Here is a 110,724-nt window from a genome sequence, read left to right as displayed (position 1 = left end):
CAGGAGATGGGGACTGCCGGTGCCGCCGGACCGCGGCAGGTTCGGGTCGCCGGCGTCGCTCGCCTTGGGGTGCATGTCTGTCAGCCGATGTTGAGCGGACGGTGGCCGGTGACCTTGAGGTCGTAGCCCTCAAGCCCGACGATGGTCCGCCGCGTGTTGGAGAGAAGGATCATTTCATGGACCCCGAGGTCCAGCAGAATCTGCGCGCCGATGCCGTAATCGCGCAATTCGCTGGCGGCGAGCGGCGCATTCGGGCTGGAGGCGCCCGGATTGCCGCGCTTGCCGACGAATTCGCTGAGCACGGTCTGGCGGCTGTCGCGGATCAGGACGACGACGCCCCGCCCCTCCTCGCCGACCGCGTCCATGGCGGCGGAAAGCGGGCTGGTGCGGCCCCGGCGGTCGGCCAGCAGATCCTCGAAGACATTGACCGTATGCATGCGCACCAGGACCGGTTCGGGCCCGGTAATATCGCCCTTCACCAGGGCCAGATGCTCGGTGCCGTCGACCTTGTTGCGGTAGACGAGGGTGCGGAAGATGCCGCCATGGGCGGAATCGATCTCGGTCGCGCCGACATTGGTGACCAGATTGTCCCAGCGCCGGCGATAGGAGATCAGGTCGGCGATGGTGCCGATCTTGAGGCCGTGGAGCTGGGCGAACTGCACCAGGTCCGGCAGGCGGGCCATGGTGCCGTCGTCGTTCATGATCTCGCAGATCACGCCGGACGGGTTGAGCCCGGCCAGGCGCGAGACATCGACCGCCGCCTCGGTATGGCCGGCGCGGACCAGCACGCCGCCGTCGCGGGCGACCAGCGGGAAGACATGGCCCGGCGTCGCCAGATCCTGCGGCCCGCGCGAGGGGTCGATGGCGACCGCGATGGTATGGGCCCGATCATGGGCGGAAATGCCCGTGGTCACCCCTTCCCGCGCCTCGATCGAGACGGTGAAGGCGGTCTGGTGGCGGGACAGGTTGTCCCGGCTCATCAGGGTCAGGCCCAATTGCTCGACCCGCTGCCGGGTCATGGACAGGCAGATCAGGCCGCGGCCATAGCGGGCCATGAAATTGATCGCCTGGGGCGTCGCCATCTGCGCCGGGATGACGAGGTCGCCCTCGTTCTCCCGGTCCTCGTGATCGACCAGGATGAACATGCGGCCGTTGCGGGCATCCTCGATGATGTCCTCGATCGGCGACAGGCAGGATGCATATTCGCCGCTCATGCCCGCCACTCCTGCAACCGGGCGACATAGCGCGCCAGCACGTCGATCTCGAAATTCAGCCGGGTGCCCGGCAGCGCCAGATCGCGGCGGAAGGTGGTCATGGCCTGGGTATGGGGAATGACGTTGACCCAGAAATCGGCGCCCTCGACCCCGTTCACGGTCAGCGACACGCCGTCGAGCGCGATCGAGCCCTTGGCCGCGACATAGCGGGCGAAGCCCGCCGGCGCCTCGATCAAGATCTTCACGCTGTCGCCCTCGGGCGTGACCGACTTGATGGTGGCAAGGCCGTCGACATGGCCGGTGACGATATGGCCGCCCATCTCGTCGCCCACCTTCAGCGAGCGTTCGAGATTGACCGGGCTGCCCGGCCGCCAGTCGCCCAGCTTGGTCTTGCGCAGCGTCTCGGCCGAGACATCGACCTCGAACCAGCCGGGGGCCTTGTCGACCACGGTCAGGCAGACGCCCGAACAGGCGATGGACGCGCCGATCAGCACGCCGCCCATGTCATAGGCGGTCTCGATGCGAAAGCGGGTGTCGCCGCGATGGCTGACGGCGGCGATTCGGCCGACGTCGGTAATGATACCTGTGAACATGATCGCCACTCTTAACGGGATAGGCGGTAGATTTCCAATAGGTCGTCCCCGAGACGCTCGACCGCGTCCAGCGCATAGGTCGGCGCCCTGGCCAGTTTGTCGAGGCCGAGCGCCGCAACCGCCGCCCGCCCCTCCTCGCCGATGACGACCGGCCCCCGGAACCAGAACAGCAAATCGACCAGCCTGGCGTGGATGACGCTGGCGGCGAGCTGGCCGCCGCCCTCGACCATGACCCGGGTGACGCCCTTTTCCGCCAGATGCTTCATCATGCCGGCGGGATCGGGCCGGGCGCAGGCATCCGCCGCCACCTCGACCACCTCGACCCCGGCCTGGGCATAGGCGTTGCGCCGCTCCGGGGAATTGCCCGGCGCGCAGAACAGCACGGTCGGCACCTCGCGCGCCGTGCGCACAAGGTAATGCGTCAGGGGCAGGCGCAGGCGCCCGTCCGCCACCACCCGGACCGGCGAGCGCTGGGCCAGGCCCGGCAACCGGCAGGTCAATTGCGGGTTGTCGGCGATCGCCGTGCCCACCCCGATCATGATGGCATCGTGCTGGGCGCGCATCAGATGGGCACGGGCGCGGGCCTGTTCGCCGGTGATCCACTGGCTGTCGCCGGTGCGCGTGGCAATGCAGCCGTCGAGACTGGTCGCCAGCTTCAGGGTGACCAGCGGGCGGCCGTCCAACCTGCCGAAGAAGCCGGCGTTGACGCGCTGGGCTTCCTGTTCCAGGCAGCCGACCTCGGCGACGATGCCCGCCGCCTTCAGCAGGGCGATGCCCCGGCCGGCGACGCGGGGATCGGGATCGATGGTGGCCGCCACCACGCGGGCGATGCCGGCCTTCGCCAGCGCCTCGGCGCAGGGACCGGTCTTGCCGTGGTGGGAACAGGGTTCCAGCGTCACATAGGCGGTGGCGCCGCGGGCCAGGGCGCCGGCGCGGGCCAGCGCCTCGGTCTCGGCATGGGGGCGGCCGCCCGGCTGGGTCCAGCCCCGGCCGACGACGATGCCCTCGCGCACGATGACGCAGCCGACCGCCGGATTGGGCGCGACATTGCCCAGCCCCCGGCGGGCCAGGGTCAGCGCCGCCGTCATATGGCGGCGATCGGTTTCGTTAAAACGCTCAGTCGTTGTCCGCACCGGCCAGCCGCCCGACGAAGGTCTCGAAATCCTTGGCTTCGCGGAAATTGCGATAGACCGAAGCGTAGCGGACATAGGCGACGGAATCGATGGAGGCGAGGCCCTCCATCACCATTTCGCCGACGAGATCGGACGGAATTTCGCTCTCGCCCATGGATTCCAGCCGGCGCACGATGCCGGAAATCATCCGCTCCACCCGCTCCGGCTCGACCGGGCGCTTGCGCATGGCGATCATGATCGAGCGGGCCAGCTTGTCGCGATCGAAGGGCACGCGCCGGCCGCTCTTCTTCACGATGGTGATCTCGCGGAGTTGCACCCGCTCGAAGGTGGTGAAGCGGGCCCCGCAGCCCGGGCAGAAGCGCCGGCGCCGGATGGCGGCATTGTCCTCGGTGGGACGGCTGTCCTTCACCTGGGTTTCTTCATGGCCGCAGAACGGGCAGCGCATCTCTCGTCGTCCCCCTCACCCCAAGATCGCGGTGCCGCGCCAGCCCCGCGCGGCACCGTATCCGGACAGATTAACCGTAGATCGGGAATTCGGCGCAGAGTTTGGTCACCTTGTCGGCGACCGCCTTCTCGACCGCGCCATTGCCCTCGACACCGTTGGCGGCAAGGCCGTCCAGCACCTCGGCGATCAGGTCGCCGACATATTGGAATTCGGCGACGCCGAAGCCGCGGGTGGTGCCGGCCGGCGTGCCGAGACGGATGCCCGAGGTCACCATCGGCTTTTCCGGATCATAGGGAATGCCGTTCTTGTTGCAGGTGATCTGGGCCCGGTCCAGCGCCTTTTCGGCGATATTGCCGGTCAGCTTCTTCGGGCGCAGATCGACCAGCATCAGATGCGTATCGGTGCCGCCCGAGACGAGATCGAAGCCATGGCCCTTCAGCCGCTCGGCCAGCGCCTTGGCGTTTTCCACCACCTGGCGGGCATAGGTCTTGAATTCCGGCTGCAGCGCCTCGCCGAAGGCGACCGCCTTGGCGGCGATGACATGCATCAGCGGGCCGCCCTGAAGCCCCGGGAAGACCGCCGAATTGATCTTCTTGCCGAGGTCGGCATCGCGCGACAGTACCATGCCGCCGCGCGGGCCGCGCAGGGTCTTATGCGTGGTGGTGGTCACGACATGGGCATGCTCGATCGGGTTCGGATGGGCGCCGCCGGCGACGAGGCCGGCGAAATGCGCCATGTCGACCATGAAATAGGCGCCGATCTTGTCCGCGACCGCGCGGAACTTGGCGAAATCGATCTGGCGCGGATAGGCCGAGCCGCCGGCGATGATCAGCTTCGGCTTATGCTCCAGCGCCAGCGCCTCGACTTCGTCGTAGTCGATCTGGTGGGTGTCGGGCTTCACCGAATAGGGCACGGGCTTGAACCATTTGCCCGACTGGTTGGCGGGCGCGCCATGGGTCAGGTGACCGCCGGCGGCAAGGTTCAGGCCGAGGAACGTGTCGCCGGGCGACAGCAGGGCGAAGAACACCGCCTGGTTGGCCTGGGCGCCCGAATGGGGCTGGACGTTGGCATAGGTCGCGCCGAACAGCTGGCAGGCGCGCTCGATCGCCGCGGCTTCCGCCTTGTCCACTTCCTCGCAGCCGCCGTAGTAGCGCCGGCCCGGATAGCCCTCGGCATATTTATTGGTCAGCACCGAGCCCTGCGCTTCGAGCACGGCGCGGGAGACGATGTTCTCCGAGGCGATCAGCTCGATGAAATTCTGCTGGCGGTGCAGTTCGAGATCGATCGCATGGGCGAGCACGGGGTCGCGCTCGGCAAGGCTGCCGCCGAAGAACGGCGACGTGTTCGAAAGATTGGCGGCAGGAGTCGCGGTCATTGGCGGACCTCGCACTTAGTGTTCGAAAAGATTCAGCAGGACGAGCCGGCAGGCCCGCCCGCCGGCGGCGGACAGCTCAACTTGGAGACCCGGCCGGCATGACGGCCCCCTTCATAGGGCGTGTCCAGAAAGGCTGCAAGGCAGTCCCGCGCCACTTCCAGCCCGATCATGCGTGCCCCGAGGACCAGCACATTGGCATCATTGTGCTGGCGCGACAGCCGCGCGAGCAGGCCGTTGTGGCAGAGCGCGGCCCGGATCGCCGGATCCCGGTTGAGGGCGATGGAAATGCCGATGCCCGAACCGCAGATGGCGACACCGCGTTCCGCCCGCCCGTCCTTCACCGCCGCGGCCAGGGCATAGCCGTAATCGGGATAATCGACCGAGGCCGGGCCATTGGTGCCGAGATCCAGCACATCCAGGCCCCGAGCCTTCAGTTCGTCCGCCAGGAAGGATTTCAGGTCGACGCCGGCATGATCGGACGCCAGGGCAATGACAGTCACGGCGAAGCGCCTTCCGAAAGTGAAGCAGGGGCCGGAACTTACCAGATGTCGAGAGGCAATGCCATGCCGCACACTATGGGTACGGCATGGCTGCCATGCGGCGAAACGTCAGCCGCCCATCAGCGCCTTTTCCGCCGCCAGCACCTCGATGAAGGCCGGACGGGCCTGGATCACCGCCAGATAGCCGGCGAGCTTCGGGTATTTCGCCGCATCGACCTCGACCCCGGCATAGGCGAGGTTGACGAACTGGGCGCCGAGGGAAAGATCGGCGATCGAAACCGTCTGGCCGACCAGCAGGTTGTTCGCCTGGATCTGGGTCTCCAGATAGTCGAGGATCGGCGGCAGGCCTTCGCGCTCGGCCTTGTCGGCGGCGGCGTCATCGCCCTTCTGGCCCATGAAGCGGGGCGCCACCACCCGGTTCCAGAACAGGGCGCCGACCTGGGCGCCGACGATGGTGTCCGAGAATTCCTCGAACCAGATGGCGCGGGCGCGTTCCGCCGGATCGGCGGGCAGCACCGGCGTCTCGGGATATTTGGCGTCGAGATAGGTGACGATCGCGGTCGAGTCGCAGATCTTGAAGTCGCCGTCCGCAAACGCCGGGATCTTGCCGAAGGGGCTGAGCGCGCGGAAGGCCGGCGACTTGTCGCCCGGCATCACCATCTGATGCTCGAAGGCCAGGCCCTTTTCCTTCAAGGCGAGCAGCGCCTTGCGCACGAAGGGCGACAGAATGGCACCGTACAGAATCATGATTATCCTCCCTCGCCCTGTGGTTCAGGGTCCGGGCCGGACGATGACTCGTTCGGCTGGCGAAGGCCAGCCCCCCTGAGGGGCCGGCCTTCGCGCCGCTTACTTCTTCTCGGGCAGGGCGAGGCGGATCGAAAGCTCGCGCAGCTGTTTCGGCGTCACCTCGGCCGGCGCGCCCATCATCAGGTCTTCCGCCTTCTGGTTCATCGGGAAGACGATGACCTCGCGGATGTTCGGCTCGTCCGCCAGCAGCATGACCATGCGGTCGACACCCGGCGCGATGCCGCCGTGGGGCGGCGCGCCATAGCGGAAGGCGTTCAGCATGCCGCCGAAGCGGCGCTCGACCTCGTCCGCCGGATAGCCGGCGATCTCGAAGGCTTTCAGCATGATGTCCGGGCGATGGTTCCGGATCGCGCCCGACGACAGTTCGATGCCGTTGCAGACGATGTCGTACTGATAGGCGTTGATGGTCAGCGGATCCTGCGTCAGCAGCGCCTCCATGCCGCCCTGGGGCATCGAGAACGGGTTGTGCGAGAAGATGATCTTCTTCTCGTCCTCGTCATATTCGAACATCGGGAAGTCGACGATCCAGCAGAAGCGGAACACGCCCTGCTCGATCAGGCCAAGCTCGGTACCGATGCGGGTGCGGGCAAGGCCGGCCAGCTTGGCCGCGGGCAATTCCTTGTCGCAGGCGAAGAAGATGGCGTCGCCGTCCTTGAGGCCGGCGAGTTCCTTCAGTTGCGCCACGCGCTCGGGGCCGATGTTCTTGGCCACCGGGCCCTTGCCCGCCTCGCCCTCGAAAATGACATAGCCGAGGCCGGCCGCGCCTTCCGAGCGGGCCCAGTCGTTCAGCTTGTCGAAGAAGCTGCGCGGCTGGCTGCCGGCGCCGGGGGCCGGGATGCCGCGCACCACCGCGCCCTGCTCCACCGCCTTGGCGAAAATGCCGAAGCCCGAGCCGCGGAAGATTTCCGAGACGTCGACGATCTTCAGCGGGTTGCGCAGGTCCGGCTTGTCGTTGCCGTACCAGAGCATGGAATCGCGATAGGCGATATGCGGGAACGAGCCCTCGGCGATCGCCCTGGTCGAGAATTCGCGGAAGACGCCGGCGACCACCGGCTCGACCGCGGCGAAGACGTCGTCCTGGGTGACGAAGCTCATCTCGAGATCGAGCTGGTAGAATTCGCCGGGGCTGCGGTCGGCGCGGGCATCCTCGTCGCGGAAACAGGGGGCGATCTGGAAATAGCGGTCGAAGCCGGCGACCATCAGGAGCTGCTTGAACTGCTGCGGCGCCTGGGGCAGCGCGTAGAACTTGCCCGGGTGCATGCGGCTGGGGACCAGGAAGTCGCGGGCGCCCTCAGGCGACGACGCCGTCAGGATCGGCGTCTGGAATTCCATGAAGCCCTGCTCGATCATGCGCTGGCGAAGGGATGCGATCACCTTCGAGCGCAGGATGATGTTCTGGTGCAGCTTGTCCCGGCGCAGGTCCAGGAAGCGGTACTTCAGGCGGATGTCTTCCGGATAGTCGTGGTCGCCGAAGACCGGCATCGGCAATTCTTCCGCCGCCGACTGGACCGCGATCTCGGCGATGCGCACTTCGATGGCGCCGGTCGCGAGGTTCGGGTTCTCCGTGCCCTCGGCGCGCTTCACCACGCGGCCGGTGACGGTGACCACCGACTCGGCACGCAGCACCTCGACGGTCTTGAAGGCGGCGGCGCCCTCGTCGATCTCGATCACGCATTGGGTGATGCCGTAATGGTCGCGCAGGTCGACGAACAGCAGATTGCCGTGGTCGCGCTTGCGATGGACCCAGCCGGAAACCCGGACGGTCGACCCAATGTCGGCAGCGGTCAGCTGGCCGCAGGTATGCGTGCGATAGGCGTGCATGGTTTAACGACTCCGATGCGATCGCCGGGTTTTACGGTCGCGGGCGCGGCTTAGCAAGCCGGGCACTGCCCTTTAGCGGCTAAAATTCCGCCGCCCGATCGCCGATATATCGGCCCTTTTCGTAAAAATCGCCGCAGGCCATGGCCGCTAGCGCATTTCGCGGAGAAATTTGCTAACAAGCGAAACAGTGCCGACCCTGTACCGCTGGAACCGATTTTGACCGATCAGCCCTTGTCGATCGCCCCCTCGCCCGAGATCGCCGGCAGCGAAATGCGCCCGGCCCGCGGGATCGATGCGCCGGTCTGGCTGCGCGACCTCTGGTACATGGCGCTGCCGGGCCGCGGCCTGAAGCCGGGCCGCATGCAGGCGAAGACCATCCTGGGCGAGCCCGTGCTCTTCGCCCGCGACGCGGACGGCAAGGTCTTCGCGCTGCGCGACCTCTGCCCCCACCGGGGCATTCCGCTGTCCTGCGGCCGGTTCGACGGCCGGGAAGTCGAATGCTGCTATCACGGCTGGCGTTTCGACGGCACGGGGACCTGCACCGCGATTCCGGCCCTGACCGCCGACCAGGCGGTGCGGATCGACCGCATCAAGGTGCGCCGCTACCCGGTCGCCGAACAGCACGGGCTGGTCTGGATCTTCATCGGCGACGAGGCGGCGGCGGCGGCGACGCCGGTGCCGGACGTGCCCGGCTTCGCCCCCGATGCCCGCCCCTCGCATATCGAGACGATGGTCTTCCCCTGCCCGCTCGACGATGCGGTGGTCGGCCTGATGGATCCCGCCCATGGGCCCTATGTCCACCGCTCCTGGTGGTGGCGGACCAAAGCCTCCATGCATGAGAAGGCCAAAGCCTTCGCCCCCTCCGCGCTCGGCTTCACCATGGTGCGCCATGCGCCGTCGAGCAACTCCTTCGCCTACCGGCTCCTCGGCGGCAAGCCGGAGACGGAGATCGCCTTCCGCCTGCCCGGCGTCCGGACCGAGGAGATCACGGTCGGCCGGCACCGTTTCGCCGGCATCACCACGATCACGCCGCTGACCCCGACCAGTTGCGAGATCACCCAGACCATGTATTGGACCATGCCCTGGATCACCCTGCTGAAGCCGGTGCTGCGCCATTTCGCGCGCACCTTCCTGAAGCAGGACGGCGCCGTCGTCACCATGCAGCAGGCGGGCCTTGCCCATAATCCCTCGCTGATGCTGCTCGAAGACGCCGATACCCAGGCCAAGTGGTACTATCTCCTGAAGAAGGAATTCGCCCGCGCCAAGGCGGAAGGGCGTGACTTCAAGAATCCGGTCAAAGCGCGGGTGCTGCGCTGGCGTTCCTGATATCCACAATCAGGAACGCCTTATAATGTATTGAAGGGACGAACGATTTTCCGATGCCCAAGGGCTTTATCCACATCACCGACAGCGCCGCGCTGACCGCCCTCGTCGATCGCTTGAAAACCGCCGACTATGTCACGGTCGATACTGAGTTCCTGCGCGACAATTCCTACTGGCCGAAACTGTGCCTGGTGCAGGTCGCCGGCCCCGACGTCGCGGCGATCATCGATCCTTTGGCGCCCCTGATCGACCTTCAGCCCCTGCTCGACCTGATGGTCGACCCCAAGGTCCTGAAGGTGTTCCATGCCGCCCGCCAGGATATCGAGATTTTCCTGCGCCTGTCCGGCCGGATTCCGGAACCCCTGTTCGATACCCAGGTGGCGGCCATGGTCTGCGGCTATGGCGACAGCGTGTCCTACGAGACCCTGGTGGCCAAGATCGCCCGCGCCGCCCTTGACAAATCGTCGCGCTTCACCGACTGGACCCGCCGCCCGCTGACCGAGCGGCAATTGCAATATGCCATCGGCGACGTCACCCACCTGCGCAAAGTCTATGAGACCCTTTGGGCGGAACTGGAACGCAGCGACCGCACCGAATGGCTGAACGACGAGATGGCGGTCCTGATGGACCCCGCGACCTATATCGTCGAGCCGGAACAAGCCTGGCAGCGGATCAAGACCCGGACCACCAACCGCCGCTTCCTGGCCGTCCTGCGCGAGGTCACGGCCTGGCGCGAACTCGAGGCCCGGGCCCGCGACCTGCCGCGCGGCCGCATGCTGAAGGACGACGCCCTGCTGGAACTGGCGGCCCACCCGCCCGCCTCGATCGAGGAAATGAAGCAGTCGCGCGGCGTGCCCAAGGGTTTTGCCGACGGCAAGCTCGGCCCCTCGTTGCTCGAAGCCGTGCTGCGCGGCCTGAACTGTCCGGACAGTGACCTGCCGGAGCCGGAGAAGACGGTCGAGCCGCCGCGCGGCGTCGGGCCGCTGGTCGAGCTTCTCAAGGTCATGCTGAAACTTCAGTGCGAGGACCATGGCGTCGCCCAGAAACTGGTCGCCAATACCGCCGATCTCGAACAGATCGCGGGCGACGATGCGGCCGATGTCCCGGCCCTGCGCGGCTGGCGGCGCGAAGTCTTCGGCGAGCAGGCCCTGGCCCTGAAGCACGGCAAGCTGGCGCTGGCCGCCGAGGGGCGGCGCATCCGCCTGATCCGGCTGGGAAAAGAGGCTTAGGTCCGCAGGGCCGCTGAACAGGGGGGGCGATGACGGCGCTGATCATGATCGGGGCGGCCGTGTTGCCGTCCCTGATCTTGCTGGTCTATTTCATCTTCGGGGACCGCTTTCCGGAACCGCTCGGCGGCATTCTCGGGACGTTCTTCTTCGGCGTGCTCACGGTCATTCCCGTCCTCGTCTTTGCCGCCCCCCTGACCGAGGTCCTGCAGCCGGACCTTCTCGCCCCGATCGCCCGCGCCGCGACCGAGGGCTTCATCCTGGCCGCGATCCCGGAGGAAGCGTTCAAACTGGCGGTTCTGGTCGCTTTCGCCCGCAACCTCAAAGCATTCGACGAACCGATGGACGGGCTCGTCTACGGCGTCGTCGCCTCGCTCGGCTTCGCCACCCTCGAAAACATCGCCTATGTCATCGGCAGCGGCGACGGCTGGCTGAGCATCGCCATCCTGCGCGCCCTCACCGCGGTGCCGGCTCATGCCACCTTCGGCGCCATCATGGGCTTCTATATCGCCCGCGCCCATTTCGAGCCGGCGCGGCGCCGCTCGATGCTCTTCGCCGCCTATCTGGTGCCCATGGTCCTGCATGGGCTCTATGACCTCGGCCTGCTGGCCACGTCCTATTCGGGCGATATCGCCTGGATCGTGCTCGGCCTCGGTACGCTGATCATTGCCGTGGTCTGGGCGCTTCGCCTGCAACGGCGCCTGCGGCGCGAGCAGCAGGCGATGCTGGCAGGCACGGCGGCGGCAAGCCTCGCCGCCGGCCCGCACGAGCTGCGGGGCTAGGCTGGCCGTTCCACCCGGGTGGCGCGGCCGAGCAGGCGGCCGATGGTGGCCAGCCGGCGCTGCACCACTTCGCCGTCGAGATCGGCATGGCGCGGCGCGAGGGTCAGGACCAGGGCCTCGTCCCGGAACTCCAGGGGGCATTCGTGCAGCACGCCGGGCGTGCCGCCGGTCAGCACATGGCCGAGGCGGAAGGCGCTGCCCATGACCTGGGCGCGCAGGACCTGGCGCTCGTCCAGCACGGCGGAAGCCTGGCGGCAGGCGCCCGCCTCCGGATCGCCGTCGTAGCGGGCATAGATCGCCAGCGCCACCTGGGCCCGGCCCTGGTGATCGATGCCGACGAAGGGCCCGCGCAGGATCTCGAACAGGCTCTGCTGGGCGCGATAGTCGGGATGGCCGCGCCAGCCGATATCGGACAGGTGGCAGGCAGCCCGGCGCAGCCGTGCCTCCGCCGGGCTTTCCCCGGCGAAGAGGTCTTCCGTCCAGCGCGCCATCTCGTCGCCGTGTTCGGCGAAGCGGCCCATGCGGGCGCCCACTTCGCAGGCGGTCTCGATCAGGGGATCGAGCACCCGCTCGCGCGAGGGCAGCCGGCTGTAGAGCAGGCCCTCGCGGAGGCCATAGGACGAGAAGACGACATCGCGCGGCTTGGCCGCCTTCAGCACCCGGTCGAGGATCAGCGCGGCCAGGGGCAGCGTGTCCAGGCGCCGGCGCGACAGGCCCGAGATGCGCTCCAGGCTCTCGCGCGAGAGATTGGCGATCACCCGGGACAGGTCGCGGACATCGCCGCGCTGGATGCGGTAGTGATGCAGCACGCGCAAGGGATAGGAACATTGCGCCATATGGATCTTGGCCAGCGCCCGCCACGCCCCGCCGACGGCATAGAAACTGCGCCCCCGCACCTGGTCGAGCCAGGGCAGGCCGGCCAGGGCCTGGTCGATGATCTCGGTCGCCTTGGCGCGGTCGCCCTGGGCGGCTTCCATCAGGCGCAAGGGGCCGAGCGGCATGGTCGCCTGCGCCCCCACCTGCCCCTTGCCGACCAATACGACTTCGAGACTGCCGCCGCCGAGATCGCCGACGAGGCCATCGGCATCGGGAATCGCCGAGAGCACGCCCTCGGCCGAGAAATAGGCTTCTTCCTGGCCCGAGAGCACACGAACCGGCATGCCCGCGATCTCGCTGGCGCGGGTGACGAAATCGGGCCCGTCGCTGGCATCGCGGACCGCGGCCGTGGCGACGATATCGAGATGGCTGACCCCCATCACCCGGGACAGCGCGGTGAAGCGCTCCAGGGCGGCATAGGCCGATTTCAGGCCATCCTCGTCCAGCCGCCCGGTCGAGCCCAGGCGCCGGCCGAGACCGGCCAGGACTTTTTCGTTGAACATGGCGGCAGGGTTGCGCCCGCCGCCTTCATAGACCACCAGACGAACGGAGTTGGAGCCGATATCGACGACCCCGACCCGTCCGCCATGTTTTCCGCGTGTTCGCTGCGTTGCTGCCTCGGCAATACTCATCACGATCCAGGCTATCAGGTATCCAGCACCAGACGCGGTGCCTGGCCGGTCTTAAGCGCCTTGCCACGCCCCGACAAGCTCGGATTGGTCATGAAGTAATTGTGCGCCGAAAAGCCGCCGTCCTTGACGGTAACGCGGGCGAAGGAGCCGTCCGACTTCAGCACCCAGGACTGCGCCTCGTCCTTCAGATTCGCGATCATGATCTGGTCGAGGATCTGGGCATGTACGGTCGGATTGAGGATCGGCACCAGGGTCTCGACGCGCCGGTCGAGGTTACGGGGCATCCAGTCGGCCGACGAGATGAAGACCTTGGTGTGTTCCGACGGGATGTCGTGGCCGGCGCCGAAGCAGACGATGCGCGAATGTTCGAGGAAGCGGCCGACGATCGACTTCACCTCGATATTCTCGGACAGGCCGGGCACACCGGGACGCAGGCAGCAGATGCCGCGCACGATCAGCTCGATCTTCACCCCGGCCTGGGAGGCACGGTAGAGCGCGTCGATGATGGTCGGATCGACCACGCTGTTCATCTTGGCCCAGACATGGGCCGGGCGGCCGGCGCGGGCGTGCTCGATCTCTTCGTCGATCAGGCGCATCAAGGTCGGGCGCAGCGTATCGGGCGAGGCGGAGAGCTTCACCAGCAGTTCCGGCCGGGCATAGCCGGTCAGGAAGTTGAACAGATAGGCGGCGTCGCGGCCCAGCACCGGATCGGCGGTGAAATAGGACAGGTCGGTATAGATGCGCGCCGTGATCGGGTGATAGTTGCCGGTGCCGAAATGGGTATAGGTCACCAGCTGCCCCGCCTCGCGCCGGACGACGAGGCTGATCTTGGCGTGGGTCTTCAGTTCGAGGAAGCCGTAGACGACCTGGACGCCGGCACGTTCGAGGTCGCGCGCCCATTTGATGTTGGCGGCTTCGTCGAAACGGGCCTTCAGCTCGACCAGGGCGGTCACCACCTTGCCCGCTTCCGCCGCCTCGACCAGCGCCTTGACGATCGGGCTGTCGTTCGAGGTGCGGTAGAGGGTCTGCTTTATCGCGACCACCGCAGGATCCTGCGCAGCCTGGCGCAGAAACTGGACCACCACGTCGAAGGATTCGTAAGGATGGTGGACGACGATGTCCTTGGTCCGGATGGCGGCGAAGCAGTCGCCGCCGAAATCGCGGATTCGTTCGGGAAATCGGGGGTTATAGGGCTGAAACTTCAGGTCCGGCCGATCGTCGGTGATCAGCTGCTTGGTGTCGGCAAGGCCGAGGATGCCGTCGACCACGACGACGTCGGCCGGCGAGGCTTCCAGTTCCTCGACCACGAAGCGGCGCAGGTCCTCGGGCATGGAGGATTCGAGCTTCAGGCGGATGACCACGCCCTTGCGCCGGCGCTTCAGGGCCGATTCGAACAGGCGGACCAGATCCTCCGCCTCTTCCTCGATTTCCATGTCGCTGTCGCGGATCAGGCGGAACTGGCCCTTGGCGATCAGCTCGTAGTTCGGGAACAGGCGGTCGAGGAACAGGCCGACGACGTGTTCGAGGGCGATGAAGCGGACTTCGTCGCCCGGCAGGCGGATGAACCGCTCGATCTGGCTGGGCAGCGGCAGCAGGGCCTTCATCGCCTGCCCGTCCGACTTCCGCTTGAACTGCATGACGATCGCCAGCGACAGGTTCGGCAGGAAGGGGAACGGATGGGCCGGGTCGATGGCCAGCGGCGTCAGCACCGGGAAGATATAGTCGAGGAAGCGGTTGGACAGGAACGCCCGGTCCTCGGCGTTCAACTCGTCCGGCTGGGCCACCAGGATGCCGGCGGTGCGCAATTCCCGGGTCAGGTCGATCCAGCAGCGCTGCTGGTCGTCCATCAGCTTGCCGGCCATGGCGTTGATCGCGGCCAGCTGCTGGGCCGGGGTCAGGCCGTCATAGCTCTGCGTCTCGATGCCCGCACGGACCTGCCCGCGCAGGCCGGCGACGCGCACCATGTAGAATTCATCGAGATTGTTGGCCGAGATCGAGAGGAAGCGCAGCCGTTCCAGCAGGGGGTGCTTGACGTTCCACGCCTCTTCCAGCACCCGGTTGTTGAAGGCAAGCCACGACAGTTCGCGGTTGATGAAACGGTCCGGGTTGGTCAGGGCGATTTCCGGGCCCCCCGGCGCGTCCTGTTCGGCGGTCTTGCCGGCTTCGGTCGCAGGTTTCAGGGCGCTTTCGGTCACGGTTCGCTCCTCAGTGGACTAAATATTACCTGCAGGCACGCTACATTAACAAAATGACACTGTCATGGCGGCGCAATATCGAAAGGAATTTGTCATAAAACGGTAACATCCGACTCCGCCTCGGCGAAGGCGGTGACGACGCGGCGGAACAGCCCCGGCCCCAGGCGCCCGCCGGCGGCCAGCGACTCCCGGTCCAGCGCCGCGACCAGGGCGCGGGCGGCGGCGGGGGTCCGGCCGATGCGGCTGACCGCCCAGTCGAGCAGGCGGGCCTCGACGCTCAATTGCCGGTCGGCGAGCAGCTTGGCGATCAGGGCGGTCAGCACCGCCTCGTCGGGCAGGCCGAGGGCGGCGACCGGCACGGCGCCCAGGCGCGAGCGAAGATCCGGCAAGGCCAGCGGCCAGCGCGCCGGCGCGGCCCGGGCGGTCAGCAGCAGGCTGCCCCCCTCCTCCCGCGTCAGGTTGATCAGGTGGAACAGGGCTTCCTCGTCGGCGATGTCGTCGGCCGATTCGATCAGGACAGGGCCTGCGGCCAGCGCGGGCACGAGGTCGCTGGTCAAGGCCGTCGGATCGAGGCGCCGGGCCCCCACCTCGTCGGCCCAGACGGTGGAGAGATGGGTCTTGCCCGAGGCCGGCGGCCCGACCAGGGCCAGCACCCGGCCCGGCCAGTCGGGCCAGCGGCGCAGCCAGCCGACCGCGGTCTCGTTGCCGGCGTGAACGATCAGGTCGTCCCGGCCGAGCGCGGTCCGATGAGGCAGGTCCAGGGGCAGCTGGGCGGCCGGGGGCCGGTCAGGCGCCACCACCGCCCTCGCCCCTGCCGTTGTAGAAGCCGCTTTCCAGATAGCGGCCGAGCGCGAACCGCACCAGGACGCCGATCGCCGCCGCCGCCGGCACCGCGACCAGCACGCCCAGAAAGCCGAACAGGGCCCCGCCGGCCAGCAGGGCGAATATGATCCAGAGATCGTGCAGGCCGACGCTGCGCCCGACCAGCCAGGGCTGGACGAAAGTCCCCTCCAGCCCCTGCACGAAGAGATAGACGCCGAAGACGACGCCGAGCCGCGTCCAGTCGAGGCCGAATTCCCCGGCCCCGATCATCAGCGCCAGCGACAGGCCGACCAGCCCGCCGACATAGGGAATGAAGGCGAGGAAACCGGCGATCAGGCCGATGATCAGCCCGAAGTTGAGCCCGGCCGCGGTCCAGCCGATGGCATAGAGCGCGCCGGAAATCAGGCAGACCGCCAGCTGGCCGCGGACGAAGCCGGCCAGCGCCTGGTCGATCAGCCGGGCCTGTTCGCGGATCACCGGGGCGTGCTGGCGCGGCAGCCAGGAATCGACCGCGGCCATGATCTTTTCCCAGTCCCGCAGGAGGTAGAAGACGACGACCGGGGTGATCAGCATGATCGAGATGAAATCGACCACGACGAGGCCGCCGGACCAGATCCGGGAAATCAGGTCGCCGGCGAAGGTGACCGCGCTCTTGCCGACCTCGTTCAGGCCGGTGGAGACGGCGGTGCGCTGCTGGCGGGTGAGTTCCGACATGATGGTGTCGAACAATTGGCGGCCCGCGGCCTGGGCCTTGTCGATCAGGTCCGGCAAGGCCTGGCCGAGGGCGATCACCTGGTCCCTGATCAGCGGAAACAGGGCGCCGAGGACGATCAGCAGCACCAGCACGGCGCCGGCCATGATCAGGGCGGTGCCCAGCGTCCGCCCGATGCCGCGCCGCTCCATCCAGTCGACCACGGGATCGAGCAGATAGGCGATGGCCATGCCGACGACGAAGGGCAGCAGCACCGGGGCCAGCGCCCACAGCGTCAGCCCGAAGAGAACGACCGCCCCGAACCAGAACAGGGCATAGCGCCGCGCGCTCACCGTCCGGCCTCAAGGTCGGCGATGCCGTTCAGCCAGATGACGAGATAGCGGTAAAGGGAGAGCAGCACGGTCACGGTCACCGACCAGATCAGGATCCAGGTCACCGTATCGGCAACCGGTGAAAAATCGAAGGCGAAATGCGCCAGCACCCAGACCACCAGCCCGATCTGCACCACCGTGTTCAGCTTGGAGACCGGCGCCGGCCGGATCTCGACCGCATGGCCCAGCATGCCCGAGAGCAGGATCGCGCCGATGATCAGAAGATCGCGGCTCACCACCATCAGGACCAGCCAGCTCGGCAGATGGCCCTGCCAGCCCAGCGTCGCATAGATCGAGACCAGCAGCGCCTTGTCCGCGATGGGGTCGAGATAGCGGCCGAGCGCCGTCGCCATGCCCCAATGCTTGGCCAGATAGCCGTCGATCCCGTCCGAAACCCCGGCCGCGACGAAAAGCCAGAAGGCGGTCGCGTGATTCTGGCTGAGCAGCAGCCAGACAATGAAAGGCACCGCGATCAGCCGGCCGATGGTGATCAGGTTGGCAAGGTTCACCATGGGCGCCCGCCCGGCGGCATGGGCCGCATCCTACTGGAACAGGAGATCCGGCGGCGGCGCGGCGGCGGCCGGCGCCGGCGGGATCAGCGGCGATTGGCCGATGGCGCCGAGGCCGGTGCTGTCCGGGACCGGGCCGCCCGGGGCCGGCAGGCCGAGACCGCCGCCCATCCCCGTCCCGACGCCGACGCCGGTGCGCAACTCCCATCCTTCCGCCGTCATCTCCAGGGCGATGCCGCGCTGGGCCAGCGCCGCGCGCAGGCTGGCCGGATCGCCCTGATAGGTGATCGCCACCCGCGCCTCGCCCACCAGCAGGCGGCGAACCTCGAGCCGGCGCACCGCCGGCGTCGATTCGACCGTCGACTTCAGGTCGCGCCAGCCCCGGAGGTCGGCGAAGCGCGCCTTGGCATCCAGGCTGAGGGTGGGCCCCGCCGGAATGGCGTTCAGGTTGCGGTAGCGGTCCTGAATGGCGCCGGCGACCGCCGCCACCGCGGCATCGAAACCGTCAGCCGGGAAACTGCCGCTATAGAACGGCGCCTGCCCGGGGTCGGCGGCGGAAACCGACAGGCCGCTCACCGTCGCCATCGCCGTGGCGACGAAGGCCCCCGCCGCCTCATAGTGCTGGGCGATCAGGGCCAGCGCGCCGGCGTCGACGGCCTGGGCCGCCTGGGGCGTCACCGCCTGCAAATCCTGAAGATCGCCGAGGGGCACGACCAGGCGCTGCGGATCGGTGGCGCCGTTCCGCCGGGCCCAGGCGTCGCGCCAGGGATTGTCGCCCTCCCACAGGGCGACGGCGCCATCGGCCGCGACCAGCAGCGGCACCACCACCAGGGGCTTGCCCGCCGCCTCGACATAGGCGATGCCCGAACCCGCCAGCAGCCGGTCCACCGCCTCGCGCCGGAATTCGACCGAAATCGTCGCGGTATAGGAGGTGGCGGAGGTTTTTTCCTGCTGCACTTCGAAACCCTGCATGGTTTCGAACACCAGCCGGTCGCTGGTGCGCGGCAACTGTCCCTCGGTCCCCGGGGCGGCCAGGCGCTTCAGCAGGGTTTCCAACGCCTCGCGCTGCGCCTTCGAGAGTGCCTGGTCCCGCGCGGTCAGCGGATCGGCGGCCGTCGCCTGGGCCTGGACCCCCTCGACCCGATAGGTTTCCGCGGCCCATGCCGGCACGGCGGCGGCAAGCAGCAGGACGAGGCCGGCAACAACGAGGCGGGGCAGCGCGCGGAGAGAAGAAGACATGACCGGCCTGACGCTAGGGGGAGGTCAGGCGACTATAGCTCTTAAGGCCGTCATCTCAAGGCGAACCCAGCAGGTCGGCGACACGGCGGCGCAACTCGGGGATGACATCCTGTTCGAACCAGGGGTTTTTCCGCAGCCACAGATTGTTCCGCGGCGATGGATGCGGCAGGGGCAGAAGCGCCGGCAGGAACTCGCGGAAACGCCGGACCGTGGCGCCCAGCGTCGCCTCCCGCCGCTCCCCCAGGTGCCAGGCCTGGGCATAGGCGCCGATCGCCAGGGTCAGTTCGATCCGGGGCAGGCCGTCCAGCAGGCGCCGGCGCCACAGCGGCGCGCATTCCGGCCGCGGCGGCAGGTCGCCCTGCTTCGGCGCCGTGCCCGGATAGCAGAAACCCATGGGCAGGATGGCGATTCGCGCCTCGTCGTAGAATGTCGCGCGGTCGATGCCCAGCCAGTCGCGCAGGCGATCGCCGGAGGGATCGTTGAACGGAATGCCGGTCTCGTGGACGCGCCGCCCCGGCGCCTGGCCGACGATCAGCAGGCGGGCCCCGGGCCGGCCGCGGACCACGGGCCGGGGGCCGGCCGGCAGGTCGGCGGCGCACAGGCGGCAAGCGCGGATTTCCGCCAGAAGATCGTCGAATGCCTGTTCCGTTCCGGACCTTTTCATGGCCTTTTCCCCTGCCCCGACCTTGAGAATGGCGCGGTTTCCAGTATGGTCCCCGCATTCGGGCCGCCTCCGGCCCCTCAGCCTTCCCCCAATGGGGCCATCGGCCCCTAAGCATTCCATCGGGAAAGTCATGACGAGCGGTTATACCTATCGCGGCGCGGGCGTCGATATCGAAGCGGGCGACGCCCTGGTCGAAGCGATCAAGCCGGCGGCCAAGGCCACCCTGCGGCCGGGCGTGATCGGCGGCCTCGGCGGTTTCGGCGCCCTCTTCGACCTGAAGGCGGCGGGCTACGACGATCCCCTGCTCGTCTCCTCGACCGATGGTGTCGGCACCAAGCTGAAGATCGCGATCGCCGCCGACATCCACGATACGGTGGGCCAGGACCTGGTCGCCATGTGCGTGAACGATCTCGTCGTCCAGGGCGCCGAACCGCTGTTCTTCCTCGATTATTTCGCCTCCTCCCGGCTTCGGGTGGCGGCGGCGGCGGCGGTCATCCAGGGCATCGCCCGGGGCTGCGAGATCGCCGGCTGCGCCCTGATCGGCGGCGAGACGGCGGAAATGCCCGGCCTCTACCAGGACGGCGACTATGACCTGGCCGGCTTCGTGGTCGGCGCGGTCGAACGCTCGAAACTGCTGACCGGGGCCGATGTGGCGCCGGGCGACCTGCTGATCGGCATCGCCTCCAGCGGCATTCATTCCAACGGCTATTCCCTGGTCCGCCGCATCGTCGAGGGCGAGGGCTACGACTACAGCGGCCCGAGCCCGGTCGAGGATGGCCGCACCCTGGCCGAAACCCTGCTGACGCCGACGAAGATCTACGTCAAGGGGCCGCTGGCCGCCCACAAGCAGGGCCTGGTCAAGGCCTTCGCCCATATCACCGGCAGCGGCATCATCGGCAACCTGCCCCGCGTGCTGCCCGAGGGCGCGGCGGCCGAAGTCGACGCCGCCCGCTGGGCCTGGGCCCCGGTCTTCGGCTGGCTGCAGCAGGCGGGCCGCCTGGATGCGGCGGAACTGGCCAATACGTTCAACTGCGGCCTGGGCATGATCGCCGTGGTCGCCCGCGACAAGGCGGACGAGGCGCTGCGCGTCCTCGCCGCCGCGGGCGAGACGGTCGGCGTCGTCGGCCGCATCGTCGAGCGCAAGGGCGAGGCCCGGACCACGGTCATCGGCCCGGCCGGCAGCTGGGGCCAGGACAAGACCTGGGTGGTTTCGTGACCGCGCCGCGGCGGCGCATCGCCGTCCTGATCTCGGGGCGCGGCTCCAACATGGCCGCGCTGCTCGAAGCCGCGGCCGCGGGCGGCTTCCCGGGCGAGATCGTCGCCGTCATCGCCAACCGGCCGGGGGCCGGCGGCCTTGCCCGGGCGGAAAGTTTCGGCGTGCCGACAAGGGTGATCGACCACAAGGCCTTCGCCGACCGGGCGGGCTTCGACGCCGCCCTCGATGCCGCCCTGGCCGAGGTCGGCGCCGAACTGGTCGTGCTGGCCGGCTTCATGCGCCTGCTCACCCCCGGCTTCACCGAGAAATGGCTGGGCCGGATGATCAATATCCACCCCAGCCTGCTGCCCTCGTTCAAGGGCGTCCATGTCCATGAACAGGCGCTGGCCGGCGGCGTGCGCTTTTCGGGCTGCACCGTCCATTTCGTCACGGCCGACATGGATGCCGGGCCGATCATCGGCCAGGCGGTGGTCCCCGTCATTCCCGGCGAAAGCCCGGACGACCTTGCCGCCCGCACCCTCAAGGCCGAGCACCGGCTCTATCCCGCCGCCGTCGCCCTGGTGGCGGAAGGCAAGGCCCGGCTCGAAGGCGGGCGCACGATCTATGACGGCGACGCCTGGACCCGCGTCACCCTGACCTGATCCATGGCCCGCTTCGCCCTTGCCGCCCTGCTGATCGCCGCCGCCCTGGCGGTGCCGGCGGCGGGCGATGCGCGCAGCCGGCTGGTGGAGGCTTTCACCGATCTCCGCCTCGGCAAGGCCGATCTTGGCGACGCCCAGGTGATGCTGGACGCGGCCCAGGCCGGGGATGCCCGCGCGGCCGAGGCGATCGCCTGGATGCTGGGCACCGGGACCGTGCTCGACCGCAATGCCCCTCTCTCCTTCGAATGGTACCTGCGCGCCCATCTGCTCGGCCTGCCGGACGGGATCGCCATCGCCTATCGCTTCTATCAGGCGATGAACACGGTGGAACGGGCCCAGCTCGATCCCGCCGTCCTCGCCTATGTCGTCGCCGAGGCGACCAGGCCGCCGCCGCCGGCCCCGGCCGTGCCGGCGCCGCAGCCCGTGCCCCTGGCGGTGCCGCCGCCGACCTCCGCCGAAGTCGCGGAAATCCTGAAGATCCTCGAAGAGGAGACGCGGACCGGCAATGTCTCCCTGGCGCTTGCCAAAGCGGTGGCCAAGGTCGAGTCCGGGTTTCGCTCCAACGCCCTGTCGCCGGCGGGGGCGCGGGGCGTGATGCAGATCATGCCGGCGACCGCGCGGGGCGAATTCGGCATCGATCCCGACACCCTGTGGGATCCGCGGGTGAATATCCGCACCGGGGTGCGGTTCCTGGGGGCGCTGATCACGCGTTACGGCTCGGTCGATATCGCGCTCAGCCATTACAACGGCGGCTCGCGGGTGGGGCCGCCGGGCAAGGCCAAGGTGATCCCGGCGACGCAGCCCTATGTCGATGCGGTCAATGCCTGGACCGCCTATTATCTCCGCCAGGAGGCCGGCCCCCAGCCGGCGGCGCCGCGCCAGGAAATCTTCGTCGTCGGGCAACCGCCGCGGTGATTTTTTCTGTAACGCTGGACTAATATGATCGCGGGCGGCGTATACGCCCCAAGAGGTATTCGGTTTGACGGCTCCTGTTCATTGCGATGTCCCAATATATTGTGATGTCCATGCCGCCTGACCCCGGAGCATCGGCACCGGGCGTCAGTAGCCCGGAGTCCGCCAGCCCCTCGTCCGAGGACATAGGGATGCGCTGGCCGTCCGATGGGGTCCCGGCCCCATGGACGGCGTGCGCCCTTCCCCCCCGCCTCAGCAAGACCGCCGGATGCGTGCGGACACAGGATGCGGGCCGCCCGGCCCCGCATCGCCGCGAACGCGCGCCCGCAGGAAGGACCCAATGATATTCGAATGGATGGCCGACCCCGCTGCCTGGGCCGGCCTTGCGACTCTCGTCGTTCTCGAGATCGTGCTTGGCATCGACAACCTCATCTTCATCGCCATCCTGGCGGACAAGCTGCCACCCCACCAGCGCAACAAGGCGCGGGTGCTCGGCCTGTCGCTGGCCCTGGGCATGCGGCTGCTGCTGCTCGCCTCGATTTCCTGGATCGTCACCCTGACGGCGCCGCTCTTCTCGGTCCTCGGGACCGAGATTTCCTGGCGCGACGTCATCCTGATCCTCGGCGGCGCCTTCCTGCTCTTCAAGGGTACGGTCGAACTGCACGAGCGCCTGGAGGGCGAGCACGACGTGAAGGAGACCGGCCGCACCCATGCCGTGTTCTGGCAGGTGCTGGCCCAGATCGTCGTGCTCGACGCCGTCTTCTCGCTCGATTCCGTGATCACCGCCGTCGGCATGGTGAAGCATCTCTCGGTCATGATGATCGCGGTCGTCATCGCCATCGCGGTGATGATGCTGGCCAGCCGGCCGCTGATGGCCTTCGTCAGCCGGCACCCGACCGTGGTCATCCTCTGCCTCGGCTTCCTCCTGATGATCGGCTTCAGCCTGATTGTCGAGGGCCTAGGCTTCCATATCCCCAAGGGCTATCTCTATGCCGCCATCGGCTTCTCGATCCTGATCGAGGCAGCCAACCAGGTCGGCCGGCGCAACGTGCGGAAACGGGTGACCACCATGGATCTCCGCGACCGCACGGCCCAGGCCGTGCTGCGCATCCTGCGCGGCGACCAGGCGGAAGCCCAGACGTCCGAGGAAGTGGCGGCCATCGTCTCCTCGGGCGGGACGGCCCCGGCCTTCAGCGCCGAGGAAAGCACCATGATCGAACGGGTGCTGACCCTGGGCGAGCGCCAGGTGCGCGCGATCCTGGTGCCGCGCGTCGACGTCGTCTGGCTGAACGCCGAGGACGACAGCGAGACCATCCTCGCCGAGATCAAGGAGAGCGGCCGCTCCCGCTTCCCGGTGTGCCGCGGCACGGTGGACGAGGTGATCGGCGTCGTCCACGCCAAGGACCTGCTGGTCCAGGCCCAGACCCTGGGCCGGCTCGACCTCGAGGCGGCACTGCGCAAGCCGCTGTTCGTGATCGAGACCATGCCGATCCTGAAGCTGCTGGAACAGTTCAAGGGTTCCGCCATCCATATGGCGATCGCGGTCGACGAGCACGGCACCTTCGAGGGCATCGTCACCCCGACCGACATCCTGGTCGCCATCGCCGGCGACCTGCCGGAGATCGCGGGCGAGGAATTGCCCTATGCCTCGCAGCGCGACGACGGCAGCTGGCAGCTGGAAGGCCGGATGCCGGTCGAGGAAGCGGAAAAGACCCTGAACGCCCAGGGCATGCGCGGCGAGGACGACGACTTCCTCACCCTCGCCGGCTTCCTCCTGGCCCGCTTCGGCCGCCTGCCGGCGGCGGGCGATTCACTCGAATGGAATGGCTGGCGTTTCGAGGTCGCGGCCCTCGACGGCCACCGCATCGACCAGGTGGTGGCGGCCCCGGCCGCCGCCTGAACCAAGAAAAAAGGCCCGGCAGCGGGGCCGGGCCTTTCTTCTGGATCGGGGCCGTTCAGCCCCCGATTTCGGTCAGCTCCCGATTTCGGTCAGGCGACGATCTCGGTCTGGGCGAAGAAATAGGCGATTTCGATCGCGGCATTCTCGGCGCTGTCCGAGCCATGGACCGAATTGGCTTCGATCGACTCGGCGAATTCCTTGCGGATGGTGCCCTCGGCGGCATTGGCCGGGTTGGTGGCGCCCATGACTTCGCGGTTCTTCAGGACGGCGCCCTCGCCTTCGAGGACCTGCACGACCACCGGGCCCGAGGTCATGAACTCGACCAGCGAGCCGAAGAAGGGACGCTCGCGGTGCACGGCATAGAAGCCCTCGGCCTCGGCCGTGGTCAGCTGGACGCGCTTCTGGGCGACGATGCGAAGGCCGGCGTCTTCGAACTTGGCGTTGATCTTGCCGGTCAGGTTGCGGCGGGTGGCGTCCGGCTTCAGGATGGACAGGGTGCGTTCGACGGCCATGGTCGGCTCCGTGCAAGCTAGGGTGAGCGGTAAAGGTGGCGCCTTGTAGCCGAGAGAGGGCGGAGAGGCAACAGCGGCGCTTGGTGGCGCCGCCGCGGCCGTGCTATTAGCGCGACCATGTTACGGATTGACGGTCTCACCTATCGCATCGCCGGCCGCACCATCCTCGATGGCGCCGGCGCCATGATCCCGGACGGCCATCGCGTCGGCCTGATCGGCCACAATGGTGCCGGCAAATCCACCCTCTTCCGCCTGATCCTGGGCGAGGCCCATGCCGACGACGGCACCGTCGCCATCGACCGCGGCGCCCGCATCGGCACCGTCGCCCAGGAGGCGCCGGGCGCGGACGAGACGCCGATCGACGTCGTCCTCGCCGGCGACAAGGAACGCGCCCGGCTCGTCGCCGCCGCCGAGACCGAGACCGACCCCATCCTGCTGGCCGAGATTCACGAGCGCCTCACCGCCATCGGCGCCCACAGCGGCCCGGCCCGGGCCCAGCGCATCCTGGCCGGCCTCGGCTTCGACCCGGAGGCGCAGGCAAGGCCGATGCGCAGTTTCTCCGGCGGCTGGCGGATGCGCGTGGCGCTGGCCGCCGTGCTCTTCGCCGAGCCGGACCTCCTCCTCCTCGACGAGCCGACCAATTATCTCGACCTCGAGGGCACGCTCTGGCTCGAGGATTTCCTCGCCCGCTATCCGCGCACCCTGATCGTGATCAGCCACGACCGCGACCTGCTCAATCATTCGGTCAACGGCATCCTGCACCTCGACCAGGGCAAGCTGACCTTCTACACCGGCGGCTTCGACCGCTTCATGCGCGCCCGGGCGGAAAAGATCGCCCTGCTCGAAGCCCAGCGCAACAAGCAGGACGCGGCCCGCAAGCACCTGCAATCCTTCGTCGACCGCTTCCGCTTCAAGGCGTCCAAGGCGAAACAGGCCCAGGCCCGCCTGAAGATGATCGAGAAGATGGAGCCCCTGCCCGAACTGCCGGGCGAGACCAGGGTCGAATTCCGCTTCCCCTGCAAGGACGAACTGGCGCCGCCCATCGTCACCCTGGCCGCTGCCTCGATCGCCTACGAGAACCGGCCGCCGGTGCTGCGCGGCCTCAATCTCCGCATCGACCCGGACGACCGCATCGCCCTGCTCGGCTCCAACGGCAACGGCAAGTCGACCTTCGCCAAGGCGATCGCCGGGCGCCTGCCGGTCGCCGCGGGCGAATTGTTCCGCGCGCCGAAACTCCGCCCCGGCTTCTTCGCCCAGCACCAGCAGGATGAATTCATCCTGGGCGAGACGCCGATCCAGCACATGCAGGCCCTGCTACCCAAGGCCGGGCCGACCGAGGTGCGCAGCCGGCTCGGCGCCTTCGGCTTCGGCGCGGCCCTGGCGGAGACGCCGGTCGGGCAATTGTCGGGCGGGGAAAAGGCCCGTCTCCTCTTCGCCATGATGGCGGTCGACGCGCCCAACATGATCATCCTGGACGAGCCGACCAACCACCTGGACATCCAGGCGCGCGAAGCCCTGATCCAGGCGGTGAACGAGCATCCGGGCGCCGTCATCCTGATCAGCCACGACCGCCACCTGATCGAAGCCTGCGCCGACCGCCTGTGGCTGGTCGCCGGCGGCACGGTCAAGCCCTTCGACGGCGACATGGAGGATTACCGCCGCCAGGTGCTGGCCGGCGCCTTCGACGACGGCCCGGTGAAACCCGCCGCCGACCAGCCCGCCGGCGGCGACCGCAAGGAAGCGCGGCGCGAGGCGGCCAAGGCACGGGAAGCCCGTGCCCCCCTGGTGAAGAAGATCAAGACGATCGAGACGCAGCTCGAAAAACTGGCCCGGGACCTCGCCGCCGTCGACGCGTCGCTGGCCGATCCCAAGATCTACAACGATGCCCCGCGCCTCGCCGACCTCGGCAAGAAGCGCGCCGACCTGCTGAAGGCCCAGGAAAGCGCCGAGATGGACTGGCTGTCCGCCCAGGAGGAACTGGAGACGGCCGAGAGCGCGTAACCCGCGGCGCCTCCCCGGCCGGCCGATGATCGATCCCCCCTTGAGGGTGGGGCCGCGAGCTCTTAAAATCGGCGCCGTCTTTCGGTGTTCCAGGAGGGACGTAATGAACATGAAAGCATTCATTACGATGTCCGATCCTTGGGATCTGGCGACCTCATACCAATTCAACATCGACTGTATGATCGACAGCTATATTTGCGACAAGCCGCATGGGGCGTGGCGCTGCCTGTTGACGCCTGACGTCGGCATCGGCTATGGCGCAAAATTATCCTATAGGTTCAAGGCAGGCGGCAGGCACCATGGCGTATTTCTGAAAAGGAATTCGCTGACACCGGCCGGATTTTCATCGATCGATCTGGACAATGAGGATCAGGTACATTTCATCGGCGCCATTTGCCTATATGACGAATTGTAGCCGCATGCCTATTGATCGGCGGCGTGCCCCCGCCGTCCGCCGTCAACGCCGGCGGTTCGGGCGTGCCATCGTCACGGCGACCGGGTAGCGCAGCAGCAAGGGCGCATCGGCGGCGGGCGCCCCCTCGCCGTCCCGGGCCGGCGGCAGGTAGCGGCGGCCGGCGGCGTGGATCGCGGCCATGGCGGCGAAGGGAATGGTCACCTCCATCGGCACCAGGCCCGCGACCTCGGCGATCACCAGGACCGGAAAGAGCAGCAGCGCCGGCCGGCAGGCCCAGGCGAGTACCGCCATCACGCGCTCGAACGTGCCTTCTTCACCCTGCGACGGCCGATGTTCCTGGTCGATCATGGCTGTTCCCCTGCCTGCGCCCTTGTTCTTTAATTGTTCTCTCACAGGGTGACGTCGGGGGCAATTGAAATTTTCACCTTTTGTTCTTTTTAGGTTCCGGGGGATGTTCTCCACCCGCAATGTTCTCCCCAGGCCCCTGTCTCTCAGCGGGTCAGGATATAATCCTCGGGATCGGGGGTGCGGGTCGCGTTCCAATAGTCGACCAGGGCGAAGGGCCAGTTCTGGCCGACCCGGCCCGTCGCGTTCTTGTACCAGCTCGACACCTGGGGCGCGCCCCAGGCCATCAGCCGGTTGGCGGCGTCGACCCTGTCGTTGAAGGCGTCGTGGACCGCCGGCTTCACCTCCACCGCGCGCCAGCCGCCCTCGAGCATCAGCTTGACGGCACCGAGGATGTAGCGCACGGCGCATTCGGAAAAGAAGATGATGCTGCCGTTGACGACGATATTGGTGTTCGGCCCATAGACCGTGAAGAAATTGGGAAAGCCCGGCATGGTGATGCCGAGATAGGCCCGGGCATCCCCGGCCCAGGCCTGATGCAGGTCGAGGCCGCCCCGCCCCCGCACCTTGAGGGTGCGGAGGAAGTCGCTGGCGTGAAAGCCCGTGCCGTAGACGATCACATCGGCCTCGACGTGGCGGCCGTCGGCAAGCTCGATCCCGGCCGGGGTGATGCGGGCGATGCGGCCGTCCTCCACCGTCACGTTGCCGCGCTTGAGGGCGCCGAGCCAGGTGCCGTTGTCGCGCAGCATGCGCTTGCCGCCCGGCGGATAGGCCGGGGTCACCTTGGCGCGCAGGGTCTCGTCCTCGACCTGCATGGCGATGTAACCGCTCAGGGCCTGGCGCAAGTCCTCGTTCAGGGCCGAGACGGACTGCGGCCCGCCCTGCCATTCGGGATCGATGCGCACGGCATCGAGAATGCCGTCGGTCATCAGCCAGAACAGGAAGAAACGATACCAGCTCTGGTAACAGGGCATGTGTTCCAGCAGCCATTGCATGCCGGCCGGGACATTCTCGTGATAGTCCGGCGTCGGCCCGAGCCAGGGGGCCGAGCGCTGGAACAGGGTCAGGTGGCCGGCCGCGGGCGCGATTTCCGGCACGAACTGGAAGGCGCTGGCGCCGCTGCCGATGACCGCGACCCGCTTGCCCGCGAGATCTACCGAATGGTCCCAGCGCGCGGAATGGAAGGCCGGGCCCCGGAACGTCTCGCGGCCCGCGATCTCGGGGTAACGCGGCTGGTTCAACTGGCCGACCGCGCTGATCACGGCCGCGGCCTCGATCACCTCGGCGCCGCCGTCGGGCGGGCGCAGGCCGAGGCGCCAGCGCCCCCGCCCCTCGTCGTAATCCGCCGTCTCCACCGTGGTGCGGAACCGGGTGAAACGCCCCAGGTCATATTTCGCCGCCGTCCGCCTGAAATAGGCATGAAGGACGCTGCGGTCGGAATAGAACTGCGGCCAGTCGTGATTGTTCTCGAAGGAATAGGAATAGAGGTGGTTCTGCGTATCCACCCGGCAGCCGGGATAGGAATTCTCGTGCCAGGTGCCGCCGAAATCCCCGTTCTTCTCGATGATCACATAGGGAATGCCGGCCTGCTGCAATTCGATCGCGGCCAATATCCCCGACATGCCGGCGCCGATGACGGCGACCGGAAAGGCGGCCTTCACCGCCGCCGGCACCGCGATCGCCGGGGCGGCCGCCCGCGGCGCGCCGCCGCCGATCGCCAGTTCCTCGAGCAGGAAGGGCACGTAACGTTCCGGGATGTCGGCGCCGGCGATGAAATCCATCATGCGCCGGATCACGGCCGGTCCCGGCAGGGGCGCCGGCGGGCGGCCGTCGCGCCAGGCTTTCAGCGCGCTTGCCGCCTCGGCCCGGACCGCGGCCTGAACCGCGGCGGGGATGGCGCCCTGGCCGTCGCCGAAAAAGTCGTAGACCGGGCGCGGCACGCGGTCGAGCAGGCTTTCGTCGCCGGTCAGGTGGATCAGGGCCAGCACCAGCGAGGGGATATGCGCCGCCTCCACCGCCTGGTCGATGGTCCGGTCGTCGCCGATGGTGACCGGATCCTGCTGCGCCGCCGGATTGCCCATGCCTGTCCTCCCCGCGCCGGTCCGGATGCTTGCCCGGCCGATCGTCTGTTTTGCGGGGGAGAGGATGACACGGGTGTCACCTTTTGTCGCAGGGAGAATTCGGCCCGCCCGGCTTGTCCCTTCAGGCTTTCTTTTCCCAGCGCCCGTCCGGCGACTGCTGCCAATAGGCGACCGCATGGCCCGCCTGCTTGAACGCGGTCCAGCGGCCGCGGGCGGCGGCGCGGGCGTCCGCGTCGTTGCCGTCGAACATGTCGAGGCAGCGGGCATAGGGGCCAAGCGCAAAATCCCCCGGCCCCGCCCCGTCGACGAGCACGAGGATGGTCGCGCCGTTCGGCCGGTCGTTGGGATCGAGGGTCAGCCAGACCGGCTCGTCCGCCGCGAAATCGTCGGGCGCGCGGCCGTGGGGCAGGAAGGACTGGTCGTCATAGGTCCAGAGCGCGGTATCGAGAAACGGCAGCCGTTCCGCCACGCCGGTGACGACGACGGCACGGAAGCCGCCGTCGACCACGCGGGCCAGAAGGCGCGGCAACGCCCATTCGAGCGGCCGCGCCTCCAGGTGATAGAAGGAAACCTCCGCCATCGGGCGGCTTACTTGCCTTCGTAATGGTCGGCGACCAGCCGGTCGAGCAGGCGCACGCCCCAACCGCTGCCGCCCCGCGGCACGGTCGGCCGGTCCTTCTTGTTCCAGGCGGTGCCCGCGATGTCGAGATGGGCCCAGGGTACGTCGTTGACGAAGCGTTGCAGGAACTGCGCCGCCGTGATCGAGCCCGCGCCGCGGTCCTGGCCGGTGTTCTGCATGTCGGCGATGTCGCAGTTGATCAGCTTGTCGTAAGCCTCGCCCAGCGGCAGGCGCCAGACCGCCTCGCCCGTCGCCTTGCCGGCGGCGGCGATCCGGCCGGCCAGGTCGTCGTCGTTGGAGAACAGGCCGGCATGCTCGCTGCCGAGCGCGATGATGATGGCGCCGGTCAGGGTGGCGAGATCGATCATGAACTTCGGCTTGAAGCGGTCCTGCGTGTACCACAGCGCATCCGACAGCACGAGGCGGCCTTCGGCGTCGGTATTGATCACTTCGATGGTCTGGCCGGACATGGAGGTGACGACGTCGCCCGGGCGCTGCGCCGTGCCGGAGGGCATGTTTTCCACGAGGCCGACGACACCGAGCGCATTCACCTTGGCCTTGCGCCCGGCCAGCGCCTTGATCAGGCCGATCACCGTGCCGGCACCGCCCATGTCCCACTTCATCTCTTCCATGCCGGCGGCCGGCTTGATCGAAATGCCGCCGGTATCGAAGGTCACGCCCTTGCCGACAAAGGCGACCGGCGCCTCCTTGGCCTTGCCGCCCTTCCACTGCATGACGACGAGCTGGGATTCCCGGGCGCTGCCCTGGCCGACGCCGAGCAGGGCACCCATGCCGAGCTTGCGCATCTGCGCCTCGCCCAGGATCTCGACCTCGACGCCCAGCTTTTCCAGGGCCTTGGCCTGTTTCGCCAGCGATTCCGGGTAAATGACGTTGGCCGGCTCAGAAACCAGGTCGCGGGTCAGGAAGACGCCGTCGGCGATCTTCTCGAGGGTCCCGAAAGCCTTTTTCGCCGCCGCCTCCCGGGGCGTGCCGACCACGACCTTGGCCAGGGTCGGCTTGTCCTCGGCCTTCTTGCCGGTGTGGTACTTGTCGAAGCGGTAGGAGCGCAGCAGGGCGCCGAAACCGATATGGGCGGCAAGGTCGGCGGGGGCCAGCGGCACGCCCTCGATCTCGTCGACGATCACGGTCAGGCTTTTCTCGCCGCTGCCGGCAAGCCGGGCGACGAGGCCGCCGCCGAGCGCCTGGGCGCCCAGGTCGTCGAGGGCATCGGGCTTGCCGATGCCGATCACCACCACCCGGTCGAGCGCGAGGCCGCCGGGGGCCAGGACTTCCAGGATATCGCCGCGCTTGCCCTTGAAGCGGCTGGCGGCGATGGCGCGAAGAAGGGCGCCGCCGGTCAGCTTGTCGATCGACTGGGCGGCGGGGCCCAGGACCTTCTCGTCCAGGGCGAAGACGGCGACCGAGCCGGCGGCAGGCAGGCTGGGCGCGGCGAAGGCGATTTTCATCGAGGGAACTCCGGCATTCATTCCGTTGCGCCGGGTGCTGATCCGGCGTCGGCGTATTTTAGAAGGGCCGCGGCGGGATTGGGAAGCCCGCTCGACAGCGGAGCCTTGCACGGCTATTGACGTGGCATGACCGCCCGCCCCGCCGCCCCCCGCCCCGAGCCCGCCGATCGCGACGCGTTCCGCGCCGTCGTCGCCGTCGCGCTCGGCCTTGCCCTGTTCAGGCTGGCCGTCCTGTTCATCGGCGGCATGCCGCTCTATCTCGACGAGGCGCAATATTGGTTCTGGGGCCAGGACCCGGCCTTCGGCTATTTCTCCAAGCCGCCGCTGATCGGCTGGGCGATCGCGGCGACCACCGCCGTCTGCGGCGACGGGCCGGCCTGCGTGAAAGCGTCCTCGCCCCTCGCCTATGCCGTCGCCCCGATTTTCGCCTATCTGCTCGGCCGCAACATGTTTTCCGTGCGGGTCGGGCTTTATGCCGCGATCGGCTTCGCCACCCTGCCGGGGGTGGCCTTTTCCGGCTTCATCGTCTCGACCGATCCCCTGCTGCTGCTGTGCTGGACCGGCGCGCTCTGGGCCTTCGAGCGCGGCCTTGCCACCGGCGGGCGGCGCTATTGGGCCTGTGCCGGGCTTTTCCTCGGCTTCGGCATGCTGGCGAAATACGCCATGGCCTATTTCTTCGCGCCGGCCCTGATCGTCACCCTGCTCGGCACCTATGGCCGCCGGTCCTGGGGCGGGCTGCTGCTGGCCGCCGGCATCGGCCTTGCCGTGCTCTCGCCCAACCTGATCTGGAATGCGCTCAGCGGGTTCGAGACCTTCAAGCATACGGCGGCCAATGCCAGCGTCGGCGCCCATGTCGGCAATCTGGCCGGGGTGCTGGATTTCCTGGCCGATCAGGCGGCGATCGTCGGGCCCATCCTGGCCGTGGTCCTGATCGCGACGCTGGTCCGGCCGCGCGGGCTGTTCCTGGTGCCGGCCTTCCGCCTGCTCGCCTGGTTCTCGCTGCCGATACTCGGGCTTCTCGTCGTCCAGGCCTTCCTGTCGCGGGCGCACGGCAATTGGGCGGCGGTGGCCTATCCCGCCCTCTCGCTGTTCCTGTTCGCGGCGCTCGACCGGCTCGACTATCGCCGCCTGCTCAGGGCGACGATCGGCTTTCACGCCGGGGCGTTCCTGGTGATCGGCGTAGCACTCGCGGTCGGCCAGGTACCTTTCGTCACGCTCTCGACCGCGACCGATCCGTTTCGCTGGATCCGGGGCTGGGACAGGCTGGCGCAGGCGGTCGAGGGGCGGCGGGCGGTGCCGGGGGGCCGGCCCCTGGCCGTCATCACCACGGAACGGGGCGCCACGGCGGAACTGATCTACCACCTGCGCGATTCCGACGCACTGGTGCGCCGCTGGTCGGCGGACGAGAATAATCCGGACGACCATTTCGCCATGGTGCTCGATCTCGACGATGCCCTCGGCTGCGATGCGGTGATCGTCTCGCGCGGGCCCGAACTGCCGGCGGCCCTGGCCGGGCGCTTCGATTCGGTCGAAGGCCCGGTGCGCATCGACATGCGCCCCTACGAGGACCGCAAGGGCACCTATCATCTCTTCATCGGCAAGCGTTTCGGCCGGATCGATGCGGCGGACAACACTTGCCGCTCTATCACCCGCACCGGGCGGAGGCTATAGTCCGCCGCGATGAATCGCATGACCTCCTACATAAGGCGCCAGATCCTCGGGCCGATGATCTTCTTCACGCTGGGGCTGACCGGCGTGATGCTGGTCGGCCAGTCGCTGCGCACGGTCGACCTCATCGTCAACAAGGGCCTGTCATTGCAGACCCTGCTGGAATTGACCGCGCTGCTCATCCCGGGCGCGCTGTCCATGATCCTGCCGGTCTCGCTGTTCTGCGCCGTGATGTTCGCCTTCTACCGCCTGTGGCAGGACAGCGAATTGATCGTCATGGCGGCTTCGGGCATTTCGGTCTGGAAGCTGATCCGGCCGGCGGTCGAGCTTGCCCTCGTCGTCATGCTGATCGGCCTTGCCCTCAACGTCTATGTGACGCCCCTGGGGCTGCGCTCGTTCCGCAACGAAGTGGCGGAGATCCGCGGCGATCTGGCCGCCGTCTTCCTTCAGGACGGGGAATTCACCGAACCGGTGCAGGGCCTGACCGTCTATGTCCGCGAGCGCTCGCGGAACGGCGAATTGCACGGCATCCTGGTTTATGACGCGCGGCGCGCCGACCGGGCCGTCACCATGATGGCGGAACGCGGCATGCTGCTGCCCGAGGGCGACGGCACCAAGATCCTGCTTGTCAACGGCAACCGCCAGGAAAGCGAGCTGTTCACCGGCAAGGGCTCCTACCTCAGCTTCCAGCGCTATGTCCTCGACTTCGGCAGTTTCGGCGATCAGGCCGATGCCCGCTGGCTGAAGCCGGGCGAGCGCTTCCTGACCGAACTGCTGCCGCCCTACGACAACCCGCGCGACGAGGCGGCAGCGACCCAGTTGATGACCGAGGCGCACAAGCGCCTGTCCGCCCCCCTCTATGCCCTGCCGCTGGCCCTGATCGCTGCCTGCGGCCTGCTTTCGGGGGAATATTCGCGGCGCGGCAAATACCTGCGGGCGGCGCTCGCCGGCGTGCTCGGCCTCGGGCTCCGGCTCGGGGAACTGGGGATCGCGGGCATCGTCAATTCGACCCCGGCCCTCGCCCCCCTCTTCTACCTGATGCCGCTGGCGGGGGCGATCGTCGCCCTCTACGTGCTGCGCCCGGCGGTCCGCCTGCCGGGGCCGGTGCCGGCCGGGGCGGAAGCGGAAGCCGTGGGGGCGTCCTGACATGCTGCGCCTCGCCCCGGTCTTCGCGCTTTACATGATGCGGCGCTATCTTGCCGGCATCGCCCTGGTCTTCGCGCCGGTGCTCGCCCTGATCTTCATGGTCGACCTCCTCGAACTGACCCGCCGCGCCTCGCGCGTGACCGGCAACGAGGCGGATTTCTTCACCCTGGTCCAGATGTCGCTGATGAAGCTGCCGGGGCTGGCCACCATGGCCCTGCCCTTCGCCTGCCTGTTCGGCGGCATGTGGGCGTTCGGGCGCATGACCCGCTCGAACGAACTGGTGATCGCCCGGGCCGCCGGCCTCTCGGTCTGGCAATTCCTGGCGCCGCCCATGCTGGTCGCCCTGCTGCTGGGCATCTTCACCATCGGGATCGTCAATCCCTGGTCGTCGGCGATGAATTACCACTATCGCCAGCTCGAAGCCTTCTACATCAAGGGCACGTCGTCGAGCCTGTCGACGGTGACGGAATCGGGCATCTGGCTGCGCCAGTCCGATGCCCAGGGCAGCGCGGTGATCCATGCCCTGGCCGCATCCGACGGCGGCTTGCGGCTGTCGGCGGTGGTCGTCTTCATGTTCGACCCGGAGGAGAAGTTCCTGCGCCGGATCGAAGCCTTCTCGGCCAAATACGACGGCGACATCTGGACCCTGTCCGACGCCTGGCTGATCGAGCCGGACCGGCAGGCCCAGGCGGTCCCGGTCTATCGCCTCGCCACCAACCTGCACCCCGAGGATATCCAGCAAAGCCTGGCCAATCCCGATTCGGTATCCTTCTGGTCGATCCCCGACTTCGCCAAGCGGCTGGAGGCGGCGGGCTTTTCCTCGACCCGCTACCTGATCCAGTGGCATTCGCTGGCCTCGCTGCCCCTCGTCCTCTGTTCGATGGTGCTGGTTGCGGCCGTCGTCTCGCTGCGCCATTCGCGCCGGGGCGGGGTGGCGACCCTGATCGCCCTCGGCGGCGTCGCCGGCTTCGTGCTTTTTGTCGTTTCGGACATTGCCCGGGCGCTTGGCATCGCGGAAAGTGTGCCTGTCATCCTTGCGGCCTGGGGGCCGGCGGTCGCCGCCACCCTCGTCGGCGTCGCCCTGTTGTTTCATTTGGAAGATGGTTGATGTCCGCCCGACGCCGCAATCGTGACCTGACCGCGACCCGCGCCGAGATCCTGCGCAACCGCACCGCCCTTGCCCTGGTGCTGGGCGCGCTGGCGATCGGCGGGCCGACGCTGGCCGTCGCCCAGACCCTGCCCGGCGGCGTTTCGGCGGGCGAGGGCCCGGTCCAGATCATCGCCGAGGAAGTGATCTACAACCCGAACACCAAGACGGTGACCGCGACCGGCAAGGTGGAAGTGTCCCAGGGCGACCGCGTCCTGATGGCCGACAAGATCACCTATTTCGAGGACAGCCGGATCGTCGCCGCCTCGGGCAATGTCTCGCTGCTGGAGCCGACGGGCGAAGTGCTGTTCGCCGACTACGTCGAACTCGACGACCAGCTGCGCGAGGGCTTCGTCCAGACCATCCGCCTGCTCTTCGCCGATGATTCGCGGGCGGCCGCGGTCCGCGCCATCCGCCGCGAGGGCAATGTCACCACCCTCGACCGGGCGGTCTACAGCCCCTGCCTGCCCTGCGCCGACAAGCCGGACCGCCCCCTGCTGTGGCAGGTGAAGGCGGTGAAGGTCACCCACGACCAGACGGCGAAGACGGTCGAATACGAGGATGCGACCTTCGAGGTGCTGGGGGTTCCCGTCGCCTATACGCCCTATTTCTCCCACCCCGATCCGAGCGTGAAGCGCCTGTCCGGCTTCCTGGCGCCCCGGATCGGCGGCAGCGGCCGCCTGGGCTTCCGGGTCGGCATGCCCTATTTCTGGGCGATCGACGACAACAGCGACCTGACGCTGACCCCCTTCATCACCACCCAGGCCGGCGCCTATGCGGTCGGCGACTACCGCAAGGTTTTCGGCAGCGGCGAATTCGCCGCCCAGTTCAGCCTCGGTTACGGCGAGGAATTCGACGGCGACGGCAACCCGACCGGCAGCGACGCCTTCCGCGGCCATATCTTCGCCCGCGGCAACCTGCAGCTCGACGACAATTGGCGCGTCGGCCTCAATGTCGAACGCTCCTCGTCGGATACCTACCTGAAGCGCTTCAGCTTCACCTCGCCCAACTACCTGACCTCGGATCTCTACGCCGAGGGGTTCTACGACCGTTCCTATTTCTCGGTCATCGGCTATTCGTTCCAGGGCCTGCGCGCGATTTCCGACCCGGATACCACGCCCCTCGTCCTGCCGCTGGCCCAGGCGAACTGGGTGCTCGAGCCGGAAATGATCGGCGGCCGGCTGGAACTGAGCGCCAATGCGATCGCCATCCACCGCGACGAAGGCACCAGCCAGCGCCGCTTCAGCCTGGGCGCCGCCTGGCAGCGGCCCTGGATCACCGATCTCGGCACCGTCTTCACCCTCGACGCCTCGATCCGTGGCGATTTCTACGATACCGAAGATGTCTATGACGCCGCCGGCATCGACGTCTCGGGGCAGACCGCGCGCTTCCTGCCGAAACTCTCGCTCGAGGCGCGCTATCCCCTGGTGCGGCCGACCGAGAACGGCCGCCAGGTGATCGAACCCATCGCCCAGTTCGTGCTGGCCCCGAGCACGCCGATCTCGAAGAAGATCTCGAACGAGGACAGCCAGAGCTTCGAGTTCGACGACACCAACCTCTTCGCCGTCAACCGCTTCTCGGGCTACGACCGCTGGGATGCCGGCTCGCGCTTCGTCTACGGCGTGCGCACGGCCTATTACGGCAACGAGGGCACTACGTTCTCCGTCTTCCTCGGCGAGAGCTTCGAATTCACCGACGAGAAGGATGTCTACGAATACGGCAAGGGCCTGGGCGACGGGCGGTCGGACTTCGTCGGCGCGATCACCTTCACGCCCACCTATTGGCTGGACCTCCAGCACAATTTCCGCCTGGACAAGGACGATCTGTCGTTCAACCGGAACGACATACGCGCGACCATCAACGGCAAGCGCCTGCAGGCGACCATCGGCTATACCGCGGTGAAGGAACAGACGGCGGTGCCCGCCCAGGCCGACCGCGACGAAATCTATGTCACCGCCGGCCTGAAGCTGGACGAATATTGGACCGTCTACGGCGACACCCGCCACCGCCTGAACGACGACGAGGGCGCGCTCTCGACCGGCCTCGGCCTCTTCTATACCGATGAATGCGTGGAACTCGGCGCCATGTACCGGCGCGACACCACCCGCGACCGCGACGTGACCCCCGACACGTCGGTCAGCCTCATCCTGCGCCTGCGGAACCTTGGCATGTAGCCATGCGACACCCCGGGGGCGACGCCCAAGGCTTTTCCTCGGCGGGAACAGGGACTATGCTGCGACCGCTTTGGTCCGACCCCTTCATGGGGCGGGGGCGGCTCCTGGCCTGAAGAACGGCAACTGACCGGAAGAACGATCGAGAATGCGCTTATCCGTCCTGACTGCGGTCTCCTCCCTCGCCCTGGCCCTGGTGATTGCCGGTCCCGCCTGCCGCCCCGCCGAGGCGCAAAGCGCGGCCGCTCCCCCGTCGATTTCCGCCGACATGGGCCTTGCCGCCGTCGTCAACGAAGAGGTGGTCACCGCCTTCGACGTGGACCAGCGCGTGCGCCTGCTCCTGGTCTCGACCGGCATGCCCTATAATGCCGATACGGCCCGGGCCGCCCGCCTGACCGCGCTGCGCGCCCTGGTCGACGAAACCCTGCAATTCCAGGAAGCCCGCAAGCAATCGGTCTCGGTCGGCGAACAGGATGTGGAGGCCAGCCTGCTCCAGGTCGTGCAGTCGACCCGGATGACGCCCGAGCAATTCGTCGAAACCCTGGGCAAGGCCGGCGTCTCGATCGAGACGCTGAGGCGGCAGCTGCGTGCCGAACTGGTGTGGAACCAGGTGGTGATGCGCCGCTACCAGGGCCGGCTCTCGGTCGGCGCCGAACAGGTGCAGGCGACCATCGACCGGATCAAGGCCAATGCCGGCCGGCCGGAAAGCCTGGTCTCCGAAATCATGATCGCGGTCGACAATCCGGAACAGGAAGGCCCGGCCCAGCAGCTCGCCCAGCAATTGTTCGACCAGATCCGCCAGGGCACGCGCTTCTCGGCCCTGGCCCGGCAGTATTCGCAGGCGCCCTCGGCCGCCAACGGCGGCGACATCGGCTGGATCCTGCCCGGCCAGCTGGCAGCCGAACTGGACGACGCCTTGAACACCATGCAGGTGAATTCGATCTCCCCGCCGGTCCGCTCGCCGGGCGGCTGGTACATCATCGGTCTCCGCGAACGGCGCCAGATGCCGCCGCCGCCGCCCGAAGTGTCGATGGTCGAGCTGAAGCAGGTCTTCGTGCCGGCCAATATCTCGACCGACGACGCGACCATCGCCGAACTGACCAGCCAGCTGGCCGACGCCAAGGAAGAGATCAACGGCTGCGCGGCGCCGCGCTTCGTGCTCGACCGCCTGCCCGGCGCCAGCTTCGGCGAAGTCGGCACCCTGAACGTCAAGGACCTGCCGGTGGAATACCGCACGGCGATCGAAGGGGTCGCCATCGGCAAGGCCGGCGGGCCCGTGCGCTCGACCGACGGCCTGCACCTGCTGATCGTCTGCGACCGCCGGGAACAGACCCCGGATTCGATGATGCGCGATGCCGTGCAGCGCAACCTCGAAGACCAGCAATTGTCCATGCTGGCGCGCCGCTACCTGCGCGACCTGCGTCGCAACGCGACCATCGAGGTCCGCTGAGCCGATGAACGCAGCCGCAAGCCCGCCCCGGCCGCTGGCGCTGACCTGCGGCGAGCCGGCGGGCATCGGCGCGGAAATCGCCCTGAAGGCCTGGGCCGAACGCGAGGCGGGCGGCCCGCCCTTCCTGTTGCTGGACCAGCCGGCCCGGCTTGCTCGCATCGCGGAAAGCCTGGGCCTGGCGGTGCCGATCGCGGCGATCGCCGCGCCGGCCGAGGCGGATGCCGCGCTTTTCGCCGAAGCCCTGCCCGTCCTGCCCCTGGCGGCGCCGATCGACGGCCGGCCCGGGCAGATCGCCGAGGGGGACGCGGCGGCGATCATCGAAGCCATCACCCGCGCCGTCCGCCTGACCCAGGCGGGCGAGACCGCGGCCGTGGTCACCAACCCGATCCGCAAGCAATCCCTGAAGACCATGGGCCTGGCGCACCCCGGGCACACGGAATTCCTGGCCGAACTTGCCGGGGCCGACGCGCGCTCGGTCATGCTGCTGGCCTCGCCCCGGCTGCGGGTGGTGCCGGTCACCGTCCATGTCGCCCTGGCCGCCGTGCCCCGCCTGCTGACGGCGGCGGAAATCGTCACCGTGACCCTGGCGACCGCCCGTGCGCTGCGCCTCGATTTCGGCATTGCCGCACCGCGCCTCGCCGTCCTCGGCCTCAATCCCCATGCCGGCGAATCCGGCCTGCTGGGGCGGGAAGAGATCGAGATCATCGCCCCCGCCATCGAGCGCCTGAAGGCGGCAGGGCTGGACGTCTTCGGCCCGGTGCCGCCGGATGCCGCCTTTCACGCCGCCGCGCGCAGCCGCTATGACGCCGCCATCTGCATGTATCACGATCAGGCCCTGCTGCCCCTGAAGACCCTCGACTTCGACGAGGGGGTGAATGTCACCCTGAACCTGCCCTTCGTGCGCACCTCGCCCGATCACGGCACCGCCATCGATATCGCCGGCACCGGCAAGGCCAATCCGCAAAGCCTGATCGCGGCCCTGCGCCTGGCCGCGACCATGGCCGAGACCCGCCGCCGCACCGCCGCGTCATGAGTGCCGTCGACAGCCTGCCGCCGCTGCGCGAGGTGATCGCCCGGCACGGCCTCGCCGCGCGGAAATCGCTGGGGCAGAATTTCCTTCTCGACCTCAACATCACCGCGCGCATCGCGCGGGCGGCGGGGATCGGGCCGGGCGACCTCGTCTATGAGGTCGGGCCGGGGCCGGGCGGCCTGACCCGCGCCCTGCTTGCCGCCGGCGCCACCGTGGTCGCGGTCGAGCGTGACGAACGCTGCCTGGCCGCGCTGGCCGAGGTCGCCGCCGCCTATGCGCCGGGCCGCCTGACCGTGATCCCCGGCGATGCCCTGGAAATCGACGAGCCCGCGGTTCTGGGCCACCGGCCGGCCAAGGTGGTGGCCAACCTGCCCTATAACGTGGGCACGGCGCTGCTGATCCGCTGGCTTTCCGCCGGGCCCTGGCCGCCCTGGTGGCAGTCGCTGACCCTGATGTTCCAGCGCGAGGTCGCGGACCGGCTGACCGCGGCGCCGCGCAGCGACGCCTATTCCCGCCTGACCGTGCTGGCGCAATGGCGCGCCCAGGCCCGGCATCATTTCGACCTCAGCCCCAAGGCATTCGTGCCGCCGCCCAAGGTCACCTCGACCGTGGTCGGCCTGGTGCCGCTGGCCGTCCCGCCCCACCCGTGCCGCCTGGGCGCGCTCGAAGTGGTGACGGCGAATGCCTTCGGCCAGCGCCGCAAGATGCTGCGCCAGAGCCTGAAGGGCCTGGCCGTCCCGGCCGAGACCCTGCTGGAGCGTGCCGGCATCGTGCCGACGGCGCGGGCCGAGGAGCTGGACGTCGCCGCCTTCGCCCGCCTCGCCCGGGCCCTGGACCAGGGGCCGGCGCCATCGTGAGCGTGCCGCTGCACCGCCAGCCGCCCTTCGCCCTGTTCTGGACTTCGCGGGTGTTCGGGTCGCTGGCCTTCCAGATGGCCTCGGTCGCCTTCGGCTGGCTGATCTACGACATGACCGGCAGCGCCTATCAGCTCGGCTTTGCAGGGCTGGCCCAGTTCCTGCCCATGGTGCTGCTCACCTTCGTCGTCGGCGCCGTGGCCGACCGCTGGGATCGCCGGCGCATCGTCATGATCAGCCAATGGGTCCAGGCGCTGACCATCGGCGCGCTGACCGTGGGCGCCTTGCAGGGCTGGCTCGGGGTAAACGGGCTGTTCGCCGGCCTCGCGATCCTGGGCGCGGCGCGGACGTTCGAGCGGCCGGCCATGGCGGCCCTGCTGCCCAGCCTCGTCTCCGCCCGGGAATTGCCCCGGGCGGTAGCCCTCTCCTCCTCGGCCATGCAGACGGCGACGATCGTCGGGCCGTCGCTCGGCGGGTTGCTGCATGCCTTGGGCGCCGCCGTGCCCCTCGGCCTTTCGGCCGCCCTCTTCGCCCTGGGCGCCCTGGCCATGGCGCCGGTCCGCCTGCGCACCCCACCCGCCCCGCGCGAGCCCATGACATGGCGGGCGGCATTCTCCGGGCTCGGCTTCGTCCGGCGGAAGCCGGTCCTGCTCGGCGCCATTTCCCTCGACATGGTCGCGGTCCTGCTCGGCGGGGTCACCGCGCTGCTGCCGATCTTCGCCAAGGATATTCTCGAGACCGGGCCCTGGGGCCTGGGCGTGCTGCGGACGGCGCCGGCGATCGGCGCCCTGGCCATGGCGATGGTCATCGGCCGCCTGGACCTCAGCCGGGCGGTGGGGGCCAAGATGTTCGTGGCGGTCATCGTCTTCGGCCTTTGCACCATTGTCTTCGCCGCCTCCAGCCATCTCTGGCTTTCGGTCGGCGCGCTGGTGATCCTCGGCGCTGCCGACAATGTCAGCGTCGTCATCCGCCAGACCCTGGTGCAACTGGCGACCCCGGACGAGATGCGCGGCCGGGTCAGCGCCTTGAATTCCCTCTTCATCGGCGCGTCCAACCAGTTGGGCGAATTCGAATCCGGCATGACCGCGGGATTGATGGGGGTGGTCGCCGCCGGGATCCTGGGCGGGGTCGGGACCATCGCCGTCGCCCTGGCCTGGATGAGGCTGTTCCCGAGCCTCCGCCACGCCGATCGCCTGGATGGGGTGAAATAACCGACAGCGCCTTGCCCTCGCGCCCGAAAGGCGCCATGTCTTTGCGGCTATCAAGGAGGCAACGACATGGACCAGCGCATCATCGACCTCTACGACCAGTATACCCACGCTCCCCTGCCCCGGCGGGACTTCCTGGACCGCCTGGCGCGGCTGGCCGGCGGCAGCGCCGCGGCGCTCGCCCTGCTGCCCCTGCTCGAAAACAATTACGCCCGGGCGGCCCAGGTCGAGGAAACGGACGGCCGCATCACCGTCTCGACCGGCAGCTTTGCCGGCGCCACCGGCCCCGTCCGCTATTACGAGGCGGTGCCCAAGGCGGCGCCCCAGGGCACGGTCATCGTCATTCACGAGAACCGGGGCCTGAACGCCCATATCCAGGATGTGGCGCGGCGCTTCGCCGTCGACGGTTTCCGCGCCGTCGCCCCCGATTTCCTCTCGCCCGCCGGCGGCACCCCCGCGGACGAGGACAAGGCCCGCGAGTTGATCGGCGGGCTCGATGCCGCCGCCACGCTTGCCGACGCGGTGCAGGCGGTGCAATTCGCCGCGACCGGCGGGACCAAGGTCGCCGCGGTCGGCTTCTGCTGGGGCGGCGGCCTGTCGGGCCGGCTGGCGACGGCGGAAAGCGCGCTGTCGGCCGCCGTCGTCTACTACGGCATGCCGCCGGCAAGCGAAGCCGTCGCGGCGATCAAGGTGCCCTTGCTGCTGCATTACGCCGGCCAGGACGAACGCATCAATGCCGCCGTCCCCGCCTTCGAGGCGGCGCTGAAGGCGGCCCAGGTGCGCTATGACCTGCACACCTACGAAGGCGTCCAGCACGCCTTCAACAACGACGCCAATACCGCCCGCTATAACGAGGCGGCGGCGGCCCAGGCCTGGGGGCGGACCATCAGCTTCCTGCGCCAGACCCTGGCCTGAGCCCGGCCCGGGCCAGCAATCCGTCGACGAAGAGGTCGAGCACGGCCAGCGCCGTCTGCTCGGCCTCGGCGGGGCCGATGCCCCAGCTGGGGAAATGGCCGTCCACCTCCATCCGCGCCAGGCCGTAGACCAGCGCCCGGGCGGCGATGCGGCCGGTCGCGACGTCGATCCCCGGCAGGCCGGCGATGATGCCGCTCAACATTGCCTGCAACGCGTCGTTATGGCCGGTCAGCACGGCGGAACCGGCGAAATCGATCGCGCCGCGCGCCGCGACGATGCGGAAATGCGCCGGATTGTCCCGCACCCAGGCCAGATAGCCGCGCCCCATGGCCTTCAGCCGGGCGCCGGGCCCGGCATCGGCGGGCAAGCCGGCCATGGCCGCGGCGACCGCCCCGCCCAGGCGGCGCATCGCCTCCTCCGCCACCGCCGTCATCAGGGCCGTGCGGTCGGCAAAATGGCGGAAGGGCGCAGCCGAGGATACCCCCGCCCGGCGCGCCACTTCCCGCAGGCTCACCTGTTCCGGACCGGCCGCCGCGCTGAGGTCGAGGGCGGCCGCGATCAGGGCTTCGCGCAGATTGCCGTGGTGATAGGGCTGCCGCTTGTCCATGCCGCCTTGACGCCGCCTCCGATGAATGTAAGCATCGATAACATAACGGGAGGCGGGCATGAGGGCAATCAAATCGGGATGGGGCCTGTTCGCGGTCCTGGCGGCGGTGGTCACCCTGGCGGCCGCCCTGACCGTCCGGGACGGCACCGATGCCGATGCCCTGGGCGCCCTGATCCGGATGACGGCGCGCACGTCCCTGGTCCTGTTCCTGCTTGCCTTCACCGCCCGGCCGGCGGCCAGCCTGTGGCCGAACGGCTTGACCCGCTGGGCCCTGCGCAACCGGCGCTTCATCGGCCTTGCCTTCGCCTGGTCCCATGGCTTGCACGGGATCGGCATCCTGGCCCTGTGGCGCCTGGATCCCGCCGCCTTCACGGCGCAAGTCCCGCTTATCACCCTGATTTTCGGGGGCCTTGCCTATCTGCTGATCGCGGCTATGGCGGCGACTTCGTTCCGGCCGACAGCGGCCCTGATCGGGCCGCGGGCATGGCGGGGGCTGCATCTGGCGGGCGGCTATTACATCGCCCTGGTGTTCCTGAATTCCTATGCCGGGCGGGCGGCGAAGGATCTTGCCTATCTGCCGCTGGCGCTGGCCGTGGTCGGGGCCCTGGCCCTTCGTCTCGCCGCCCGGCTCAGACGCCGTCGCGCAGGCGCTTGACGAAATCGCCGAGGCCGGTCTGGCGACGGCGCTTCAGCCGCTCGGCGTGCAGGATGGCACGGACCTGGGCCAGCGTGCTGTCCACATCCTCGTTGAGGACGACATAATCGTATTCGGCCCAATGGCTGATCTCGTCGGACGCCTTGGCCATGCGGGCGGCGACCACGTCTTCCGGGTCCTGGGCGCGTTGGCGCAGCCGGCGCTCCAATTCCCGGGTCGAAGGCGGCAGGATGAAGATGGACACGAGGTCGTCGCGGGCATGTTCCGCCAGTTGCTGGGTGCCCTGCCAGTCGATATCGAACAGCACATCACGGCCGCGGGCCAGGGCATCCGCCACCGGCCCCTTGGGCGTGCCGTAGTGATTGCCGAACACCTTGGCCCATTCGAGCAATTTCCGCTCGTTGACCATGATGTTGAAGTCGGCCGGGCTGACGAACCAATAATCCCGCCCCTCCACCTCGCCCGGGCGGCGCGGGCGGGTGGTGACCGACACCGACATTTCGAGCGCGTCCTCGTGTTCCAGCAGGCGGCGCGAGATCGTGGTCTTGCCGGCGCCCGACGGCGAGGACAGCACCAGCATCAGGCCGCGCCGTTCGATCCCGTGAAACGACATGCGAACTCCTTGTCTATTCGATGTTCTGGACCTGCTCGCGCAGGCGGTCGACCGCGGTCTTGAGGTCGAGGCCGAGGCGGGTCAGGTCCACGTCCGTCGACTTGGAACAGAGCGTATTGGCCTCGCGGTTGAATTCCTGGGCCAGGAAGTCCAGGCGCCGGCCCACCCCCTCGCCCGCCTTCAGCAGTTTCCGGGCCTCGGCGACATGGGCGCGCAGGCGGTCGATCTCCTCGCGGACATCGGCCTTCACCGCCAGCATGGCGACTTCCTGGGCCAGCCGCTCGGGCGAGACCACGCCCGCCTTGTCCTGCAACAGGTCGGCAAGCTGGGCCTCCAGGCGGGCCTTGATGGCGGCGGGCTGGGTTGCGGCCTGGGTCTCGGCCGCCGCGGTCAGCCGCTCGATCTCGTCGAGATGGGCGGCCAGTGCCGCGGCGATATGCCCGCCCTCGGCGGCGCGCATGGCATTCAACTGGCCCAGCGCCTGATCGAAGGCGCCGAGCAGGATCTTGTCTTCCGCCGCCTCGTCCAGGGCGGGGGCGCTGCCCTCGCCGCGCTGGAACACGCCCGGCAGGGCCATCAGCCCCTCGATACGCGGCGCATCCAGCCCGTGGGCGGCCGCCGCCTCGCGGGCGACGGCGACCAGATGGTCGAGCACCTGGCGGTCGAGGCGCGGCAGGGCGCCGTCGGCCCCGGCGGCGACATTCAACTGCACCTGAAGATTGCCGCGCTTCACCAGCTTGGCGATCGCCTCGCGCAGCGGCCGTTCCAGGCGTTCCAGCCCGTTCGGCAGGCGGAAGCGGACCTCCAGGCCCCGGCCGTTCACCGCCTTGATCTCGAAGACGAAATCCGTCTCGCCCAGGCTGCCGCCGGCCCGGGCGAATCCGGTCATGCTGAAAAGCGGCATGTCCTGCTCCCTCGAAGGTGCAGGGCTCATACTATGGGCGCTGCCCGATAACAAGGTTTCCGCCGCCCCTAAAGGCGCCCCCCCTACAGGCGCCCCCGGCCATAGGCCAGCACGGTGCGGAACAGGCGGCCGAGCGGCCCGCCCGCCTTCAGGGCGAAGGGATCATGGCCGGCGTGGGCGATTTCGCCGAGCCAGCCGCGGGCGAGTGCGACCGGCAGCAGCGCCGGCAGGGCGCCGCGCGGCAGGTCCCGGGCTGCGCGGGCGGCGTCATCGAGATGGCGGCGGGCATGGCCGGCCAGCTCCCCGACCAGGGCCCGCAGCCCGGGGGATGAGCGTCCCGCGACGAGATCGTCCCGCGATACGCCGTGCTGCGCCATCAGGTCGGCGGGCAGGTACAGCCGGTTGGCCCCGGCGTGAAACGGCAGGGCGCGCAGCAGGCCGGCAAGGCCGACCCCGATGCCGGCGGCATGGGCTGCCTCATGCGCCTCGTCGTGGCCGCTGCCGAGGACCGCGAGCGCCAGTTCGAACAGGCCGCCGGCCGCCCCGTCCAGATAGCTGCCGAGCGAGGCGAGATGGGGCGGCGGCTGGTCGTCGAGATCCAGTTCCCTCGCCTCCAGCACGCGCTCGAAAGTCGCGAGCGGCAGGGCGTGGCGGCGGATCGCAGCCGCCAGCGGCGTCACCACCTCGTGCTGGCGGGGCTCGCGGCCCAGGGCGATCTCGTCCAGGGCATCGCGCCACCATTGCAGGCGGATCTGCCCGATCATGGCGTCGGAGACCACCTCGCGCACGCGGGCGACCTCGTAATTGAAGGCATAGAGGGCGAGAAGATCGTCGCGCCGGTCGGGCGCCGCGAAGACCGCGGTCAGGAAACGGTCCGGATCATGCGCCCTGACGAAATCGGCGAGATCCGACACCTCAGGCCACCGGCATCAGGGCAGCCGCCACCCGCCGCCCCTCGGCCACGAGGACATTGTAGGTCCGGCAGGCGGCGCCCGTATCCATGGCGTCGAAGCGGATGCCGGCCGCCTTCAGGGCGTCGCGCGCCGCCCGGGCCAGCAGTTCGAAGCGGGTGCCGGTGCCGATCAGGATGAATTCATAGTCGTCGCGGGCCGCGATCAGCGCCTCGACCGCGGCCGCCGTCGCCCCCGCGGCGTCGCCGACCGCCCAGGGCACGATGCCCCGCGCGGTCAGCAGGATCGCCCCGGCATGGACGGCGCCTTCGATGCGGAAGGCGCCGTCGCCGTAGCGCTCGATGCGGCGCGGCGCCTGATCCAGCTCGCGCAGCGGCGGCACGGGTCAGCCTTTGGCCGGCGTGGTCTTGCCGCCCGCCGCGCCGTCGTTGACCGCGGGCGAACCGCGCCGCAGCCGCCCCTCGCCCAGGAACAGCAGGATAGGGGCGGCGATGAAGATCGACGACGAGGTGCCGACGACGATGCCGAACAGGATCACCTGGGCGAAGCCCGACACCGCCGAGCCGCCGAACACCGCCATGGGCGCCATGGCGAGGAAGGTGGTAACCGAGGTGAAGATGGTCCGGGTCAGGGTCGAATTGATCGACAGATCGATCAATTCGCGCAGCGGCATGCTCTTGTACTTCCGCAGGTTCTCGCGCATGCGGTCATAGACCACGACCTTGTCGTTCATCGAATAGCCGATCAGGGTCAGCAGCGCGGCGATGGCGGTCAGGTTGAACTCGATGCCCGTCACCGCGAAGAAGCCGATCGTCTTGGTGATGTCGAGCACCAGGGTGGTGACCGCGCCCACGGCGAACTGCCACTCGAAACGCCACCAGATATAGATCAGCATGGCGCCGAACGACAGGATGACGGCAAGAATGCCGCTGGAGACCAGCTGGTCCGAGACCCGCGGCCCGACCACTTCGACGCGGCGGAGATTGGCGCCCGGGGCGATTTCGCCGAGCTTGGCGCGCACCGCCTCGATCGCCGCACTTTGCGCCCCCTCGCTGCCTTCCTGGCGCGGCAGGCGCAGCAGGACGTCGGACGGGCCGCCGAATTCCTGCAACGACACTTCGCCGAGGTTCAGCGCCTGCAGGCCCGAGCGCATGGTGGCGAGATCGGCCGGCCCCTCGGTCCGCACCTCGACGACGATGCCGCCGGCGAAATCGATGCCGTAATGCAGGCCCGGCACGAAGAACATAACGACGGAGGCGGTCGACAGGAAGGCCGAGACGCCGATGCCGATGAAGCGCCCGCGCATGAAGCGGATCGACGTATTCTCCGGAATCAGCCGGCGCACCCCGAACAGGGCCTTGATGTTCAGGATCTTCAGCTTCCGCCAGCGCAGCCAGTAGACCATGCCGACGCGCACCAGCGCGACCGCCGTGAACAGCGACAGGATGGTGCCCAGCCCCATGACGATGGCGAAGCCGCGCACCGGCCCCTCGCCGAAGAAGAACAGGGTGGCGATGGCGAACAATGCGGTCAGATGGCTGTCGATGATCGTCGCATAGGCTTTGTCGAAGCCGAGGGTCAGGGCCGCGGGCGCACTTCTGCCCGCCAGCGTCTCTTCTCTTATGCGCTCGTTGATCAGCACGTTGGCATCGACCGCGATGCCGATCGACAGCACCAGGCCGGCGATGCCGGGCAGGGTCAGGGTCGCGCCCATCAGGGTCAGGATCGCCAGCGTCAGCACGATATTGGCGATCAGGGCGATGACCGCGATGATGCCGGTCACCGAATACATCAGGATCATGAAGGCGATGACCAGCGCCGTGCCGATCAGGCCCGAGAGCTGGCCGGCCTGGATCGCGTCCGAACCGAGATCGGGACCGACGGTCCGCTCCTCGATCGTGGTCAGCGGCGCGGGCAGCGCGCCGGCGCGCAGCAGCACGGCGAGATCATGCGCGCTCTGGGCGTTGAAGCTGCCGCTGATCTGGCCCTGGCCGCCCAGGATCGGCTCGCGGATGACGGGGGCGGAAATCACCTTGCCGTCGAGCACGATGGCGAAGCGCCGGCCGACGTTTTCCTTGGTCACCGTGCCGAAGCGCTTGGCGCCTTCGGAATCGAAGCGGAAGCTGACCACCCATTCGCCGCTCTGCGGGTCGGCCATGGCGCGGGCGTCGACCAGCATCTCGCCGGTCAGCAGCACGCGCTTGCGCACCGCCACCGGTTCCGGGGTATTGGTGCCGGGCAAGGGTTCGCCCTGAAGGATTTCGGTGCCGGCAGGCACGCGGCCGGCGGCCAGTTCGACCGGATCGATATTCTCGACCAGGCGGAAGGTCATCTTCGCGGTCTGGCCGAGAAGATCCTTGATGCGGGCCGGATCCTGCACGCCGGGCAGCTGGACCAGGATCTGGTCCGCGCCCTGGCGGGCGATGCTCGCCTCGGCCGTGCCGGTCTCGTCGATGCGGCGGCGGACGATCTCCAGGCTCTGGTTGATGGCGCCGGTGATGCGCTCCTGGATGCCCTGGGGGCTGAGTGTCAGGATCAGCCTGGTGTCGGTGCTGGTGACGTCGATATCGGGGACGCCGCCGCCGAGCACGCCGCCGCCGACCGGCTGGGCGAGGTCGCGCAGCAGTTTCCGCGCCTCTTCGAAGCGGGCGGCATCGGAAATGGTCACGGCCACGGTCTCGCCCGAGACGCCGAGGCCGGTATAGCGGATGCCGGCGCCGACCAGCGCGGTCCGGGTCGAATCGACCAGGGCTTCCAGCCGTTCCCTGACCACCACCTTGGTATCGACTTCGAGCAGCAGGTGCGAGCCGCCGCGAAGATCAAGGCCGAGGTTCAGCTGTTGCTGCGGCACCCAGCCGGGCAGGCCTTCGAGCGAGGCCCGGCTGAACAGATTCGGCGCGGCGAAAATCACCCCGAGGGCGACGATGCCCAAATAGAGAATGATCTTCCAACGGGAGTATTGAAGCATGGTTGGCGCTCGATCTGCTGCCGGGAACTGAAATCGGCCGGCGGCGTTGCCGCCGCCGGGGAAGGCACAGGCTTACTTTTCGTCGTCGGCGACGGGCTGGCCCTTGGTGCGGACTTCGGAAATCGTGCTCTTCAGGATGCGGACGCGCACGCCTTCGGCGATTTCGAGCAGGATTTCATTGTCCTGGACCTTGGCCACCTTGCCGATCAGGCCCGACATGGTGACGACGGTATCGCCCCGGCGCACGGCGGACAGCAGGGCCCGGTGTTCCTTGGCCCGCTTCTGCTGCGGCCGGATCATCAGGAAATAGAACACCACCAGGATGAGGACCAGCGGCAGGAACTGGATCAGCAGGTCGCTGCCGCCCGGCGCCGCACCGGCAGCTTGGGCATAGGCCGTCGAAATCAACATGGGGAAACCATCTCTGCGCGGTTTGAAACGCGCGGACTATAGCCTTTGAGGGGGGGAATGCAAATCTCGCAAGGCCGATCCGCCCGATCGCCGTGCTAGTTTCCGCGCCATGACCGACCGAGACCTGATCCCTTTCCTCGCCCGCATCGCCGACAGCCTGGAACGTCTGGCCCCGCCGCCGGCCGCCGACGACGATCCGATGGCCTTCGATGCCTATGTCTGGCATGCCGATCCGAACCGCCTCCAGGGCGTGGCCGAGGTTTCGCGCGTGCCCCTGGACCTGCTCCAGGGCATCGCCCGGGTGCGGGACATCCTGGTCGCCAATACCCGCCAGTTCGCCGGCGGCCTGTCGGCGAACAATGCCCTGCTCTGGGGCGCGCGGGGCATGGGCAAGAGTTCGCTGGTGAAGGCGGCCCATGCCGCCGTCGCCGCCGAACACCCGGGGCGCCTCGCCCTCGTGGAACTGGCGCGGGAAGATATCCACAGCCTGCCCGACCTGTTGCGCCGCCTGCGCGGGCTGGACCGGCGCTTCATCCTGTTCTGCGACGACCTTTCCTTCGACAATCAGGACAATGCCTACAAGTCCCTGAAGGCGGTGCTCGACGGCGGCATCGAGGGGCGGCCGGCCAATGTCATTTTCTACGCCACCTCGAATCGCCGGCACCTGATGTCGCGCGACATGATCGAGAACGAACGCTCGACCGCCATCAACCCGCATGAAGCGGTGGAGGAGAAGGTCTCGCTCTCCGACCGCTTCGGCCTCTGGCTTGGCTTTCATGCCTGCGATCAGGAGAATTTCTTCGCGATTATCGAGGGTTACGTCCGTTACTTCGACCTGCCCGTAAGCCCGGAGACATTGCGGGCGGAGGCGGTCGAATGGTCGGTCACCAGGGGCAGCCGCTCCGGCCGCGTCGCCTGGCAGTTCATCCAGGACCTTGCCGGCCGCCTGGGCCGCCGGATCACTTAATTAGCCGGCGCCGCCGTCGAGATATTTCATCGGATCGACGGGGGTACCGTTCTTCCGCACCTCGAAATGCAGCTGGGGCACGGTGACATTGCCCGAATTGCCGACCCGGGCGATGGGCTGCCCGCGCGCGACCTTGTCGCCCTGCTTTACGAGCAGCGTGGCGTTATGGGCATAGGCGGTCATATAGGTGCCGTTGTGGCGGATCAGGATCAGGTTGCCGAAGCCCCGAATCTCATCCCCCGCATAGGCGACCGTGCCCCCGTCCGACGCCCGGACCGTGGTGCCCTGGGCCGCCTGGATATTGATGCCGTCATTATGCTGGCCGCCCGACTTCGGCCCGAAGCCTGAAATCACGTCGCCGGCGACCGGCCAGGCGAAGCGCGGCGTCGCGGCGGAGGGCGCGGGCGCCGCCGGCGCGGCAGCCGTTGCCGGGGCCGGCCTGGCCGGGGCCGCCGGCGCGGCGGCAACGGCCGGCGGGGCCGGCTTGCGGGCCGGGCGCGGCACGTTGGCGGTGCCGACCGCGGCGGTTTCCGGGGCGGCCGGCGGCGGCACATACATGGACCCATCCGCCGGCGGCGGCAGGCTGTCCGGGTCCGGCTCGATGATCTCGATCGGGGCGGCCGGCACCGCCGCCGCCGGGGGGGCCACCGGGGTCGGGGCCGGCGCGGCCGCCTCGGCCGGGGCCTGGACCCGGCCCGGAATGCGCAGGCGCTGGCCGAGCTTGATGGTATAGGGCGGCTGTATGCCGTTCTCGGCCATCAGGCTGGCCTGATCGACGCCGTAACGCCGGCTGATGTTGTAGACCGTGTCGCCCGGGGCGACGACGTGGAACTGGGCCTGCGGCAGGCGCAGGCGCTGGCCCGGCTGCACGGTGAAGGGGGCGCTGAGGCCGTTCAGTTCGATCAGGTCGCGGATCGGCACGCCGGTGCGGCGGGAGACCGCGCTCAGGGTCTCGCCAGCGCCGACCGTGGTTTCCCCAGGGGCAGCAACGGCGGTGGCCGCGGCCGGCGGGGCCGCGATCGCGGCCGGAGCCCCGGTCACGGCGGCCGGTTCGTCCAGCGGCCGGGCGGCGATGCCGCCGCGGTCGACCGGGGCGACGGGCGCGGCTTCGACGGGGGGCATGGCGCCGCTGTCATGGACGGCGGTGACGCCGCCCCCCTGCCCGCCGGTCAGATATTCGACGGGGGCGAGATCCTCGCGGCCGCCGCAAGCCGACAGCGCCAGGGCCGCAATCAGGGGCGCAGCCAACCGAATCATGCCGGGGAGGAAACCGCGTGTCGCCATGGCGTCAGTCTTCAACCGGGGGCCCGCGCCGTCAATCGTCGCGCAGGATGCCCTCGACCAGGGGCACGAAGCGGACCGGCAGGAGTTTTTCGTAGAGTGCTTCCGCCCCCTCGCGGCGCACGCGCCAGATTTCCTGGTCGCCGTGCTGGGGCCCGACCGGCAGCACCATGATGCCGCCCTCGGCCAGTTGGTCGATCAGGGCCTGGGGCACCTTGGGCGCCGCGGCGGTGACCATGATGCGGTCGAAGGGCGCCTGTTCCGGCCAGCCCTTGGTGCCGTCGCCCAGCCGGGTGACGACATTGTGGATATGGATTTCGGTCAGCAGCCGTTCCGCCTGGCGCAGCAGGGCGCGGCGCCGCTCGACCGTATAGACCCGGCGGCAGAGCCGCGCCAGCACCCCGGCCTGATAGCCGGACCCGGTGCCGATTTCGAGCACCTTGTGGCGCGGCCCGACGTCCAGCGCCTGGGTCATATAGGCGACGATGAAGGGCTGGCTGATGGTCTGGCCGCCGGCGATCGGCAGGGCCGTATCCTCGAACGCCTTATGGGCCAGGGCCGGCGGCACGAAACGCTCGCGCGGGATCGATTCGAGGGCACCGAGAACACGCAGGTCGACGATCCCCTGCTGCCGCAGGCTGAGGATCAGGCTGGCCTTCTCGGTGTCGGTGCCCATGGCTCAGGCCCCTCCGGCGAAGGCGCGGCGCAGGTTGGCCTGGGTATCGTAATGGGTGAGGTCGAGGTGCAGCGCGGTGACCGCGATGGCGCCGGCATAGACCGCCTCGATATCCGAATCGGGTTCCGGCGGTTCCGGGCTGCGGCGATAGCCGAGCCAGAAATAATCGTTGCCGCGGGCATCCACCCGCTGCTCGACGAACAGATTGCCGACGCCGCGCCGGCCCTGGTGGCAGACCCTGACCCCGGTCACCGCTTCGGGCGCCACGGGCGGGAAATTCACGTTGATCAGCACGTCCCGCGGCCAGCCGGTCTCGACCAGGCGGCGGACGACGGCGGGGCCATGGGCGGCGGCGCAGGCCCATTGGATCGGCTTGGCCCGGTCGAAGCCGATGACCTGGCTGAAGGCGATCGAGGGCACGCCCAGCATGGTCCCCTCCATCGCCGCCGCGATGGTGCCGGAATAGGTCACGTCCTCGCCGATATTGCCGCCGCGGTTGACGCCGGACAGCACCAGATCGGGCTTCCGCCCGGTCACCAGCCGGTCGAGCGCCATCATCACGCAGTCGGTGGGCGTGCCGCTGACGGCGAAGCGCCTGGGCGCCACCTTGCGCACCCGCAACGGCTCGGTCAGGGTCAGGGAATGGGAGGCGCCGGACTGTTCGGTTTCCGGCGCCACCACCCAGACATCGCTGCTGATCGCCTTGGCGATGCGGATCAGGACCTGCAGGCCCGGGGCATGGATGCCGTCGTCGTTGGAGACGAGGATGCGCAAGGGGCGCGGCGTCACCTCAGACATGGGGGGCGATCACGTCAAGCCCGCCCATATAGGGGCGCAGCGCCGCCGGCACTTCCACCGTGCCGTCGGGCCGGGCGTAATTCTCAAGCACGGCGACCAGGGTGCGCCCGACCGCGAGGCCCGAACCGTTCAGCGTGTGCACCGGCACCGTGCCCTTGGCGCCGGCGGCGCGGCTGCGCGCCTGCATGCGCCGGGCCTGGAAATCGCCGCAGTTGGAACAGGACGAAATCTCGCGGTAAGTCTTCTGCCCCGGCAGCCAGACTTCGAGGTCATAGGTCTTGGTGGCGCCGAAGCCCATGTCGCCGGCGGCCAGCAGCAGCACGCGATAGGCAAGGCCGAGGCGGCGCAGCACTTCCTCGGCGCAATTGGTCATGCGCTCGTGCTCGGCCGCCGATTGCTCGGGCGTGGTGATCGAGACCAGTTCGACCTTGGAAAACTGGTGCTGGCGGATCATGCCGCGGGTGTCGCGCCCCGCCGCCCCCGCCTCGGAGCGGAAGCAGGGGGTAAGCGCGGTGAAGCGCAGCGGCAGCCGGGCATCGTCCAGGATCTGTTCGCGCACCAGATTGGTCAGCGGCACTTCCGCCGTCGGCACCAGCCAATAGCCGTTGGTGGTCCGGAACAGGTCTTCGGCGAATTTCGGCAATTGCCCGGTGCCGAAGACCGCCTGATCGCGGACCAGGACCGGCGGCGCCACTTCCGTATAGCCGAATTCGGTCGTGTGAAGATCGAGCATGAACTGGCCGAGCGCCCGTTCGAGGCGGGCGAGCTGCCCCTTCAGGACGACGAAACGAGCACCCGAGATCCGGCTCGCAGCCTCGAAATCCATCAGGCCCAGGGCCTCGCCGATCTCGTAATGGGCGGCCCCTTCCGGGAGGCGCGGCTCGCCCCAGCGGCGGATTTCCGTATTCGCCTCTTCGCCGCCCTCGGGCACCTCCGGGGCGGGCAGGTTCGGAATGGAGGCGAGCAGGGTCTCGATCTCGGCGCCGAGGGCCTTGTCCGCCTCCTCGGCGGCCTGGATGTCGGCCTTCAGGGTCGCGACCTCGGCCATCAGGGCATCGGCATCGCCGCCCTTCGCCTTGACCTGGCCGATCTGGCGCGAGGCATCGTTGCGGCGCGCCTGCATGGCCTGGAGCCGGCCCTGGGTGTCGCGGCGCTTCTGGTCGAGGTCGAGCACGGCGGCGGACGACGCCGGGAACCCGCGCCGGGCGAGATGGGCGTCGAAGGCGGCGGGATCGTCGCGGAGGAGTTTCAGGTCGTGCATGGAAATCGGGCTCGATAGAGACGTGCCCTGTCCTTATAGGGAACAGGGCACGATTCCGTAAAGCGCGGAGGGGGGAAGCGCGGCGATCAGTCCGCGTCTTCCTCGGCTTCGGCCGCCGCGCGCTCCTTGTTCCGGCGCTTTTCCATCAGGCGGATGGCGATGATCGAGCCTTCGTAGAGGAAGAGCATGGGAATGGCGAGGCTGACCTGGCTGATCACGTCGGGCGGCGTGACCACGGCGGCGAAGGCGAAGACGCCGACGATGGCATAGCGCCGCTTCTTCGAGAGTGTCGCCGCCGACAGGATCCCGGCCCGCCCGAGCAGGGTCAGCACCACCGGCATCTGGAAGCTGATGCCGAAGGCGAAGATCAGGGTCATGACCAGGCTGAGGTATTCGTTGACCTTGGGTTCCAGCTGGATCGGCAGGGCACCGCCGCCGCCCGGCGCCTCGAAACCGAGGAAGAAATGCCAGGCCAGCGGCAGGATCAGGTAGTAGAGCATGGCCGAGCCGACCAGGAACAGGACCGGCGAGGCGATGAGGAACGGCAGGAAGGCGCCGCGCTCGTTCCGGTAAAGCCCGGGGGCCACGAACATATAGAGCTGGCTGGCCATGATCGGGAAGGCCAGGAAGGCGCCGCCGAAGAAGGACAGCTTCATATAGGTGAAGAAGGCTTCCGTCAGGTCGGTATAGATCATGCGCCGGGTCTCGGCGCTGGTGCCCATGGCCTGATAGAGCGGCTTGGTCAGGAATGCATAGATCTGGTCGGAGATGACATAGCAGCCGGCCATGCACAGGATCAGCGCCAGCACGGAATACATCAGGCGGCGGCGCAGTTCGGTCAGATGCTCGACCAGGGGGGCGCGGCTCGCCTCGATATCGGCTTCGTCTTGTTCGTTGCGCGCCATGTCAGGCCCCTGCTGCGGGAGTGGCGGCCGGGGACTCGGCCGGCTTGGCTTCGGCGGCGGGCGGCGGCGTATCGGGGACTTCGGCCTCCGCCGCTTCGGCCCGATCGGTTTCGGCGGGGTCGATTTCCGAGGGGTCGGGCGGCGTCGCCGCCTTGGCGATCTGTTCCTGCACGCGGTCGGTCGAGATCGAATTCTCCAGGTCGCGCTTCGCCTTGGCCAATTCCTCGTCCCGCATCATCTGATCGAAGGTCGATTGGAAATTGGACGCCATCATGCGGGCCTTGCGCACCCAGCGGCCGACGGTGCGCAAGAGATCCGGCAATTCCTTGGGGCCAACGACCAGCAGGGCGACGACGCCGATGACCAGGATCTCGGACCACGCGAGATCGAACATTCGCCAGTCTCCAGCAGGGGATACCCCTGCACGCGGTTACGGAAAGCGGGGCTTTGCAGAAGCCCCGGTCAGACCTTGTGGGCGTCCTGGCTCTTCACCGGTTCGGCCTTGGCGTCGATGGTCGTCACCGGGCGCTGCGCCTCGGCGGGCGGCGCGGGCGTCGCATTCGGATCGTCCGACAGGCCCTTCTTGAAGCTCTTCACGCCCTTGGCCACGTCGCCCATCAGTTCGGAGATCTTGCCGCGACCGCCGAACAACAGAACAACCAGGGCGATGACGATCAGCCAATGCCACAAGCTCATCGCACCCATCGCCAAATCTCCTTCTCAAAAACACGGCCCAGCGAGGCCGGATATTGCCCCATGGCCCCTGATCAGGCAACGCGCAGAAATGCGGTGCCCGCTCCGGCCTGTTGCTTATTTGGTGTCGCCACCCCTGTCTTCAAAGACAAAGCATTGCGCAAGGTCAAGGGCAAGGAAGATTTCGCTGCCCGCCGGCGGCAGGGCGGGCGGCGCGAGGCGGGCGGACAGGAGCGCGTCGAGGCCCGGCACCGCGAATTCGACCAGGCTGTCGGCCCCGAGCAGGCGGGCGCGGACCACCCGGACGGGAACCCCCTGCCCCGCCGCGACCGGGCGCAGGGCATGGGGCCGAATCAGGACTTCGACCGCCGTGCCCGCGGCAAGTTGTCCCGCCGGCACGGTGCCGAGCGGCGTTTCCGCCCCCTGCCCGGCGCCGACGCGGGCGCGGAGCGTGTTCGCCTCGGCGAAGAATCGGGCGGCGCCGGCATCCGCCGGCCGGTTGTAGAGGTCTTCGGGCGTGCCCAGCTGCACCACCCGGCCGGCGCGCATCAGGGCGATTCGGTCCGCCATGCGCATCGCCTCCTCCGGGTCGTGGGTGACGAGGAGGACCGCCGCCCCGGTCGCCGCCAGCAGGGCCAGGGTCTCGTCCCGCACCCGGTCGCGCAGGCGGACGTCGAGGCCGGAAAAGGGTTCGTCCATCAGCATGACCGCGGGCCGCGGCGCCAGCGCCCGGGCGAGTGCCACCCGCTGCTGTTCCCCGCCCGAGAGCATGTGGGGAAAGCTGCGCCCGCGGTCGCCGAGGCCGACCTTGTCGAGCGCCGCCTGGGCCTCGGCGACGGCGCCGCGCCGGGCGATGCCGAAGGCGACATTGTCGAGGATGGAGAGATGGGGAAACAGGGCGTAGTCCTGGAAGATCAGGCCGACCTGGCGCTTTTCCGGCGGCAGCGCGCCGGCATCGTCCGCCACCACCTTGTCGCCGATCAGGATGCGGCCGGCCTGCACGGTTTCGAGCCCGGCCGCGAGGCGGAGCGTCGTCGTCTTGCCGCAGCCGGACGGGCCCAGCAGGCAGACCACCTCGCCCGCCGCGATTTCGAGGTTCATGTCCTCGACCGCGACGCGGCGGCCAAAGCGATGGGTGACGGCTTGAAAGGCGAGACCGGCCATGAAACGGAATTCCTACTGCGGGCCGGCGGCTTGCGAGCCGGGCCGCGAACCGGCGATCGCCCGGCTGAGCAGGATGACCGGCACCACGCCGACGGCGACGATGGCAAGCGAGGGCAAGGCCGCCTCGGCCAGCCGCTCGTCGCTGGCGAGTTCATAGGCCTTGATCGCCAGCGTGTCGAAATTGAAGGGGCGCATCATCAGGGTGGCCGGCAATTCCTTCATCACGTCGACGAAGACGAGCAGGCCGGCGGTGGCGAGACTGGCGCGCATCATGGGCAGGTGAACGCGCCTCAGCGTCTGCAAGGGCCCGCGCCCCAGGCTGCGGGCGGCCGCATCCATGCTGGGGGTGACTTTTTCGAGGCCGGCTTCGACCGTGTTGAAGGCGACCGCCAGGAAGCGCACCAGATAGGCGAAGATGACCGCGGCGATCGAGCCGGTCAGCAGCAGCCCGGTCGAAAAGCCGAGATATTCCCGCGCCCAGGCGTCGAGCGCATTGTCGAAACTGGCGATCGGCACCAATACGCCGACCGCGATCACCGCGCCCGGAATGGCATAGCCCATGGCCGCCACCCGGATCGCCGCCCGCCCGAGCATCGACAGGCCGAGCCGCCGGCCATAGCCGAGCAGCAGGGCGAGCGCCACCGCCAGCACCGCCGTCGGCACCGCCAGCAGCAGGGTGTTGCGGGCATAGACGAGGAAGGCGCCCAGCCTCATCCCCTCTTCCCCCAGCGCCCAGACCGCCAGCGCCGCCGCCGGCAGCACGAAGCCGAGCAGGATGGGCAGGGCGCAGGCGAGCATGGCGACGAAGGCCCCGAGCCGCGACAGCGCCAGCCGCGGCAGCGGACGGTAGCGCGTGCTGGTGTGGTGGAAGCGGGCGCCGCCCCTCGCATAGCGTTCGACCAGCATCAGCGCCGCGATCGCCATCAGCAGCATGGAGGCGAGATGGGCCGCCGAGATCCGGTCGCCGAGGCCGAGCCAGGTGCGGAAGATCCCGGCGGTGAAGGTGTTCACGGCGAAATATTGCACCGTGCCGAAATCGCCCAGCGCCTCCATCAGGGCCAGCGCCACGCCGGTCGCCAGCGCCGGCCGGGCCAGCGGCAGGCCGAGGCGGCGGAACGCGCCCCAGGGCGAACAGCCAAGGGTGCGGCCGATTTCAAGAACGCAGACCGATTGTTCGAGAAAGGCCGCCCGCGTCACCAGATAGACGTAAGGGTAGAGCACCAGCACCATCATGGCGATGGCGCCGGGCATGGAACGGACCTCCGGGAACCAATAGTCCCGGACCGACCAGCCGGTCAGGTCGCGCAAGCTCTCCTGCACCGGGCCGGCGACATCGAACAGGCCGGTATAGGCATAGGCAAGCACATAGGCCGGCACCGCCATGGGCAGGAACAGCGCCCATTCGAACAGCCGCTGGCCCGGAAACCGGCACATGGTGACCAGCCACGCCGTCCCCGCCCCGACCACGGCGGTCCCGATGCCGACCCCCAGCATCAGGACGATGCTGTTGACGACGTAATCGGCAAGGACGGTCGATTTCAGGTGCTCCCAGGTCGCCCCCGCAGGGGTGAGCGCCGCCGCCGCCACCGTGAGCACGGGCAGGGAGAACAGCAGCGCGATCGCGACCGCCAGCGCGCTCCAGCCGTTGGGGCGGAAACCCGCCCGCGGGGCCGCAACCTGATGATGCGAGGAGACCGTCACGTCAAATCGACTTCCCGCCGGGGCGCGTCGGCACCCCGGAAATGGCGTAGGCACAAAAAATCTTGCGAATGATTGTCAGTGTCGCCGGCGGATGCAAGTGCGGATCATGCACCGCTGTCATCCTGCCGCACCGGCCCCTCGCCGGTATCGAGCGGCTCGTCGCCGCCGTCGCCCTCTTCCAAGGGCTCCAGGTCCTCGTCGCGGCCGATCACCGGCATGGCCTGGCGGGGGTCGACCAGGCCCGCCGCCTTCAGGTCCTCGATCCCCGGCAGGTCGCCGATCTGGGCGAGGCCGAAGTGTTCGAGAAAGATATCGGTGGTCTTGAAGGTCAGGGGCTTGCCCGGGGTCTTGCGCCGGCCGGCCGGCTTCACCCAGCCGGTTTCGAGCAGCACGTCCAGCGTCCCCCGGCTGACCGCGACGCCGCGAATCGCCTCGATCTCCGCCCGCGTCACCGGCTGGTGATAGGCGACGATGGCGAGCGTCTCGATCGCGGCGCGGGACAGGCGGCGGGTCTCCTCCGTATCCCGGCGCAGCAGGAAGGCAAGGTCGGGCGCGGTGCGGAAGGTCCAGCGCCCCGCCACCTCGATCAGGTTGACGCCCCGGCCGCGATAGGCCTCGGCGACGCGCTCGATCAGCAGCCGCACCGGCGTGCCCGGCGGCAGGCGCTGGGCGAGGCTGGCCTCGTCCATCGGCTCGGCGGCGGCGAAGATCAGGGCCTCGACCATGCGGCTGAAATGCAGGAGATCGGCTTCGTCGGGCAACGCGACCCCGGCGGCCGCAGCCTCATTGTCCTCGGGATCTTCGATGTCGCTCATTCGTCGCGGGCCTTGCGGATGAAGATGGGGGCGAAGGGCTCGGTCTGGCGCAGCTGGATCTTGCCCTGGCGCACCAGTTCGAGGCTGGCGGCGAAAGTCCCGGCCAGGGCGGAGCGCCGCCCGAGGGGATCGGCGAATTCGGCGGGCATGAACATTTCGAGCCGGGTCCAGTCGAGATCGACGCCCAGCATGGAGGACAGGCGCTCGATCGCCGCCTCCATGGTGAAGATCGGCGGCAGTTTCACGGTCAGATGGCCGCCGGTCTTGCGCGCCGCCCAATCGGCATAGGCCTTGATCAGGTCGTAGAGGCCGACCGACCAGTTGGACCGGCGCACCACCGTCACCCCTTCCGGGGCGCCGCGGGCGAAGACGTCGCGGCCCAACTGGTGGCGCGACATCAGTTTCGCCGCGGCGGCGCGGATCGCTTCCAGCCGTTCGAGTTGCAGCGCCATGCGCGCGGCCAGTTCCTCGCCCGAGGGTTCCTCGCCCGCCGGGGGTTCGGGCAGCATCAGGCGCGACTTCAGATAGGCGAGCCAGGCGGCCATGACCAGATAGTCGGCGGCGAGTTCGAGGCGCAGGCGCCGCGCCTCGTTGACGAAGATCAGGTATTGGTCGGCCAGCTTCAGAATCGAGATCTTCTTGAGGTCGACCTTCTGCGCCTTGGCCAGCGCCAGCAGGAGATCGAGCGGCCCCTCGAAGCCCTCGACGTCGACCGTCAGGATCTCGCCGTCCTCTCCTAGGATTGCGGGCGGCTTGTCCTCGAACGGCAGGGAGGGTTCGCTCATGGGCGCGGTCCGCCGCTCAGAGGCCGAGCCCGGCCAGCGACACGAACAGGCCAACGACGCCGCGGATCACCGGCTCGATCAGGTCGAACACCGGGTTGACGTCGAGGCCGGCCTGGGCCGCCACCATGGGCAGCAGGAAGGCGGCGCCGAAGATCAGCAGCATGCCATAGGGCTCGACCCGGGCGAGCGGATAGGCCAGCGCGCGGGGCAGCAGCCCGACCGCGACCCGGCCGCCGTCGAGCGGCGGCAGGGGTATCATGTTGAAGACCCCCAGCACGGCATTGATGACGATGGCATTGACGCAATTCTGCCCGAGCCAGATCCCCACCTGTTCCGGCAGCACCGGCACCAGATGGATCAGCCCGGCGGCGATCAGCGCCATCAGCATATTGGCCCCGGGCCCGGCGGCGGCGACCAGCACCATGTCGCGGCGCGGGTTGCGCAGGTTGCGGAAATTGATCGGCACCGGCTTGGCATAGCCGAAGGCGAAACCCACGGTCAGCAGCAGCAGCGCCGGCAGGATGATGGTGCCGAGCGGATCGATATGGCGGATCGGGTTGAGGGTGACCCGCCCCAGCATGCGCGCGGTCGGATCGCCCAGGCGGTTCGCCATCCAGCCGTGCGCGGCTTCGTGCAGGGTGATGGCGAAGACGATCGGCAGGGCCCAGACCGTCACCTGTTGCAGGAAGTCGTTCATGCCACGGCCTCGGTCGCGACCAGCGCGTCAAGCTCCGCCCGGGCGGCCTCGCGGTCGAAGGGCAGCGCCGGGGCACGGCGCCCGGCGGCCAGGGTCCAGCGCGCAAAAGCCTCGCCGGCCAGCACCGGCGCGGCCGGCAGCAGCGCCGCCAGCTCGTCGAGGCGGCCGCTGCAATGAAGGGCGATGTCGCAGCCGGCGGCGAAGGCCCCGGCCGCCCGGGCCGGCAGGTCGCCGCTGAGCGCCTGCATGTTCAGGTCGTCGGACACGATCACGCCGTCGAAGCCGAGCAGCCCGCGCACGACCTCGTCGATCCCGCGGGCCGATTGGGTCAGGGGATGGTCGGGATCGACCGCGGTGAAGACGATATGGGCGGTCATGGCGATCGGCATGTCGGACAGGGCCTTGAAGGGCACGAAATCCGTCGCCTCCAGCACGGCGAGCGGCGTATCGACCACCGGCAGGTGATGATGGCTGTCGGCCAGGGCGCGGCCATGGCCGGGCAGATGCTTGATCACGGGCAGGACGCCGCCGTCGAGCAAGCCCTCGCAGGCCGCGCGGCCGAGATCGGCGACGGTCGCCGGATCGGCGCTGAGCGCGCGGTCGCCGATCACGTCGTGGGCGCCCGGGATCGTCAGGTCGATGCAGGGGTGGCAGTCGACGTCGATGCCGAGACGGGCCAGGTCGTCGGCGATCAGCCGGGCCTGGAGATAGACCGCGCGCTGGCCGGCGCCGCCGTCGAGACCGCCGAGCCGGGCAGCCGGGTAATAGGACGGCCAATGCGGCGGGCGCAGCCGGGCGACGCGCCCGCCCTCCTGGTCGATCCAGACCGTCGCATCCGGACGGCCCACCGCCGCCCGGCACTCGGCGACCAGGGCGGCGACCTGCGCCGGCGTCTCGATGTTCCGCGCGAACAGGATGAAGCCGAGCGGGGGCACGGCCCGGAACAAGTCCCGCTCCGCGTCGCTCAGGCTTTTGCCGGCGATGCCGACGATCAGGGCGCGGGGGGCGGCTTCAGCGGACGACATTGCAGTCCTGATTGCGCTGCTTCAGCTTGGCGCAGACCTGGGCCGCCGCATCCTTGCTGACGAAGGGCCCGGCCCGCAGGCGGTAAAGCGTGCTGCCGCCCACCTGCACCGGCTGGATGATCGGCTTCAGGCCGGCCAGAAGATCGGAATTGGCCTTGGAAATCCGCGTCCAGGCCTTTTTCGCCGCCGCCTCGTCCTTCAGCGCCGCCAACTGGATGGTGATGCCGCCGGCCGTGGGCGCCGGGGCCGCCGGCGGGGGCGCGGGGGTCGTGCTCGGAGCCGGCTTCGGGGTCTCGGCCGGGGCCGGCGTCGTCGCGCTGGGCGAAGGCTTGGCCGGGGCGGGTGCCGGCGCCGGCTTGGCCGGGGCGGTCGCCGGCGGCGGGGCGGCGGCGGCCGAAGGTGCCGGGGCCGGCGCGGGGTCGGGCACCGTTGCCGGCGCGGGGGCCGGGGGCACAGCGGCCACCGGCGGCGGCGGCGGCGGCGGGGCCGGGCGGGCCATGGGCTCGTCCGGCGGGGGCAGCAATTGTTCGGGCAGGCTCGAATCCGTGGTGCCGCCGCCGATGCGATCGAAGATCAGCTTGTCCTGGTCGGGCACCTCAAGGCCGCCCGGCTCGTCGGGGGAGGCCTTGGCCGGTTCCGGGTTGGCGCGCACCAGGGGCACGCTGTTGACGTCGGCGACCTCGGGACCGTCGCTGCCGGCGAAGAGGGACAGCAGCAGGTAGAGCGCGGCGCCGCCCGCGAGACCCATCAGGATCAGGCGGCCGATCCGCAGCCCCCCGCCCTCGCCGTCCGTGGTCGACGGCGGGACGAGGCGGTCGCCGGCCGGGCCGGGGCGATAGGGCCCCTGGCCATAGGGGTCCGGCGTATAGGGATCGTGCGGCTGACCGGACATCAACGCATCTCCTCGACCGGGGTGACGCCGAGAATGCCGAGACCGGAAGCGATGACGTCGCAGACCGCCTGCAACAGGGACAGGCGCGCCAGCGTCAGTTCCGGATCGTCGGCATGGATGAAGCGCAGCGACGGATCTTCCTTGCCCTTGTTCCACAGGCCGTGGAAGGCCGCCGCGAGATCGTAAAGGGCGAAGGCCACGCGATGCGGCTCGCTCGCCTCCGCCGCCTGTTCGAGCAGGCGGGGAAAGGCCGCCATCAGCCGGACCAGGGCCAGTTCGTCGGCCGACGACAGGCGCCCGAAGGCCGCCTTGCGGAGACCGCCGCGCGAAAGGTCGAGGCCGGCGACCTCTTCCTCCGCCTTGCGCAGCACGGAACGGGCGCGGGCATGGGCGTATTGGACGTAGAAGACCGGGTTGTCCTTCGACTGTTCGGTCACCTTCTCGAAGTCGAAATCGATCGGGGCGTCGTTCTTCCGCGTCAGCATCATGAAGCGGACGACATCCTTGCCCACTTCGTCGACGACATCGCGGAGCGTGACGAAACTGCCCGAACGCTTGGACATTTTCACCGGCTCGCCGCCCCGGGTCAGCTTGACCAATTGGCAGATCTTGACGTCGAGATCGGCCTTGCCGCCGGAAATGGCGGTGACGGCGGCGCGCATGCGCTTGATATAGCCGCCGTGGTCGGCGCCCCAGACGTCGATCTGGCGGTTGAAGCCGCGGTTGAACTTGTCGAAGTGATAGGCAATGTCGGCGGCGAAATAGGTCCAGGCGCCGTTCGACTTCTTCAGCGGGCGGTCGGTGTCGTCGCCGAATTCGGACGCCTTGAACAGGGTCTGCGGCCGCGGCTCCCAATCGTCGGGCTGCTTGCCCTTCGGGGCTTCGAGCACGCCTTCGTAGATCAGGCCCTTGCCGGTCAGGGCCTCGAGCGCCTGATCGATCCGGCCCGTGGCGTGCAGCGAATATTCCGAGAAGAAGACATCCTGGCGGATGTTCAGGGCGGCCAGATCCTCGCGGATCATCGCCATCATGGCGGCGATGGCGAATTCGCGCACCGGCATCAGCCAGGCGTCTTCGGGCTGATGGTGGAAGCGGCTGCCGTATTTTTCCTTCAGCCCCGCGCCCACCGGGACCAGATAATCGCCGGGGTAGAGACCTTCCGGAATCTCGCCGATATCGTCGCCCAGCGCCTCGCGGTAGCGCAGATAGGCGGAACGCGCCAGCGTATCGACCTGCCCGCCGGCATCGTTGATGTAATATTCCCGGGCGACGCCATAGCCGACCTTCTCGAGCAGGGCCGCCAGGGCATCGCCGAAGACCGCCCCCCGGCAATGGCCGACGTGAAGCGGCCCGGTCGGATTGGCCGAGACATATTCGACATTGACGGCGACGCCGGCGCCCCGGGCCGAGGTGCCGTAATCGGCGCCGGCCGCCAGCACCTCGCCCAGCCGCTCGTGCCAGAAGGCATCCGACAGGCGCAGGTTGACGAAGCCGGGGCCCGCCACCGCGGCCTCGGTCACCGCCGGATGGGCGCGCATCGCCTCGGCGATATGCTGGCCGAGCACCTGGGGCTTGAGCCCCAAAGGCTTCGACAGCACGAGGGCGGCATTGGTCGCGACGTCGCCGTGGGCGGCGTCGCGGGTCGGCTCCAGCACCACCGCGCCCAGATTGTCCGGCAGGGCCGGGATCGTGCCGGCGGCGGCCAGGCCGGCAAGGCGGGTCTTCAGGTCTTGGGCCAGGGAATCGAAATAATTGGTCATGTCGTTACGCTGATGTCGAAGAGGCGGGCATGTTCCTCGATCGCGAAGCGATCGGTCATGCCGGCGATGAAGTCGGCGACGAGCCGCGCGGTCCTGGCCGTTCCCGGCCCTTCCGCCCGCTTGGCCCAATCCGCGGGCAGGCACTGCGGTTCCGCGAGCAGGAGGTCGAACAGGTCCCGGACGCAGCGCCTGGCCTTGGAGGTCATGCGGTTCACCCGGTCATGGCGATACATACGGCTCCAGAGGAAAGCCTTCAATGCCCGATCCTGTTCCGCCATGGCGGGCGAGAAGGAAATCACCGGGCTGTGGTGGCGGCGGATGTCCCCGACCGTCCGGGGATCGAGCGCCGCCAGCCGCCGGCGCGACTCGGTCAGGACATCGTCGACCATGCGCCCGATCAGGGCACGCACCGTCTCATGCGCCGTGCGCTCGCGCCCGATGCCGGGATATTTCGCCTCGACCGCGCACAGGACCTCGCCCACCAGGGGCAGGTCGCGCAGGTCGTCGAGGCGGAACAGGCCGGCGCGCAGGCCGTCGTCGATATCGTGGTTGTTATAGGCGATATCGTCGGCCAGTGCCGCCACCTGGGCCTCGGGCCCGGCGTGGGTCGCCAGTTCCAGGTCCTGCTCTGCCATATATTCGACGATCGCGGCCGGCAGCGGCCCGTCCCCCTTCAGGGGCTTGCCGCCAGCGTCCACCAGGGGGCCGTTGTGCTTCACCACCCCTTCGAGGGTTTCCCAGGTCAGGTTCAGGCCGTCGAATTCGGCGAAGCGCTTTTCCAGCTTGGTCAGGATGCGCAGGGTCTGGGCATTGTGGTCGAAACCGCCGAAGGGCGCCATCTTGTGGTCGAGGGCATCCTCGCCGGCATGGCCGAAACAGGTGTGGCCGAGATCATGGGCCAGCGCCAGCGCCTCCCCCAGGTCCTCGTCGAGGCGCATCACCCGGCAGATCGAGCGGGCGATCTGCGCCACTTCGAGGCTGTGGGTCAGCCTTGTGCGGTAGTGGTCGCCCTCATGATAGATGAAGACCTGGGTCTTGTATTGCAGGCGGCGGAAGGCGCCCGAATGGATGATCCGGTCGCGGTCGCGCTGAAAGGGGCTGCGGGTCGGGCTGTCCGGCTCCGCGGCGCGCCGGCCGCGGCTCTGCCGCGGGTCGCTGGCATAGGGCGCGCGGGCGCCGATGGCGGGGGGGGACGTCATGGCGGGAAACTACAGGCGCCGCCCCCGCGCCGCAAGAAAGGCAGCATCGCAACCGGGGCAAATTGACATGGCGCCCGCACATCCTATGTTTATTCCCTGACCTTAACCTTGTCTTCGCCGGGAGTGCTGGCCATGTCCGCGACCCATGCCGCAGAGAATAACGCCGCCGTGCCGCCGGGCGCCCTGACAGGCGACGGCCGCAACGTCGGCCTGACCGCGAGCGCCGCCGACCGCATCGCCTTCCTGCTGCGCGAAGAAGGCAAGCCCGGCGCCTTTCTCCGCATCGCCGTGACCGGCGGCGGCTGTTCCGGCTTCCAGTATAATTTCGATTTCGACGAGACGCCCCAGGACGACGATTTCGTCATCGAGCGGGACGGCGCCACGGTCCGGATCGATTCGGTCTCTCTCGACCTTCTGGCCGGCTCGGTCGTCGACTATGTCGAGGACATGATGAGCGCGTCCTTCCAGGTGAAGAACCCGAACGCCACCTCGTCCTGCGGCTGCGGCTCGTCCTTCGCGATCTGAGCCTTCATGCGCGTTGCCAGTTTCAACGTCAATTCGGTCAAGGCCCGCCTCGGCAATCTGGTCGACTGGCTGCGCGCGGCGGGGCCGGACGTCGTCTGCCTGCAGGAGCTGAAAACCCTGGAGATGCCGGTGACGGAGGTCGAGGACGCGGGCTACAACGTCCGCTATGTCGGCCAGAAGTCCTATAACGGCGTCGCCATCCTGGCCAGGGATACGATCGAGATCGAGGAAGAGCGCCTGCCCGGCGAGGCTGAGGACGAACAGGCCCGCTATCTCCAGGCCCTGATCGGCGGCCGCCTGCGCGTCGCCTCGATCTACCTGCCGAACGGCAACCCGGTCGAGACCGAGAAATTCCCCTACAAGCTGCGCTGGATGGCGCGGCTGCGCGATCAGGCGGAAAAGCTCCTCGCCTTCGAGGAGCCCCTGGTTCTTGCCGGCGACTACAACGTCTGCCCGACCGACGGCGACTGCTACGATCCCGCCGCCTTCAGGGACGATGCCCTGTGCCAGCCGGAAAGCCGGGCCGCCTTCCGCCGGCTGCTCAACCTCGGCCTCATGGACGCCCTGATGGCGATCGATCCCGGGCCCCGGCGCTATACCTATTGGGATTATCAGGCCCGCGCCTTCGAGCGGAACAACGGCCTGCGCATCGACCACCTGCTGCTCTCGCCCCAGGCCGCCGACAGGTTGCTCGATGCCGGCGTCGACCGCACCCCGCGGGAAAAGGAACGCCCGTCCGACCACACGCCGGTCTGGTGCGAGCTGGACCTGTGATGCGGCCCATCACAGCGGACGATCCCCTCGCCGGCTCCTGCCTGTGCGGTGCCGTGACTTATCGGATTACGGCCGCGCCGACCTCGACCAGCCATTGCCACTGCACCCTGTGCCGCAAGGCATCGGGCGCCGGCTATGTCACCTGGGCGACGGTGCCGCGCGATGCCTTCACCATGGTCGGCGAGGTTACCGATTACGCGTGGTCGCCCCGCTCGGTCCGCCAGTTCTGCACGGCCTGCGGCACGCAACTCACCTTCCGCTTCGTCGACCTGCCGGGCGAGATCGATTTCACCTGCGCCACCCTCGACGAACCGGACCGGGTGGCGCCCGAGTATCACACCTGGATCTCCAAGAAACTGCCCTGGATCGTGCTCGGCGACGACCACATCCCCCATTACGAGGATTGGGGCGTGGATACGGTGCCGGACGGGGTCTGAGCGGCGCAAAGGCTGCGCAGCAGCTCGCGCAGCCAGCGATGGCCGGGATCGGCATCGTTCCGGGGATGCCACAGCATCGAAATCGACAGCGCGGGCACGGCAAAGGGTAGCGGGAACTCAATCAATCCGGCGCGGAGCGCCGCGGTATGCCGCGCCGGCACGGTCGCGACCAGATCCATCTCCCGCACCAGCGCCAGCGCCGGGGCGAAACCGCCGACCGTGACCGCCACATCCCGCCGCTGGCCGCCCGCTTCAAGCATGGCATCGACCGGCCCGCCGCCCTGGTCGCGCCGCGCCACCTGGACATGCCGGGCCGCCAGATAGGCGGCCAGCCCGACCGCCCCTTGCGCCAGCGGATGCCCGGGGCGGACGACGCCGACAAAGCTATCGCCGAACAGGGCCTGTATCCGCAATTCCGGCCCCTGCCCGCCCCCCAGAACCCCGGTTTCGAGATCGACCCGCCCCTGGCGCAGGAGATCGCTGTTCTTGTCGGTCTTCGCCATGAAGCGCAGGCGCACCGCCGGCGCCTCGTCCGCGATCCGGCGCAGCAGGGCGGGACCAAAACTTTCCGCGAAACCGTCGCTGCACCGAAGCGTGAAATCCCGCACCAGGGATGACGGATCGGGCGGAACGACGGGGCGGAGCATGGCGGCGGCCGCCTCGACCAAGGGCCCGACCCGATCGCGGAGTTCAAGCGCGCGGGGCGTCGGCACCAGGCCGCGGCCGGCCCGGACCAGCAAGGGATCGCCCGTTGCCTCGCGCAGCCGGGCCAGGGTCCGGCTCATGGCCGAGGGGCTGAGACGAAGGCGCCGGGCGGCACCCGCCACGCTGCCCTCGGCCAGCACCGCCTCAAGCGCGACCAGGAGATTGAGGTCCGGCAGGTTCATCCCCGAAGCCTAAGGGATATGGGGCGTTCAGTGCACTGATAAACTGCAACTGCTGCATCTTCAGCCATGTCAGGGCCGGGCGTACCTCAGGGGACATGATCCCGGAGGTTTTCTCATGACGACAAATCCCGGCAAGGGCGCCCTGGCCGGCCTTGCCATGGCCGTGCTGCTGGCGTCGCTCGGCACCAGCATCGCCAATGTCGCCCTGCCCGCCCTGGCGCATGCCTTCGATGCCCCGTTCCAGACGGTGCAATGGGTGGTGATCGCCTATCTGCTGACCGTCACCGCCCTGATCGCCGGCGCCGGCCGCCTGGGGGACCTGATGGGGCGCCGCCGCCTGCTGCTGGCCGGGCTGGCCCTGTTCACCCTGGCCAGCGCCCTGGCCGCCCTCGCCCCGACCCTGTGCCTGTTGATCGCGGCCCGTGCCCTGCAAGGTGCCGGGGCGGCGTTTCTCATGACCATGCCGCTGGCACTGGCGAGCGACATGGTGCCGAAGGACCGGATCGGCGCGGCCATGGGCGCCATGGGCACCCTGTCGGCCATCGGCACGGCGCTCGGCCCTTCGCTGGGCGGGGTGCTGGCAGCCGGTTTCGGCGGGCAGGCGAGCTTCGCCGCGATGGCGCCCCTCGGCCTTGTTGCCTTCGTCCTGGCCTTGCGCTTCCTGCCGGCCGAACCGGCCCGCGGGCGCCTTGCCGATTTCGACCTGCCGGGCTGCCTGCTGCTTGCTCTCGCGCTCGGCGCCTATGCCTTGGCCATGACCCTCGGGGGCGGGGCTTTCGGTGCCTTGAATATTGCGCTTCTGCTTGGGGCGGCGGCGCTACTGGTCCTGTTCGTCCGCTTCGAAGCGGGGCGGGCACTGCCGTTGATCGCGCCCGGCCTGCTGGCCGATCCCAGCTTGCGGGCCGGTCTCGCCGGCAGTCTTCTGGTCGCGGCGGTGCTGATGACGACGCTGGTGGTGGGGCCGTTCTACCTGGTGCTGGGCCTCGGTCTCGATGCGGCAACGGCGGGCCTCGTCATGTCGGCCGGGCCCGTGGTCTCGGCCTTGACCGGCATCCCGGCGGGACGGCTGGTCGATCGCCTGGGCTCGCCGCGGGCCACCGTCGCCGGGCTTTGCGGCATCGGCCTCGGCACCGCCATGCTGGCGCTGCTGCCGGCCGGCCTTGGCATCGCGGGCTATGTCGGGCCGCTGATGGTGACCACCGCCGCCTATGCCCTGTTCCAGGCGGCCAACAACGCCAGGGTGATGAAGGGTGTCGCCCCGGACCGGCGGGGGCTGGTCTCGGGCCTGTTGACCCTGGCCCGGAACCTCGGGCTGGTCACCGGGGCGACGGCCATGGGCGCGGTCTTCGCCCTGGCCGCCGGGCTGGATGCCCGGGGCGCGGGCGACATGGCCCTTGGCCTTCGCGCAACCTTCCTCGTTGCCTTCGGGCTGGTGGCGGCGGCCCTGGCGATCACCCGGGCCGGCGTCAGTTCTTCCCCGGCAAAAGCCCCTTGAACTTGGCGATGATGCCGATCATCACCTCGTCGGCGCCGCCGCCGATCGAGGTCAGGCGGCCGTCGCGGTAGCGGCGCGAAACCATGGTCTCGTCCATGAAGCCCATGCCGCCCCAGAATTGCAGGCAAGAGTCGTTCACCTCGCGGGTCAGCCGCGCCGCCTTCAGCTTGGCCATGGAGGCGAGCACGGTGCAGTCGCCGCCCGCGACATGGATGCCGACACCCTTCCAGGTCAGGGCGCGCAGCGCCTCCACCTCGGTCATCAGTTCGATCAGGCGGTAATGCACCACCTGGTTCTCGATCAGGGCCTTGCCGAAAGCCTTGCGGTTGCGGGTGTAATCGATGGTTTCCTCGATCGTCAGTTCGCAGCCGGTGATGCTGGACAGGGCGCCGTAGAGCCGTTCCTCCTGGAATTGCAGCATCTGGTAGACGAAGCCCATGCCCGGCTCGCCGATGATGTTGCGTTTGGGCACGCGGACGTCGTCGAAGAACAATTCGGCGGTGTCGCTCGAATGCATGCCCATCTTCTTCAGCTTGCGGGCGACGGTGACGCCCTTGGCGCGCTTGCCGTTCTGGTCCTTGAGCGGCACGCAGATCAGCGACTTGTTCTGGTGCTTGTTGCCGTCCGACGTATTGGCCAGCATGCACATCCAGTCCGCCTGGGTGCCGTTGGTGATCCACATCTTCGAGCCGTTGATGACGAGATCGTCGCCGTCCTCGACCGCGCGGGTGCGGATGGCGGCGACGTCCGAACCGGCATGGGGTTCGGACACGCCGATACAGGCCACCTTGTCGCCCGCGATCGACGGCGCCAGGAACTGGGCGCGCAGATCGTCCGAGCCGAAGCGGGCAAGGGCCGGGGTCGCCATGTCGGTCTGCACGCCGATGGCCATGGCGACGCCGCCCGAATTGATGCGGGCGAATTCCTCCGCCGCCACCGCCGCATAGGAATAGTCGAGGCCGAGACCGCCGAACGCCTCCGGCTTGTTGATGCCGAGAAGGCCGAGGTCGCCCATCTTCTTGAACAATTCATGGGCGGGGAAGATCGTCGCCTCTTCCCAGGCGGCGCAATGGGGGTTCACCTCCTCCGCGATGAAGCGGCGGATGGTGCGGCGCAATTCCTCGTGCTGGGGGGTCAGGTCCATGGGGCTCTCCTCGACCATTTTAGTTCGTTGCCCGAACTATCTGGCGGGAGCGCAGGCCTGTCAAGAGATCAGGTCGCCCACATGTTCGAGCGACGCCTGGTCGCGCTTGGCATCGATCAGATAGGCGAGCGTGGTGGTCGCCTCGAGGATCGTCTCCGCCGCCTCGGGCCCCATGAGGTCGAGAAGATGGCGGGCGAGCGCCGCCTCGAAGGCGGCATGGCGGGCGAGCCCCTGGCCGGTTAGGCGCAGGCGGACGGAACGGGCGTCCTCCGGGTCCGGCTCGCGGCTGATCAGCCCGCGCCTTTCCATGTCGGCGATCAGGGCGGAGGCGGTCGGCTTGCCGATCGCGGCCTGGAGGGCGAGATCGCCCGCCCGCTTCGGCCCGCGCTTCAGGAACAGGAGAAAGCGGTATTGCGGCACGGTGATATCCGCCGCCCGGGCGACGATTTCGAAATCGCGGAACAGGACGACGATCGCCCGCGCAAGCAGGATCGCCCGCCGGTCAGTGGACTCGCTCATGACCCCTCCCTTTCAGGAGGGGACGATAGCAGAAGCCCCCCGTCCCTTCCCGAAAGAAAGAAACCCCTCGCCTTGGCGGCGAGGGGTCGGTCAGAAAACCAGTCTGAGGGGAGGAACGGAGACACCGGGGGGATAACCACGGCATCCATGGCGTTAACCCTACCCCCGATAGATGAAGAAATCGTAAGCCCGCCGCCGCTTGACCGCGGAAAAATCGCCCGGCACCCTGCCTTCGGCCCGAAGACACAAGAACAAGGGCAGCATGGGGAGTGGTTCATGAGCACGATCGACACTGTTTCCGGGGCGCCTGCCGCCGCCGTCCGGCGCGGTACGCTGTTCGCCTTCGCGGCGCCGGCGATGGGTCTCTACGCCATCGGCCTGCCGGTCGCGGTCTATCTGCCGCCCTTCTATGCCAAGGACCTGGGGCTGGGCCTGACCCTGGTCGGGCAGATCTTCATGCTCTGTCGCTTCTTCGATCTTGCCGCCGACCTCGCGCTCGGGGCGGCCAGCGACCGGGTGCGCAGCCGCTGGGGCCGGCGCCGGCCGATGCTGGCACTGGCGGTGCCCTTGATGTGCCTCGGCGCCTTCCAGATGTTCATGCCGCCGGCCGGCGCCGGCGCGCTCTATGTCCTCGGCTGGCTGGTGGTCATGTATGCGGGCTATGCCCTTGGCGTGATCAGCCACATGTCCTGGGGCGCCGAACTTTCGCCCGACTATCACCAGCGCAGCCGCATCCAGGGCTGGCGCGAGATGGCGGGGATCGTCGGCATGGTCGCCGTGCTGGCCCTGCCCGCCCTGCTCGAACAGGCGGGCGACGGCGACAAGGCCCACCGCATCGCCGCCATGGGCTGGTTCATCATCGCCATCTTCCCCATCGGCGTCGTCCTCGCCCTGTGGAAAGTGCCGGACCCGCCCAGCCTGACCGGCACCGGCGCCGCCCATGTCTCGCTGCGGGAAGCGCTGGCCACCATCGCCCGCAGCCGCCTGCTGAAGCGGATCCTGCTGGCCGACCTGCTGGCGGGGGTGCCGCCGGCGGTGACCGGGGCGCTGTTCGTCTTCATGGTCGAATCGGTGGTGCGGGCGCCCGCCCTCACCTCCACCCTGCTGCTCGGCTATTTCATTGCCGGGATCATCGGCATCCCGGGCTGGCTGGCGATTTCCTACCGGATCGGCAAGCACCGGGCCTTTGCCCTGGGCGCGTTCTGGAATTGTGCCACCGGGGCCGCCTTCCTGTCCCTCGAACCGGGGATGGAGGGGCTGCTCATCGCGATCACCCTGCTGCACGGGCTCGGCTATGCCTCGGGCACCTTCCTGCTGCGGGCGATCATGGCCGATGTCGCGGACGAGGACGAATTGCGCAACGGCCGCAACCGCACCGGCCTGTTCTACGGCCTGCTCACCATGACCAACAAGGTCGGCTTCGCGCTGGCGGTCGGGGTGACCTATCCCCTGCTGGAACTCTTCGGCTTCTCGCCGGGCGCCGCCGCTTCCACCCCGGCGGGCGAGGCCATTCCCGGCGTTGCGGCGCTGATCGGGCTCTATGTCTTCCTGCCCCTGGCCATGAACCTCTCCGCCGCCCTGGTCATGCTGCGCTTCCCCCTGACCGCCGCGCGGCTGGCCGAGGTCCGCCAGGGCCTTGCCGCCCGCCGGACCGGCGCCTGAGCAAGAGGGCAAGCTCGACCCCGAGGACCGCAAGGCCGGACCAGAGCGCCGGCCGCGGCCCGAAGGCGAGATCGAGATTGGCCAGCAGCACCAGGGTCGGATCGATGCCCCGGATGCCGAGGAAATAGAGCGCCTCGGCCAAGGCGGCCCCGAGCGCCGCCAGCACGGGCAGGAGCAGGACGGGCCAAGCCCCCCGCCCCGGCCACAGGCGCCGGGCGAAAGCCCAGACGAGGAGGCCGGCGGCGATCGTCGCCTCCCCCGGGTCGGCCTTCGACTGCATGAAGAAGTGCACGGCACCAAGAATGCCGATGCCATAGGTCAGGCGATGCAGGGCGCGCCAGCGCCGTGCCCCCAGGCGGCGCACCATGCCGTCGGTCGAGGTCGCGGCCAGCAGGCAAAGCCCGAACAGGGCGATGAAGCCGAACATCAGGTAGAAGCGCTTGACGATCTCCGCCGCGACGAGGCCGAGATCGAACGCCTGGTCGCCGACATAGAGGAAGAAATGCAGCGCCAGCCAGCAGAAGGCCCCGACCCCGACCATGCGCCGGATCAGGACGAGGCCGGCCAGATCCCCGCCCCGCCGCAAGGGCGTCAGCGCGAGCGAGAGCAGCAGGAAGCGCATGCCCCAAAGCCCGGTCTCGTGGATCGCGGTATCGAACGGCCGGGGCATCAGGTCCCCGCTCGCCCAGCGCAGCGCCAGCACCAGGGCCGGCGCGACAAGGCCCGCCAGCATGGCGAGCTTCACGGCCGACAGGCGGCCGCGCCGGTCCAGCCAGGGCCAGGGCAAGGAAGCGGCGGGGGAAGCGGATACGGGCGTCATGCCCCTAGTTTCGCATGAAACCGGCGCGAGGTTACGCCCCATTGCCTTTTCCCGGCCGCGGGGTTAATCGGACCCCATCATGACCGACACCACCGCCCCCGCCCCCCGCCCGCTCCGCGTCGCCGTCATCGGCTGCGGCCAGATGGGCCGGAACCATCTTCGCTGCTATGCCCGGCTGCCGGGCGCCGTCATCGTCGGCGGGGTCGATCCCCTGGCCGCCAACCGCGATGCGGCGGCGGCGGCCTTCGGCATCCCCGTGTTCGCGCAGGTGGATGACTTGCCGGCGGTCGATGCGGTCTCGATCGTCACCCCGTCGGTCACCCATGTCGCCCTGGCGGAAGAATTGATCGGCAAGGGCATCCATTGCCTGATCGAAAAGCCCCTGGCCCTCACCGCCGCCGAGGGCCGGCGCATCGCCGCCCTCGGCAAGGCCCGGGGCGTCACCCTGGCGGTCGGCCACCTGGAACGCTTCAATCCCGCCGTCGTCGCCCTGAAGGCGCATTTGCCCGCCCTCGGCCCCATCCATGCGGTGACCGCGCGGCGCCTTGCCAAGGCCGGCCGCATCACCGATGTCGATGTGATCGACGACCTGATGGTCCATGACATCGATGTCGTTCTCGATCTCCTGGGCCGGCCGGCGCCCACGGCCGCCAAGGTCGAGGGCCTGCGCGGCGCCGATGTCCCGGGCTTCGACTATGCGACCGCGCTGGTCGGCTTTCCCGGCGGCATCCTTGCCGCGATCAGCGCCAGCCGCATGACCCCGGTCCGCATCCGCACCCTGGAAGTCCTGGGGGCGGAGGCGGTGGCCGTTGCCGACTATATCGCCCAGACCCTGGTCATCCGCCGCCCGGGCGAGGCCGGCAGCGTGGCCGAGACCCCCGTCGCCATCGAGCGCCGCGAACCCCTGCTCGACGAGCTTGCCGATTTCTTGGACGCCATCCGCAGCGGCCGTGCGCCGCGGGTGACGCCGGAACAGGCGGTCGATACCATCGCCCTGGCCGAGCGCCTGAAGGCCGCCCGCGACCTGTGAGTGCCGTCACAGACGGAGGGCGGTATTTCCGCTAGGGTCGATGCTGTTCCGCCGTCAGAAGCGGTTGCCACAGCATCGACACCATGCGCCTCACCCTTCTCCTGCTCCCCGCCCTCCTCACCGCGATCCCGGCGCATGCGCCGGTCGACCTGATCCGGGTCGACCAGGGCGCGCGAACCCTGTCCCTGATCCGGGCCGGCACCGTCGTCCGCGACTATGAATTCCTGGTCGGCCGGGGCCCGGAAGGGCCGCGCGACCATGCGCCGGCCACGCCGCGCGGCCGCTTCACCCTCGACGCCAAGGAACCGGCATCGGCCCATGCCTTGTCGCTGCGCCTCGGCAGCGGGGACCGCGCCTGGACGCTCGGCTGCATCGGCGTCGGCGGCGAGACGATCCGCGAGCTTGACGCGCTGCTGCCGCTCGGCACCGCGATCGACGTGGTGGCATGAGCGCGCCCGAGCTTTCCTGCCGCCGGCTGGTGCTGCGCGCCCTCCAGCCCGAGGATGTGCCGGGCCTCGGCCGGCTGAACAGCGATCCCCGGGTCACCCGCTACCTGAACACCGAACCGATGACCCTGGCCGAGGCGACGGACCGCGCCCGCCGCCATTGGCCCGACCTGCATGACGGCCGCTTCGGCCTGTGGGCGATCGCCCGGCGCGACGATGGGCGCCTCGTCGGCACCGCCAGCCTGGACCCCTTCGGTGACGGCCGGGGGGCGGCCGAGATCGCCTATCGCCTGCTGCCCGAAGCCTGGGGTCGCGGCCTTGCCGGGGAGGCGGCAGCGCGCCTGATCGACCATGGCTTCTCAACCCTCGGCGTGCGCCAGGTCAATGCCGTGGCCCACCCGCGCAATGCCGCCAGCCAGTCGATCCTGGAACGGCTGGGGCTGCGCTATACCGGGCTGTGCCGGGCCCATGGCTTCATGTTCGCCCGCCTGTTCCGCCGGGACCGATTACCACCCCGGTAATTGCCGCCGCCCGTGGCCCCGGTCACCCTTGCCGATATCACGACGGAAGGAACGACCGATGCCCCTGCCCTTTGCCTCTGCCCTGGTGGCCCTCCTGCTGGCGGGGATGGGCATCGCCGCCTTCGCCCGGCCGGCGGCCCTGCTCGCCCCGCTTGGCCTTGCCGCCGGAACCGCCGATGCCCGGAACGAGATCCAGGCGGTTTACGGCGGTTTCGGCCTGGCGATGGCGGCCATGCTGGTGGCGCCCCTGTGGCTGCCCGAGCTTGGCCGCGGGCCGGCGCTGATGGTCGCCGCCGCCCTGGCGGGCATGGCCGGCGGGCGCATCGTCGCGACCCTGCGCGAGGGCGGGATCGGCCGCCTGCCCGCCCTCTTCCTCGGCCTCGAGGCGGCCGGCGCGGCCCTGCTTCTCCTCTGAACGGGAATGGCTACAATGGCGTCCATGACTGCGCGCATCGCCCCCGACGACGGCCAGCGGCCCCCCTTCGCCACCCTGCTGCGCCGCCTGCGGCAGGAGCGGCGGCTCAGCCAATTGGGCCTGGCGCTCGAAAGCGAGGTCGCCCAGCGCCACATCAGCTTCCTCGAATCCGGGCGGGCGCGGCCGGGGCGCGATGTCGTGCTGAAACTGTCCCGCGCCCTGGACCTGTCGCTGCGCACCACCAACGGCCTGCTCAATGCCGCCGGGCTGGCGGCCGAGGCCCCGGAAACGCCGATCGACGCCCCGGCCCTGCGCCTGCCGCGCGCGGCGCTGCGCCAATTGCTGGACCGGATCGATCCCTGCCCGGCGATCGTGGTCGATGCCTCTTGGACGGTTCACGATTTCAACGGCGGCGCCGGCCGCCTGATCGCCGCCATCGCCCGGCCCGAAGCCCTGGCGCGCTCGGCGGCGGGCCGCGCCGGGCCCAACCTGATCGCCCTGCTCGACGATCCGGACGGGCTGCTGGTGCCGATGCCGGACCGCGCCGAGGTTCTTGCCCATCTGCGGGGCGAGGCGCCGGCGCCGGGCAGCGCACCGCCGGGGGCGCCCTTCCTGCCGGCGACGTTCCAGGCCCCGCTGGGCACGCTGGCGTTCCTCACCATCCTGGGCGGGCTAGCCAGCCCGCGCGACATCACCCTCGAGGAATTGAAGGTCGAAATCTTCTTTCCCGCCGACGACGCTACCAAGGCCTGGGTCGAGGGCGGCTCTAGAGTATGCTCGGAATGACCGTCATTCCGAGCATACTCTATCGCTTTGATTTTACGCATCTTCGGACGGCGAACCGGTTTCCACTTCGCCTGAAGATGCGCTATTTCCGCCGGGGGTTAGGCTGGCCGCGCTGGTAGCGCCGGGTCAGCGCCCGGACGACGCCGCGCAGCGTGCGCACGTCCTGCCCGGTCGGCTCGGCGCGCTGGATGAAACTCATGATGTTGCGCACCATCGAGGGTTTCTTCTCGACGGGGCGCAGGAACCCCGCCTCGTCCAGTTCGGCGACCAGATGATCGACCAGGCCCTGGACCTCGACCTGGGTCGCCGGCTCGGTCTGGCCGATGCGCAGGAATTTCTCCGGTACCTCGACCCCCAGCATGTGCCATTCGTAGGCGGTGAGGAGAACCGCCTGGGCGAGGTTCAGCGACCAGAAGCGGGGCGAGGTCGGGATGCTGAGGATCGTATGGGCGAGCGCGATGTCGTCGTTTTCCAGCCCCGTCCGCTCCGGCCCGAACAGGATGCCGGGGCGCAGGCCCTCGTCGATCAGGGCGCGGAATTCGAGGGCGGCGCGGCGCGGTGTCACCACGGGTTTCACCATGTCGCGGTCGCGCGCCGTCGTCGCATAGACATGGGTGAGGTCGGCGACCGCGGCCGCCGTGGTCGGATAGACTTTCGCCTCCTGCAGGATCCAGTCGGCGCCCGAGGCGGCGGAAAAGGCGCGTTCGTTGGGCCAGCCGTCGCGGGGGGCCACGAGGCGCAGTTCGGCCAGGCCGAAATTGGCCATGGCCCGGGCGGTGGTGCCGATATTCTCGCCCATCTGGGGCGTGACCAGGATGATCGCAGGCCCCGGCCCTTCCTTGGGGCCCTGGCCGATGCCCTTCGGCTTCGGCCGGGAACCGATGCCGACGCCGAAGGGGGTGGCGCCTTCCGCGCGCGGCGCGTCGTCTTCGACCGTCATTCCGCCGGCCCCGTGCCCGCCGGCGCCCCGTCGCGGTAGAGCTTGAAGACGATGGCGTCGGTCAGCGCCTGGAACGAGGCATCGACGATATTGGGCGAGACCCCGACCGTGGACCAGCGGTTGCCCGCGCCGTCGGCACTTTCGATCAGCACCCGGGTCACCGCGCCGGTGCCGGCCTGCCAGCGGTCGACCGAGACATTGCCGTCCGGCACCTGGCCGCCGCCCAGTTGCAGGATGCGGACCTTGAAATCGACCAGTTCGAGATCGTCGATATAGCGCTGGTACTTGCCGAGATCCTGGCGCAGCGCCGCATCGAGCGCATTGACCGGGCCGTTGCCCTCGCCGACCGAGAGCAGGCGCTGGCCGTCGACCTGGACGCGGACGATCGCCTCGGAGACGGTGACCAGCTCGCGGCGGGCATTGTAACGCCGCTCGACCAGGACCTTGAAACTGTCGACGAAGAAATAATCCGGCACCTGCCCCAGCACGCGGCGCGCCATCAGCTCGAAGGAGGCATCGGCGCCGTCATAGGAATAGCCGAGATATTCCCGCTCCTTCACCTCGTCGAGCAGACGGTCGATGCGCGGATCCTTGGGCTCCAGCTCGACCCCGACGTCGCGCAGCCGCGCCAGGATGTTCGACTTGCCGGCCTGATCGGAGACCAGCACCTGGCGCTCGTTGCCGACCGCTTCCGGCGGCACATGCTCGTAGGTCGCGGGGTTCTTCAGCACCGCCGAGACATGCAGCCCGCCCTTGTGGGCGAAAGCCGCCTGGCCGACATAGGGGGCATGACGGTTGGGATTACGGTTCAGCACCTCGTCGAGCAGGCGCGAGACCTGGGTCAGATGCGACAGGGCATCGGCCGTGATCCCGGTCTCGAAGCGATCGGCGAAATCCCGCTTCAGGCACAGGGTGCCGATCAGGCTGACCAGATTGGCATTGCCGCAGCGCTCGCCCAGGCCGTTCAGCGTGCCCTGGACTTGCCGGGCGCCGGCGCGGATCGCGGCCAGCGAATTGGCCACCGCGTTATCCGTATCGTTATGGGCATGGATGCCGAGGCGGATGCCGGGAATGCGCTCGGCGACGGTCGCGGTGATGCGCTCCACCTCGTGGGGCAGCGTGCCGCCGTTGGTATCGCACAGCACCACCCAATGGGCGCCCGCGCCATGGGCGGCGCGCAGGCACTCCAGGGCATAGTCCGGATTGGCCTTGTAACCGTCGAAGAAATGCTCGGCATCCAGCATCGCCTCGCGCCCGCGGGCGCGGAGATGGCCGATGCTGTCGGCGATGATGTCGATATTCTCGCTGCGCGGTATTTCCAGGGCGACATCGACCTGGAAATCCCAGGTCTTGCCGACGATGCAGATGGCGCCGGCGCTGGTGTCCAGCAGGGCGGCCAGGCCGGGGTCGTTGTCGGCGCTGCGGCCCGGGCGGCGGGTCATGCCGAAGGCGGTGAAGGTCGCACGCTTCAGGTTCGGGGCCGAACCGAAGAAGGCGGTATCGGTCGGATTGGCGCCGGGCCAGCCGCCCTCGACGTAATCGACGCCGAGCCGGTCCAGGGCCAGGGCGATGGTGCGCTTGTCCTCGACCGAGAAATCCACGCCCCGGGTCTGCGCGCCGTCGCGCAGGGTCGTATCGAAGAGATACAACCGTTCCTTGCCACTCATGATCTCAAGTCCGCTTCCATTTGGTGCCGGCGGCGGAATCCTCCAGGATCACGCCCTGTCCGGCCAGATCGTCGCGGATGCGGTCGGCGGCCGCGAAATCGCGGTTCTTGCGGGCCTGTTTCCGCGCTTCGATCAGGGTTTCGATCTCGTCGTCGGTCGGGCCGGCCTCGGCGCCCGCCGGCTGCCAGCGGAACCATTGGTGGGGGTCCTGGAACAGGATGCCCAGGGCATGGCCCGCCGCCTTCAGTTTCGTCGCCGCATCGACCAGCGCATCGCCCGTACCGCATTGATAGCCGGCATTGGCGATGCCGTGGAGTTCGGCGATCGCAAGCGGGGTGTTCAGGTCGTCGTCCAGCGCGGCCTCGACGCCGGCCGGCACCTCGGCCAGGGGGGCGACGGCGCGGCCGAGATGGGCCTCCGCCTTTTCGATCAGGCCGTACCAGCGGTCCAGCGCCTGGCGGGCACGGACAATACCCTCGTCGTTCCAGTCGATCGGCGCGCGGTAATGGGTGGAAAGCATGTTGAGGCGCAGCGCCTCCCCCGGCGCTTTGGCCAGGGCATCGCGGACGACGACGAAATTGCCGAGGCTCTTCGACATTTTCTCGCCGTTCACGGTGAGGAAGCCGTTATGCACCCAGTAGCGGACGAAAGGCGCGCCATTGGCGGCTTCGGACTGCGCCACCTCGTTCTCGTGATGAGGGAAGACGAGATCGCGGCCGCCGCCGTGGATGTCGAAAGTCTTGCCCAGTTCGGCCAGGCTCATGGCGCTGCATTCGATGTGCCAGCCGGGCCGGCCCCGGCCCCAGGGGCTGTTCCAGCCCGGCGTCTCGGCGTCGGACGGCTTCCACAGGGTGAAATCCGCCGGGTCCCGCTTATAGGGGGCGACGTCGACGCGGGCGCCGGCGATCAATTCGTCGCGGCTGCGGTTCGACAATTTGCCGTAGTCCGCCTTGGCGGCGACGCTGAACAGGACATGGCCTTCTGCGACATAGGCATAGCCGCGCTCGACCAGCCGTTCGATCATGGCGATCATATTGCCGATATGGGCGGTGGCGCGGGGTTCCGCATCCGGCGGCAGGCTGCCCAGGGCCGCCATATCCTCGTGGAAGGCGGCGGTCGTCCTGGCCGTGATCGCCGCGATCGGCTCGCCCGACTGGGCGGCACGGGCATTGATCTTGTCATCGATGTCGGTGATGTTGCGGACGTAGCGGACCTGGGCATAGCGCCGCTTCAGCAGCCGGTAGAGGACGTCGAAGACGATGACGGGGCGGGCGTTGCCGATATGGGCGAAATCGTAGACGGTCGGACCGCAGACATACATGCCGGCCGCATCATGGCGAAGGGGAATGAATTCCTCGCGCTTGCCCGTCGCGCCATTGTGCAGAACCAGAACCACGTACCCGACCTCCCGATCAAGGGCACCGCTTTAGCAGATCGGATCACCATGGTCCATGATCCGGCACGCATATATCACCTGCCGGCGGTGCGGAATGGAGGTCAATAGTCGGCGTCGCCCTCGTCCTCCCAGACCACGCAGTTGCGGCCCCGGCGCTTGGCCATGTAGAGGCGGCGGTCGGCACGCTGGCTGAGCCCGGTGACCGTATCTTCCGCCATCAGCGAGGCAACGCCGATGCTGGTGCTGACGAAAACCGTCTCGCTGCCGAAGGTGAAGGCCTGGGAAACCATGCGCTTGCGCAGGCGGTCGGCGACTTCGGCGGCGACATATTTCGGCAGGTTGGGCAGGAGGACCATGAATTCCTCGCCGCCGACCCGGCCGATGATGTCGCCGGCCCGAAGCGCGCCGCCGATCAATTGTCCGCAGCGCCTGATCACCTCGTCGCCGGCGGCATGGCCGAAACGGTCGTTCACCGACTTGAAGTGATCGAGATCGATCGCCAGCAGGCAGGCGGCACCGCCCGCCGCCTTGATCTTGGCGACCGCGGCCTCGAGCTTCTCCTCGAATTCCTCGCGCCGGAGAACGCCGGACAGGGCATCCATCGACGCCTTCTCCCGCGCGGTCATATAGGCCCGGTACTGCCGGCGCCGGACCACATAGCCGAAGGCCCCCGCCGTCAGCGAGACCCACACCGCGATGGCCAATTGCCCCGGCCGGGTGACCAGCACTGTCCAGGGCACGAGTTCGCCCCTCATGATGCGCAGAGACGTGACCTGCCGGGCACCGTCCGCCCCCGTTCCCGCGATCAGGATATCGGTCGTTTCCAGGAGATCGCCGCGCAATGTCGACATGCGGTCGCCGCCGCAGATCGGACGGGCCAGAACCTCGGCCTCGGGACGCGTCAGGTCGGGCCGCGCGGCGGTCTGCCATGCCGCGATTCCCTCGAGGCAGGCCTCGATGCCGCCGTCGGGCCAGTGCAGGATCCGGCGATCGAAATCGAGCAGGGGCCGCCCGCGCATATCGCCCCGTTCCAGGCGATCCGCGGCCTGGATATCGCCCGCGAGAACCAGCGAGAAATCCAGCATGTCTTCCGCCAGCTGACGGCGAAGGTCAGCCACCATCAGGTAGGAGGCCAGGAAAGTCAGAAGACAAGCGAAAATACCGGCAGCAAGCGCAACTACTGCCGGATGCGCATTATAGAAAAACCCCCTCTTGGAGTATTCATCACGGAAATACACGTTTGTATTTTCCTCATCGGCCCCGGCGCACCCGTTGGACGGTTTCTTCGGCCATTTATGGACAAATATCGCCACGCTGTCATACCCGCCCTGGCAGTTTGGCGAAAATTCACCCCCGGGACGACGGCATAAATAACGCAAAGGGCGGGGGAAACTAAAAATCCCCCTCGACCTCGTCTTCCCAGACCACGCAGTTGCGCCCTTGTCGCTTTGCCCGGTACAGCCGGCTGTCGGCGCGTTCGACCAGCGAGTCCATTGTATCGACCGCCATGATCGAGGCGATGCCGATGCTCGCGGTAACGAAGACGGTCTCGCCGCCGAAGGTGAAGGCATGGGCGGCCATGCGCTTGCGCAGGCGGTCGGCGACTTCCGCGGCGACATATTTCGGCAGGCCCGGCAGCAGGACCATGAATTCCTCGCCGCCGACCCGGCCGACAAGATCGCCGGAGCGAAGGCCGGCCCCGATATGCTGCCCGTATTTGCGGATCACCTCGTCGCCGGCGGCATGGCCGAAACGGTCGTTGATCGCCTTGAAGTGATCGAGGTCGAGAACGAGCAGGCTGCCCGTGGTCCCTTTCAGGCGGCTTCGCGCCAGCGCGGCATCGAGGCCGGCCAGGAACTCCTCCCGCCGGAGAACGCCGGTCAGGCCGTCGGTCGAGGCCCGGCGCTGCACCTCGACGAGAAGCCGGTATTGCCGCAGGCGGATGACATAGGCGAACAGGCCGGCAGTCAGGGCGACGGCCAAGGCGATGGCCAGTTGCGGCGGCCGGCTGACCACCGCCCTCCAGGGCGCGACCTCGCTGCGGTAGAGCCGGAGCGAAGTCACCTGCCGCTGCCCGGCCTGATCGAGGCCGGCGATCAAGATGTCGACCTGGTTCAGGCCGGCATGGCTGACGGAAGAGATCCTGGCGCCATAACAGAGGGGACGTGCCAGAGCCCGGGCTTTTTCAAGCTCGCCGGCAGCGAATTGCAACCCAGAGTATGCCCCCCCCCCCCCCCAACTGCCAGTCGGCAATCCGGGACACGCATTCGTCGTGTTGGACGTCAGGCCAGGGGGTTACACGCTTTTCAAAGCCGAGCAGGGCATTGGTCCGGCCGGGATCGCCTTCCAGGCGGTCGAGAACGGCGATATCCCCGGCCATGGCGAGGGCGAAATCCTTGAAATCATCGGCCAGCTGGCCGCGCAGATCCAGCACCATGAAATAGGAGGCAATGAAGGTCAGCACCGCGGCAAAAACAAAGGCGACCCCGCCGATGAACCCAGGCCGCGCGCTTCGCAGGAACTCTGCCATTGCCGAAAAACTCCCCACCTCGACGGCAAGAGTAACCTCGTCGGGGAAAGGGAGTCAAACGATAATTACCCTCGATTGTCAGTCCGCGGGCTGCCCGCCCTGGCATTGCAGGCGGTGCAGCACCTTGTCGCGCCCGATCAGGGGCAGCAATTCCTTCATTTCCGGCCCGTGGCCGCGCCCGGTCAGGGCAAGGCGGAGCGGCAGGAACAGCGCCTTGCCGCGGGCCCCGGTGGCCGCGCCGATCGCCTTGGTCCAGGCCCCCCAGCTGTCCCCGGTCAAGGGGCCGGCGGGCAGCAGGCCGGCGGCCGCGGCCAGGACGCCGGCGCCATCCTCGACCGCGACCGGATCGATCTTGCCCGCGACCACGTCCCACCAGGCCGCCGCCTCGTCGAGACGGGCGAGATTACCGCGCACGGCCAGCCAGAAGCGGTCGTCGGCGCCGGGCGGCAGGCGGCCCCTGACCGTCTCGAACGGCATCAGTTGCAGCACGCGGGCGGACAGCGCTTGCAGTTCGGCCGGATCGAAGCGGGCCGGCGCCCGGCCGAAGCGGCCGAGGTCGAAGCCCGCGACCAGGCTTGCCAGATCCGCCGCCGGTTCCACCGGATCGGCGGTGCCGAGGCGGGCCAGCAAGGCGTTGACCGCCATGGCCTCCACCCCTTCCTCCTCCCGCAGCGAGCGCAGCGACAGGGCGCCCAGACGTTTCGACAGGCCGGCGCCGGCGGCATCGACCAGCAGGGACAGATGGCCGAAGCCGGGCACGGTCCCGCCCAGGGCCTCGAACAATTCGATCTGGACGCCGGTGTTGGTGACGTGATCCTCGCCCCGGATGACATGGCTGATGGCGAAGTCGATGTCGTCCACCACCGAGGTCAGGGTATAGAGCGGCCGCCCGTCCGCCCGGATCAGGACCGGATCGGAAAGCGACGCCGTATCGACCGCGGTCTCGCCCTTCACGAGGTCGGTCCAGGCGACGCGCCGCCCGTCGAGGCGGAAGCGCCAATGCGGCGCGCCCCGTTCCGCCGTCAGGCGGGCCTTGTCCGCCTCGGTGAGTTCGCACGCCGCGCGGTCGTAGACCGGCGGGCGATGGCGGGCGATCTGCAACTTGCGGCGAAGCTCCAGCTCTTCCGCCGTTTCCCAGGCGGGGTAAAGCCGGCCGGCCGCCTTCAGTTGCGCGATCGCCTCGTCATAGCGGGCGTAGCGGTCGCTCTCGCGGGCGAAAGCATCCCAATAGAGGCCCAGCCAGCGCAGGTCGTCCTCGATCGCGCGGGCGAATTCTTCGGTCGAGCGCTCGGTATCCGTATCGTCCAGGCGGAACAGGAAGCTGCCGCCGTTCTTCCGGGCGAACAGCCAGTTGACCAGGGCGATGCGCGCATTGCCGACGTGAAGCCGGCCGGTCGGGCTCGGCGCGAAGCGGACGGCGACCATCTCAATAGGCGTCCCGGAAACCGTTGGTGATCGGATAGCGGCGGTCGCGGCCGAACAGCTTGCGCCCGATCTTCACCCCCGGCGCCGCCTGCCGACGCTTGTATTCGGCGACATAGAGCAAATGTTCGATCCGGCGCACGGTGGCCGGGTCGTGGCCGCGGGCGACCACATCCTCGAAGGCCATTTCGCCCTCGACCAGGGCTTCTAGGATATCGTCCAGCACCTCGTAGGGCGGCAGGCTGTCCTGGTCCTTCTGGTTCTCGCGCAGTTCGGCGGTCGGCGGCTTGGTGATGATCCGTTCCGGCATCACGAGGCCGGCCGGGCCCAGCGCCCCCGCCGGCCGGTTCTCGTTCCGCCAGCGCGACAGGGCGAAGACCGTGGTCTTGTAGAGATCCTTCAGAACCGAATAGCCGCCGCACATATCGCCGTAGAGCGTGGCATAGCCGACCGAAACCTCGGACTTGTTGCCGGTGGTCAGCACCATGTGGCCGAATTTGTTCGATATCGCCATCAGCGCCAGGCCGCGGGCGCGGGATTGGATATTCTCTTCCGTGATGTCGGGCTTCCGCCCCGCGAACACCGGGCCCAGCATGGCCGAGAACGCCTCGACCGCCGGCTCGATCCCCACCTCGTCCAGGCGGACCCCCAGCATGCCGGCACAGAGCGCCGCATCCTCCAGGCTGTCCGGGCTGGTATAGCGCGACGGCAGCATGACGCACCAGACCCGCTCCGGCCCCAGGGCATCGACCGCGACCGCGGCCGAAATCGCCGAATCGATGCCGCCGGAGAGGCCGAGCACGACGCCCGGAAAGCGGTTCTTGTTCACGTAATCGCGCAAGCCCAGCACCATGGCGCCATAGATCCGGGCAAGCGGGCCGGGCCGTTCGGCCTGCGGGCCGTCGTCCGCCCCCCAGCCCCCGGCCCCGCGCCGCCAGTCCATGGTCGCGAGCGCTTCCTCGAAGGCGGGCAGCCGGAACGATGGCGTGCCATCGGCGCCGACGGCGAAACTGGCGCCGTCGAATACCAGCTCGTCCTGGCCGCCGACCTGGTTCAGGTAGATCAGGGGCACGCCGGTCTCCGCCACCCGGGCGCGCACCAGATCCAGGCGCAGGTCGTCCTTGCCGGCCTCGAACGGGCTGCCGTTCGGCACGATCATGATCTCGGCGCCCCGGGCCGCCAGATGGCCGGTGACCGCCGGGGTCCAGATATCCTCGCAGATCGGCAGGCCGAGGCGAACGCCGCGAAATTCGACCACCTCCGGCAGGGCGCCGGCGCGGAACACGCGCTTCTCGTCGAAGACGCCGTAATTGGGCAGGTCGACCTTGTCGCGCCGGGCCGCGATCCCGCCCCCATCGAGGATGAAGACGGCATTGAACAGCCCCTCGTCCGTCGCCCAGGGCGCCCCGACGAGCAGCGCCGGGCCGCCGTCGGCGGTCGCCGCCGCCAGCCGGGCAAGGGCCGCCTTGGCCTCGGCGACGAAGGCGGGCTTCAGCACCAGGTCCTCGGGCGGATAGCCGGTGACGGACAGTTCCGAGGTGACGAGGAGATCCGCCCCCGCGGCCGCGGCCTTGTCCCGCGCGGCCAGGATCCGCGCGACATTGCCGGCAATGTCGCCGACGGTGAAATCGATCTGGGCAAGCGTCAGGCGCAAACGGTCGGTCATGGCCAAAGCATTATCGTCTGGCGCGCGGGCCCGCAACGGGCGCATTTGAATGGGCCGCCATTCGTCTTATGGTCGGGCGACAACGATCACCGAGGCACCCTGGTTATTCTGGCGTCTTCAAGAGAGAATGGCGCAACCGATACCGGAAGGATGACAGTCACTCGAGGCGAAGATGGTCCGAGATCTTACCGCAGCAGAAAAAGCAATAATCGCTGAAATGCTCCACGGGGTAAAAGAGGGGGAGGAGATCGTCAATAATCTTGATAATTATAAAGTGGCAACCCTGAATGATGGCGGGATGGGAAGCCTCAGGATATTCAAAGATCCTGAAGATAGAACCTTCGGTGAATTTCTATCAAGAAAAATATACAAAGACATCGACGGAACCGAAGTTGTTATCTCAATAATATTAGATAGAGATGGAGTATTTTTTGAACTCGATGTTTGGAGGGTAGATTTTGAGCCCGTTAAGCATCTCGGTGACCTAAAATTCTTCGGGGATTACAATGAAATTGCATTCCATATGTCGTAACTAGACTTATCTCTACACTTTCTGAATCGCAGCGCCACTCCACCATCCTTGATTTCGGGCGCGTCCATTTGAACATATCGAAGAACCGGTACCAGAGCGTTCAAAATAACCAAAGGGGAGAGAAATGTCCGTCAACCGCCAGTTCCGTCTGAAGCAGCGCCCGGTGGGCCGGGTCGGCCGCGCCGATTTCGATCTCGTCGAATCGCCGGTGCCGGAACCCGCCGAGGGCCAGGCCGTGATCCGCACCCTTTACCTGTCGCTGGACCCGACCAACCGGGTCTGGATGACGGACATGCCGCAATATCTGCCGCCGGTCGCCATCGGCGAGGTGATGCGGGGCGGCGGCGTCGGCCGGGTGGTCGCCTCGCGCCGGCCGGACCTCAAGGAGGGCGATCTCGTCACCGGCCTGCTCGGCTGGCAGGATTACGCGGTGGCCGGGGCGCCGGGCGAATTGTTCCCGCCGACCGTGATCCCGGACGGCCTGCCCATCCCCATCCCCTCGCTGATGGGGGCCTGCGGCATGACCGGCCTGACCGCCTATTTCGGCCTGACCGAGATCGGCACCCCGAAGCCGGGCGAGACGGTGGTGGTCTCGGCCGCCGCGGGGGCCGTCGGCTCGGTGGTCGGGCAGATCGCGAAGATCAGGGGCTGCCGCGTGGTCGGCATCGCCGGCGGCGCGGCGAAATGCGCCTTCATCACGGAGGAACTCGGCTTCGATGCCGCCGTCGACTACAAGGCGGCGGACTGGAAGGAGCAGTTGAAGGCGGCGACGCCGGATGGCATCGACGTCAATTTCGAGAATGTCGGCGGCGAGATCATGGAAACCGTGGTCGGGCGCATGAATCTCTACAGCCGGATGCCGCTGTGCGGGATGATCTCGACCTATAACGACGTGCAGCGCCCGCGCTACGACCTGACACCCTTCCTGATGAAGCGGATCCGGTTGCAGGGCTTCATCGTCCTCGACTTCAAGGACCGCTATGCCGAGGGCAGCATCCAACTGGCCCAATGGCTGCTGGCAGGCCGGCTGAAGGCGCGCGAGACCGTGGTCGAGGGGTTGGAGGGTGCGCCGGAAGCCCTGAACATGCTGTTCGACGGCGGCAATATCGGCAAATTGCTGGTCAAGCTCTGATCATTCATTCCGCCGGGTTCGGCTCGACGGAGGTGCGCAAGGGCTTCGTCTCCATCGCGACGACGAAGCCGAGCGCGACCGCAAGGCCGAGGGCGGCCGCCCCGAAGACCAGGGTGAACACCTGGCCGAGGTCGCCACCCCGCGCCGCCAACTGCCCGGCCAGCCGTTCCAGGGACTGGCCGGCGGCCGGCGCCCCGTCGCCCAGCGCCGCGAAGAAGACGGCGCTGAGGGCCGAGACGATCAGGGCGCTGCCGAGCGCGCGGAAGAAATTCATCGCCCCCGTGGCCGTGCCCATCTGGGCGATCGGCACCGCATTCTGGATCGAGACCGTGGTCAGCGGCAGGGCGGTGCCGATGCCGCCGCCGATCAGGGCGGCCAGCACCATGAAGCCGGTATCGCCGAGCGCACGCGGAAACAGGGCCAGCACCGCCGTCAGCACGGCCGAGATCGCCAGGCCGATCATGGACGGGCGCTTGTAATGGCGCATCCGCGCCATCGCCCGGCCGCAGATCATGGCCCCGAACGGCGTGCCGCCCATGAAGGCGATCAGCATCAGGCCCGAGGTCGCGGCACTATGGCCGAGCACGGTCTCGATATAGATCGGCATGAACAGGCACAGGCCGATCATGGTGCCCATGGCGAAAAAGGCGGCCGCGATCGCCCGCCGCACCACCGGGTCGGCAAGGACGGACAGGGGCAGGAAAGGCTCGTCGGCAGTCTTGATGCGCCAGGCGAAAACGGCCCAGAACAGGGCGGAAAGCGCCAGCAGCCCGACGATGCGGGGCGAGCCCCAAGGATAGGCGACGCCGCCCCAGGTCAGCGCCAGGAGCAGGCTGGCGGCGGCGACGACCATGAGCGCGGCACCCAGGTAATCGATGCGCCGGCGCCGGTCGTGGCGCGGCAGGCGCCGCAGCACCCGGTCGGTCATGGCGAAGGCCAGGATGCCCAGCGGCAGGTTGATCCAGAAGATCATGGTCCAGTGCAGGTGTTCGGCCATCAGCCCGCCCAGCACCGGCCCGCCGACGCTGGCGACCCCGAACATGCCGGCGATATAGCCCTGATAGCGCGACCGTTCCTTGGGCGAGACGAGGTCGGCGATGATCGTCTGGGCCAGGGAGATCAGCCCGCCGCCGCCCAGCCCCTGCACCCCGCGCATCAGGATCAGGGTCAGCATATCCGGGGCAAGCGCACAGGCGACCGAGCCGGCGACGAAGACCGTGATCGCGATCAGCAGCATGGCGCGGCGGCCGTGCACATCCGACAGCTTGCCGTAAAGCGGCGTCACCGCCGTCGACGACAGCAGATAGGCGGTGACCACCCAGGCCAGATCGCCCGCATCGGCCATCTCGCGCCCGATGGTCGGCAGCGCGGTGGTGACGATGGTCTGGTCCAGCGCCCCGAGGAACATGGCCAGCATGATGCCGGCGATGATGCGGCGGATCATGCGGTGGTCCGGCGCCTGTCGCGGCGCCGCCGGGTCCGGGGACGTTGTCATGACGCGAGCATCCGGGCTTCGGGCGCCAAAGCAATCGACGAAACGTCATGGCAGCCCTGCCGGCGCACCGCCGTCATTGCAGCGCAACGAAAATCGGGCAGAATATGCCGCATTGCAGCAACGGCACGGGGCGCCCATATCCTGGCCGACCTCCCCCTCGGTCGCGGCCGTGTGCTACACGACTATATGGCGGAACAGACGCCCGCCTTGGCGGTTGCCGCCGGAGAATGACGAAACATGCTTGACCGTACCGCCCGCCCCGGCACCGAAGCCCATGAGGCGCGGGAAATCGAACAGATCATCGAAGCCTATGACCGGGTCGCCCTGGTGTTCCAGGGCGGCGGCGCGCTCGGCGCCTATCAGGCCGGCGTCTACGAGGCGCTGGCCGAGCGCGGCGTGCAGCCGAACTGGCTGTCCGGCGTTTCGATCGGCGCGATCAATTCCGCCATCATCGCCGGCAACCCGCCGGAAAAGCGGGTGGAGCGCCTGCGCGAATTCTGGGAACTGGTCTCCGACCGCAAGATCTGGCTGTTCACGCCGGACGGCGACCTGTTCCGCTCCTGGCGCAACCAGTGGAGTTCCTACGTCACCACCCTGCTCGGCCAGCCCGGCTTCTTCGAGCCGCGCCGGATCAATCCCTGGCTCCAGCTGCGCGGGGCCGAGGGGGCGACCAGCTTCTACGACACCAGCCTGCTGCGCGACACCCTGCTCCGCCTCGTCGATTTCGACCGGCTGAACAACGACAGCATCTTCCTGTCGGTCGGCGCGGTGAACGTGCGCACCGGCAATTTCCTCTATTTCGACAATTTCCGCGAACGCATCTGCCCGGAGCACATCATGGCCTCGGGCGCCCTGCCCCCGGCCTTCCCGGCGGTGAAGATCGACGGCGAGCATTACTGGGACGGCGGCATCGTCTCGAACACGCCGCTGCTCTATCTGCTCAGCCAGCGGGAACAGCTGTCCACCCTGGCCTTCCAGGTCGACCTGTTCTCGGCCAATGGTGCCCTGCCCCGCGACATGCGCGACGTCATGGCCCGGCAGAAGGACATCACCTATTCGAGCCGGACCCGCTTCACCACCGATACCTATCGCCGCAACCATGATTTCCGCCTGCGGGTGGCGAAATCCCTGTCCAAGGTCCCGGCCCATCTGCTGGACGACGAGGACAAGGCCCTGCTGGCCGAGGTTTCGCAGATCCCGCCGGTGAACATCGCCCATCTGATCTACCAGCAGAAGGATTACGAGGGCGACGCCAAGGACTTCGAATTCTCCCGCACCTCGATGCTGGAACATTGGAAGTCGGGCTACGAGGATACCAAGCGCACGTTGCAGCGCCCGGACTGGCTGCGCAAGCCGCCGGAAGGCGGCGGCGTGGTGGTCCACGACCTGCACCACGATTACGACCGCTGACCGCGCCGGGCGGCGGGCCCCATTCCCCCGCCGCCCGCCATGGCCCACAATGCGCGTCCAGAACACCGGAGGCGCCCCGTGGCCAGACTGATTCCAGCCCTGTTCCTGTCCACGCTGGCATTGGCGGGGCCGGCCCATGCCCAATTGTTCCTGGAGGGCGAAACCACCCCTGCCCCGATCGAGGAGGTCGGCCGCGACGATGCCCGTCGCAAGCCCATTCTCGATGCGCTGCGCCCCGCGATCGAAACGGCTCTCGGGCAGAAGGTGATCTTCAAGGTCGACCGGCTGCGGGCCCAGGGGTCCTGGGCCTTCGCCGTGGTCTATCCCCGCACCCCCGCCGGCGCGAAAATCGACTTCGCCACCACGCCCCTGAAGGAGGCGGCCGCGGAGGGCCTGCTCGACGGCGACACGATCTTCGCCCTTCTCGCCTTCAAGGACGGCGGCTGGACAATGGTCGAACAGGTCATCGGCCCGACCGACGTCGCCTATGCCGGCTGGCCGGAGGCCCATGGCGTGCCCGCGGAATTGCTGGGCCTGACCCCCTGAATTCTCATCCCGGGCGTGCAGCCGGCGTTGTTTACGATTTGCCCAGAAAATGTCTCCATAATGGAAGTAATTTTATGCTTCAACCATGGAGACAGTTGTGCCGTCCCGCCCACCCGAAAACGAGGTCGCCGTCATTGCGCCGGCCCTCGACTGCCTGCCCCAGATGGTCTGGATCCTGGCACCGGACGGGAAGGTGCAGCATTTCAACCGCAAGCTGGCCGATTTCGTCGGACCGGAGGCGGGGACCGGCGACTGGCTGGCCTGGGCCCATGACGCGGACGCCCGGCAGGTTTCGGCCCGGTGGCACCCTGCCTTCGCCGCCGGGGCCGCCTTCGAGACCGAAGTGCGGCTGCGCCACCACACCGGCGGCTTCCGCTGGGTTCTCGTGATCGCGGCGCCGGAACGGGGCCGGAACGGCGCCATCATCCGCTGGTATTGCACCGGGACCGACATCGACGCCCGCGCCCGGCAATATCTGTCCCTGGCGGAAACCTCGCGATTGCAGTCCAGCATGCTGGATGCCAGCATCGACTGTATCAAGATCATCCGGCCGGACGGCCGGCTGGCCCAGATGAACCGGTCCGGCCGCATCGCCCTGGGGGTGCCGGCGGATGAGGCCGAGTTCGGCATGAAATGGCTCGACCTCCTGCCCGAGGAAGTCCACCGGCGCGGCCACCGGGCCCTGAAGGCGGCCGGGGCCGGCCGCAACGCCCGCTTCCCGGGCATGAGCATCGGCGCCGGGCGGACGCAATATTGGGACAATATCCTGACCCCCATACAGGATGCCGAAGGGCGGACGGTGCGCATCCTCTGCGTTTCGCGCGACGTCACCTTGCAGCGGGCGGCGGAACGGCGCCTGAAGGTGATCAGCACCACCGACGCCCTGACCGGCCTGCCCAACCGCCGCTCTCTTCAGGCCGCCCTCAAGCGGCGGGCCGCCAGGGCCAAGGCGACCGGCGGCGGGCTCGGCCTGCTGCTGCTCGATCTCGACCGCTTCAAGGAAGTGAACGACACTTTCGGCCACCCGGCGGGCGATCACCTGCTGCGGGTGGTCGCGAAACGGCTGGTCGCCGCACTCGGGGACAGGGCCGTCGTCGCCCGCCTGGGGGGCGACGAATTCGCGGTCCTCGCCGAAGGGGCCGAGGATCTGGCCGCCCTGGCCGAAACCGTCCTGCGCCAGACCGCCGCCCCCGTCACCTACGACGGCCACCGCCTGTCGTGGAGCCTGAGCATCGGCGGCGCCCGCTTCCCCCGGGACGCCGCCACGCCGCAGGGCCTGGTCAAATGCGCCGACGCCGCCTTGAACGCGGTGAAGGCCGGCGGCCGGGACAGCGCCCGCCTGTTCGACGGGGCCGCCGGCCGCTGAGCCATCCCAAGCGTTACGCCGCGTAACGCTTCAGGTGATAGTCGGTATTGCCGAACAGGGTCTCGATCATGGTCAGGCGCTTGAAGTAATGGCCGACGTTCAACTCGTCGGTCATGCCCATGCCGCCGTGGAGCTGGACCGCCTGCTGGCCGACGAAACGGGCCGACTTGCCGATCTGCACCTTGGCGGCGGAAACCGCGCGGCGGCGTTCCTCGCGGGGCGCATCCAGCTTCAGGTTGGCCATGATGGCGAGCGACTTGGCCTGCTCGTAGGCGATATACATGTCGACCAGACGGTGCTGGATGACCTGGAAGCGGCCGATCGGCTGGCCGAACTGGACCCGGGTGCGGGCATATTCCAGCGTCGCCTTGTGCAGCACCTCCATGGCGCCCACGGCCTCGGCGCAGATCGCCGCCGTCGCCTCGTCCACCGCCTTCTCGAGGAGGAGGAAGCCGCTGCCGACCTCGCCCACCACCGCATCCGCGCCGACGGCGACGCCGTCGAGCACGAGTTCGGAGGCGCGCAACCCGTCGACGGTCGGGTAGTCCTGGCGGGTGACGCCGGCGGCGCCGGCATCGACCAGGAACAGGGTGATGCCCGCCTCGTCACGCTGGCCGCCGGAGGTGCGGGCCGAGACGATGACCTTGTCCGCCATCGGCCCGTGCAGCACGACCGACTTCCGGCCCTTCAGGACATAGCCGCCGCCCGTCGCCGTCGCCGTGGTCGAAACATCGGCGAGGTTGAAGCGCGAGGTCGGCTCGGCATAGCCGACCGCGACAATCAGGCCGCCGGCCATCAGGTCGGGCAGGACGGTCTCGCGCTGGGCGGGGGTGCCGCCCGCCCGCAGCAGGCCGCCGGCAAGGACGACGGTGGAGAGATAGGGCTCGACCACGAGGCCGCGGCCGAAGCTCTCCATGATGATCATGGTCTCGACCGGGGTGCCGCCCAGGCCGCCGTCCTCTTCCGCGAAGGGCACGGCCAGCCAGCCCAGCTCGCCGAACTTCTGCCACAGGTCGCGGCGGAAGCCCTCGTCGGACTTCAGGATGGCGCGGCGGGTGTCGAAGCCGTAGTCGTCCTGGATGAAACGCTCGACGCTGTCGATGAGCAACTTCTGCTCGTCGCTGTAATTGAAATCCATGACCGTTCCGCCCCTTGGAAGCATCGTCAGGCGAAGTGGAAACCGGTTCGCCGCCCGACGACGCATAGAATCAATGAGTTAGAGTATGTTCGGAATGACTGTCGTTCCGGACAGGCTCTAGAGCCCCAGCACCATCTTGGCGATGATGTTCTTCTGAATTTCGTTCGAGCCCCCGTAGATGGAGGTCTTGCGCATGTTGAAATAGGCAGGCGCAGCAAAGGCCGTGGCCGCCGGGCCGACCACCGGCTCGTTGCTGCCGTTCATGGCGCGATGGTTGAAGGCGAAGCCGTAATAGCCCGCCGCCTCGACCGCCAGTTCGGTGATCGCCTGCTGGATTTCCGTGCCCTTGATCTTCAGGATCGAGGACTCGGGCCCCGGGCCCTTGCCCTGGCTTTCCCGCGCCAGGGTGCGGAGTTCGGTATATTCGAGGGCGGTCAGGTCGATTTCCAGTTCCGCCAGCTTGCGCCGGTAATCCTGGTCCTCGATCAGCGGGCGGCCGTCCGAAAGCTCGGCATTGGCGATCTGCTTCAGCTTGGCGATGCCGCGCTTCGAGCGCGCCACGGCGGCGATGCCCGAGCGTTCGTGGCCGAGCAGGAATTTGGCATAGGTCCAGCCCTGCCCCTCCTGGCCGATCAGGTTTTCCGCCGGCACCTCGACATTGTCGAAGAAGCATTCGTTCACTTCATGGCCGCCGTCCATGGTGATGATCGGGCGGACGGTGATGCCGGGCGACTTCATGTCGAACAGCAGGAACGAGATGCCTTCCTGCTGCTTCACCGAACTGTCGGTGCGCACCAGGCAGAAGATCCAGTCGGCCCATTGGGCCATGGTGGTCCAGGTCTTGGAACCGTTGACGATATATTTGTCGCCCTGGCGCACCGCCTTGGTCTTCAGCGAGGCGAGGTCGGAGCCCGAGCCCGGCTCGGAATAGCCCTGGCACCACCAGACGTCGGACGACAGGATGCCGGGCAGGAAGCGCTTCTTCTGCTCCTCGCTGCCGAAGGTATAGATCACCGGCCCGACCATGGAGAGGCCGAAGGGAATGATCCCCGGCGTATTGGCCGCGCCCAGTTCCTCCTGGAAGATATAGCGCTGGGTCGGGGTCCAGCCGGTGCCGCCATATTGCTGCGGCCAAGCGGGGGCGACCCAGCCCTTCTCGAACAGGATCTTCTGCCAGCGCACGAAATCCGCCTTGCGGGGTTCGAGGCCGGCATCGAAATGCGCCTTGATGTCCGCCGGGTAGTTCTCGGCGACGAATGCCCTGACCTCGCGCTGGAACGCCAGGTCTTCCGCGCTGAACGAAAGATCCATGCTACTCTCCTCACCCTTCGCCGTTGTCGTGCCGGCGTTCAGGGCGACGATGATAACGGCGGAAATCGGCCGATCAAGCGTGCTTCGCTTGACGCTGCGTCAGAGCGGTTTCCGGCAAAGTGGAAACCGGTTTGCCGAGAGAAACCGCTCTATTCCAGGACATTCGAGCGAATTGCCGATCCATTGATCGGCAATTCGCTCAAGCGGGCGCAAGGTGAAGCCGATCACCCGATCGTCCCTTCGGAATCGGCATTCGCCCCCTTTGCTGATAGAAGGGAGCGATCATGGCCCGCAAATCCTTCCCCCCGGCGGACGATCCGCCCTCGCCCTGCATCAAGGTGTGCAAGCTCGACCCCGTCAGCCGGCTGTGCACCGGCTGCCTGCGCACGATCGAGGAGATCGGCGCCTGGGGCTTCATGGACGGCGACGAGAAACGCGCCGTCCTCGCCGCCCTGCCCGGCCGCAGCGCCCCGGGCCGCAGCCGGACCCGGCGACGCTGAAGCCGCGTCAGGCGGCCTGCCAGTCGGCGATCCCGTCCGCGGCCCGGCGCAGCCGGCCGCGCCGGCCGATCGGGAAGCGGTCGGCCGCGGTCAGCAGGGCGATGCCGTCCGCATCCCCCGCCGGCACCCGCGCCAATGTCCGGGCGCCGTCGTCGAGGCGGAGGATGGCGACGCCCTGCGACACCTCGCCGTCCCTGCCGTAGATGACGGTGAAGGTTTCGAGCGCCGCCTCGCCCGCGGCGTCTTCCACGAAGGCCGGCACCGGACCGCGCCGGCCGTCGGCCAATGCTTGGACGCTGTAGTCGGGATCGAGGCCGCCGGGCGCATCGCCCAAGACCAGCGCGTGATGCTTGGTGACGAATTCGCCCTGGCCGTAGAGCAGGCCGCGGCCGCCGCCCGCGCGCAGCGTGCGGACCATGGCGCAGGCGGCATGGGTCATGTAATCGTTGAGGGGCGCGCCGAAGAAGGTCAGCCCGCCGGTAACCGAAGGCTGGACATCCTCGCCGAGGCCGAGGGTGCGGCGCGCCATCTTGGGCACGCAGGGGAAACAGCTGTAAAGCTCCAGGGCCCGGAACCCGGCCGCGCCGGCCAGATCCCGGGCCGCTTCCAGCACCGCATCCTGGGCCTGGGAGCCGTGATAATGGTCGCGCTGAAGATAATCGCGCGGCTCGTTCGCCGCCGCCCCGCCGAGAATATGGACGAGGCGGCTCTCCGCGATCCCCGCCGCCCGCGCCGCCGCGAGACTGGTGACCAGCAGGGCCGCGCCCTGGTTCACCATGGGGTTCGCCACCATCATCTTGGTATAGGGATAGGCGATCGGCCGGTTGGCCGGGCCCGGGGTGACGATCTCCTCGGCCGAGAACGGCCGGTTCAGCCAGGCGTAAGGATTGCCCGCGGTCGCCGCGGCATAGCGCGACCAGAGCAGGCCGGATTCGGCCGCCGCCTCGGCCGGGCTCTGGCCCCAGTGGTGGGCGGCGGCATTCTCGTAGAAGGGATAGATGGTGATCGGCTGGTCGACGCCGAGGCGGGCGCAGGCGGGATGCACGATGTCCCGGCCGCGCAGCGGCCGCTCGAAGGTCTCGGGCTTGGGCGTCCAGTCCAGGGCCACCCCGGCCTTGGCCGCCTTGGCCAGGGTGCTGGTCGCCTCCGCCCCGCAGATCGCCGCCACCCGGGAATCGCCGCGCCGGATGCGCAGGGCCGCTTCGTGGAGGTAGCGGATCGGGCTTTCGCCGCCGACCGGGCCATAGACGGCGCGGGCCGGGCGGGCGCCGATCCGGTCCGACAATTGCTGCGCCGGCGCGGCATAGGGCCAGGAGACTTGATTGACGATATCGAGACTGTCGATCCGCGCCAGAAGGTCGGCGCCGGCATCCGCCTCGGCCCGGCGCAGCGCCTCCGCCATCAGGGCCAGCGGTTCGAGGCCCCGGGCCGGGTCCGCCGGCCGGTCCGCGATCTCGCCGATGCCGACGATGACGGGAATAGTATCGGCGTCGCTCATCGGCCGCTCTCCTTAGCGATGGCCCGGCGGAAGCCGTCGCGGTCGCTGACCCGGGCGAAATAATCCTGGGCCGCCGGCGGCACCGCCGCCGCAAGCCCGATCGCATTGGCCAGCAGCACCGCGTAACCGACCGCGATATCGGCCATGGTAAAGCGCCCGGCACAGGCATAGTCCGGCCCCATCAGCTTCAGCGCCCCGCGCAGGCGCGAGGCGAACCATTGGGCGTAATCGGCCGCGGCCTGGGGCAGGCGGCGCTCCTCCGGTTCCAGGACCGTGTAACGCAGGTGGATCGTCTGCGGGAAGGTCAGGGTCGCATCCGACATGTGCAGGAAATTGAGATAGCGGCCATAGTCCGCCTCCCCCGCCCCGACGACGAGATCGCTCGGCCCATGGGCGGTGCCCAGGTAATGGCAGATCGCGCTCGATTCCGTCATCAGCAGGTCACCGTCCGTGAAGGCCGGCACGGTGCCCAGGGGATTGACCTCGAGATAGCCCGGGCGAGCGAAGCGCGGCGGAAAGGGCATGACTTCAAGCTCGTAGTCGAGCCCGAGTTCCTCGAGCGCCCAGAGCGGCCGGAACGAGCGCGCACCGGCGCAGTGATAGAGTTTCATATCCTCCCCTCGATAATATTGTTCGCTTCCCGAACTGTTTTACCGGTCGCGGCGGCGGGCGGCAAGCTCGGCGCGGATCTCGTCATTGTGCTGGCCGAGGCCGGGGGCATGGCCGACCGGCATCTCCCCCACGGCCCCGAATTTGACCGGCGGGCGCATCTGGACGTAAGCCCCCTCGGTCGGGTGGTCGACGCGGCGGAAGAAATCGACCGCCTTCAGGTGCGGGTCCTCCTTGATCGCGCCGAGGTCGCGCACCGCCATGGCGGGAATGCCGTGGGCGTGGAAGATCTCCAGCCAGGCGGCGGTGGTTTTCGCCGGCGTCGCCTCGCGCAGGGCGGCATAGGCGACGGCGATGTTCTGCATCCGCCCGAGCGGGCTCGACAGGCGGGGATCGGCCAGGAGATCGCCCCGCCCGACCAGATCGAGGGCGATGGCGACCGTCGCCTCGGTATAGGGCACGATGGCGATATGGCCGTCCGCAGTCGGGAACGGCTGGCGCTCCGGGTCGATCTGGCGGGGATAGCCGACCGGGCTGGTCTCCGGCTCGAAGACGGCGCCGAACAGATGTTCCTCCAGCATGAACTGGGTGAAGGCTTCGAACATGGGCACTTCCACCTGCTGGCCCTCGCCGCTGCGCAGCCTGTGGATCACGGCGGCCAGCACCGCCTGGGCACCATAGAGCCCGGCGACCTTGTCCGCGATCAGGGACGGCAGGAAGCGCGGCCGGGGATCGCCGTCGACCCGGGACAGCAGGCTGGCGGTCCCGGTCGCCGCCTGGATGACGTCGTCATAGGCTTGAAGATCGGCATAGGGCCCGTCCGACCCGAAGCCGACGCAATGGACATAGATCAGGTCGGGCTTTGCCGCGCGCAGGTCGTCGTAGGAAAAACCCAGCCGGGCCATGGCCTTGCCGCGCACATTGTGGATGAAGACATCGGCGCCGGCGATCAGCTCGCGCATCACCGCCGCATCCGCCGCCGCCTTCAGGTCGAGGGTGATGGAGCGCTTGCCCCGGTTCAGGGTCATGTGGCAGGCGCCCATGAAGGGCGTATTGGGCGGCCGGCCAGCCAGGCGGAACAGGTCGCCCGCCGGCGGTTCCACCTTGATCACGTCGGCGCCCATGTCCGCCAGGACCTGGGTGCAATAGGGACCGAAGACGATCGAGGTCAGATCGACGATGCGAATGCCTTCGAGAAGACGCGGCGCGCCCTTGGCCATGCCCTTTTTCCTCCGCTTGCCGTTTTCTCCATTTGGCGCCGGGACGGTGCCGCGGTCCAAGACGGATTTCACTCGATAAAGACGAAAATCGTCTTTATCGTCGGGCCATGCATTTCGACGTCAAGGCCATGCTGCATTTCGTCGTGGTGGCGGAGGAAGCCTCCTTCACCAGGGCGGCGCAACGCCTGGGGATCGCACAGCCCTGGCTGTCGCAGCGCATCCGCACCCTAGAGGCGCAATTGGGCTTTGCCCTGTTCGAGCGCAGCACCCGGCGCATCGCCCTGACCGACAAGGGCGAGGCTTTCCTTGCCGTCGCCCGGCCGGTCGCGGCAGCGGCGGAAGCGGCGGTCCATGCCGCCCGGGTGCTGGCGCGGGAGGCCGGGGGCCGGCTGCGCATCGGCGCCCCGCCCTATTCCGCGCGGATCCCGATCCGGACGAAACTCGTCTCGGCCTTCATCGCCGCCCATCCGGGGGTGGCGCTGGAAATCGATGTCGGCTGGACGCCCGTGCTTCTCGAACGGGTGCTGACCGGCAGCCTGGACGGCATGTTCGGCCTCGGCTGGATCGGCCACGAGGCGCTGCGCGTGCAGGCCCTGGGCACCCTGCACCTTGAGCTCCTGCTGCCGGGGGACGATCCCCTGGGCGGCGGCGGTGAAACCCTGGCACCGGCGCAATTGCGCGGGCGGCGGGTCGGGGTCTTTCCCCGCGGCCTCTATCCCGATCTTTACGACCGGCTGTTCGGGCCATTGGCAGCGGCCGGGGCGATCCTGATCGCCGATCCCGCCTTTTTCGACCGGCCGATGGAAACCGCGGCGGGGGTAGAGAGCGAGATCGTCTCGCGCCTAGCCCTGCCCGGGGCGGCGCCGGTGGCGGGGCGCCTGACCCGGCCGGTCGAGGGGGCGGAAGCGGTGCCCTTCGTCTTTCTGGCGCGGGCGGACAACCGCCTGCCCGCGCTGGACGCGTTCAGCGCCCTGGTCGCCCGGGTTTAGGCCTGCGGCCGCCAGAGCAGGTGCAGGGCGAGGCCGACCGCGGTGACCGCGACCGAACTCAGGGTCAGGGCGAGCCAGCCCCCCGCGGCATAGGTCACCGTCGCGACGGCCGAGGAAATCGCCCCGGCCGTGAACAATGTGGTCATGAACACCGTGTTGATGCGGCTGCGCGCGGCCGGTTCCAGGGCGAAGATGCGCGCCTGGTGGGCGACCATGGACAATTGCACGCCGAAATCGAACAGCACGACGCCGATGATCAGGCCCGGAATGCCCGGCACCAGGGTGAAATCGAGAAAGCCGAGGCCGACCGCCGCCAGCCCGACCGTGATCACCGCGCCGGCGCCATAGCGGTCCGCCAGCCGGCCGGCGACCGGCGCCGCCAGCACGCCGACCAGGGCGAGAATGCCGAACAGGCCGGCGATATCGGCGCCGAGGCCATAGGCGGGCCCTTCGAGATGCAGGGCCAGCGTCGACCAGAAGGCGGAAAAGCTCCAGAACTGGGTCGCCTGCACCAGGGACGCTTTCACCAGCACGGGATGGCGCCGGGCGACCGCGCCCAGCGAGGCAAGCAGGGCGAGATAGGAAGGCCGCGGCCCCGCCCCGCCGCCCTGCCCCCGGGGCAGCAGGCGGGCCATGGCCAGCGCCAGCAGGCCGGTCAGCACCACGCCGAGGACATAGGCCGCGCGCCAGCCGAAATATTCGCCGACGAAGCCCGAGACGGTGCGCGCCAGCAGGATGCCGCCCAGAAGCCCGCTCATCACGATGCCGACCACCTGGCCCCGGCTGCGCTCGTCCGCCATGGCCGCGGCAAAGGGGATGATCTGCTGGGCGATGGTCGAGGCGACGCCGACCGCGACCGAAGCCGCCAGCACCACCGCGACATAGGGCGCCAGCGCCATCACGGCCAGGGCCGCCATCAGCGCCCCCGACTGGAGCAGGATCAGCTTCCGCCGGTCGATGATGTCGCCGAGCGGCACCAGCAGCAGCAGCCCCAGGGCATAGCCGACCTGGGTCGCCGTCGGCACCAGGCCGATCACCTGATGCGAAGTACCGAGGTCCGCCGCCATCAGGGCCAGCAGCGGCTGGTTGTAGTAAAGATTGGCGACCGCGATGCCGCAGGCCACCGCCATGCCGAGGAAAAGGCCGAAGCCCGCCGTTTTTTCGCCTGGGGAGGAGGTCGCCGTCATGATCGGCCGAGATTATCCGAGTCCCCCGCTCGGAAAAGCGGTCGCCTTGCGTGGGGCCTTGCAGGCGGCGCATGGCGTTGCTGTTGCCCATCGGCCACACGAAGATCTTCGATGACAATGTGATGAATCTCACGGATCCAATTGCCGGGCGGCCGCATTGTTGCTGGTGACGATATCGTCAGCCAACCTGCCGAGCCCGACCATGAGCCCCCTCGCCGCCGCCCGCCCCGCCACCGAAACCGTTGAGGCCGCGCCCGCCGCCGCCCCGCCGGTGCAGAAGCTGAAGCGCGAACTCCGCCTCGTGCAGGCCGCCTATTCGGGCGGCGCCGGCGGTGTCACCGGCGTCGTGGTCTTCGCCGACGAAGACCCGCGCGGCCGCTGATCAGCCCCCTGTCACGACCGCGCTCATGATGCGGCCGGGCAGGAAGGTGAAGGCGCCGGCGACGACCAGCGCGCCGAAGAACAGGATATAGACCATCCTGCGGTGCGCCCGGACGTCGTGCCGGCGCGCGGCCAGCACCAGTTTCGGCAGGCCGGCCAGGGTCAGGATCGACAGCAGGTGAATGGGGCTGAACGGCCCGATGATCCGCAGTTCCTGGACCCAGAAGGCGCTGATCGCGACCGCGGTCATGATCAGCACCCAGAGCCAGCCCATGAAGCGGTGCGGCACCGTGCCCTTCGGCCCGAACAGGATGCCGATGCCGATCCCGAACGCCAGCAGCGCGCCGAAGGCGTGGATCTGAATGGCGGGCGATGCGTTCAGCAGCGGTTCCAGCGACATGATCTTCCCCGTGATTGGATCGGGTGATCATGACGGGGATTCCGCGCGGCGGCCTCGTCCATCAGGATTACGGCCATCAGGATTACGGCGCGCAAGCCGGCTCAGCCCAGCCGGCGTTCCATGAACTTGCTGTTGGGATCTTCGGCATAGTCGCCGAAGGGGCCGCGCTCGATGAAGCCGAGCGCGCGGTAGAGGCCGAGCGCCTCGCGGTTGCGGATGCCGGTCTCGAGGCGCAGCGTCCGGATCCCCTCCCCGTCGGCGATCGCGATCAGGGCTTCCAGCAGTTTCCGGCCGAGGCCGTGGCCCCGGGCTTCCGGCAGCACATACATGCGCTTGATCTCGGCAAAGCCGCGGGCGTCGCGCAGCAGGGCGCCGCAGCCGACCGCCTGCCCGTCGAGCCGCGCGACGATGAAGGAGACCGCCGGCGCCGTCATCGCCTCGAGATCGAGGAAATGGTTGCTCTCGGCCGGGTAGAGATCGCTGTGGAAGGCGTCGAGGGCCCGAATCAGCGCGAGGACATCGGGCTGATCGGGCGCCTCCGCCCCGATGACGAGCGCGCTCACTCGAGTTCCGCGAGCACCTTGGCGCTCAGCGATTCGATTTCGAGGCGGATGTGGCGGTCGGTCAGATCCAGGCCCTTGGCCTGGAAATCGGCCAGCACCTTGCGGATCACGTCCTCGTCGCCCGCCTCGACGAAGTCGGCGACGACCACGTCCTTGGCGTAGGATTCGGCGGCATCGCCCGAAAGCCCCAGCTTTTCCGCCGCCCAATAGCCGAGCAGCTTGTTCCGGCGCGCGACGGCGCGGAACCGCTTCTCCTCGTCATGGGCGAATTTCGCTTCAAACGCCTTTTCGCGGTCGTTCATGGACATGGGTATTTCCCTCAGCTGAATGACAGGCATTGCGCGGATATAAGGGGATCGGACCTCCGCTTGGCAAGGGGCCTTGTCCTGCGGAAAAGGAGAAGATCGCCGCATTGTTTCCAGGGGCAACGTCCTGTATGGTCCCGCTTCGCGCGGAGCCCCCGGGGGCTTGACCGCGCCGGCTTCGTTTTTTCGACTGGCAGGCCCTTCGCCGCCAGAGGACCATACAGCTCATGAGCCGCCGCAAGCAGATCTACGAGGGCAAGGCCAAGATCCTTTACGAGGGTCCGGAGCCGGGCACCCTGGTGCAGTATTTCAAGGACGATGCGACCGCCTTCAACAACCAGAAGAAGGGCACGGTCACCGGCAAGGGTGTGATCAACAACCGCATCTCCGAATATATCATGACCCTGTTGAACGACATCGGGGTGCCCACGCACTTCATCCGTCGCCTCAACATGCGCGAACAGCTGATCAAGGAAGTGGAGATCGTCCCCCTTGAGGTCGTGGTGCGCAATGTCGCCGCCGGCTCGCTCTCGACCCGGCTCGGCATTCCGGAGGGCACCCAGTTGCCCCGCTCGATCGTCGAATTCTTCTACAAGGCCGACGAGCTGAACGACCCGATGGTGACCGAAGAGCATATCACCGCCTTCGGCTGGGCCTCGCCCCAGGACATCGACGACATTCTGGCGCTGGCGCTGCGCGTCAACGACTTCCTGGTCGGCCTCTTCCTCGGCGTCGGCATCCGTCTCGTCGACTTCAAGATGGAATTCGGCCGCCTGTGGCAGAACGACGAGATGCGCATCATCCTGGCCGACGAGATCAGCCCGGACAATTGCCGCCTGTGGGACATCCGCACCAACGAGAAGCTGGACAAGGACCGCTTCCGTCGCGACCTCGGCGGCACGGCCGAGGCTTACCAGGAAGTGGCCCGCCGCCTCGGGATCCTGCCGGAAGGCGGCCCCCGGGACATGAAGGGCCCCGAGGTGATGCAGTAAGCATTCCCCATGCCCCCGGCCCGAAACCGGGGGCATTCCATATTGACCGACCCGATCCAAGATTAAGGTGATCCCGTGAAGGCGCGCGTCCACGTCACCCTGAAATACGGCGTTCTCGATCCCCAGGGCAAGGCGATCGCCGGCGCCCTCGGCTCCCTCGGCTTTCCGGGCGTGAACGATGTCCGCCAGGGCAAGTATCTCGAACTCGATCTGGCCGAGACCGATGCCGAGACGGCGCGCGAACAGGTCAAGGCGATGTGCGAGAAGCTGCTCGCCAACACCGTGATCGAGAATTATTCGATCGAGCTGGTGTGACCATGAAGGCGGCCGTCGTCGTCTTCCCCGGCTCGAACCGCGAGCGCGACATCGCGCTGGCGCTCGAGCGGGCGTCCTACACCAAGCCGGCCTATGTCTGGCACGGTGACACCGAATTGCCGGCGGGCACCGACCTCGTGGTCCTGCCCGGCGGCTTTTCCTATGGCGATTACCTGCGCTGCGGCGCCATGGCCTCGCTCTCCCCGGTCATGCGCGCGGTCAAGGACCATGCGGCGCGCGGCGGCTATGTCATCGGCGTCTGCAACGGCTTCCAGATCCTGGCCGAGGCGCAGCTGGTGCCGGGCGTGCTGATGCGCAACGCCTCGCTGAAATTCGTCTGCCGCGACGTCCACCTGAAGGTGGAGGCGACCGATACCGCCTTCACCGCCGGCTACCGGCCGGGCCAGGTGATCCGCGTGCCCGTGGCCCATGCCGAGGGCAATTATTTCGCCGACGACGAGACCCTGAACCGGCTCGAAGGCGAAGGCCGGGTCGCGTTCCGCTATTGCGACGAAGCGGGCGAGGTTACCGCCGCCGCCTCGCCCAACGGCGCGTCGCGCAATATCGCCGGCGTCTTCAACGACCGGCGCAACGTCCTCGGCATGATGCCGCACCCTGAGAATATGACGGAAGCGGTCGTCGGCGGCACCGACGGCGCCCTCCTGTTCGACAGTCTCGCCAAGGCGCTCGCGTAATGACCCAGATCACGCCCGACATCGTCGCCGAACACGGCCTGTCCCCGGACGAATACCAGCGCGTCCTCGACATCCTGGGGCGCGAGCCCAACCTGACCGAGCTTGGCATCTTCTCGGTCATGTGGTCGGAGCATTGCTCCTACAAATCGTCGCGCCTGCACTTGAAGAAACTGCCGACCACCGGCCCGCAGGTGATCTGCGGCCCGGGCGAGAATGCCGGCGTGGTCGACATCGGCGACGGTCTGGCCGCCGTCTTCAAGATGGAAAGCCACAACCACCCGTCCTATATCGAGCCCTATCAGGGCGCGGCGACGGGTGTGGGCGGCATTCTCCGCGACGTCTTCACCATGGGCGCGCGGCCGATCGCCATTCTCGATCCCTTGCGCTTCGGCTCGCCCGAGCACCCGAAGACCAGGCACCTGGTCTCGGGCGTGGTCGCCGGCATCGGCGGCTACGGCAATTGCATGGGCATCCCGAACGTGGGCGGCGAATGCACCTTCCACCGGGCCTATGACGGCAACATCCTGGTCAATGCCATGACGGTGGGCATCGCCCAGCAGGACAAGATCTTCTATTCGGCGGCGGCGGGCATCGGCAATCCGGTCGTCTACGTCGGCTCGAAGACCGGGCGCGACGGCATTCACGGCGCCACCATGGCCTCCGCCGAATTCGACGAGAAGTCGGAAGAGAAGCGCCCGACCGTGCAGGTCGGCGATCCCTTCGTCGAGAAGCTGCTGCTCGAAGCCTGCCTCGAACTGATGGCGGGCGACGCCATCGTCGCGATCCAGGACATGGGCGCGGCCGGCCTCACCTCCTCTTCCGTCGAGATGGCGTCGAAGGGCGGGGTCGGCATCGAACTGGTCATGGACGACGTGCCCCAGCGCGAACTCGGCATGACGGCCTACGAGATGATGCTCTCGGAAAGCCAGGAACGCATGCTGATGATCCTGAAGCCGGGCCGCGAGGACGACGCCCGCGCCATCTTCGAGAAATGGGGCCTCGCCTTCGCCGTCATCGGCCGGGTGACCGACACCGGCCACCTTGTGCTCCGCCACAAGGGCGAGGTGGTGGGCGACATTCCGGTCGGCCCCCTCACCGACCAGTCGCCGCTCTACGACCGGCCGTGGGAGCCGACGCCCAAGCGCGCCGCGATCGCGGCCGCGGACGTGGCCGGCACCGACGACCTGGGCGCCACCCTGGCGGCGCTGCTCGGCACGCCGGACCTGTGCTCCAAGCGCTGGATCATCGAGCAATACGACCATCTGGTCGGCGGCGACACCGTGGTGCGGCCGGGCGGCGATGCCGCGGTGGTCCGCGTCCGCGATACCAAGACCAAGGGTCTCGCCATCACCACCGACTGCACCCCGCGCTATTGCTTCGCCGATCCCGTCGAGGGCGGCAAGCAGGCGGTGGTCGAGACTTATCGCAACATCACCGCGGTCGGCGGCCTGCCGCTGGCGATCACCGACTGCATGAATTTCGGCAACCCGCAGCGCCCGAACATCATGGGCCAGTTCGTCGGCGCCATCGAGGGCATGGCGGACGCCTGCCGCGCCCTCGACTATCCGGTCGTCTCGGGCAATGTCTCGCTCTACAACGAAACCATGGGCACCGGCGTGCAGCCGACCCCGGCGATCGGCGGCATCGGCCTGCTCGACGACTATACCCGCTCCGCCTCCATCCGCTTCAAGGCGGCGGCGGAATCGATCCTGCTGGTCGGCGACACCGCAGGCTGGCTCGGCTCGTCGATCTATCTCCGCGAGGTCGCGGGCAGCGAGGACGGCGCGCCGCCGCCGGTCGACCTCGCGGTCGAGAAGCGGAACGGCGATTTCGTGCGCGGCCTGATCCGCCACGGCGAAGTGGTCACCTGCCACGACGTCGCGGACGGCGGCCTGCTCGTCGCCATCGCCGAAATGGCGCTGGCCGGCGGCATCGGCGCCACCCTGGCGACGCCGGAAACCGACGTGCCCCTGCACGGCTATTGGTTCGGCGAGGACCAGGGCCGCTATCTCGCCGCCGTGCCCCAGGACCGGGTCGAGGCGATTCTCGACCAGGCCCGGGACGCGGGCGTGCCGGTCGCCGTCATCGGCACCACCGGCGGCGACGCGATCAATGTCGACGGCAAGCACAAGGCGACGCTCGCCGCCCTGAAGGCGGCCCATGAAGGCTGGCTGCCCGCCTATATGGCGGCCTGACGCATAGCACCTTCACGCACGCGGGGGGATCCGACCGGGTTCCCCCGCGTTTCATTTTGTACCAAGTTCAAGGTTTGGCTCGTGCAGACAGCAAAGGAGACGCCGATGAAAATCCGTCTCGGTTACGACATCAGTTACGATCTGCCCCAGGCGACCCCGATGGTACTGATGCTGAACGTCCACGCCTCGCGCATGGGCGATCTTCTGGAAGCGGACGAGATCAAGACCGATCCCCTGCTCCCCCTGCATTACTATTACGATGGTTTCGGCAACCGCTGCGCCCGGGTGATGGCGCCGAAGGGGCGGCTTCGCCTGACCGGGCGCACCCTGATCGCCGATAGCGGCAAGCAGGAAACCCTGCCCGTCGACATGCCCCAGATCCCGGTCCAGGAACTGCCGGACGAGACCCTGGTCTATCTCCAGGGCAGCCGCTATTGCGAGACGGACCGCATGGGCAATCTGGCGTGGTCGCTGTTCGGCAAGACCCGGGAAGGCTGGCCTCGCGTCCTCGCCATCCTCGAATGGGTGCGCGGCCACATCAAGTTCGACTATATGCAGGCGCGTTCGACCAAGAGCGCCATCGATGCCTATAACGAGCGGACCGGCGTCTGCCGCGACTTCCAGCACCTCGCCATCACCTTCTGCCGCTGCATGAATATTCCGGCGCGCTATTGCACCGGCTATCTGGGCGATATCGGCGTGCCGATGGAAGAAACCCCCATGGACTTCAGCGCCTGGTTCGAGGTTTTCCTCGGCGGGCGCTGGCATACGGTCGATGCCCGCCATGTCGAGCCCCGGATCGGCCGGGTGCTGATGGCCAGGGGGCGGGATGCCGCCGATGTCCCGCTCTCCTCCTCCTTCGGCTTCCACCGCCTTGCCGGCTTCATGGTGGTGACCGACGAGGTGGCGGAAGTGCCGCGCCGGGCAGTTGAGCCGATCCGGGCGATCGGCTAGCGTCATCACCGCAACCGGACGGAGTCGAGCCCATGGCCATGGAAGCCGCGAAAATTCAGAGCCTGATCGAAGCCGCCTTCCCCGATGCGACGGTCGAGATCGAGGATCTGCGCGGCGACGGCGACCATTACGCCGCCCGCGTGGTGTCCGCCGCCTTCAAGGGCAAGAGCCGGGTGCAGCAGCACCAGATGGTCTACAAGGCGCTGCGCGGCGCCATGGGCGGCGAATTGCACGCGCTTGCCCTGACCACGGGCGCGCCGGCGGAATAACCGCCGGCGCCGCCGTCATGCCTTGATCAATGACGGAAGTGGCGCTCGCCGGTGAAGACCATGGCGAGGCCGGCCGCATCCGCCGCCGCGATCACTTCGCCGTCGCGGATCGAGCCGCCGGGCTGGGCGACCGCGGTCGCCCCCGCCTCGACCAGCACGTCGAGACCGTCGGCGAAGGGGAAGAAGGCATCCGAAGCGGCGACCGACCCCTTGGTCAGCGGTTCTTCGAGGCCGGCGGCCTTGGCCGCGTCCTGGGCCTTGCGGAAGGCGATGCGGGCGCTGTCGACCCGGCTCATCTGGCCGGCGCCGATGCCGACCGTGGCCCCGTTCTTCGCGAAGACGATGGTGTTCGACTTCACGTGCTTCGCCACCTTCACGGCGAATTCGAGATCGGCGATTTCCTGTTCGGCCGGGCTGCGCTTGGTCTTCACCTCGAAACGGGCGCTGTCGGCGCCCAGGGTGTCGCGGGTCTGGACCAGCAGGGCGCCGGCCAGCGTCTTGGCGACCAGGCCCGGGGCCTTGGGGTCGGGCAGGCCGCCGGTGACCAGCAGGCGCAGGTTCTTCTTCGCCGCCAGCACGGCGCGGGCGTCCTCGTCCGCCTCGGGGGCGACGATCACCTCGGTGAAGATCCTGGAAATCGCCTCGGCGGTTTCCTTGTCCAGGGTGGAATTGACCGCGACGATGCCGCCGAAGGCCGAGACCGGGTCGCACATCAGCGCCTTGTCCCAGGCGTCCAGCAGGGTCTCGCCGGTGGCGACGCCGCAGGGGTTGGCATGTTTCACGATGACCACCGCCGGGCCTTCCGCGGGGTCGAATTCGGCCACCAGCTCGAAGGCGGCGTCCGTGTCGTTCAGGTTGTTGTAGGACAGTTCCTTGCCCTGCAACTGCTTCGCCGTGGCCACGCCCGGGCGCTTTTCACCGGTGACATAGAGCGCGGCCGACTGATGCGGGTTCTCGCCATAGCGAAGCATGGCCGCGCGTGCGCCCGCCAGCGACAGGCGTTCCGGGAAAGTGTC

Annotated in this window: 111 protein-coding genes (2 of these 111 running past the window's edge); 44 read left to right on the top strand and 67 right to left on the bottom strand. The window is 68.5% G+C overall.

Annotation, left to right across the window (positions count from 1 at the left end):
- The 9 genes from ribH to aspS all read right to left on the bottom strand — a co-directional run.
- Positions 1 to 75 carry the 5' end (the start) of a 6,7-dimethyl-8-ribityllumazine synthase gene (gene ribH, locus DKG75_RS03870; RefSeq protein ID WP_109919742.1) on the bottom strand. The gene continues 441 nt to the left of window position 1, outside the view, so 75 of the gene's 516 nt are visible here — the first part of the coding sequence; it begins with the start codon at positions 73 to 75; its stop codon lies beyond the left edge, outside the window.
- 5 nt (positions 76 to 80) lie between these two features.
- Positions 81 to 1,214 (bottom strand): 3,4-dihydroxy-2-butanone-4-phosphate synthase, encoded by a 1,134-nt coding sequence (ribB, locus tag DKG75_RS03865; RefSeq protein ID WP_109919741.1) that lies wholly within the window; start codon positions 1,212 to 1,214, stop codon positions 81 to 83.
- Positions 1,211 to 1,807 (bottom strand): riboflavin synthase, encoded by a 597-nt coding sequence (locus DKG75_RS03860; protein WP_109920133.1) that lies wholly within the window; start codon positions 1,805 to 1,807, stop codon positions 1,211 to 1,213. The genes ribB and DKG75_RS03860 overlap by 4 nt, the downstream gene beginning before the upstream one ends.
- An 11-nt stretch (positions 1,808 to 1,818) precedes the next feature.
- Positions 1,819 to 2,940: a bifunctional diaminohydroxyphosphoribosylaminopyrimidine deaminase/5-amino-6-(5-phosphoribosylamino)uracil reductase RibD gene (gene ribD, locus DKG75_RS03855; protein ID WP_279573910.1), complete on the bottom strand. Its 1,122-nt coding sequence runs from the start codon at positions 2,938 to 2,940 to the stop codon at positions 1,819 to 1,821.
- Positions 2,924 to 3,385, bottom strand: a complete 462-nt coding sequence (gene nrdR, locus DKG75_RS03850) for a transcriptional regulator NrdR (protein WP_109919739.1) — start codon at positions 3,383 to 3,385, stop codon at positions 2,924 to 2,926. The genes ribD and nrdR overlap by 17 nt, the downstream gene beginning before the upstream one ends.
- Before the next feature lie 70 nt (positions 3,386 to 3,455).
- The gene (gene glyA / locus DKG75_RS03845; RefSeq protein ID WP_109919738.1) at positions 3,456 to 4,760 is read right to left on the bottom strand and encodes a serine hydroxymethyltransferase; all 1,305 of its coding nucleotides are present in this window, start codon (positions 4,758 to 4,760) and stop codon (positions 3,456 to 3,458) included.
- Between the two features lie 32 nt (positions 4,761 to 4,792).
- On the bottom strand, positions 4,793 to 5,260 hold the full coding sequence (gene rpiB, locus DKG75_RS03840; protein WP_109919737.1) for a ribose 5-phosphate isomerase B: 468 nt from the start codon (positions 5,258 to 5,260) through the stop codon (positions 4,793 to 4,795).
- Positions 5,261 to 5,368: 108 nt separating this feature from the next.
- The gene (locus DKG75_RS03835; protein ID WP_109919736.1) at positions 5,369 to 6,007 is read right to left on the bottom strand and encodes a glutathione S-transferase family protein; all 639 of its coding nucleotides are present in this window, start codon (positions 6,005 to 6,007) and stop codon (positions 5,369 to 5,371) included.
- A 99-nt stretch (positions 6,008 to 6,106) separates the two neighbouring features.
- Entirely contained in the window at positions 6,107 to 7,888 is a 1,782-nt protein-coding gene (aspS, locus tag DKG75_RS03830; RefSeq protein ID WP_109919735.1) for an aspartate--tRNA ligase, read from the bottom strand.
- A gap of 216 nt (positions 7,889 to 8,104) precedes the next feature.
- On the opposite strand from aspS, the gene DKG75_RS03825 reads away from it, so the two are divergent.
- The 3 genes from DKG75_RS03825 to DKG75_RS03815 are packed head-to-tail and all read left to right on the top strand — an operon-like array spanning position 8,105 to position 11,219.
- Positions 8,105 to 9,214, top strand: coding sequence for an aromatic ring-hydroxylating oxygenase subunit alpha (locus tag DKG75_RS03825; protein ID WP_243746431.1), 1,110 nt, complete (start codon positions 8,105 to 8,107; stop codon positions 9,212 to 9,214).
- A 53-nt stretch (positions 9,215 to 9,267) separates the two neighbouring features.
- Entirely contained in the window at positions 9,268 to 10,440 is a 1,173-nt protein-coding gene (gene rnd / locus DKG75_RS03820) for a ribonuclease D (protein WP_109919734.1), read from the top strand.
- A gap of 29 nt (positions 10,441 to 10,469) precedes the next feature.
- On the top strand, positions 10,470 to 11,219 hold the full coding sequence (locus DKG75_RS03815) for a PrsW family intramembrane metalloprotease (protein ID WP_109919733.1): 750 nt from the start codon (positions 10,470 to 10,472) through the stop codon (positions 11,217 to 11,219).
- Here DKG75_RS03815 and ppx read toward each other — a convergent pair.
- The 7 genes from ppx to DKG75_RS03780 all read right to left on the bottom strand — a co-directional run bounded on the left by ppx (position 11,216) and on the right by DKG75_RS03780 (position 19,239).
- The gene (gene ppx / locus DKG75_RS03810; RefSeq protein WP_109919732.1) at positions 11,216 to 12,727 is read right to left on the bottom strand and encodes an exopolyphosphatase; all 1,512 of its coding nucleotides are present in this window, start codon (positions 12,725 to 12,727) and stop codon (positions 11,216 to 11,218) included. The genes DKG75_RS03815 and ppx overlap by 4 nt on opposite strands.
- A 14-nt stretch (positions 12,728 to 12,741) precedes the next feature.
- Positions 12,742 to 14,847 carry an RNA degradosome polyphosphate kinase gene (locus DKG75_RS03805; protein ID WP_243746455.1) on the bottom strand — a complete coding sequence of 702 codons (2,106 nt, stop codon included), beginning with the start codon at positions 14,845 to 14,847 and terminating at the stop codon, positions 12,742 to 12,744.
- A gap of 167 nt (positions 14,848 to 15,014) precedes the next feature.
- On the bottom strand, positions 15,015 to 15,719 hold the full coding sequence (locus tag DKG75_RS03800; RefSeq protein ID WP_133636753.1) for a P-loop NTPase family protein: 705 nt from the start codon (positions 15,717 to 15,719) through the stop codon (positions 15,015 to 15,017).
- On the bottom strand, positions 15,709 to 16,788 hold the full coding sequence (locus tag DKG75_RS03795; protein ID WP_109919730.1) for an AI-2E family transporter: 1,080 nt from the start codon (positions 16,786 to 16,788) through the stop codon (positions 15,709 to 15,711). The genes DKG75_RS03800 and DKG75_RS03795 overlap by 11 nt, the downstream gene beginning before the upstream one ends.
- Positions 16,785 to 17,339 carry a CDP-alcohol phosphatidyltransferase family protein gene (locus DKG75_RS03790; protein ID WP_208111934.1) on the bottom strand — a complete coding sequence of 185 codons (555 nt, stop codon included), beginning with the start codon at positions 17,337 to 17,339 and terminating at the stop codon, positions 16,785 to 16,787. The genes DKG75_RS03795 and DKG75_RS03790 overlap by 4 nt, the downstream gene beginning before the upstream one ends.
- Before the next feature lie 30 nt (positions 17,340 to 17,369).
- Positions 17,370 to 18,575 carry a DUF2066 domain-containing protein gene (locus DKG75_RS03785; protein WP_109919729.1) on the bottom strand — a complete coding sequence of 402 codons (1,206 nt, stop codon included), beginning with the start codon at positions 18,573 to 18,575 and terminating at the stop codon, positions 17,370 to 17,372.
- Positions 18,576 to 18,630: 55 nt separating this feature from the next.
- Positions 18,631 to 19,239: a uracil-DNA glycosylase family protein gene (locus DKG75_RS03780; RefSeq protein ID WP_109919728.1), complete on the bottom strand. Its 609-nt coding sequence runs from the start codon at positions 19,237 to 19,239 to the stop codon at positions 18,631 to 18,633.
- Positions 19,240 to 19,369: 130 nt separating this feature from the next.
- On the opposite strand from DKG75_RS03780, the gene purM reads away from it, so the two are divergent.
- From purM to DKG75_RS03760, 4 genes are all read left to right on the top strand, one after another.
- Complete coding sequence (purM, locus tag DKG75_RS03775; RefSeq protein ID WP_109919727.1) at positions 19,370 to 20,455, top strand: phosphoribosylformylglycinamidine cyclo-ligase; 1,086 nt, start codon at positions 19,370 to 19,372, stop codon at positions 20,453 to 20,455.
- Entirely contained in the window at positions 20,452 to 21,096 is a 645-nt protein-coding gene (purN, locus tag DKG75_RS03770; RefSeq protein WP_109919726.1) for a phosphoribosylglycinamide formyltransferase, read from the top strand. Before purM ends, purN begins: the two co-directional genes overlap by 4 nt.
- A 3-nt stretch (positions 21,097 to 21,099) precedes the next feature.
- Positions 21,100 to 22,011 carry a lytic transglycosylase domain-containing protein gene (locus DKG75_RS22900; protein WP_166646328.1) on the top strand — a complete coding sequence of 304 codons (912 nt, stop codon included), beginning with the start codon at positions 21,100 to 21,102 and terminating at the stop codon, positions 22,009 to 22,011.
- Between the two features lie 352 nt (positions 22,012 to 22,363).
- Complete coding sequence (locus tag DKG75_RS03760) at positions 22,364 to 23,908, top strand: TerC family protein (protein ID WP_244913127.1); 1,545 nt, start codon at positions 22,364 to 22,366, stop codon at positions 23,906 to 23,908.
- A gap of 89 nt (positions 23,909 to 23,997) precedes the next feature.
- On the opposite strand, the gene ndk is transcribed toward DKG75_RS03760, so the two are convergent.
- Positions 23,998 to 24,420 (bottom strand): nucleoside-diphosphate kinase, encoded by a 423-nt coding sequence (ndk, locus tag DKG75_RS03755; protein ID WP_109919723.1) that lies wholly within the window; start codon positions 24,418 to 24,420, stop codon positions 23,998 to 24,000.
- A gap of 117 nt (positions 24,421 to 24,537) precedes the next feature.
- Between ndk and DKG75_RS03750 the strand changes: the two genes are divergently transcribed.
- Both DKG75_RS03750 and DKG75_RS03745 read left to right on the top strand, forming a co-directional pair.
- On the top strand, positions 24,538 to 26,421 hold the full coding sequence (locus DKG75_RS03750) for an ABC-F family ATP-binding cassette domain-containing protein (RefSeq protein ID WP_109919722.1): 1,884 nt from the start codon (positions 24,538 to 24,540) through the stop codon (positions 26,419 to 26,421).
- A gap of 103 nt (positions 26,422 to 26,524) precedes the next feature.
- Positions 26,525 to 26,836, top strand: a complete 312-nt coding sequence (locus DKG75_RS03745; RefSeq protein ID WP_109919721.1) for a hypothetical protein — start codon at positions 26,525 to 26,527, stop codon at positions 26,834 to 26,836.
- Positions 26,837 to 26,878: 42 nt separating this feature from the next.
- Here the strand turns inward: DKG75_RS03745 and DKG75_RS03740 are convergent, their stop codons facing one another.
- The 4 genes from DKG75_RS03740 to DKG75_RS03725 form a co-directional block, all read right to left on the bottom strand.
- Entirely contained in the window at positions 26,879 to 27,184 is a 306-nt protein-coding gene (locus tag DKG75_RS03740) for a hypothetical protein (RefSeq protein WP_109919720.1), read from the bottom strand.
- Between the two features lie 143 nt (positions 27,185 to 27,327).
- Positions 27,328 to 29,262, bottom strand: a complete 1,935-nt coding sequence (locus tag DKG75_RS03735) for a flavin-containing monooxygenase (protein WP_166646327.1) — start codon at positions 29,260 to 29,262, stop codon at positions 27,328 to 27,330.
- 121 nt (positions 29,263 to 29,383) lie between these two features.
- Complete coding sequence (locus tag DKG75_RS03730) at positions 29,384 to 29,842, bottom strand: DNA polymerase III subunit chi (RefSeq protein ID WP_109919718.1); 459 nt, start codon at positions 29,840 to 29,842, stop codon at positions 29,384 to 29,386.
- An 8-nt stretch (positions 29,843 to 29,850) separates the two neighbouring features.
- Positions 29,851 to 31,347, bottom strand: coding sequence for a leucyl aminopeptidase (locus DKG75_RS03725; RefSeq protein WP_109919717.1), 1,497 nt, complete (start codon positions 31,345 to 31,347; stop codon positions 29,851 to 29,853).
- A 126-nt stretch (positions 31,348 to 31,473) separates the two neighbouring features.
- On the opposite strand from DKG75_RS03725, the gene DKG75_RS03720 reads away from it, so the two are divergent.
- From DKG75_RS03720 to DKG75_RS03680, 9 genes are all read left to right on the top strand, one after another.
- Entirely contained in the window at positions 31,474 to 33,018 is a 1,545-nt protein-coding gene (locus DKG75_RS03720) for an ArnT family glycosyltransferase (RefSeq protein WP_109919716.1), read from the top strand.
- Between the two features lie 18 nt (positions 33,019 to 33,036).
- Positions 33,037 to 34,161 carry an LPS export ABC transporter permease LptF gene (lptF, locus tag DKG75_RS03715; protein WP_166646326.1) on the top strand — a complete coding sequence of 375 codons (1,125 nt, stop codon included), beginning with the start codon at positions 33,037 to 33,039 and terminating at the stop codon, positions 34,159 to 34,161.
- A 1-nt stretch (position 34,162) separates the two neighbouring features.
- The gene (lptG, locus tag DKG75_RS03710; protein ID WP_109919714.1) at positions 34,163 to 35,269 is read left to right on the top strand and encodes an LPS export ABC transporter permease LptG; all 1,107 of its coding nucleotides are present in this window, start codon (positions 34,163 to 34,165) and stop codon (positions 35,267 to 35,269) included.
- Positions 35,269 to 37,482: an LPS-assembly protein LptD gene (locus DKG75_RS03705; RefSeq protein ID WP_109919713.1), complete on the top strand. Its 2,214-nt coding sequence runs from the start codon at positions 35,269 to 35,271 to the stop codon at positions 37,480 to 37,482. Before lptG ends, DKG75_RS03705 begins: the two co-directional genes overlap by 1 nt.
- 145 nt (positions 37,483 to 37,627) lie before the next feature.
- Positions 37,628 to 38,929 (top strand): peptidylprolyl isomerase, encoded by a 1,302-nt coding sequence (locus DKG75_RS03700; protein ID WP_109919712.1) that lies wholly within the window; start codon positions 37,628 to 37,630, stop codon positions 38,927 to 38,929.
- Positions 38,930 to 38,933: 4 nt separating this feature from the next.
- Complete coding sequence (gene pdxA, locus DKG75_RS03695) at positions 38,934 to 39,962, top strand: 4-hydroxythreonine-4-phosphate dehydrogenase PdxA (protein WP_109919711.1); 1,029 nt, start codon at positions 38,934 to 38,936, stop codon at positions 39,960 to 39,962.
- The gene (gene rsmA, locus DKG75_RS03690) at positions 39,959 to 40,816 is read left to right on the top strand and encodes a 16S rRNA (adenine(1518)-N(6)/adenine(1519)-N(6))-dimethyltransferase RsmA (protein ID WP_109919710.1); all 858 of its coding nucleotides are present in this window, start codon (positions 39,959 to 39,961) and stop codon (positions 40,814 to 40,816) included. Before pdxA ends, rsmA begins: the two co-directional genes overlap by 4 nt.
- Positions 40,813 to 42,024: an MFS transporter gene (locus DKG75_RS03685; RefSeq protein WP_243746430.1), complete on the top strand. Its 1,212-nt coding sequence runs from the start codon at positions 40,813 to 40,815 to the stop codon at positions 42,022 to 42,024. Before rsmA ends, DKG75_RS03685 begins: the two co-directional genes overlap by 4 nt.
- A gap of 66 nt (positions 42,025 to 42,090) precedes the next feature.
- Complete coding sequence (locus tag DKG75_RS03680; protein ID WP_109919709.1) at positions 42,091 to 42,936, top strand: dienelactone hydrolase family protein; 846 nt, start codon at positions 42,091 to 42,093, stop codon at positions 42,934 to 42,936.
- Here the strand turns inward: DKG75_RS03680 and DKG75_RS03675 are convergent.
- The gene (locus DKG75_RS03675) at positions 42,908 to 43,543 is read right to left on the bottom strand and encodes a TetR/AcrR family transcriptional regulator (RefSeq protein ID WP_109919708.1); all 636 of its coding nucleotides are present in this window, start codon (positions 43,541 to 43,543) and stop codon (positions 42,908 to 42,910) included. The genes DKG75_RS03680 and DKG75_RS03675 overlap by 29 nt on opposite strands.
- A gap of 58 nt (positions 43,544 to 43,601) precedes the next feature.
- On the opposite strand from DKG75_RS03675, the gene DKG75_RS03670 reads away from it, so the two are divergent.
- Positions 43,602 to 44,198: a hypothetical protein gene (locus DKG75_RS03670; RefSeq protein ID WP_109919707.1), complete on the top strand. Its 597-nt coding sequence runs from the start codon at positions 43,602 to 43,604 to the stop codon at positions 44,196 to 44,198.
- On the opposite strand, the gene gmk is transcribed toward DKG75_RS03670, so the two are convergent.
- The 6 genes from gmk to yajC all read right to left on the bottom strand — a co-directional run bounded on the left by gmk (position 44,173) and on the right by yajC (position 50,005).
- Positions 44,173 to 44,811 (bottom strand): guanylate kinase, encoded by a 639-nt coding sequence (gene gmk / locus DKG75_RS03665; protein WP_109919706.1) that lies wholly within the window; start codon positions 44,809 to 44,811, stop codon positions 44,173 to 44,175. The two genes, DKG75_RS03670 and gmk, sit on opposite strands and share 26 nt — an antisense overlap.
- Before the next feature lie 13 nt (positions 44,812 to 44,824).
- Entirely contained in the window at positions 44,825 to 45,715 is an 891-nt protein-coding gene (locus DKG75_RS03660) for a YicC/YloC family endoribonuclease (RefSeq protein ID WP_109919705.1), read from the bottom strand.
- 83 nt (positions 45,716 to 45,798) lie between these two features.
- The gene (locus DKG75_RS03655) at positions 45,799 to 46,629 is read right to left on the bottom strand and encodes a phytoene/squalene synthase family protein (protein ID WP_109919704.1); all 831 of its coding nucleotides are present in this window, start codon (positions 46,627 to 46,629) and stop codon (positions 45,799 to 45,801) included.
- Position 46,630: 1 nt separating this feature from the next.
- A complete protein-coding gene (locus tag DKG75_RS03650) occupies positions 46,631 to 47,008 on the bottom strand; it encodes an Mth938-like domain-containing protein (protein WP_109919703.1) in 378 nt (125 codons plus the stop codon).
- Positions 47,009 to 47,011: 3 nt separating this feature from the next.
- On the bottom strand, positions 47,012 to 49,594 hold the full coding sequence (gene secD / locus DKG75_RS03645) for a protein translocase subunit SecD (RefSeq protein WP_109919702.1): 2,583 nt from the start codon (positions 49,592 to 49,594) through the stop codon (positions 47,012 to 47,014).
- A 72-nt stretch (positions 49,595 to 49,666) separates the two neighbouring features.
- On the bottom strand, positions 49,667 to 50,005 hold the full coding sequence (gene yajC / locus DKG75_RS03640; protein ID WP_208111933.1) for a preprotein translocase subunit YajC: 339 nt from the start codon (positions 50,003 to 50,005) through the stop codon (positions 49,667 to 49,669).
- 109 nt (positions 50,006 to 50,114) lie between these two features.
- Here yajC and DKG75_RS03635 point away from each other — a divergent pair, with 109 nt between their 5' ends.
- Entirely contained in the window at positions 50,115 to 50,972 is an 858-nt protein-coding gene (locus DKG75_RS03635; protein WP_109919701.1) for an ATP-binding protein, read from the top strand.
- Here the strand turns inward: DKG75_RS03635 and DKG75_RS03630 are convergent, their stop codons facing one another.
- The 16 genes from DKG75_RS03630 to DKG75_RS03555 form a co-directional block, all read right to left on the bottom strand.
- Positions 50,973 to 52,220 (bottom strand): LysM peptidoglycan-binding domain-containing M23 family metallopeptidase, encoded by a 1,248-nt coding sequence (locus DKG75_RS03630; RefSeq protein WP_166646325.1) that lies wholly within the window; start codon positions 52,218 to 52,220, stop codon positions 50,973 to 50,975. It abuts the gene before it with no gap.
- Between the two features lie 67 nt (positions 52,221 to 52,287).
- Entirely contained in the window at positions 52,288 to 52,929 is a 642-nt protein-coding gene (locus DKG75_RS03625) for a protein-L-isoaspartate(D-aspartate) O-methyltransferase (protein ID WP_109919699.1), read from the bottom strand.
- A 3-nt stretch (positions 52,930 to 52,932) separates the two neighbouring features.
- Entirely contained in the window at positions 52,933 to 53,727 is a 795-nt protein-coding gene (gene surE, locus DKG75_RS03620) for a 5'/3'-nucleotidase SurE (RefSeq protein ID WP_208111932.1), read from the bottom strand.
- A complete protein-coding gene (gene serS / locus DKG75_RS03615) occupies positions 53,720 to 54,988 on the bottom strand; it encodes a serine--tRNA ligase (RefSeq protein WP_109919698.1) in 1,269 nt (422 codons plus the stop codon). The genes surE and serS overlap by 8 nt, the downstream gene beginning before the upstream one ends.
- A gap of 86 nt (positions 54,989 to 55,074) precedes the next feature.
- Entirely contained in the window at positions 55,075 to 55,893 is an 819-nt protein-coding gene (gene tatC, locus DKG75_RS03610) for a twin-arginine translocase subunit TatC (RefSeq protein ID WP_109919697.1), read from the bottom strand.
- 1 nt (position 55,894) lies between these two features.
- The gene (gene tatB / locus DKG75_RS23700; RefSeq protein WP_109919696.1) at positions 55,895 to 56,287 is read right to left on the bottom strand and encodes a Sec-independent protein translocase protein TatB; all 393 of its coding nucleotides are present in this window, start codon (positions 56,285 to 56,287) and stop codon (positions 55,895 to 55,897) included.
- A gap of 68 nt (positions 56,288 to 56,355) precedes the next feature.
- Entirely contained in the window at positions 56,356 to 56,598 is a 243-nt protein-coding gene (locus DKG75_RS03600) for a twin-arginine translocase TatA/TatE family subunit (protein ID WP_109919695.1), read from the bottom strand.
- Between the two features lie 105 nt (positions 56,599 to 56,703).
- Entirely contained in the window at positions 56,704 to 57,750 is a 1,047-nt protein-coding gene (locus DKG75_RS03595; protein WP_109919694.1) for an ABC transporter ATP-binding protein, read from the bottom strand.
- Positions 57,751 to 57,762: 12 nt separating this feature from the next.
- Positions 57,763 to 59,451: an ABC transporter permease gene (locus DKG75_RS03590; RefSeq protein WP_109919693.1), complete on the bottom strand. Its 1,689-nt coding sequence runs from the start codon at positions 59,449 to 59,451 to the stop codon at positions 57,763 to 57,765.
- A 104-nt stretch (positions 59,452 to 59,555) separates the two neighbouring features.
- Complete coding sequence (gene scpB, locus DKG75_RS03585) at positions 59,556 to 60,266, bottom strand: SMC-Scp complex subunit ScpB (RefSeq protein WP_109919692.1); 711 nt, start codon at positions 60,264 to 60,266, stop codon at positions 59,556 to 59,558.
- Positions 60,263 to 61,051, bottom strand: coding sequence for a segregation and condensation protein A (locus DKG75_RS03580; protein WP_109919691.1), 789 nt, complete (start codon positions 61,049 to 61,051; stop codon positions 60,263 to 60,265). Before DKG75_RS03580 ends, scpB begins: the two co-directional genes overlap by 4 nt.
- A gap of 16 nt (positions 61,052 to 61,067) precedes the next feature.
- Positions 61,068 to 61,748, bottom strand: a complete 681-nt coding sequence (locus DKG75_RS03575; protein ID WP_109919690.1) for a site-2 protease family protein — start codon at positions 61,746 to 61,748, stop codon at positions 61,068 to 61,070.
- Positions 61,745 to 62,773 carry a beta-N-acetylhexosaminidase gene (nagZ, locus tag DKG75_RS03570; RefSeq protein ID WP_109919689.1) on the bottom strand — a complete coding sequence of 343 codons (1,029 nt, stop codon included), beginning with the start codon at positions 62,771 to 62,773 and terminating at the stop codon, positions 61,745 to 61,747. Before nagZ ends, DKG75_RS03575 begins: the two co-directional genes overlap by 4 nt.
- Complete coding sequence (locus DKG75_RS03565) at positions 62,760 to 63,665, bottom strand: SPOR domain-containing protein (RefSeq protein WP_109919688.1); 906 nt, start codon at positions 63,663 to 63,665, stop codon at positions 62,760 to 62,762. The genes nagZ and DKG75_RS03565 overlap by 14 nt, the downstream gene beginning before the upstream one ends.
- Positions 63,665 to 65,425, bottom strand: a complete 1,761-nt coding sequence (gene argS / locus DKG75_RS03560) for an arginine--tRNA ligase (RefSeq protein ID WP_109919687.1) — start codon at positions 65,423 to 65,425, stop codon at positions 63,665 to 63,667. Before argS ends, DKG75_RS03565 begins: the two co-directional genes overlap by 1 nt.
- Positions 65,422 to 66,624 carry a deoxyguanosinetriphosphate triphosphohydrolase gene (locus DKG75_RS03555; protein ID WP_109919686.1) on the bottom strand — a complete coding sequence of 401 codons (1,203 nt, stop codon included), beginning with the start codon at positions 66,622 to 66,624 and terminating at the stop codon, positions 65,422 to 65,424. Before DKG75_RS03555 ends, argS begins: the two co-directional genes overlap by 4 nt.
- A 132-nt stretch (positions 66,625 to 66,756) precedes the next feature.
- Between DKG75_RS03555 and erpA the strand changes: the two genes are divergently transcribed.
- The 3 genes from erpA to DKG75_RS03540 are packed head-to-tail and all read left to right on the top strand — an operon-like array spanning position 66,757 to position 68,360.
- A complete protein-coding gene (gene erpA, locus DKG75_RS03550; RefSeq protein ID WP_109919685.1) occupies positions 66,757 to 67,149 on the top strand; it encodes an iron-sulfur cluster insertion protein ErpA in 393 nt (130 codons plus the stop codon).
- A 6-nt stretch (positions 67,150 to 67,155) separates the two neighbouring features.
- A complete protein-coding gene (gene xth / locus DKG75_RS03545; RefSeq protein ID WP_109919684.1) occupies positions 67,156 to 67,923 on the top strand; it encodes an exodeoxyribonuclease III in 768 nt (255 codons plus the stop codon).
- Positions 67,923 to 68,360, top strand: coding sequence for a GFA family protein (locus DKG75_RS03540; protein ID WP_109919683.1), 438 nt, complete (start codon positions 67,923 to 67,925; stop codon positions 68,358 to 68,360). The genes xth and DKG75_RS03540 overlap by 1 nt, the downstream gene beginning before the upstream one ends.
- On the opposite strand, the gene DKG75_RS03535 is transcribed toward DKG75_RS03540, so the two are convergent.
- Positions 68,318 to 69,247 (bottom strand): LysR family transcriptional regulator, encoded by a 930-nt coding sequence (locus DKG75_RS03535; RefSeq protein ID WP_109919682.1) that lies wholly within the window; start codon positions 69,245 to 69,247, stop codon positions 68,318 to 68,320. The genes DKG75_RS03540 and DKG75_RS03535 overlap by 43 nt on opposite strands.
- Positions 69,248 to 69,362: 115 nt before the next feature.
- Between DKG75_RS03535 and DKG75_RS03530 the strand changes: the two genes are divergently transcribed.
- Positions 69,363 to 70,742 (top strand): MFS transporter, encoded by a 1,380-nt coding sequence (locus DKG75_RS03530; RefSeq protein WP_109919681.1) that lies wholly within the window; start codon positions 69,363 to 69,365, stop codon positions 70,740 to 70,742.
- Here the strand turns inward: DKG75_RS03530 and DKG75_RS03525 are convergent.
- Together DKG75_RS03525 and DKG75_RS03520 are read right to left on the bottom strand one after the other, a co-directional pair.
- Positions 70,714 to 71,886: an acyl-CoA dehydrogenase family protein gene (locus tag DKG75_RS03525; RefSeq protein ID WP_109920126.1), complete on the bottom strand. Its 1,173-nt coding sequence runs from the start codon at positions 71,884 to 71,886 to the stop codon at positions 70,714 to 70,716. The genes DKG75_RS03530 and DKG75_RS03525 overlap by 29 nt on opposite strands.
- A 60-nt stretch (positions 71,887 to 71,946) precedes the next feature.
- Positions 71,947 to 72,405, bottom strand: a complete 459-nt coding sequence (locus DKG75_RS03520; protein ID WP_109919680.1) for a MarR family winged helix-turn-helix transcriptional regulator — start codon at positions 72,403 to 72,405, stop codon at positions 71,947 to 71,949.
- Positions 72,406 to 72,681: 276 nt separating this feature from the next.
- Between DKG75_RS03520 and DKG75_RS03515 the strand changes: the two genes are divergently transcribed.
- Positions 72,682 to 74,067, top strand: coding sequence for an MFS transporter (locus DKG75_RS03515; protein WP_166646324.1), 1,386 nt, complete (start codon positions 72,682 to 72,684; stop codon positions 74,065 to 74,067).
- Here DKG75_RS03515 and DKG75_RS03510 read toward each other — a convergent pair.
- A complete protein-coding gene (locus tag DKG75_RS03510; protein ID WP_109919678.1) occupies positions 73,988 to 74,887 on the bottom strand; it encodes a protein-methionine-sulfoxide reductase heme-binding subunit MsrQ in 900 nt (299 codons plus the stop codon). The two genes, DKG75_RS03515 and DKG75_RS03510, sit on opposite strands and share 80 nt — an antisense overlap.
- Before the next feature lie 79 nt (positions 74,888 to 74,966).
- Here DKG75_RS03510 and DKG75_RS03505 point away from each other — a divergent pair, with 79 nt between their 5' ends.
- The 5 genes from DKG75_RS03505 to DKG75_RS03485 all read left to right on the top strand — a co-directional run bounded on the left by DKG75_RS03505 (position 74,967) and on the right by DKG75_RS03485 (position 78,085).
- On the top strand, positions 74,967 to 75,917 hold the full coding sequence (locus tag DKG75_RS03505) for a Gfo/Idh/MocA family protein (protein ID WP_109919677.1): 951 nt from the start codon (positions 74,967 to 74,969) through the stop codon (positions 75,915 to 75,917).
- An 83-nt stretch (positions 75,918 to 76,000) separates the two neighbouring features.
- Positions 76,001 to 76,366, top strand: coding sequence for a L,D-transpeptidase (locus DKG75_RS03500; protein ID WP_109919676.1), 366 nt, complete (start codon positions 76,001 to 76,003; stop codon positions 76,364 to 76,366).
- The gene (locus tag DKG75_RS03495) at positions 76,363 to 76,884 is read left to right on the top strand and encodes a GNAT family N-acetyltransferase (protein WP_109919675.1); all 522 of its coding nucleotides are present in this window, start codon (positions 76,363 to 76,365) and stop codon (positions 76,882 to 76,884) included. Before DKG75_RS03500 ends, DKG75_RS03495 begins: the two co-directional genes overlap by 4 nt.
- A gap of 58 nt (positions 76,885 to 76,942) precedes the next feature.
- Positions 76,943 to 77,299, top strand: coding sequence for a DUF4345 family protein (locus tag DKG75_RS22895; RefSeq protein ID WP_166646323.1), 357 nt, complete (start codon positions 76,943 to 76,945; stop codon positions 77,297 to 77,299).
- A 15-nt stretch (positions 77,300 to 77,314) separates the two neighbouring features.
- Entirely contained in the window at positions 77,315 to 78,085 is a 771-nt protein-coding gene (locus DKG75_RS03485; protein WP_166646322.1) for an MmyB family transcriptional regulator, read from the top strand.
- Between the two features lie 82 nt (positions 78,086 to 78,167).
- Here DKG75_RS03485 and DKG75_RS03480 read toward each other — a convergent pair whose 3' ends face one another.
- The 8 genes from DKG75_RS03480 to DKG75_RS03445 all read right to left on the bottom strand — a co-directional run bounded on the left by DKG75_RS03480 (position 78,168) and on the right by DKG75_RS03445 (position 87,706).
- A complete protein-coding gene (locus DKG75_RS03480; RefSeq protein WP_109919672.1) occupies positions 78,168 to 79,025 on the bottom strand; it encodes an RNA methyltransferase in 858 nt (285 codons plus the stop codon).
- Positions 79,022 to 80,692: a citramalate synthase gene (gene cimA, locus DKG75_RS03475; RefSeq protein WP_109919671.1), complete on the bottom strand. Its 1,671-nt coding sequence runs from the start codon at positions 80,690 to 80,692 to the stop codon at positions 79,022 to 79,024. The genes DKG75_RS03480 and cimA overlap by 4 nt, the downstream gene beginning before the upstream one ends.
- 4 nt (positions 80,693 to 80,696) lie before the next feature.
- Entirely contained in the window at positions 80,697 to 82,088 is a 1,392-nt protein-coding gene (cysS, locus tag DKG75_RS03470; RefSeq protein WP_109919670.1) for a cysteine--tRNA ligase, read from the bottom strand.
- A 101-nt stretch (positions 82,089 to 82,189) separates the two neighbouring features.
- Positions 82,190 to 83,209 (bottom strand): GGDEF domain-containing protein, encoded by a 1,020-nt coding sequence (locus DKG75_RS03465; protein WP_133636751.1) that lies wholly within the window; start codon positions 83,207 to 83,209, stop codon positions 82,190 to 82,192.
- Between the two features lie 271 nt (positions 83,210 to 83,480).
- Positions 83,481 to 84,299 (bottom strand): GGDEF domain-containing protein, encoded by an 819-nt coding sequence (locus tag DKG75_RS03460; RefSeq protein WP_170131901.1) that lies wholly within the window; start codon positions 84,297 to 84,299, stop codon positions 83,481 to 83,483.
- On the bottom strand, positions 84,274 to 84,618 hold the full coding sequence (locus DKG75_RS03455) for a hypothetical protein (RefSeq protein ID WP_109919667.1): 345 nt from the start codon (positions 84,616 to 84,618) through the stop codon (positions 84,274 to 84,276). The genes DKG75_RS03460 and DKG75_RS03455 overlap by 26 nt, the downstream gene beginning before the upstream one ends.
- Before the next feature lie 78 nt (positions 84,619 to 84,696).
- Complete coding sequence (gene gltX, locus DKG75_RS03450) at positions 84,697 to 86,049, bottom strand: glutamate--tRNA ligase (RefSeq protein WP_425086471.1); 1,353 nt, start codon at positions 86,047 to 86,049, stop codon at positions 84,697 to 84,699.
- Positions 86,045 to 87,706: an NAD+ synthase gene (locus tag DKG75_RS03445; RefSeq protein WP_109919665.1), complete on the bottom strand. Its 1,662-nt coding sequence runs from the start codon at positions 87,704 to 87,706 to the stop codon at positions 86,045 to 86,047. Before DKG75_RS03445 ends, gltX begins: the two co-directional genes overlap by 5 nt.
- A 172-nt stretch (positions 87,707 to 87,878) precedes the next feature.
- Between DKG75_RS03445 and DKG75_RS22640 the strand changes: the two genes are divergently transcribed.
- Positions 87,879 to 88,238, top strand: coding sequence for a DUF6984 family protein (locus tag DKG75_RS22640; RefSeq protein ID WP_133636748.1), 360 nt, complete (start codon positions 87,879 to 87,881; stop codon positions 88,236 to 88,238).
- Positions 88,239 to 88,362: 124 nt separating this feature from the next.
- Complete coding sequence (locus tag DKG75_RS03440) at positions 88,363 to 89,370, top strand: NADP-dependent oxidoreductase (protein ID WP_109919664.1); 1,008 nt, start codon at positions 88,363 to 88,365, stop codon at positions 89,368 to 89,370.
- A gap of 4 nt (positions 89,371 to 89,374) precedes the next feature.
- Here DKG75_RS03440 and DKG75_RS03435 read toward each other — a convergent pair whose 3' ends face one another.
- Complete coding sequence (locus tag DKG75_RS03435; protein WP_109919663.1) at positions 89,375 to 90,865, bottom strand: MDR family MFS transporter; 1,491 nt, start codon at positions 90,863 to 90,865, stop codon at positions 89,375 to 89,377.
- A 237-nt stretch (positions 90,866 to 91,102) separates the two neighbouring features.
- Between DKG75_RS03435 and DKG75_RS03430 the strand changes: the two genes are divergently transcribed.
- The 3 genes from DKG75_RS03430 to DKG75_RS23695 all read left to right on the top strand — a co-directional run bounded on the left by DKG75_RS03430 (position 91,103) and on the right by DKG75_RS23695 (position 94,187).
- Positions 91,103 to 92,275, top strand: a complete 1,173-nt coding sequence (locus DKG75_RS03430) for a patatin-like phospholipase family protein (protein WP_109919662.1) — start codon at positions 91,103 to 91,105, stop codon at positions 92,273 to 92,275.
- A gap of 78 nt (positions 92,276 to 92,353) precedes the next feature.
- Positions 92,354 to 92,821 (top strand): hypothetical protein, encoded by a 468-nt coding sequence (locus DKG75_RS03425; protein ID WP_109919661.1) that lies wholly within the window; start codon positions 92,354 to 92,356, stop codon positions 92,819 to 92,821.
- A 97-nt stretch (positions 92,822 to 92,918) separates the two neighbouring features.
- A complete protein-coding gene (locus DKG75_RS23695; RefSeq protein WP_166646321.1) occupies positions 92,919 to 94,187 on the top strand; it encodes a diguanylate cyclase domain-containing protein in 1,269 nt (422 codons plus the stop codon).
- A 13-nt stretch (positions 94,188 to 94,200) separates the two neighbouring features.
- Here the strand turns inward: DKG75_RS23695 and DKG75_RS03415 are convergent, their stop codons facing one another.
- Both DKG75_RS03415 and DKG75_RS03410 read right to left on the bottom strand, forming a co-directional pair.
- Complete coding sequence (locus DKG75_RS03415) at positions 94,201 to 95,325, bottom strand: acyl-CoA dehydrogenase family protein (RefSeq protein WP_109919659.1); 1,125 nt, start codon at positions 95,323 to 95,325, stop codon at positions 94,201 to 94,203.
- A gap of 117 nt (positions 95,326 to 95,442) precedes the next feature.
- Positions 95,443 to 96,636, bottom strand: a complete 1,194-nt coding sequence (locus tag DKG75_RS03410; RefSeq protein ID WP_109919658.1) for an acyl-CoA dehydrogenase family protein — start codon at positions 96,634 to 96,636, stop codon at positions 95,443 to 95,445.
- 284 nt (positions 96,637 to 96,920) lie between these two features.
- On the opposite strand from DKG75_RS03410, the gene DKG75_RS03405 reads away from it, so the two are divergent.
- Entirely contained in the window at positions 96,921 to 97,136 is a 216-nt protein-coding gene (locus DKG75_RS03405) for a DUF1289 domain-containing protein (protein WP_109919657.1), read from the top strand.
- Between the two features lie 7 nt (positions 97,137 to 97,143).
- Here the strand turns inward: DKG75_RS03405 and DKG75_RS03400 are convergent, their stop codons facing one another.
- From DKG75_RS03400 to DKG75_RS03390, 3 genes are read right to left on the bottom strand one after another with little or no spacing between them, the layout of a single operon-like run.
- Positions 97,144 to 98,634, bottom strand: a complete 1,491-nt coding sequence (locus tag DKG75_RS03400) for an acetyl-CoA acetyltransferase (protein ID WP_109919656.1) — start codon at positions 98,632 to 98,634, stop codon at positions 97,144 to 97,146.
- On the bottom strand, positions 98,631 to 99,245 hold the full coding sequence (locus DKG75_RS03395; protein ID WP_109919655.1) for a glutathione S-transferase family protein: 615 nt from the start codon (positions 99,243 to 99,245) through the stop codon (positions 98,631 to 98,633). Before DKG75_RS03395 ends, DKG75_RS03400 begins: the two co-directional genes overlap by 4 nt.
- A gap of 39 nt (positions 99,246 to 99,284) precedes the next feature.
- Complete coding sequence (locus tag DKG75_RS03390) at positions 99,285 to 100,463, bottom strand: CaiB/BaiF CoA transferase family protein (RefSeq protein WP_109919654.1); 1,179 nt, start codon at positions 100,461 to 100,463, stop codon at positions 99,285 to 99,287.
- 107 nt (positions 100,464 to 100,570) lie between these two features.
- Between DKG75_RS03390 and DKG75_RS03385 the strand changes: the two genes are divergently transcribed.
- Positions 100,571 to 101,452 (top strand): LysR family transcriptional regulator, encoded by an 882-nt coding sequence (locus DKG75_RS03385; RefSeq protein WP_109919653.1) that lies wholly within the window; start codon positions 100,571 to 100,573, stop codon positions 101,450 to 101,452.
- On the opposite strand, the gene DKG75_RS03380 is transcribed toward DKG75_RS03385, so the two are convergent.
- Positions 101,449 to 102,639, bottom strand: coding sequence for an MFS transporter (locus tag DKG75_RS03380; RefSeq protein ID WP_243746429.1), 1,191 nt, complete (start codon positions 102,637 to 102,639; stop codon positions 101,449 to 101,451). The two genes, DKG75_RS03385 and DKG75_RS03380, sit on opposite strands and share 4 nt — an antisense overlap.
- 202 nt (positions 102,640 to 102,841) lie before the next feature.
- Here DKG75_RS03380 and DKG75_RS03375 point away from each other — a divergent pair, with 202 nt between their 5' ends.
- Complete coding sequence (locus tag DKG75_RS03375) at positions 102,842 to 103,021, top strand: hypothetical protein (protein WP_109919652.1); 180 nt, start codon at positions 102,842 to 102,844, stop codon at positions 103,019 to 103,021.
- Here DKG75_RS03375 and DKG75_RS03370 read toward each other — a convergent pair whose 3' ends face one another.
- The 3 genes from DKG75_RS03370 to DKG75_RS03360 all read right to left on the bottom strand — a co-directional run bounded on the left by DKG75_RS03370 (position 103,022) and on the right by DKG75_RS03360 (position 104,291).
- Complete coding sequence (locus tag DKG75_RS03370) at positions 103,022 to 103,420, bottom strand: DUF2306 domain-containing protein (protein WP_109919651.1); 399 nt, start codon at positions 103,418 to 103,420, stop codon at positions 103,022 to 103,024.
- Positions 103,421 to 103,521: 101 nt separating this feature from the next.
- Entirely contained in the window at positions 103,522 to 103,983 is a 462-nt protein-coding gene (locus DKG75_RS03365; protein ID WP_109919650.1) for a GNAT family N-acetyltransferase, read from the bottom strand.
- Positions 103,980 to 104,291, bottom strand: a complete 312-nt coding sequence (locus tag DKG75_RS03360; protein ID WP_109919649.1) for a DUF1476 domain-containing protein — start codon at positions 104,289 to 104,291, stop codon at positions 103,980 to 103,982. Before DKG75_RS03360 ends, DKG75_RS03365 begins: the two co-directional genes overlap by 4 nt.
- 224 nt (positions 104,292 to 104,515) lie before the next feature.
- On the opposite strand from DKG75_RS03360, the gene purC reads away from it, so the two are divergent.
- From purC to DKG75_RS03330, 6 genes are all read left to right on the top strand, one after another.
- Positions 104,516 to 105,280: a phosphoribosylaminoimidazolesuccinocarboxamide synthase gene (purC, locus tag DKG75_RS03355; RefSeq protein ID WP_109919648.1), complete on the top strand. Its 765-nt coding sequence runs from the start codon at positions 104,516 to 104,518 to the stop codon at positions 105,278 to 105,280.
- A gap of 75 nt (positions 105,281 to 105,355) precedes the next feature.
- The gene (gene purS / locus DKG75_RS03350) at positions 105,356 to 105,595 is read left to right on the top strand and encodes a phosphoribosylformylglycinamidine synthase subunit PurS (RefSeq protein WP_109919647.1); all 240 of its coding nucleotides are present in this window, start codon (positions 105,356 to 105,358) and stop codon (positions 105,593 to 105,595) included.
- A gap of 2 nt (positions 105,596 to 105,597) precedes the next feature.
- On the top strand, positions 105,598 to 106,290 hold the full coding sequence (gene purQ, locus DKG75_RS03345) for a phosphoribosylformylglycinamidine synthase subunit PurQ (RefSeq protein ID WP_109919646.1): 693 nt from the start codon (positions 105,598 to 105,600) through the stop codon (positions 106,288 to 106,290).
- The gene (purL, locus tag DKG75_RS03340) at positions 106,290 to 108,485 is read left to right on the top strand and encodes a phosphoribosylformylglycinamidine synthase subunit PurL (RefSeq protein WP_109919645.1); all 2,196 of its coding nucleotides are present in this window, start codon (positions 106,290 to 106,292) and stop codon (positions 108,483 to 108,485) included. The genes purQ and purL overlap by 1 nt, the downstream gene beginning before the upstream one ends.
- 105 nt (positions 108,486 to 108,590) lie before the next feature.
- A complete protein-coding gene (locus tag DKG75_RS03335) occupies positions 108,591 to 109,439 on the top strand; it encodes a transglutaminase-like domain-containing protein (protein ID WP_109919644.1) in 849 nt (282 codons plus the stop codon).
- A gap of 32 nt (positions 109,440 to 109,471) precedes the next feature.
- Entirely contained in the window at positions 109,472 to 109,708 is a 237-nt protein-coding gene (locus DKG75_RS03330; RefSeq protein ID WP_109919643.1) for a BolA family protein, read from the top strand.
- A 26-nt stretch (positions 109,709 to 109,734) separates the two neighbouring features.
- Here the strand turns inward: DKG75_RS03330 and purH are convergent, their stop codons facing one another.
- Positions 109,735 to 110,724, bottom strand: partial view of a bifunctional phosphoribosylaminoimidazolecarboxamide formyltransferase/IMP cyclohydrolase gene (purH, locus tag DKG75_RS03325; RefSeq protein WP_109919642.1) — the 3' portion only. It continues 591 nt past the right edge of the window; only the last 990 of its 1,581 coding nucleotides appear in the window; the start codon falls outside the window, past its right edge; it ends in the stop codon at positions 109,735 to 109,737.

The organism is Zavarzinia compransoris (genome assembly GCF_003173055.1).
GTDB lineage: Bacteria > Pseudomonadota > Alphaproteobacteria > Zavarziniales > Zavarziniaceae > Zavarzinia > Zavarzinia compransoris.
The sequence above is the reverse complement of the archived record's forward strand: the minus strand, read 5'-3'. Positions and strand labels throughout refer to the sequence as shown.

What these genes read in the sequence shown, in the direction of transcription:
- ribB (WP_109919741.1), bottom strand. Translation starts at nt 1,214, where the DNA reads ATGAGCGGCGAATATGCATCCTGCCTGTCGCCGATCGAGGACATCATC.
- DKG75_RS03860 (WP_109920133.1), bottom strand. Translation starts at nt 1,807, where the DNA reads ATGTTCACAGGTATCATTACCGACGTCGGCCGAATCGCCGCCGTCAGC.
- nrdR (WP_109919739.1), bottom strand. Translation starts at nt 3,385, where the DNA reads ATGCGCTGCCCGTTCTGCGGCCATGAAGAAACCCAGGTGAAGGACAGC.
- glyA (WP_109919738.1), bottom strand. Translation starts at nt 4,760, where the DNA reads ATGACCGCGACTCCTGCCGCCAATCTTTCGAACACGTCGCCGTTCTTC.
- DKG75_RS03835 (WP_109919736.1), bottom strand. Translation starts at nt 6,007, where the DNA reads ATGATTCTGTACGGTGCCATTCTGTCGCCCTTCGTGCGCAAGGCGCTG.
- aspS (WP_109919735.1), bottom strand. Translation starts at nt 7,888, where the DNA reads ATGCACGCCTATCGCACGCATACCTGCGGCCAGCTGACCGCTGCCGAC.
- rnd (WP_109919734.1), top strand. Translation starts at nt 9,268, where the DNA reads ATGCCCAAGGGCTTTATCCACATCACCGACAGCGCCGCGCTGACCGCC.
- DKG75_RS03815 (WP_109919733.1), top strand. Translation starts at nt 10,470, where the DNA reads ATGACGGCGCTGATCATGATCGGGGCGGCCGTGTTGCCGTCCCTGATC.
- ppx (WP_109919732.1), bottom strand. Translation starts at nt 12,727, where the DNA reads ATGAGTATTGCCGAGGCAGCAACGCAGCGAACACGCGGAAAACATGGC.
- DKG75_RS03790 (WP_208111934.1), bottom strand. Translation starts at nt 17,339, where the DNA reads ATGGTGAACCTTGCCAACCTGATCACCATCGGCCGGCTGATCGCGGTG.
- DKG75_RS03785 (WP_109919729.1), bottom strand. Translation starts at nt 18,575, where the DNA reads ATGTCTTCTTCTCTCCGCGCGCTGCCCCGCCTCGTTGTTGCCGGCCTC.
- DKG75_RS03780 (WP_109919728.1), bottom strand. Translation starts at nt 19,239, where the DNA reads ATGAAAAGGTCCGGAACGGAACAGGCATTCGACGATCTTCTGGCGGAA.
- purM (WP_109919727.1), top strand. Translation starts at nt 19,370, where the DNA reads ATGACGAGCGGTTATACCTATCGCGGCGCGGGCGTCGATATCGAAGCG.
- DKG75_RS22900 (WP_166646328.1), top strand. Translation starts at nt 21,100, where the DNA reads ATGGCCCGCTTCGCCCTTGCCGCCCTGCTGATCGCCGCCGCCCTGGCG.
- DKG75_RS03760 (WP_244913127.1), top strand. Translation starts at nt 22,364, where the DNA reads ATGGCCGACCCCGCTGCCTGGGCCGGCCTTGCGACTCTCGTCGTTCTC.
- ndk (WP_109919723.1), bottom strand. Translation starts at nt 24,420, where the DNA reads ATGGCCGTCGAACGCACCCTGTCCATCCTGAAGCCGGACGCCACCCGC.
- DKG75_RS03750 (WP_109919722.1), top strand. Translation starts at nt 24,538, where the DNA reads ATGTTACGGATTGACGGTCTCACCTATCGCATCGCCGGCCGCACCATC.
- DKG75_RS03745 (WP_109919721.1), top strand. Translation starts at nt 26,525, where the DNA reads ATGAACATGAAAGCATTCATTACGATGTCCGATCCTTGGGATCTGGCG.
- DKG75_RS03740 (WP_109919720.1), bottom strand. Translation starts at nt 27,184, where the DNA reads ATGATCGACCAGGAACATCGGCCGTCGCAGGGTGAAGAAGGCACGTTC.
- DKG75_RS03735 (WP_166646327.1), bottom strand. Translation starts at nt 29,262, where the DNA reads ATGGGCAATCCGGCGGCGCAGCAGGATCCGGTCACCATCGGCGACGAC.
- DKG75_RS03730 (WP_109919718.1), bottom strand. Translation starts at nt 29,842, where the DNA reads ATGGCGGAGGTTTCCTTCTATCACCTGGAGGCGCGGCCGCTCGAATGG.
- DKG75_RS03725 (WP_109919717.1), bottom strand. Translation starts at nt 31,347, where the DNA reads ATGAAAATCGCCTTCGCCGCGCCCAGCCTGCCTGCCGCCGGCTCGGTC.
- DKG75_RS03720 (WP_109919716.1), top strand. Translation starts at nt 31,474, where the DNA reads ATGACCGCCCGCCCCGCCGCCCCCCGCCCCGAGCCCGCCGATCGCGAC.
- lptF (WP_166646326.1), top strand. Translation starts at nt 33,037, where the DNA reads ATGACCTCCTACATAAGGCGCCAGATCCTCGGGCCGATGATCTTCTTC.
- lptG (WP_109919714.1), top strand. Translation starts at nt 34,163, where the DNA reads ATGCTGCGCCTCGCCCCGGTCTTCGCGCTTTACATGATGCGGCGCTAT.
- DKG75_RS03705 (WP_109919713.1), top strand. Translation starts at nt 35,269, where the DNA reads ATGTCCGCCCGACGCCGCAATCGTGACCTGACCGCGACCCGCGCCGAG.
- DKG75_RS03700 (WP_109919712.1), top strand. Translation starts at nt 37,628, where the DNA reads ATGCGCTTATCCGTCCTGACTGCGGTCTCCTCCCTCGCCCTGGCCCTG.
- pdxA (WP_109919711.1), top strand. Translation starts at nt 38,934, where the DNA reads ATGAACGCAGCCGCAAGCCCGCCCCGGCCGCTGGCGCTGACCTGCGGC.
- rsmA (WP_109919710.1), top strand. Translation starts at nt 39,959, where the DNA reads ATGAGTGCCGTCGACAGCCTGCCGCCGCTGCGCGAGGTGATCGCCCGG.
- DKG75_RS03680 (WP_109919709.1), top strand. Translation starts at nt 42,091, where the DNA reads ATGGACCAGCGCATCATCGACCTCTACGACCAGTATACCCACGCTCCC.
- DKG75_RS03675 (WP_109919708.1), bottom strand. Translation starts at nt 43,543, where the DNA reads ATGGACAAGCGGCAGCCCTATCACCACGGCAATCTGCGCGAAGCCCTG.
- DKG75_RS03670 (WP_109919707.1), top strand. Translation starts at nt 43,602, where the DNA reads ATGAGGGCAATCAAATCGGGATGGGGCCTGTTCGCGGTCCTGGCGGCG.
- gmk (WP_109919706.1), bottom strand. Translation starts at nt 44,811, where the DNA reads ATGTCGTTTCACGGGATCGAACGGCGCGGCCTGATGCTGGTGCTGTCC.
- DKG75_RS03660 (WP_109919705.1), bottom strand. Translation starts at nt 45,715, where the DNA reads ATGCCGCTTTTCAGCATGACCGGATTCGCCCGGGCCGGCGGCAGCCTG.
- secD (WP_109919702.1), bottom strand. Translation starts at nt 49,594, where the DNA reads ATGCTTCAATACTCCCGTTGGAAGATCATTCTCTATTTGGGCATCGTC.
- yajC (WP_208111933.1), bottom strand. Translation starts at nt 50,005, where the DNA reads ATGTTGATTTCGACGGCCTATGCCCAAGCTGCCGGTGCGGCGCCGGGC.
- DKG75_RS03635 (WP_109919701.1), top strand. Translation starts at nt 50,115, where the DNA reads ATGACCGACCGAGACCTGATCCCTTTCCTCGCCCGCATCGCCGACAGC.
- DKG75_RS03625 (WP_109919699.1), bottom strand. Translation starts at nt 52,929, where the DNA reads ATGGGCACCGACACCGAGAAGGCCAGCCTGATCCTCAGCCTGCGGCAG.
- surE (WP_208111932.1), bottom strand. Translation starts at nt 53,727, where the DNA reads ATGTCTGAGGTGACGCCGCGCCCCTTGCGCATCCTCGTCTCCAACGAC.
- serS (WP_109919698.1), bottom strand. Translation starts at nt 54,988, where the DNA reads ATGCACGACCTGAAACTCCTCCGCGACGATCCCGCCGCCTTCGACGCC.
- tatC (WP_109919697.1), bottom strand. Translation starts at nt 55,893, where the DNA reads ATGGCGCGCAACGAACAAGACGAAGCCGATATCGAGGCGAGCCGCGCC.
- tatB (WP_109919696.1), bottom strand. Translation starts at nt 56,287, where the DNA reads ATGTTCGATCTCGCGTGGTCCGAGATCCTGGTCATCGGCGTCGTCGCC.
- DKG75_RS03600 (WP_109919695.1), bottom strand. Translation starts at nt 56,598, where the DNA reads ATGGGTGCGATGAGCTTGTGGCATTGGCTGATCGTCATCGCCCTGGTT.
- DKG75_RS03595 (WP_109919694.1), bottom strand. Translation starts at nt 57,750, where the DNA reads ATGGCCGGTCTCGCCTTTCAAGCCGTCACCCATCGCTTTGGCCGCCGC.
- scpB (WP_109919692.1), bottom strand. Translation starts at nt 60,266, where the DNA reads ATGAGCGACATCGAAGATCCCGAGGACAATGAGGCTGCGGCCGCCGGG.
- DKG75_RS03580 (WP_109919691.1), bottom strand. Translation starts at nt 61,051, where the DNA reads ATGAGCGAACCCTCCCTGCCGTTCGAGGACAAGCCGCCCGCAATCCTA.
- DKG75_RS03575 (WP_109919690.1), bottom strand. Translation starts at nt 61,748, where the DNA reads ATGAACGACTTCCTGCAACAGGTGACGGTCTGGGCCCTGCCGATCGTC.
- nagZ (WP_109919689.1), bottom strand. Translation starts at nt 62,773, where the DNA reads ATGTCGTCCGCTGAAGCCGCCCCCCGCGCCCTGATCGTCGGCATCGCC.
- DKG75_RS03565 (WP_109919688.1), bottom strand. Translation starts at nt 63,665, where the DNA reads ATGTCCGGTCAGCCGCACGATCCCTATACGCCGGACCCCTATGGCCAG.
- argS (WP_109919687.1), bottom strand. Translation starts at nt 65,425, where the DNA reads ATGACCAATTATTTCGATTCCCTGGCCCAAGACCTGAAGACCCGCCTT.
- DKG75_RS03555 (WP_109919686.1), bottom strand. Translation starts at nt 66,624, where the DNA reads ATGACGTCCCCCCCCGCCATCGGCGCCCGCGCGCCCTATGCCAGCGAC.
- erpA (WP_109919685.1), top strand. Translation starts at nt 66,757, where the DNA reads ATGTCCGCGACCCATGCCGCAGAGAATAACGCCGCCGTGCCGCCGGGC.
- xth (WP_109919684.1), top strand. Translation starts at nt 67,156, where the DNA reads ATGCGCGTTGCCAGTTTCAACGTCAATTCGGTCAAGGCCCGCCTCGGC.
- DKG75_RS03540 (WP_109919683.1), top strand. Translation starts at nt 67,923, where the DNA reads ATGCGGCCCATCACAGCGGACGATCCCCTCGCCGGCTCCTGCCTGTGC.
- DKG75_RS03535 (WP_109919682.1), bottom strand. Translation starts at nt 69,247, where the DNA reads ATGAACCTGCCGGACCTCAATCTCCTGGTCGCGCTTGAGGCGGTGCTG.
- DKG75_RS03530 (WP_109919681.1), top strand. Translation starts at nt 69,363, where the DNA reads ATGACGACAAATCCCGGCAAGGGCGCCCTGGCCGGCCTTGCCATGGCC.
- DKG75_RS03525 (WP_109920126.1), bottom strand. Translation starts at nt 71,886, where the DNA reads ATGGACCTGACCCCCCAGCACGAGGAATTGCGCCGCACCATCCGCCGC.
- DKG75_RS03520 (WP_109919680.1), bottom strand. Translation starts at nt 72,405, where the DNA reads ATGAGCGAGTCCACTGACCGGCGGGCGATCCTGCTTGCGCGGGCGATC.
- DKG75_RS03515 (WP_166646324.1), top strand. Translation starts at nt 72,682, where the DNA reads ATGAGCACGATCGACACTGTTTCCGGGGCGCCTGCCGCCGCCGTCCGG.
- DKG75_RS03510 (WP_109919678.1), bottom strand. Translation starts at nt 74,887, where the DNA reads ATGACGCCCGTATCCGCTTCCCCCGCCGCTTCCTTGCCCTGGCCCTGG.
- DKG75_RS03505 (WP_109919677.1), top strand. Translation starts at nt 74,967, where the DNA reads ATGACCGACACCACCGCCCCCGCCCCCCGCCCGCTCCGCGTCGCCGTC.
- DKG75_RS03500 (WP_109919676.1), top strand. Translation starts at nt 76,001, where the DNA reads ATGCGCCTCACCCTTCTCCTGCTCCCCGCCCTCCTCACCGCGATCCCG.
- DKG75_RS03495 (WP_109919675.1), top strand. Translation starts at nt 76,363, where the DNA reads ATGAGCGCGCCCGAGCTTTCCTGCCGCCGGCTGGTGCTGCGCGCCCTC.
- DKG75_RS22895 (WP_166646323.1), top strand. Translation starts at nt 76,943, where the DNA reads ATGCCCCTGCCCTTTGCCTCTGCCCTGGTGGCCCTCCTGCTGGCGGGG.
- DKG75_RS03485 (WP_166646322.1), top strand. Translation starts at nt 77,315, where the DNA reads ATGGCGTCCATGACTGCGCGCATCGCCCCCGACGACGGCCAGCGGCCC.
- DKG75_RS03480 (WP_109919672.1), bottom strand. Translation starts at nt 79,025, where the DNA reads ATGACGGTCGAAGACGACGCGCCGCGCGCGGAAGGCGCCACCCCCTTC.
- cimA (WP_109919671.1), bottom strand. Translation starts at nt 80,692, where the DNA reads ATGAGTGGCAAGGAACGGTTGTATCTCTTCGATACGACCCTGCGCGAC.
- DKG75_RS03465 (WP_133636751.1), bottom strand. Translation starts at nt 83,209, where the DNA reads ATGGTGGCTGACCTTCGCCGTCAGCTGGCGGAAGACATGCTGGATTTC.
- DKG75_RS03455 (WP_109919667.1), bottom strand. Translation starts at nt 84,618, where the DNA reads ATGGCAGAGTTCCTGCGAAGCGCGCGGCCTGGGTTCATCGGCGGGGTC.
- DKG75_RS03445 (WP_109919665.1), bottom strand. Translation starts at nt 87,706, where the DNA reads ATGACCGACCGTTTGCGCCTGACGCTTGCCCAGATCGATTTCACCGTC.
- DKG75_RS22640 (WP_133636748.1), top strand. Translation starts at nt 87,879, where the DNA reads ATGGTCCGAGATCTTACCGCAGCAGAAAAAGCAATAATCGCTGAAATG.
- DKG75_RS03440 (WP_109919664.1), top strand. Translation starts at nt 88,363, where the DNA reads ATGTCCGTCAACCGCCAGTTCCGTCTGAAGCAGCGCCCGGTGGGCCGG.
- DKG75_RS03435 (WP_109919663.1), bottom strand. Translation starts at nt 90,865, where the DNA reads ATGACAACGTCCCCGGACCCGGCGGCGCCGCGACAGGCGCCGGACCAC.
- DKG75_RS03430 (WP_109919662.1), top strand. Translation starts at nt 91,103, where the DNA reads ATGCTTGACCGTACCGCCCGCCCCGGCACCGAAGCCCATGAGGCGCGG.
- DKG75_RS03415 (WP_109919659.1), bottom strand. Translation starts at nt 95,325, where the DNA reads ATGGATTTCAATTACAGCGACGAGCAGAAGTTGCTCATCGACAGCGTC.
- DKG75_RS03410 (WP_109919658.1), bottom strand. Translation starts at nt 96,636, where the DNA reads ATGGATCTTTCGTTCAGCGCGGAAGACCTGGCGTTCCAGCGCGAGGTC.
- DKG75_RS03405 (WP_109919657.1), top strand. Translation starts at nt 96,921, where the DNA reads ATGGCCCGCAAATCCTTCCCCCCGGCGGACGATCCGCCCTCGCCCTGC.
- DKG75_RS03400 (WP_109919656.1), bottom strand. Translation starts at nt 98,634, where the DNA reads ATGAGCGACGCCGATACTATTCCCGTCATCGTCGGCATCGGCGAGATC.
- DKG75_RS03395 (WP_109919655.1), bottom strand. Translation starts at nt 99,245, where the DNA reads ATGAAACTCTATCACTGCGCCGGTGCGCGCTCGTTCCGGCCGCTCTGG.
- DKG75_RS03390 (WP_109919654.1), bottom strand. Translation starts at nt 100,463, where the DNA reads ATGGCCAAGGGCGCGCCGCGTCTTCTCGAAGGCATTCGCATCGTCGAT.
- DKG75_RS03385 (WP_109919653.1), top strand. Translation starts at nt 100,571, where the DNA reads ATGCATTTCGACGTCAAGGCCATGCTGCATTTCGTCGTGGTGGCGGAG.
- DKG75_RS03380 (WP_243746429.1), bottom strand. Translation starts at nt 102,639, where the DNA reads ATGACGGCGACCTCCTCCCCAGGCGAAAAAACGGCGGGCTTCGGCCTT.
- DKG75_RS03375 (WP_109919652.1), top strand. Translation starts at nt 102,842, where the DNA reads ATGAGCCCCCTCGCCGCCGCCCGCCCCGCCACCGAAACCGTTGAGGCC.
- DKG75_RS03370 (WP_109919651.1), bottom strand. Translation starts at nt 103,420, where the DNA reads ATGTCGCTGGAACCGCTGCTGAACGCATCGCCCGCCATTCAGATCCAC.
- DKG75_RS03360 (WP_109919649.1), bottom strand. Translation starts at nt 104,291, where the DNA reads ATGTCCATGAACGACCGCGAAAAGGCGTTTGAAGCGAAATTCGCCCAT.
- purC (WP_109919648.1), top strand. Translation starts at nt 104,516, where the DNA reads ATGAGCCGCCGCAAGCAGATCTACGAGGGCAAGGCCAAGATCCTTTAC.
- purQ (WP_109919646.1), top strand. Translation starts at nt 105,598, where the DNA reads ATGAAGGCGGCCGTCGTCGTCTTCCCCGGCTCGAACCGCGAGCGCGAC.
- purL (WP_109919645.1), top strand. Translation starts at nt 106,290, where the DNA reads ATGACCCAGATCACGCCCGACATCGTCGCCGAACACGGCCTGTCCCCG.
- DKG75_RS03335 (WP_109919644.1), top strand. Translation starts at nt 108,591, where the DNA reads ATGAAAATCCGTCTCGGTTACGACATCAGTTACGATCTGCCCCAGGCG.
- DKG75_RS03330 (WP_109919643.1), top strand. Translation starts at nt 109,472, where the DNA reads ATGGCCATGGAAGCCGCGAAAATTCAGAGCCTGATCGAAGCCGCCTTC.